The organism is Pseudomonas sp. FP2300 (genome assembly GCF_030687595.1).
Lineage (GTDB): Bacteria > Pseudomonadota > Gammaproteobacteria > Pseudomonadales > Pseudomonadaceae > Aquipseudomonas > Aquipseudomonas bijieensis.
Genome location: NZ_CP117440.1, coordinates 4,077,599 through 4,192,941, shown reverse-complemented (window position 1 = coordinate 4,192,941; position 115,343 = coordinate 4,077,599). Strand labels below are relative to the sequence as shown.

The 115,343-nt window shown below is 61.9% G+C and carries 80 protein-coding genes and 2 pseudogenes (2 of these 82 running past the window's edge); 41 read left to right on the top strand and 41 right to left on the bottom strand.

The features are described from left to right. Nucleotides 1-109, top strand: the end of a protein-coding gene (locus PSH86_RS18385) for an OprD family porin (RefSeq protein WP_212801083.1). 1,145 nt of this gene lie to the left of the window's left edge; the window shows 109 of its 1,254 coding nt (coding positions 1,146-1,254); its start codon lies off the left edge, out of view; the stop codon is at nt 107-109. Nucleotides 110-370: 261 nt separating this feature from the next. Further along, complete coding sequence (locus PSH86_RS18380; protein WP_305484096.1) at nt 371-1,612, top strand: MFS transporter; 1,242 nt, start codon at nt 371-373, stop codon at nt 1,610-1,612. Nucleotides 1,613-1,670: 58 nt separating this feature from the next. Here the strand turns inward: PSH86_RS18380 and PSH86_RS18375 are convergent, their stop codons facing one another. From PSH86_RS18375 to PSH86_RS18350, 6 genes are all read right to left on the bottom strand, one after another. After that, entirely contained in the window at nt 1,671-2,579 is a 909-nt protein-coding gene (locus tag PSH86_RS18375; protein ID WP_233459508.1) for a fumarylacetoacetate hydrolase, read from the bottom strand. Between the two features lie 14 nt (nt 2,580-2,593). Beyond that, nucleotides 2,594-3,865 (bottom strand): MFS transporter, encoded by a 1,272-nt coding sequence (locus tag PSH86_RS18370; protein ID WP_163859021.1) that lies wholly within the window; start codon nt 3,863-3,865, stop codon nt 2,594-2,596. A gap of 124 nt (nt 3,866-3,989) precedes the next feature. Continuing rightward, nucleotides 3,990-5,039, bottom strand: coding sequence for a type III polyketide synthase (locus PSH86_RS18365; RefSeq protein WP_109753238.1), 1,050 nt, complete (start codon nt 5,037-5,039; stop codon nt 3,990-3,992). A 157-nt stretch (nt 5,040-5,196) separates the two neighbouring features. Further along, the gene (locus tag PSH86_RS18360; protein WP_014337947.1) at nt 5,197-5,637 is read right to left on the bottom strand and encodes a Zn-ribbon domain-containing OB-fold protein; all 441 of its coding nucleotides are present in this window, start codon (nt 5,635-5,637) and stop codon (nt 5,197-5,199) included. Nucleotides 5,638-5,647: 10 nt separating this feature from the next. After that, entirely contained in the window at nt 5,648-6,844 is a 1,197-nt protein-coding gene (locus PSH86_RS18355) for a thiolase family protein (protein ID WP_109753236.1), read from the bottom strand. A 30-nt stretch (nt 6,845-6,874) separates the two neighbouring features. Further along, a complete protein-coding gene (locus PSH86_RS18350; protein WP_109753235.1) occupies nt 6,875-7,957 on the bottom strand; it encodes a hydroxymethylglutaryl-CoA synthase in 1,083 nt (360 codons plus the stop codon). A 416-nt stretch (nt 7,958-8,373) separates the two neighbouring features. Here PSH86_RS18350 and PSH86_RS18345 point away from each other — a divergent pair, with 416 nt between their 5' ends. Next, nucleotides 8,374-9,000, top strand: a complete 627-nt coding sequence (locus tag PSH86_RS18345) for a TetR/AcrR family transcriptional regulator (RefSeq protein WP_109753234.1) — start codon at nt 8,374-8,376, stop codon at nt 8,998-9,000. Nucleotides 9,001-9,019: 19 nt separating this feature from the next. On the opposite strand, the gene PSH86_RS18340 is transcribed toward PSH86_RS18345, so the two are convergent. After that, nucleotides 9,020-9,901, bottom strand: coding sequence for a DAPG hydrolase family protein (locus PSH86_RS18340; protein WP_109753233.1), 882 nt, complete (start codon nt 9,899-9,901; stop codon nt 9,020-9,022). Nucleotides 9,902-10,047: 146 nt separating this feature from the next. Here PSH86_RS18340 and PSH86_RS18335 point away from each other — a divergent pair, with 146 nt between their 5' ends. Beyond that, nucleotides 10,048-10,725, top strand: coding sequence for a TetR/AcrR family transcriptional regulator (locus tag PSH86_RS18335; RefSeq protein WP_109753232.1), 678 nt, complete (start codon nt 10,048-10,050; stop codon nt 10,723-10,725). 24 nt (nt 10,726-10,749) lie between these two features. Here the strand turns inward: PSH86_RS18335 and PSH86_RS18330 are convergent, their stop codons facing one another. The 4 genes from PSH86_RS18330 to PSH86_RS18315 all read right to left on the bottom strand — a co-directional run bounded on the left by PSH86_RS18330 (nt 10,750) and on the right by PSH86_RS18315 (nt 14,687). Beyond that, nucleotides 10,750-11,220, bottom strand: a complete 471-nt coding sequence (locus PSH86_RS18330) for a DoxX family protein (RefSeq protein ID WP_109753231.1) — start codon at nt 11,218-11,220, stop codon at nt 10,750-10,752. A 101-nt stretch (nt 11,221-11,321) separates the two neighbouring features. Then, the gene (locus PSH86_RS18325; RefSeq protein WP_003200762.1) at nt 11,322-11,540 is read right to left on the bottom strand and encodes a 4-oxalocrotonate tautomerase family protein; all 219 of its coding nucleotides are present in this window, start codon (nt 11,538-11,540) and stop codon (nt 11,322-11,324) included. Nucleotides 11,541-11,679: 139 nt separating this feature from the next. Further along, on the bottom strand, nt 11,680-13,464 hold the full coding sequence (locus PSH86_RS18320; protein WP_163858145.1) for an IlvD/Edd family dehydratase: 1,785 nt from the start codon (nt 13,462-13,464) through the stop codon (nt 11,680-11,682). Between the two features lie 41 nt (nt 13,465-13,505). Then, nucleotides 13,506-14,687: a fumarylacetoacetate hydrolase family protein gene (locus PSH86_RS18315; RefSeq protein ID WP_163858147.1), complete on the bottom strand. Its 1,182-nt coding sequence runs from the start codon at nt 14,685-14,687 to the stop codon at nt 13,506-13,508. 114 nt (nt 14,688-14,801) lie between these two features. Here PSH86_RS18315 and PSH86_RS18310 point away from each other — a divergent pair, with 114 nt between their 5' ends. The 4 genes from PSH86_RS18310 (at nt 14,802) to PSH86_RS18295 (ending at nt 19,020) form a co-directional block, all read left to right on the top strand. Beyond that, complete coding sequence (locus PSH86_RS18310; RefSeq protein ID WP_109753228.1) at nt 14,802-15,752, top strand: LysR family transcriptional regulator; 951 nt, start codon at nt 14,802-14,804, stop codon at nt 15,750-15,752. Nucleotides 15,753-16,026: 274 nt separating this feature from the next. Beyond that, nucleotides 16,027-17,409, top strand: a complete 1,383-nt coding sequence (locus PSH86_RS18305; protein WP_163858149.1) for an MFS transporter — start codon at nt 16,027-16,029, stop codon at nt 17,407-17,409. Next, nucleotides 17,406-18,146, top strand: coding sequence for an SDR family oxidoreductase (locus tag PSH86_RS18300; protein ID WP_116832714.1), 741 nt, complete (start codon nt 17,406-17,408; stop codon nt 18,144-18,146). Before PSH86_RS18305 ends, PSH86_RS18300 begins: the two co-directional genes overlap by 4 nt. Before the next feature lie 25 nt (nt 18,147-18,171). Next, nucleotides 18,172-19,020 (top strand): ureidoglycolate lyase, encoded by an 849-nt coding sequence (locus PSH86_RS18295; protein ID WP_305484072.1) that lies wholly within the window; start codon nt 18,172-18,174, stop codon nt 19,018-19,020. Between the two features lie 299 nt (nt 19,021-19,319). Here PSH86_RS18295 and PSH86_RS18290 read toward each other — a convergent pair whose 3' ends face one another. The 4 genes and pseudogenes from PSH86_RS18290 to PSH86_RS30635 all read right to left on the bottom strand — a co-directional run. Further along, entirely contained in the window at nt 19,320-22,415 is a 3,096-nt protein-coding gene (locus PSH86_RS18290) for an efflux RND transporter permease subunit (protein ID WP_176687614.1), read from the bottom strand. Between the two features lie 3 nt (nt 22,416-22,418). Next, nucleotides 22,419-23,588: an efflux RND transporter periplasmic adaptor subunit gene (locus tag PSH86_RS18285; RefSeq protein ID WP_109753222.1), complete on the bottom strand. Its 1,170-nt coding sequence runs from the start codon at nt 23,586-23,588 to the stop codon at nt 22,419-22,421. A 101-nt stretch (nt 23,589-23,689) separates the two neighbouring features. Beyond that, nucleotides 23,690-24,220: pseudogene (locus PSH86_RS30640) on the bottom strand (methyl-accepting chemotaxis protein); the annotation flags it as partial. 375 nt (nt 24,221-24,595) lie between these two features. Then, nucleotides 24,596-25,393: pseudogene (locus PSH86_RS30635) on the bottom strand (cache domain-containing protein); the annotation flags it as partial. An 822-nt stretch (nt 25,394-26,215) separates the two neighbouring features. Between PSH86_RS30635 and PSH86_RS18275 the strand changes: the two are divergent. From PSH86_RS18275 to PSH86_RS18255, 5 genes are all read left to right on the top strand, one after another. Next, complete coding sequence (locus PSH86_RS18275; protein WP_109753220.1) at nt 26,216-27,664, top strand: APC family permease; 1,449 nt, start codon at nt 26,216-26,218, stop codon at nt 27,662-27,664. A gap of 85 nt (nt 27,665-27,749) precedes the next feature. After that, on the top strand, nt 27,750-29,171 hold the full coding sequence (locus tag PSH86_RS18270; protein ID WP_163858156.1) for an aldehyde dehydrogenase family protein: 1,422 nt from the start codon (nt 27,750-27,752) through the stop codon (nt 29,169-29,171). Nucleotides 29,172-29,182: 11 nt separating this feature from the next. Beyond that, nucleotides 29,183-30,532, top strand: coding sequence for an aminotransferase class III-fold pyridoxal phosphate-dependent enzyme (locus tag PSH86_RS18265; protein WP_109753218.1), 1,350 nt, complete (start codon nt 29,183-29,185; stop codon nt 30,530-30,532). Nucleotides 30,533-30,613: 81 nt separating this feature from the next. Beyond that, nucleotides 30,614-31,939, top strand: a complete 1,326-nt coding sequence (locus tag PSH86_RS18260; RefSeq protein WP_305484062.1) for a hypothetical protein — start codon at nt 30,614-30,616, stop codon at nt 31,937-31,939. A gap of 184 nt (nt 31,940-32,123) precedes the next feature. Beyond that, nucleotides 32,124-34,022 carry a serine protease gene (locus PSH86_RS18255; RefSeq protein ID WP_305484058.1) on the top strand — a complete coding sequence of 633 codons (1,899 nt, stop codon included), beginning with the start codon at nt 32,124-32,126 and terminating at the stop codon, nt 34,020-34,022. A 50-nt stretch (nt 34,023-34,072) separates the two neighbouring features. On the opposite strand, the gene PSH86_RS18250 is transcribed toward PSH86_RS18255, so the two are convergent. Then, nucleotides 34,073-34,834, bottom strand: a complete 762-nt coding sequence (locus tag PSH86_RS18250) for an IclR family transcriptional regulator (protein WP_109753215.1) — start codon at nt 34,832-34,834, stop codon at nt 34,073-34,075. 274 nt (nt 34,835-35,108) lie between these two features. Between PSH86_RS18250 and PSH86_RS18245 the strand changes: the two genes are divergently transcribed. From PSH86_RS18245 to PSH86_RS18175, 15 genes are all read left to right on the top strand, one after another. Continuing rightward, nucleotides 35,109-36,650 (top strand): acetolactate synthase large subunit, encoded by a 1,542-nt coding sequence (locus PSH86_RS18245; RefSeq protein ID WP_109753214.1) that lies wholly within the window; start codon nt 35,109-35,111, stop codon nt 36,648-36,650. Between the two features lie 10 nt (nt 36,651-36,660). After that, a complete protein-coding gene (locus PSH86_RS18240; protein ID WP_109753213.1) occupies nt 36,661-38,151 on the top strand; it encodes an aldehyde dehydrogenase family protein in 1,491 nt (496 codons plus the stop codon). A gap of 26 nt (nt 38,152-38,177) precedes the next feature. Next, the gene (locus tag PSH86_RS18235) at nt 38,178-38,972 is read left to right on the top strand and encodes an SDR family NAD(P)-dependent oxidoreductase (RefSeq protein WP_305484049.1); all 795 of its coding nucleotides are present in this window, start codon (nt 38,178-38,180) and stop codon (nt 38,970-38,972) included. A gap of 12 nt (nt 38,973-38,984) precedes the next feature. Beyond that, complete coding sequence (locus PSH86_RS18230) at nt 38,985-40,025, top strand: YCF48-related protein (RefSeq protein ID WP_305484046.1); 1,041 nt, start codon at nt 38,985-38,987, stop codon at nt 40,023-40,025. Nucleotides 40,026-40,036: 11 nt separating this feature from the next. Further along, on the top strand, nt 40,037-40,486 hold the full coding sequence (locus tag PSH86_RS18225) for a VOC family protein (RefSeq protein WP_109753211.1): 450 nt from the start codon (nt 40,037-40,039) through the stop codon (nt 40,484-40,486). A 13-nt stretch (nt 40,487-40,499) separates the two neighbouring features. After that, nucleotides 40,500-41,102, top strand: coding sequence for an amino acid synthesis family protein (locus PSH86_RS18220; protein WP_109753210.1), 603 nt, complete (start codon nt 40,500-40,502; stop codon nt 41,100-41,102). A 27-nt stretch (nt 41,103-41,129) separates the two neighbouring features. Further along, a complete protein-coding gene (locus PSH86_RS18215; RefSeq protein ID WP_109753209.1) occupies nt 41,130-41,993 on the top strand; it encodes an alpha/beta fold hydrolase in 864 nt (287 codons plus the stop codon). A gap of 2 nt (nt 41,994-41,995) precedes the next feature. Further along, nucleotides 41,996-43,603 (top strand): bifunctional 3-(3-hydroxy-phenyl)propionate/3-hydroxycinnamic acid hydroxylase, encoded by a 1,608-nt coding sequence (locus tag PSH86_RS18210; RefSeq protein ID WP_109753208.1) that lies wholly within the window; start codon nt 41,996-41,998, stop codon nt 43,601-43,603. Further along, nucleotides 43,600-44,382 (top strand): 2-keto-4-pentenoate hydratase, encoded by a 783-nt coding sequence (locus PSH86_RS18205; RefSeq protein ID WP_305484040.1) that lies wholly within the window; start codon nt 43,600-43,602, stop codon nt 44,380-44,382. Before PSH86_RS18210 ends, PSH86_RS18205 begins: the two co-directional genes overlap by 4 nt. Nucleotides 44,383-44,570: 188 nt before the next feature. After that, on the top strand, nt 44,571-45,512 hold the full coding sequence (locus PSH86_RS18200) for a helix-turn-helix domain-containing protein (RefSeq protein ID WP_109753386.1): 942 nt from the start codon (nt 44,571-44,573) through the stop codon (nt 45,510-45,512). 238 nt (nt 45,513-45,750) lie between these two features. After that, on the top strand, nt 45,751-46,419 hold the full coding sequence (locus PSH86_RS18195; RefSeq protein ID WP_109753206.1) for a GntR family transcriptional regulator: 669 nt from the start codon (nt 45,751-45,753) through the stop codon (nt 46,417-46,419). 79 nt (nt 46,420-46,498) lie between these two features. After that, nucleotides 46,499-47,305 (top strand): ABC transporter substrate-binding protein, encoded by an 807-nt coding sequence (locus tag PSH86_RS18190; protein ID WP_163858172.1) that lies wholly within the window; start codon nt 46,499-46,501, stop codon nt 47,303-47,305. Nucleotides 47,306-47,317: 12 nt separating this feature from the next. Beyond that, the gene (locus PSH86_RS18185) at nt 47,318-48,094 is read left to right on the top strand and encodes an amino acid ABC transporter permease (RefSeq protein WP_305484034.1); all 777 of its coding nucleotides are present in this window, start codon (nt 47,318-47,320) and stop codon (nt 48,092-48,094) included. Between the two features lie 2 nt (nt 48,095-48,096). After that, nucleotides 48,097-48,876 carry an amino acid ABC transporter ATP-binding protein gene (locus PSH86_RS18180; protein WP_109753203.1) on the top strand — a complete coding sequence of 260 codons (780 nt, stop codon included), beginning with the start codon at nt 48,097-48,099 and terminating at the stop codon, nt 48,874-48,876. 62 nt (nt 48,877-48,938) lie between these two features. Further along, on the top strand, nt 48,939-50,549 hold the full coding sequence (locus tag PSH86_RS18175; RefSeq protein ID WP_176687620.1) for a gamma-glutamyltransferase family protein: 1,611 nt from the start codon (nt 48,939-48,941) through the stop codon (nt 50,547-50,549). A 9-nt stretch (nt 50,550-50,558) separates the two neighbouring features. Here PSH86_RS18175 and PSH86_RS18170 read toward each other — a convergent pair whose 3' ends face one another. From PSH86_RS18170 to PSH86_RS18160, 3 genes are all read right to left on the bottom strand, one after another. Beyond that, nucleotides 50,559-51,575 (bottom strand): NADP-dependent oxidoreductase, encoded by a 1,017-nt coding sequence (locus PSH86_RS18170; protein WP_109753201.1) that lies wholly within the window; start codon nt 51,573-51,575, stop codon nt 50,559-50,561. 98 nt (nt 51,576-51,673) lie between these two features. Continuing rightward, on the bottom strand, nt 51,674-52,462 hold the full coding sequence (locus PSH86_RS18165) for an SDR family oxidoreductase (RefSeq protein ID WP_163858178.1): 789 nt from the start codon (nt 52,460-52,462) through the stop codon (nt 51,674-51,676). An 80-nt stretch (nt 52,463-52,542) separates the two neighbouring features. After that, entirely contained in the window at nt 52,543-53,637 is a 1,095-nt protein-coding gene (locus PSH86_RS18160; protein ID WP_305484026.1) for an alkene reductase, read from the bottom strand. Between the two features lie 181 nt (nt 53,638-53,818). Between PSH86_RS18160 and PSH86_RS18155 the strand changes: the two genes are divergently transcribed. Then, a complete protein-coding gene (locus PSH86_RS18155; protein ID WP_109753198.1) occupies nt 53,819-54,406 on the top strand; it encodes a TetR/AcrR family transcriptional regulator in 588 nt (195 codons plus the stop codon). 27 nt (nt 54,407-54,433) lie between these two features. Here PSH86_RS18155 and PSH86_RS18150 read toward each other — a convergent pair whose 3' ends face one another. The 6 genes from PSH86_RS18150 to PSH86_RS18125 all read right to left on the bottom strand — a co-directional run bounded on the left by PSH86_RS18150 (nt 54,434) and on the right by PSH86_RS18125 (nt 61,275). Next, nucleotides 54,434-55,426 (bottom strand): LacI family DNA-binding transcriptional regulator, encoded by a 993-nt coding sequence (locus tag PSH86_RS18150; protein WP_163858180.1) that lies wholly within the window; start codon nt 55,424-55,426, stop codon nt 54,434-54,436. A gap of 75 nt (nt 55,427-55,501) precedes the next feature. Beyond that, the gene (locus PSH86_RS18145) at nt 55,502-57,004 is read right to left on the bottom strand and encodes a glycoside hydrolase family 32 protein (protein ID WP_305484022.1); all 1,503 of its coding nucleotides are present in this window, start codon (nt 57,002-57,004) and stop codon (nt 55,502-55,504) included. Next, entirely contained in the window at nt 57,001-58,146 is a 1,146-nt protein-coding gene (locus PSH86_RS18140) for an ABC transporter ATP-binding protein (protein ID WP_212801065.1), read from the bottom strand. The genes PSH86_RS18145 and PSH86_RS18140 overlap by 4 nt, the downstream gene beginning before the upstream one ends. 31 nt (nt 58,147-58,177) lie before the next feature. Next, a complete protein-coding gene (locus PSH86_RS18135) occupies nt 58,178-59,020 on the bottom strand; it encodes a carbohydrate ABC transporter permease (protein ID WP_116832693.1) in 843 nt (280 codons plus the stop codon). Next, nucleotides 59,017-59,979 (bottom strand): carbohydrate ABC transporter permease, encoded by a 963-nt coding sequence (locus tag PSH86_RS18130; protein WP_305484018.1) that lies wholly within the window; start codon nt 59,977-59,979, stop codon nt 59,017-59,019. Before PSH86_RS18130 ends, PSH86_RS18135 begins: the two co-directional genes overlap by 4 nt. A gap of 21 nt (nt 59,980-60,000) precedes the next feature. Then, complete coding sequence (locus PSH86_RS18125; RefSeq protein ID WP_212801062.1) at nt 60,001-61,275, bottom strand: ABC transporter substrate-binding protein; 1,275 nt, start codon at nt 61,273-61,275, stop codon at nt 60,001-60,003. Between the two features lie 169 nt (nt 61,276-61,444). Between PSH86_RS18125 and PSH86_RS18120 the strand changes: the two genes are divergently transcribed. Continuing rightward, entirely contained in the window at nt 61,445-63,001 is a 1,557-nt protein-coding gene (locus PSH86_RS18120) for a carbohydrate porin (protein ID WP_305484013.1), read from the top strand. A 289-nt stretch (nt 63,002-63,290) separates the two neighbouring features. On the opposite strand, the gene kdgR is transcribed toward PSH86_RS18120, so the two are convergent. Then, complete coding sequence (kdgR, locus tag PSH86_RS18115; protein ID WP_109753190.1) at nt 63,291-64,073, bottom strand: DNA-binding transcriptional regulator KdgR; 783 nt, start codon at nt 64,071-64,073, stop codon at nt 63,291-63,293. Between the two features lie 154 nt (nt 64,074-64,227). Between kdgR and PSH86_RS18110 the strand changes: the two genes are divergently transcribed. The 6 genes from PSH86_RS18110 (at nt 64,228) to uxuA (ending at nt 71,558) form a co-directional block, all read left to right on the top strand. Beyond that, the gene (locus PSH86_RS18110; RefSeq protein ID WP_305490377.1) at nt 64,228-65,229 is read left to right on the top strand and encodes a sugar kinase; all 1,002 of its coding nucleotides are present in this window, start codon (nt 64,228-64,230) and stop codon (nt 65,227-65,229) included. Between the two features lie 4 nt (nt 65,230-65,233). Further along, nucleotides 65,234-66,445, top strand: coding sequence for a D-mannonate dehydratase ManD (gene manD, locus PSH86_RS18105; protein WP_163858192.1), 1,212 nt, complete (start codon nt 65,234-65,236; stop codon nt 66,443-66,445). 54 nt (nt 66,446-66,499) lie between these two features. Further along, nucleotides 66,500-67,531, top strand: coding sequence for a Zn-dependent oxidoreductase (locus PSH86_RS18100; RefSeq protein WP_163858195.1), 1,032 nt, complete (start codon nt 66,500-66,502; stop codon nt 67,529-67,531). A gap of 70 nt (nt 67,532-67,601) precedes the next feature. Continuing rightward, nucleotides 67,602-68,894, top strand: a complete 1,293-nt coding sequence (locus tag PSH86_RS18095; RefSeq protein WP_116832688.1) for an MFS transporter — start codon at nt 67,602-67,604, stop codon at nt 68,892-68,894. 17 nt (nt 68,895-68,911) lie between these two features. Further along, a complete protein-coding gene (locus tag PSH86_RS18090; protein WP_305484008.1) occupies nt 68,912-70,366 on the top strand; it encodes a mannitol dehydrogenase family protein in 1,455 nt (484 codons plus the stop codon). A 16-nt stretch (nt 70,367-70,382) separates the two neighbouring features. Continuing rightward, nucleotides 70,383-71,558 carry a mannonate dehydratase gene (gene uxuA, locus PSH86_RS18085; RefSeq protein ID WP_109753185.1) on the top strand — a complete coding sequence of 392 codons (1,176 nt, stop codon included), beginning with the start codon at nt 70,383-70,385 and terminating at the stop codon, nt 71,556-71,558. A 263-nt stretch (nt 71,559-71,821) separates the two neighbouring features. On the opposite strand, the gene PSH86_RS18080 is transcribed toward uxuA, so the two are convergent. From PSH86_RS18080 to PSH86_RS18070, 3 genes are all read right to left on the bottom strand, one after another. Continuing rightward, the gene (locus PSH86_RS18080; protein ID WP_305490376.1) at nt 71,822-72,535 is read right to left on the bottom strand and encodes a FadR/GntR family transcriptional regulator; all 714 of its coding nucleotides are present in this window, start codon (nt 72,533-72,535) and stop codon (nt 71,822-71,824) included. A gap of 84 nt (nt 72,536-72,619) precedes the next feature. Further along, nucleotides 72,620-74,146 carry a UxaA family hydrolase gene (locus tag PSH86_RS18075; RefSeq protein ID WP_305484004.1) on the bottom strand — a complete coding sequence of 509 codons (1,527 nt, stop codon included), beginning with the start codon at nt 74,144-74,146 and terminating at the stop codon, nt 72,620-72,622. 14 nt (nt 74,147-74,160) lie between these two features. Then, complete coding sequence (locus tag PSH86_RS18070) at nt 74,161-75,171, bottom strand: zinc-binding alcohol dehydrogenase family protein (protein ID WP_163858201.1); 1,011 nt, start codon at nt 75,169-75,171, stop codon at nt 74,161-74,163. 612 nt (nt 75,172-75,783) lie between these two features. Between PSH86_RS18070 and treA the strand changes: the two genes are divergently transcribed. Continuing rightward, nucleotides 75,784-77,409: an alpha,alpha-trehalase TreA gene (treA, locus tag PSH86_RS18065; protein ID WP_305484001.1), complete on the top strand. Its 1,626-nt coding sequence runs from the start codon at nt 75,784-75,786 to the stop codon at nt 77,407-77,409. An 86-nt stretch (nt 77,410-77,495) separates the two neighbouring features. Here treA and PSH86_RS18060 read toward each other — a convergent pair whose 3' ends face one another. The 4 genes from PSH86_RS18060 to PSH86_RS18045 form a co-directional block, all read right to left on the bottom strand. After that, nucleotides 77,496-78,722: a zinc-dependent alcohol dehydrogenase gene (locus tag PSH86_RS18060; protein ID WP_163858205.1), complete on the bottom strand. Its 1,227-nt coding sequence runs from the start codon at nt 78,720-78,722 to the stop codon at nt 77,496-77,498. A 144-nt stretch (nt 78,723-78,866) separates the two neighbouring features. Beyond that, nucleotides 78,867-79,397 carry a cupin domain-containing protein gene (locus PSH86_RS18055; protein WP_163858207.1) on the bottom strand — a complete coding sequence of 177 codons (531 nt, stop codon included), beginning with the start codon at nt 79,395-79,397 and terminating at the stop codon, nt 78,867-78,869. An 18-nt stretch (nt 79,398-79,415) separates the two neighbouring features. Next, nucleotides 79,416-80,375 carry a diguanylate cyclase gene (locus PSH86_RS18050; protein WP_116832681.1) on the bottom strand — a complete coding sequence of 320 codons (960 nt, stop codon included), beginning with the start codon at nt 80,373-80,375 and terminating at the stop codon, nt 79,416-79,418. A gap of 3 nt (nt 80,376-80,378) precedes the next feature. After that, on the bottom strand, nt 80,379-81,338 hold the full coding sequence (locus PSH86_RS18045; protein WP_232201532.1) for a response regulator: 960 nt from the start codon (nt 81,336-81,338) through the stop codon (nt 80,379-80,381). Nucleotides 81,339-81,782: 444 nt separating this feature from the next. On the opposite strand from PSH86_RS18045, the gene PSH86_RS18040 reads away from it, so the two are divergent. The 3 genes from PSH86_RS18040 (at nt 81,783) to PSH86_RS18030 (ending at nt 85,391) form a co-directional block, all read left to right on the top strand. Beyond that, on the top strand, nt 81,783-82,475 hold the full coding sequence (locus PSH86_RS18040) for a type 1 glutamine amidotransferase domain-containing protein (protein ID WP_305483997.1): 693 nt from the start codon (nt 81,783-81,785) through the stop codon (nt 82,473-82,475). A gap of 101 nt (nt 82,476-82,576) precedes the next feature. Further along, nucleotides 82,577-82,858, top strand: a complete 282-nt coding sequence (locus tag PSH86_RS18035) for a hypothetical protein (RefSeq protein WP_305483995.1) — start codon at nt 82,577-82,579, stop codon at nt 82,856-82,858. 178 nt (nt 82,859-83,036) lie between these two features. Then, nucleotides 83,037-85,391 carry a bifunctional diguanylate cyclase/phosphodiesterase gene (locus PSH86_RS18030; protein ID WP_305483993.1) on the top strand — a complete coding sequence of 785 codons (2,355 nt, stop codon included), beginning with the start codon at nt 83,037-83,039 and terminating at the stop codon, nt 85,389-85,391. A 34-nt stretch (nt 85,392-85,425) separates the two neighbouring features. On the opposite strand, the gene PSH86_RS18025 is transcribed toward PSH86_RS18030, so the two are convergent. The 4 genes from PSH86_RS18025 to PSH86_RS18010 form a co-directional block, all read right to left on the bottom strand. Further along, on the bottom strand, nt 85,426-85,863 hold the full coding sequence (locus PSH86_RS18025) for a substrate-binding domain-containing protein (RefSeq protein ID WP_109753175.1): 438 nt from the start codon (nt 85,861-85,863) through the stop codon (nt 85,426-85,428). 11 nt (nt 85,864-85,874) lie between these two features. Further along, complete coding sequence (locus tag PSH86_RS18020; protein ID WP_116832677.1) at nt 85,875-87,107, bottom strand: porin; 1,233 nt, start codon at nt 87,105-87,107, stop codon at nt 85,875-85,877. Nucleotides 87,108-87,196: 89 nt separating this feature from the next. After that, complete coding sequence (locus PSH86_RS18015; protein WP_163858211.1) at nt 87,197-89,059, bottom strand: ATP-binding protein; 1,863 nt, start codon at nt 89,057-89,059, stop codon at nt 87,197-87,199. Between the two features lie 235 nt (nt 89,060-89,294). Further along, complete coding sequence (locus tag PSH86_RS18010) at nt 89,295-90,998, bottom strand: ABC transporter ATP-binding protein/permease (protein ID WP_163858213.1); 1,704 nt, start codon at nt 90,996-90,998, stop codon at nt 89,295-89,297. A gap of 199 nt (nt 90,999-91,197) precedes the next feature. Here PSH86_RS18010 and fhuF point away from each other — a divergent pair, with 199 nt between their 5' ends. Beyond that, nucleotides 91,198-91,887 (top strand): siderophore-iron reductase FhuF, encoded by a 690-nt coding sequence (gene fhuF, locus PSH86_RS18005; protein WP_163858215.1) that lies wholly within the window; start codon nt 91,198-91,200, stop codon nt 91,885-91,887. Nucleotides 91,888-92,066: 179 nt separating this feature from the next. On the opposite strand, the gene PSH86_RS18000 is transcribed toward fhuF, so the two are convergent. From PSH86_RS18000 to PSH86_RS17985, 4 genes are all read right to left on the bottom strand, one after another. Next, nucleotides 92,067-93,716, bottom strand: coding sequence for a cyclic peptide export ABC transporter (locus PSH86_RS18000; RefSeq protein WP_305483982.1), 1,650 nt, complete (start codon nt 93,714-93,716; stop codon nt 92,067-92,069). 1 nt (nt 93,717) lies between these two features. Further along, on the bottom strand, nt 93,718-97,554 hold the full coding sequence (locus PSH86_RS17995; RefSeq protein WP_305483980.1) for an amino acid adenylation domain-containing protein: 3,837 nt from the start codon (nt 97,552-97,554) through the stop codon (nt 93,718-93,720). After that, nucleotides 97,551-107,756, bottom strand: a complete 10,206-nt coding sequence (locus tag PSH86_RS17990) for a non-ribosomal peptide synthetase (protein WP_305483978.1) — start codon at nt 107,754-107,756, stop codon at nt 97,551-97,553. The genes PSH86_RS17995 and PSH86_RS17990 overlap by 4 nt, the downstream gene beginning before the upstream one ends. 93 nt (nt 107,757-107,849) lie before the next feature. Next, nucleotides 107,850-115,343, bottom strand: partial view of a non-ribosomal peptide synthase/polyketide synthase gene (locus PSH86_RS17985; protein ID WP_305483976.1) — the 3' portion only. Its footprint extends 6,453 nt past the window's final position; the window shows 7,494 of its 13,947 coding nt (coding positions 6,454-13,947); its start codon lies off the right edge, out of view; its stop codon occupies nt 107,850-107,852.

Below are 115,343 nucleotides of genomic sequence, written 5' to 3'. Positions count from 1 at the left end.
GTTCAAGGGGCTGGGGGTGAAGTTGCGCAACTACGTCTATCGCTCGGATTATTCACGAGGTCGTGACAGCAACCGGATCTACTTCACCTACGATATCGCGCTTTGGTAGGTGATGTAGTTTACCTAAGAAAAACGATGGACCTGTGGCGAGGGAGCTTGCTCCCGCTCGGCTGCGAAGCAGCCGTGAACCGGTGGGTGCGGTATGTCTGTTTACGCGTTCGGCAGGTTTGGGGCCGCTTCGCGACCCAGCGGGAGCAATCCCTGGCCACGGTTTCCTCAGTGGCCTCGGGTTCGTCACGGTGGTTCGGTTCGATTCTTTGCGACATCATGGCGTCAATCAACTTTGGGCAAAACCCTCATCGAGGCCGCTGTGGATCGAAACCTGGACCGACGCAACAACCTTTCCCTGGATGGCCTGAACTTCTTCCTCGCGGATGTGCGTGATGGGTTGGGTCCGTACCTGGCGATCTACCTCCTGTCGGTGCATCGCTGGGACCCGGCCAGCATTGGCGTGGTGATGACCGTGGCGGCGATGGCCGGCCTCGTTGCCCAGGCGCCCGCCGGAGCGCTGATCGACCGGGTGCGCAGCAAGCGCGCCGTGGTGGCCGTGGCGGCCTTGTTGGTGACGCTGGGTTGCCTGGTGCTACCGTTCACTTCTTCCTTCGGCCTGGTGGCGTTGACCCAGGCGCTCGGCGCCGTGGCGGCGTCGGTCTTCGCGCCGGCAATTGCGGCGATTTCCCTGGGCATCACTGGCGCCAGGGCCTTTACGCGGCGTACTGGGCGCAACGAAACATTCAACCACGCGGGCAATGCCTGCGCGGCGCTGCTGGCGGGTGGGTTCGCCTGGTTGTTCGGTCCTATCGCGGTGTTCTACCTGATGGCCGCGATGGCACTGGCCAGCATCGTAGCGGTCAGTTGCGTGTCCGCCGAGGCCATCGACCATGATGTGGCCCGGGGCCTGGAAGTCGGTCAGTCAGTACAGGGGCCGGCACCCTCGGCGCTGCGCGTGTTGCTGGACAACCGCACGCTGCTGTTGTTCGCCATTTGCTGCGGGCTGTTCCATCTGGCGAATGCGGCGATGCTCCCGCTGGTCAGCCAGAAGCTCGCCCAGGCCAATGCACACCTGGCCACGCCGCTGACGTCGGCCTGTATCGTCGCCGCGCAGCTGGTCATGGTGCCCATGGCGTGGCTGGTCGGCGTCAAGGCCGATGCCTGGGGACGCAAGCCGTTGTTGCTGGCCGGCTTCCTGATCCTGCCCATCCGAGGTGTGTTGTACGTGCTCTCGGATGATCCTTATTGGTTGGTGGCGGTGCAGTTGCTCGATGGTATCGGTGCCGGTTTGTTTGGCGCATTGTTTCCCCTGGTGGTGAAGGACCTGACCCAGGGCACCGGACGTTTCAACGTCAGTCTCGGAGTGCTCTCGACGGTGTTCGGGTTCGGCGCGGCGTTGAGTAACAGCTTGGCCGGTTTTGTGGTGCAAGGGGCCGGCTATAGCGCCGCGTTCCTGACCCTGGCGGCGATTGCCGCGCTGGCCTTCGGCCTGTTGCTGGTGATGCCCGAGACCTTCATGCCCAGCCGCGTTTCACAGCCCGGTGCCCCGGCACACCTTTGATGGGGGAAGGGACGTTGCTCGATGGTGAGCTGACCCAATCGATGCTCATAGAGGTTGATCAGAACTTCTTAGGCACGGGCAGGGGCAGGTCAAAACAGCCGTGGTCAGGTGTACGTCGCGCAGGCAATGGAACCAGCGAAACCAGCTCCTCTTCGACGATTTGATTGTTCATGGCCAACTCCAGCTCGGGGCAGTCGATGCTGAGCCAGTCACCGTGTTGGAGCGGCACATTCGCAGTGCGATGGCTCAAGCTGTGAAACACGTAGTGAACCAGTCCGGGCTCGAGAAACTGCTCGTGTTTCTCCAGGAACTCTTGGGAGTATCGACGCAAACTTTGCCAACGATGCAAGCTCATCCGATGGTGACTTGCCGTCAAGGGTTGGCCATCGCGTTCTATCTGGACGTTGATGGCCAGATCAGCCTGCAATTCCCCCACGATCAAGGCCGGGGCAATCGCACAGGTACGCAAGTGGGCATGGGTTGAAGAAATGGCGTCACGGCTGTGCAATACATGATCGTGAATATCGTTGCCCAAGGTAAAACCAATGAAGCGCAGCGCGCCAAACTGGTCGACCCAGTAAAGACAGACAATGCACGGCTCGCTACTGATGCTTTGTGAATGATAAGGAACCTGCAAGGGGTCGCCGTCGGTCTTGAGCAGTCGACCGTTGCCTTTGTAGTACCAGGCCTGTTCTGTCTTGGCGGTACAGAGGGTGATTTCGCTGATCTGGACCAATAGATTGTTATCGGGCTTTAGCGGCGGTCGGTATTTCACCGCCGCTGGCGTAAGCGGGTAGGGCGTGGACGGCAGGCCATTTAGATAGGACTCCCAGTCCATATTTCGCTCAGCACAATGGGCCAGGGCTTCATAAAGATTTCCCTGGGGAGGACGCACTTCCCGACTTTGACCGGATTTGAAGTCAAAGACACCAAGGCCTCCTTGCGGCACTGGAGAGTCCAGCAACATCACATAATGGGTCATTACTTATCCTCCAGGGTCAAGCGTGCGGATAGGGGGGCATAGTCCTTGAGCCCGTTGAAGAGCGGGTTGGCCTCTTTGAGCCACAAGGACAGCAAACCGCCGGTCAAACTTCCGGCCAGTGCCAGGAACAGGATTGCGGTGAGGCCCCACGTCATGGCGATGTAGCCGGCGACGACAGGCGCGACGCCTCCGCCCAGAATCTCTCCGCAGCCCACCACTAGCCCTGTCGCGGTGGCCAATAAACTGGGCGGTACTGATTCGCTGGTCAGCGGGCCGACCGTTATGCAGATCAGGCTGAAGTTGATGAAGGACAAGAAAAATAATTGAAGAAACAGGAGCCAGGGCAGTGGAGGGCTGATGATCAATAAGCCCACTAACAGTGCGCTGATCATGAAGCAGATGGAAACCACGGGCTTGCGACCCAATTGGTCGGACAAGCCGGGAATGACCAGTTGGCCAAAGAAACCACCCAGGCCAATGGCGGAAATGATCATGGCCATGGAGAAATTGCTCAGGTGCAGAATGTCTGTCAGGTAGCTGGGGAGCAGGGCACACAGCACGAACTGGCACGTCAGGATGCAAAGCATCAAGGCAATATTGAGCCGCACATTGCCGCTGGACAGGGCCGTCCTCCACTGGCTTCTGGAGGTGTGTGCAATCGATGCCGTGCTGGGCGCCCGGGTTGGTTGGTAAGTTTTATAGAGATACCAGGCCACTAACAGGCCGGGTAACGAAATGATGGCGAACACGGCACGCCAGGATCCGAACACTTCAAGCAAGACGCCGGCCAGCAGCGGTCCGAGGCACAGGCCGATGATGGGGAACAATGCTTGTTGAATACCCAGATTGAGTCCGCGCCGACAGGGCTGCGAGACTTCATCGGTAACTATGATACTGACTGGGGTGAATGCACCTTCACAGACCCCCATCAAGGCACGCAAGAGCACCAGGCCCACCAGGCTGGTGATCAATGCGGACGCACCGGCCAGGAGGGATAACAGGGTGATCGACAGCACCAGCAACTTCTTGGTGCCCAATACCCTGATGGCGGCACCCATGAACAGGGCCGAGCCTCCCCATGCGAATGCCAGGATGGCCGACAGCATGCTCAAGTCCTGATAGTCCAAGGCCAAGTCACGCATGATCACCGGGAACAGCGGCATGATGATGAACCTGTCCAGCCCTACCAGCCCGAAGCTCAGCGACAAAAGCGTGATCATGCGTCTTTCATAGCCGCCCCAAGGTCGAGCGACCAGATACTTTATCTCCATGTTCTTTCCCCTTCTTTCCCTAGCGCTTTCGAAGCTCTCTTGAACGAGGTGAACGCCTGCGATCAATACGCCTGTAGCCAGGGGCAGGTGCCCCTGGCTGGGTGCTGGTGCGTTATCCGGTCTGTCAGGCGACCCACTTGCCCACGGCCATTTCAGCGGTGAAACCCGGGCCGAAGGCCGCCAACATGCCAGTCGCGCCATCGACAGGCCCGCTGTCGAACTGGCGCTTGAGCACATCGAAGACCACCACGCTGGCGATGTTCCCGGCTTCGCTCAAACTGTCGCGGGATTGCGCGACCCTGCCGGGTTCCAAGTCCAGTTGCAGGACCAGTTCATCAAGAATTTTCCGTCCGCCGGTATGGAAGATGAAAAAATCATTTTGAGCGCAATGTTGATTGAAGGTCTCGTAGTTCAATTCCTCCATCATGGGCGCGACATCTTTAATGGAGTTCATGACCGCCTTGTCCAGGGTAAAGTGAAAGCCACTGTCTTTGACGTCGTATTTAATGTAGTGCTCGCTGTCAGGCAGGAAGTAAGACCCCGTCTTGGCGATCTTGAAACCAGGCGCCTGGTCGTCGGCTCGCATTACGCAGGCCGATACGGCATCGCCGAATAATGCCGCTGAGATGAACGCGTGCAACTTGGTGTCCTGGGGTTGATAGCAGAGCGACGAGAACTCCAGGGAGACGATGAGCACATGGTTGTCCGGCGCGAGACTGGCGAAGTCATTGGCTCGATTGATCGCCGCAGCGCCTGCCACGCATCCCAATTGAGCGATAGGCAGTTGTACGGTCGACGTTCGCAGGCCCAGGTCGTTGATCAAGTGGGCCGTCAGCGAAGGCATCATGAAACCCGTGCACGATGTCACAGCGACCATTCGAATGTCGTCTGTGGTCAGCCCGGCATTCTCGATGGCTTGGCGCGCCGCGATGGATGACATGCGGCGGGCCTCGCGCTCATAAACGATGCTGCGATGGGTGAAGCCGGTATGCACTGCCAGTTCATCGATGGGCAGGACCAAGTGTCGCTCGTTCACCTGTGTGTTTTGAATCATGCGTTTGGCAAGAGCCATTCTCGGGTGATCATCATGCAACTGCTCTAGATGCTCGATCATTTGTTGCTGGGTGATCTTGTATTGCGGGAACAGCAGACTGGGTTTGCAAAGAGTAGACATGACAAGTCCTCGGCTAAAAGCCAATAAATTTAGAAACATGTTTAAGGCAATGACAGCAAAGCTGGACTCTGAAAAACAGAATCAAAGCAACGGGCTTGGAGGCCAAAAACTTGACTGTTTTTATCGATAACGCGGGGTATGGCGGCGTCTAAGTTTGTTATTTCACCAATACAAACTTATAGGCATATTGCCAGGCCAAGTTACTTTCCCGGACATGTTTTCGAATGACCATGCGCACGGGCGCACCGCTGACGACTTGTCGCGGATCGATGACGTCAACTATTTCCGAGGCAATCACCAGACCATCATCCAGGCGCACCATCGCCATGAAGCGGGGCACGGTTTCGCCGTAGCCCATGGCCGCAAGAATGGGGTTCTCGGCGTGGGCGCTGACCTGGATAGTGCCGGTGCGCGCGCAGCGATACGGTTCTACGTTCAACGAGTTGCACGCGCCGCAAACTGTGCGCCGAGGGAAGAAGATTTCTTCGCAATCCTGGCACCGGCTGCCTTCGAGGCGGTATTTACCGCCGTGTTCGCGCCATTCGCGCAACATGCTGGCGGTGGTCATGCGGTGAATTTGTTCAGGGTAAAGGGACATGGTCGGCTCCTTAATCGTTGGAAAGCACAATGACGCTGTTGTGCGCGGCGTAACCGCCCAGGTTTTGCGAGACACCAATACGGGCGCCTTTGACTTGGTTGTTGGACTCGCCGCGAAGCTGCCGGAACAATTCAGTAATGTGCAAAATCCCATCGCAACCGGAAGCGTGGCCGCGTCCGATGTTGCCGCCGTCAGTGTTCAGGGGAAGTTGCCCATCAAGGGCTATGCCGCCTTCCAATACAAAGTCGCCTGCCTGGCCTGGACCACATACGCCCATGGACTCCATTTGAATCAACCCGGCGCCCAGCAAGTCGTAGACTTGCGCCACATCGATATCCTTTGCGGTGATACCGGCTTTTTTGTAGGCGATTTCGGCGCAGGCCAGCGAGTTGGCGGAAACCGCCATGCCGACATCTTTTGGCAGCCCCGGAAATTGCAGCGTCGGGTTGTGATAGCGCGTGCCGAAATAGTGCGATACACCGGTGTAGGCACAGCCACGGACAAATACCGGTTGGGTCGTGTAACGGTGCACAAGGTGTTCGGCAACCAGGATGGCGCATCCGCTGGCTTCACCCCAGGCCAGCATGGAGCCGCATGCTTCGCTATTTTTGAGTGTTTCGAGGGACGGTATCGGCACGCCATAACGGGTAGCCGTGGGAGTGTTATGGGCATAAATGCGCATCTGCCGCCCAAAAGTAGCCAATACATCCGCTTCGCGTCCTGCATAGCCGTACTTTTCAAAATATTCGGCGGTCGCCAGGGCGAAGGCGTCTGTGTGAGAGATGCCTAGAAAATAATCGTATTCACATTCAGTGCTGGAGCCGATGTACTCGGCGTAGTTGAAGTGGTCGGTCATTTTTTCAAAACCGCCACACAGAACGATGTCGTATTCACCTGAGGCGACCATTTGGTGAGCCATCTGGAAAGACACCGAACTGCTGGTGCAGTTGGCCGTACTCATGAACGTGGGGGCAGGGCTGATCCCCAAGGCATCGGAGATGGTGGGGCCCAGGCCTCCGTATTCAGAAATGCCTTCACCGTGGTACCCGTAGGCAACTGCCTGGAGTTCGCGAGGGTGCATCTTGATGGCGTTGAGTGCCTGGTAGGCGGACTCGACGATCATCTCCTTGAAAGTCTGGCGAACTCTGGAACTGCCAGGTTTAGGGGTATAGGCAGCCGAAACGATAGCAACGCGTCGTGCGCACATAAAAAGGTGCTCCTTGCTGGATGATTGGAATCAGAGATAGGCCGTCAGGGCATAGTCGGGCCGCAAGTATTTGAACTCGTACTTGATCGACGTCCCGTAATCCACGTAGTACTTATCCTCCAGCAGCGTGCGCAGCGGAACGTTGGTTTTTTGATAGGCTTCGATGGCATCGGTGACGGTCAGGGCAATGGCATCGCTGCCTGCACCAAATCCATAGGAAACCAACAGGATTCTTTCGCCAGGACGCGCTTGATCGAGTACGTTGACCAAGCCCAACAAAGGACTCGCGGCTCCAGCATCGCCGACACTCTGGGCATAGATGCCAGGTTCGATTTGGGCCTTGGTGAATCCCAGGTGCTTGCCGAGAGAGTAGGGGGTCGATACCAGGTTTTGTTGGAAGACGACGTAATCGAAATCATCGGCTTGCGCATGGATCTTGGCCATCAATCCCGAGGCGGCGCGGCGAGTCTGGTCCTCGAGGCCGATACTGTTCTTGTCCGAGCCCAATCCCATTCCCGAGCGGATGTAGCGGTCCCCTTGAGGCCTGATGTTGTCAGCGACATCCGCCGCGCAAGAAAAACTTGCGTCAAAATGCGCGATCACATTTTCTGTCCCCAACAGCAAGGCCGCGGCTCCGGCTCCGGCATAGGACTCCGTCAAGTCACCGGGGGCGGTGTTGCGGTTGATCGTATCGGCGCCCACCGCCAAAGCGTTGCCCACCATGCCCGACGCTACCAAGGCGTACGCGATCTGGAGGGCGCTGGTGCCTGATTTGCCGGCAAACTGCACGTCTGCGCAAAAGGCGTCATAGCCGCAGCCGAGCATTTCCAGGATGATTGCGGCCGAGGCCCGGGAGTCGTAAGGATTGGTGCAGGTGCCAAGATAAAGCGCTTCAAGGGAACAAGGTGGTGCCTTGTCCAGCGCGCGTTGGGCGGCGAGGACACCCAAGGTTATGACATCCTCGTCGGGTTGCAGGACGGCCCTTTCAATAACGCCCAATTGGTCCTTTACCAAGCTCAGATCGGTGTTTTTCCACACCTGGATCACGTCGTCCACCTTGAGCCGGCAGACCGGGATACCCGAGCCATAGCTCACTATTCCTACCTTATTCATGTGTACATCCTCCAGATTCCGTTCTTTCACCTGTTGGCCGGGGCCGTGACAAGCGCATGAAATATTTAGAAACTATCTATTGGTACCCGCAAAGCGATACTGGCGGTCATATGCCCGTAAATCGGCAGGTTCACCAGGCAGAACCTACCGGTCAGCATGTGAACAATGGGTTTATTCTCGTCCAATTATTATGTATGATACGAAACGTGCCGTATCGTTAAGGTCGCGTTAAAAATTTATGAATTTCCTTCTCCGATTTCCTTACATAGAGGCAATAAGCACTCCAGAGGCCCGCTGCTAAGCAGAAGCTGAGATCAAATAAACATACAAAACGAAACGATCCGTTTCATTGCTTTTCGAGAGAATCCTATACCCTGAGTCTCTTTTGTCAAGCGCCATATTGGAGATTTTGAATTATGGCCCGTAAACCATCTCGGAGCTCCATTGGCTCATTGAGGAGCCCTCACACGCACAAAGCGATCATTATTTCCGCCATAGAAACCCTTAAGGAGTGCGGTTATTCGGGGTTGAGCATCGAGGCGGTGGCTCGCCGTGCCGGCGCAAGTAAACCGACCATCTATCGGTGGTGGGGTAACAAGGCAGCCTTGATCGCCGAGGTCTACGAGAGTGAAAGCGAGCAGATTCGCAAAGAACCTGATAAAGGCTCCTTCAAGGAGAACCTCAATTTCTTGCTGCTCAATCTATGGAAGGTCTGGCGAGAAACGATTTGCGGGGAGGCTTTTCGGTGCGTCATCGCTGAGGCCCAGCTCGATCCCAGTACGCTGCCAAAACTGAAAGACGAATTCATGGAGCGGCGTAGGGAGTTGCCTCGCAAGCTGGTGGAAAATGCCATTCAGCAAGGCGAGTTACCCAAGGATACGTCGCGTGAACTGCTTTTGGACATGATCTTTGGGTTCTGCTGGTACCGGCTGTTGACTGAGCAGTTGGAGGTGGAAGCGGATATCAATGAGTTCACGACACTTCTGCTGAACGGGGTATTGCGCCCGACTTCGGCAGCGGTTCAGGGCGCCGCCGAAGCCTGATTATCGGGTGGGGTTGTCCTTACTTTGCGCCACTGAATTGCGCATGAAGGCTCGGCAGGATGCTGGCCAGGTGGTTGAACTCACACATGTCATGCACTGCAAATTCATAAGCCAGGGTTTCCAACTCCACTTCCCCCAGGCCGCTTTCTTCCAGGAGCTGGGCGGCTCGCTCGGCGCCTGGAAAACGCTGCATGGCAGGGTGGTTGCCGACCCAGTAACGGCTCGTCAGATACAAACCTTCCGGGCATTCCTTGAACAAGTGCGCCATCAACGACACAGGCACTTGTGGTTCGTGGGCCAGGCTCATCAAGGCGCTGACGCTGCCGTCTATCTTGGATTCGCGATACAGATCCGGACAGAAGCCCAGCTCGCAGGGATCCCTGAAATGAATGTGCAGGTGCATGAGACGGTCGCCGACGTACTCAGAGGCGCAAAAGGTATTCCCATACAAGCTTTCCTCAAAGCTCAAGGTAGTGTCGCTGAGACGCTCGTGATGCACGCAGGGGTTTTCCACATGGGCATAAGGAAACCACAAGGTGTAGCGTTCAGCCTCCAATGGATGCCACATGAACCACCACTTGAGCATCTCAGCTGTGCAGTTGGGAAAAAACTTGCGGCTTTGCACATAAGCCATCGGTCCTGGCAGCAAGGCGTAGCCTGCCTCTTCGCTAATGAAATCAGCAGCGAGCATGCGGTTGAGGTCTTCAATACTGGGCGTCAAGGTGTCAGCCAGCGGCATGGGGCCTTGCTGTATTTTTTCGACAGCACTGAGCGGCACGCTGATCTTCGAGCGGAAAAATTCGGCGTAGGGTTTGCCTTGAATGGCCTGTTGATTGGCCAGGAACTGCTTCTGCATTGGCAATGAGAAGTAGGTGAAAGGTGTCATTACGCGCGCTTCCATGACGATATTTCCTTGATAGTGCGTGAGAGCCGCGGCATCGGCTGCGAAGTCCTCACGCGGTGTTGTAAAGGGACAATGACGGGACCAAAATAGGTAGGCTGAAATAAAAAGTCAAATTTGAATTAGAACTATAAAGAGATGAGCTCATGGACAATGCCATTGGCAAGCCTTCCCTGCCTCGTGCTTCGCGGCTCGATGGGCAGGCAACGCGGCTGCAGATTCTGGAAAAGGCCGGTGAACTGTTTGCCGAGCAGGGGTTGGCCAACACCACCAGCAAGCAGATTTGTGAACGTTCGCAAGCCAACAGTGCGGCGGTGAACTATCACTTCGTGAATAAAGAGGGCCTGTATCGCGCAGTGTTGCTCGAAGCCCATGCTCGGTTGGTGCAACTGGAAACGCTGGTTTCGCTTAACGAGCGGCCAGGTTCACCGCAGGACAAGTTGCGTGCGCTCATTACCGTGCTGGTCGAGCGCCTGCACAATCATCCCGATGGCTGGGCGCTGAAAGTGCTCACGCGCGAAGTGCTTTCGCCTTCTCCCGAGTTTGAGGTGGTGCTCAAGGAGCAATCGTTTCCCAAGGCACACATCCTGCGTGGCTTGCTTGGACAAATCATGAACTTGCCGGCGGATCACCCGACAACGTTGCGCAGCGCCATCAGCGTCTTCGCACCCTGTCTTTTCTTGCTTATAGCCCATCAGCCGCTAAAGCAGCATGTACTGCAGGGGTTGAGTCTCGAGCCGCAGGGCTTGATAGACCACATGATGAGCTATGCCCTAGGTGGCCTCCAGGCAGTGGCGGCGACTGCGCACGATGCTGCAAGCTGACACCGGGGCCGCCATCATCGGCGTCTACCGCTGGCGCGAGTCCAATGAATAGGCTCCGCCGCCGCGCGCGACGATGTAGAGGGCGAGAAAGCCCATCAGTACCGGAAACTCAATGCCTCGGTCTATCCAAGGCCATGTCGGTCCCAGCGCATAGCTGATTGCAAGCATTTGAATGGCGATCAGCAGGGCGACGAGTCGCGTACCCAACCCCATCGCCAGCATGATTGCACCGACCGTCTCCAGAAGCATGACCAGAAAGGCAAGCTGTGCAGCGAAAGGCAGCCCCATCACGTTCTGGATAAGGTTGATCGAGGCGGCCATTGGATCTGCCATCGAGCCGTGAGAGCTGCGCAGAGCCTTTGGTAAACCGTGGGTCAACAGGACCACGGCGAAGATAATCCGCAGCAAGGCGTACAAATAGGGTTCGAAGCTGGCGACCCGTGCAGTCACGGTGGCCTGCGCGTGGCGCAGCGACGATAAGTCTTGAGTTGTCATGGGGAATCCCTGGCAGGGTGGCTTGAAGCGCCGGCGCATGAGTTCGATACGACCCCCGGCGCGAGGCGAGGGTCGATACCTCTGCGAATACTCCGAAGGCGCTATTGTCCTTTGGCGGGCAGGCCCATTTTCGCTAGCGTCAGCGTTTCATCGGCGCGTCCCCATCCGCCGTCTGCGACCTCTTCGACAAGGACCATGGTGAAGGGGCGGACCCCTTCGCCGAAGTACTCGACGAACATCTCGGTGGTGCGATGGATGATTTCTTCTTTGCGGGCGTGGTCCAGGATTCCTTCGGGGAATTTGTAGTTGGCGAATGGCATGGATCGACTCCGTGGGTGTAGGAAAGATGCGGTAGGGACAACGCCCCCTGGCGCGCATCTTTCCCCTTTAGGTCCATGGAATAAATCCCTCTGGATTGTCATCAGCATTCAACATGCGTGAACAATCGGCAGCCTTGGCTCAGTGCGAATGACGCGGCTCGCCGCTACGGGCGATCACGCGCAGATGCAACGTGGCCGGCTCCAGGCAGCCCCCCGTGGACAGTTGCCCCACCAGTTGCCGGTACAACTCCTGCCAGGGCGTTTGCGAAGGTGGGATGTTCGGCGTCCACTCGAGTCGGCGTCGGGCCATCTCGGCATCGTCGATCAGCAGGTTCACGGTGCGGGTGTTCAGGTCCACCTTCAGCCGGTCATTGGTTTTCAGCAACGCCAGGCCGCCACCCACGGCCGCTTCAGGGGACATATTGAGGATCGATGGGCTTGCCGATGTGCCGCTCTGGCGGCCGTCGCCCAGGCAAGGCAGGGAGTCGATGCCTTGTTTGATCAGCGATGCCGGAGGGGCCATGTTCACCACTTCGGCGCTGCCGGGGTAACCCACGGTGCCAACGCCGCGGATTACCAGGATGCAGCGCTCGTCGATGTCCAGCGCCGGGTCGTCGATCCGGGCGTGATAATCCTCCGGTCCTTCGAACACGATGGCCCTGGCTTCGAAACTGTTTTCTGCGCCGGGCTCGGACAGGTAGGTCTTGCGAAACGCCTCGCCCACCACCGACATCTTCATGATCGCGCTGTCGAAGAAATTGCCGCTGAGCACAATGAACCCGGCTCGGTGTTTGAGCGGGGTGTCGAAGGGGTAGATTACATCGGCGTTGCTGGTCAGGCTGCTGCGCACGATTTCGCCGATGGTCTTGCCGCTGACCGTGGCGCAGTCTTCATGCAGGCGTCCGGCTTTTCGCAATTCATGCATCACCGCGGGCACGCCGCCGGCCCGATGGAAACCTTCACCCAGGTACTTGCCCGCCGGCATGCAATTGACCAGCAGCGGCACGTCCTCGCCGATCCGTTGCCAGTCATCCAGGCTCAGCTCGACGCCCATGTGCCGGGCGATGGCAATCAGGTGCGGCGGGCAGTTGCTCGAAGCGCCCAGGGCCGAGGCGACGGCGATGGCGTTCTCGAAAGCCTGGCGGGTCATGATCTGTGACGGGCGGACGTCTTGCAGCACCAGTTCGCAGATGCGCTTGCCGGTGGCATAGGCCATCTGCCCGCGTTCGCGATAGGGCGCCGGAATGCTCGCGCAACCAGGCAGCGACATGCCCAGGGCTTCGGCCAGGGCGTTCATCGACAGGGCGGTGCCCATGGTGTTGCAGTGGCCCACCGATGGCGATGCCGCAGTGGTCATTTCCATGAAGCCTTCGTAGTCGATCTCGCCGGCGGCCATCAGGTTGCGCGCATGCCAGAGCACAGTGCCGGAGCCGATCAGCTCGCCCTTGTGGTGGCCGTCGAGCATCGGTCCGCCGGACAGGACAATCGCCGGCAGGTCGGTGGTCGCCGCCGCCATCAGGCAGGCCGGGGTGGTCTTGTCGCAACCGGTGGTGAGCACCACGCCGTCCAATGGATAGCCATGAAGGATCTCCACCAGCCCCAGGTAGGCCAGGTTACGGTCCAGTGCCGCCGTGGGTCGGCGCGATTGTTCGGCGATCGGGTGCACCGGGAACTCCATGGGAATGCCACCGGCGTCACGGATACCGGCCTTGACCCGTTGGGCCAGTTCCAGGTGATGACGGTTGCAAGGGGTCAGGTCGCTGCCGGTCTGGGCGATGCCGATGATCGGGCGTCCCGATTGCAGCTCCTCGCGGGTCATCCCGTAGTTCATGTAGCGTTCGACATACAGGGCTGTCATATCTGCGTGGGCAGGGTCATTGAACCATTGCTCGCTGCGCAGGCGGCGTTTTGGCGTGTCAGTCATGATTCATTTCTCTCTTGTAATTAGGCGAATCGGCAAACGGTTCAGCGGGCGAGCAGTCCTCGGGCGGCCAGGTTGCGCAGCAAGGCGCCGACGCCAAAGGTCCAGGGTGTGGCGTCGCAGCTGTGGGTCACTTGATTATGCAGGCTGCCGAGCAACGGGCTGCTGATACTGACCCGGTCACCCAGTTTGTGGGTGAAACCGCTGCCGGCATGATCACGGTCTGCGGTGGGGGCGAACAGAGTACCCAGGAACAACAGGAAGCCATCCGGATATTGGTGATTGCCGTTGAGTGTCTGGCCTGCCAGGTCCTGTGGGTCACGGCTGATCTGGCTCATGGAGCTCGAGCCGCGCAGGCGGTAACCGTCCTCGCCTTGAACCTCCAGATCGACCACGCAGGCCCGCACATCATCGAGGCTGAAGCCCTCGTCAAACAGGCGAATGAACGGACCGATGGCGCAGGATGCATTGTTGTCCTTGGCCTTGCTCAGCAACAGCGCACTGCGACCTTCGAAATCCCGCAGATTGACGTCGTTACCCAGGCTGGCGCCGTGGATCTGGCCGCGGCTGTTCACCGCCAGCACCACCTCCGGTTCCGGATTGTTCCATTGCGAGCCGGGATGAATGCCGATGCGGCTGCCGCTGCCGACGGCGGAGAGGACTGGGGCCTTGGTGAAGATTTCCGCATCCGGGCCGATGCCGACTTCCAGGTACTGCGACCACATGCCCTGTTCGATGAGCCAGGCTTTCAGGCGCATGGCCTGCTCGGAGCCCGGCACGATCGAGCGCAAGTTGTCGCCGATCACGCTGTGCACGGTGGCGCGCACGGCTTCGGCTTTTGCCGCGTCACCGCCGGCCTGTTCCTCGATCACTCGCTCGATCATGCTGGCGGCGAAGGTCACGCCGGCGGCCTTGATCACTTGCAGATCCAGAGGGGGCAAAAGCGACGGTTTGGATGGGTCGGTATCGAGGCCGGTGTTGGCCAGCAGCGCCTCGACACTGGCGATGAAGGTGCCGGGTGTCTGCCGCACGGCGGCCAAGGGCGATTCTGTTTCCAGCAAATCACTCAATGTCGCAAAACGATCCGACAGATCGAACACACCGTCGCTGCGCAACGCAATTGGCGAAGGCCCGGCGATCCGGCCAGGCACCCAGGCGCGGCCAATCAAGGTGCCGGCCACGCCATCGGCGGGCAGGGTGTTCTCGGGAGTAAGCATCAGCGACATGGGCAGTCTTCCTGGTTCGTAAAGCTTTCAAGCTAGGGCGCGCTGTTGATGAACTCCAATGAGATATATTCAGTATCTGATAACGTCCGGTTATTGCATCGTCGAGGATTGCCCATGTCCGACCTGTCTTTCTCCAGCTTCTGCGGCTGGCTCAAATTCCGCCATCTGCTGCTGATCGATACCTTGGGGCGCACCTGCAACATGCATTTGGCGGCCGAGCAGATGAACCTCAGCCAGCCGGCCGTGAGCAAGATGCTCAAGGAAATCGAAAGCCTGCTCGGCTTCGCTCTGTTCGAACGTCGCCCCCGAAGCATGCCGCCCACCGCGTTGGGTGAACATGTGCTGCGTTACGCGCAGATCGCCTTGAACGACGCACGTTCGTTCGTCGAACAAATCAGCAGCCTGCGCGAAGGCGGCCATGGTTACCTGAAGGTCGGCGGTATCTTTGCCGCGACGGCGGTGGCCTTGCCCGAGGCGATCTTGCAGATCAAGCAACGCTGGCCCTTGCTGTCTATCGAGGTGGTGGAGCAGACCAGCAACCATCTGATGAAGATGCTTGAGGAGAAAAAGCTCGATCTGGCGGTGGCCCGGTTTACCGAGCAAAGCCAGCAACAGCGCTACGATTTCCAGCCCTTGGCTCCGGAGCCGTTCTGCATCGTGGTCAATGACCGTCATCCGCTGGCGAACGCCGGGCCGACGTCCCTGCAGCAACTGGTGGACCTGCCGTGGATCCTCTACCCGGTCGGCACGCCGATCCGCGCTCGCATGGAACTGGCCTTTGCCGAGGCCGGGGTTGCGATGCCGCGCAACACCATCGATACCATTTCCATGCAGACCTTCCTCCAGGTGCTGCAACGCGGGCCCATGATCGGCATGCTGCCCAACGCCATGGTCGATCCGCTGCTCGAAAGCGGCCAGCTCAAGACCCTCGACACCCCCTTGCACCTGGTACCACAGGACTACGGCATCCTCACGCGAAAGGATGAGCCGCTGGTAGGCGCGGCACTGGAGTTCGCCGAGATCCTCAAGGATAACGCCCGCTTGGCCGCCATGCAGCCTGCTTAAGGACAAGATGAGTCTGTGGGAGCAAGGCTTGCCCGCGATGCAGGCGCCTCGTTTCCCCTCAGACCGCGTCGTCTTCATCGCGGGCAAGCCTTGCTCCCACAGATGACTCGCTACAGGTTCCATGAACTTGAGGGTTAGTTGATAACGCCTCGTTATCGACTAATCCAAAAATGCCATTGGGAAAGAATCGATTCCCGACAGTAGAGTCCTCGTTCAATCGCCGGATGATTCGCTCATTCGACGTGACCCAATAAAAACAATCAGGGGTTACCTCATGCAAACCATCTCCGAGCAGTTGCCCGCCCAGGCGCAAGCTGGCGAGCTCGATTTTGAAGACCGGACCTACCGCAAGGTCATCTGGCGGATCCTGCCCGTGTTGCTGTTGTGCTACATGGCGGCGTACCTCGATCGGGTGAACATCGGGTTCGCCAAGCTCGACATGCTCAACGAGCTGCAATTCAGCAACACCATCTATGCCTTGGGCGCCAGTATGTTCTTCTGGGGCTATTTCCTTTTCGAGGTCCCCAGCAACCTGTTGCTGCATCGCTTCGGCGCACGGTTCTGGATCGCCCGGATCATGCTCAGTTGGGCGGTGATCTCCATGGCCGTGGCCTACACCGTGCCGCTGGCGGCTTTCTTTCACATCGAATCGAGCACGATGTTCTACGTGCTGCGCTTCCTGTTGGGGATCTGCGAAGCGGGCTTTTTCCCCGGCGTGATTCTCTACCTCAACTACTGGTTTCCAACCCATCGGCAGAGCCGGGTGATGTCCGGGTTCCTGTTGGCGTTGCCAGTGAGCCTGACCCTGGGCGGCATACTCTCCGGTTGGCTGATGAATAGCATGCAAGGGGTGCATGGCCTGTCCGGCTGGCAATGGATGCTGCTCATCGAAGGCGTTCCTTCGATCATCATGGCGTTCGTGGTGATCGTCTGCCTGGCGGACAACATCGATAAAGCCAAGTGGCTGAGCGTCGCGGAAAAAGCCCTGCTCAAGGCCAATCTGCAAACCGACAACCAGGGCAAGGCTACCCGCTTGAGCGAAGTGTTCTTCAATCCTCGGGTGTGGTTGCTGGTGTTGATCCTGCTGACCTTCAACACCGGTTTTTATGGCCTGGCGTTCTGGATGCCTTCGATCATCAAGAGCACCGGCATTACCAACAGTTTGCACATCGGTTTGCTGACCGCCATCCCTTACTCGGTGGCGGTGGTGGCGATGCTGCTCAACGCCCGGCACTCCAATCGCACTGGTGAGCGGCGCCTGCACGCGGCGATTCCGGCCTTCATTGGCGGTGCCGGCCTGATCCTCAGTGCCTTCTTCGCTGACAACCTGGTGTTGTCCGTGCTCTTTCTCAGCGTCTCCGCTTCCGGAATCCTCAGCCTGATGCCGATTTTCTGGACTCTGCCGGGGACCGTGCTGTCGGGCGTCGCCGCCGCAGCCGGGATTGGCATGATCAACGCCATCGGCAACCTGTCGGGCTTCACCGGTTCGATGATCACTGCAGTGGCGGAAACCCTGACGGGCAATATCAACAACGGCACCTATGTACTGGCCCTGTGTCTGTTGGTCAGTGGCGGGCTGATCCTGGCCATTCCCGCCTCGATGCTCGGCAGGACACCCAAGAGCGCCGCCACGGCAGCGCAACTGGAGGCTGCATGAATCTACACAACAAGCGCGTACTGGTGACGGCCGCGGGGCAGGGCATTGGCCTGGCCAGCGCCGTGGCCTTCGCCCGGGCCGGTGCCGAGGTGTTCGCCACTGACATCGATATCCGTGCCCTGACGGGGATCGAAGGGATCACCGCCATGCCCCTGGACGTCACGTCGCCCGCGGCCATCAGCGCCGCCTGCGAACGCATCGGCGGGCTCGATGTGCTGTTCAACTGCGCAGGCTTTGTGCACAGCGGCAATATCCTGGAGTGCGATGAAGTGGCCTGGGCGCGTTCGATGGACCTCAATGTCACGGCCATGTACCGCATGATCCGTGCGTTCCTGCCGGGCATGCTGGCCCGTGGTGGCGGCTCGATCATCAACATGTCGTCGGTGGCTTCCAGCATCAAAGGCGTGCCCAATCGCTTCGCCTATGCGACCAGCAAGGCGGCGGTGGTGGGCCTGACCAAATCCATCGCCATCGACTTCGTCAGCCAGGGCATCCGTTGCAACGCGATATGCCCGGGCACCGTGGATTCGCCTTCGCTGCGCCAGCGCATCGCCGACCAGGCCGCGCGGCAGGGTGTCGATGAAGCAGAGGTCTACCGGCAATTCCTCGACCGTCAGCCCATGGGGCGCATCGGCAGTACTGAAGAGATCGCGCAGTTGGCGGTGTACCTGGGCAGCGATGCGTCTGCCTACACTACAGGGGCGGTACACGTGATCGATGGCGGCATGAGCCTCTGAATTTTCAATTGAGCAGGAGCACTTCATGAAACTGTTGCGTTACGGCGAAAAAGGTTCGGAAAAACCTGGGTTGTTGGATGATGACAATCTAATCCGCGACCTCTCGGGCCACGTGCCGGACATCGCCGGTCAGGTCCTCGGCCCGGACAGCCTGGCAGCGCTCGCCGCCCTCGACCCGCGCAGCCTGCCGCTCGTTACCGGCCAGCCACGGATCGGTGCTTGCGTCGGTCAGGTCGGCAAATTTATCTGCATCGGCCTGAACTATGCCGACCATGCGGCCGAGTCGAATATGGAGGTGCCGAAAGAACCGATCATCTTCAACAAGTGGACCAGTGCTATCTGCGGGCCGAACGACGACATCCAGATCCCCCGCGGCTCGCTCAAGACCGACTGGGAAGTCGAGCTGGGCGTGGTCATCGGTAAAGGCGGGCGCTACATCGACGAAGTGAACGCCATGGAGCATGTCGCCGGCTACTGCGTCATCAACGATGTGTCCGAACGCGAGTGGCAGCTGGAGCGCGGTGGCACCTGGGACAAGGGCAAGGGCTTCGACACCTTCGGCCCCCTTGGGCCCTGGCTGGTGACCCGGGACGAAATCTTCGACCCACATACGCTGGATCTGTGGCTGGAGGTTGACGGACACCGCTACCAGAACGGCAATACCCGAACGCTGATCTTCAGCGTGCCGCAATTGATTGCCTACCTGAGCCGCTGCATGAGCCTGCAACCGGGGGATGTGATCTCCACCGGCACACCGCCTGGCGTCGGCTTGGGTATCAAGCCCAGCCCAGTGTTCCTGCGTCCGGGCCAGACCATTCGCCTGGGGATCGACGGCTTGGGCGAACAGCGCCAAGTCACGGTGCAGGCGGACTGATCGCTGGGCTCGCTGCCATCTTCGTGAGCCTGCTCGCTCCCACAGGGGCCTGTGGGGCAGATGAATTCTGTGCCTGTCGAAGATCAAACTGTGGGAGCGAGCCTGCTCGCGATGGCGGTGGGGCTGCTTGCATCCACACTGAATGTGCCGCCGCCATCGCGAGCAAGCTTTGCTCCCACAGATCTGACAGGTGTACGACCAGGAGAGCCAGGTCGGCTGCCAGGCCGCCATCGCGAGCCAGCTCCCACAATGGGAACGGAGTACGACCGGGAAAACCAGGCCGGCTATAAGGCCTAGCCTCACTTTGCACCAACACGCCTGACACGCTTCATCACCACCACAAAAAACACCGGCACGAACACCACCGCCAGCGTGGCGCTGATCATCCCGCCGATGACCCCGGTACCGATGGCCTGTTGGCTCGCCGAGCTGGCACCGGTGGCAATCGCCAGCGGTACCACCCCAAGGATGAACGCCAAGGAGGTCATGATGATCGGCCGCAAGCGCAGGCGTGCGGCCTGGAGTGTGGCATCGATCAGGTCGTGGCCTTCGTCGTACAGGCTCTTGGCGAACTCGATGATCAGGATCGCGTTCTTTGCCGACAGGCCGATGATGGTGATCAGCCCGATCTTGAAGAATACATCGTTGGGCATGCCGCGCAACGACACGGCCAATACCGCGCCGAGCACACCCAGCGGCACCACCAGCAACACCGAGGTCGGGATCGACCAGCTCTCGTACAACGCCGCCAGGCACAGGAACACCACCAGCAGCGACAGGCCCAACAGGATGGGCGCCTGGCTACCGGACAAGCGTTCCTGCAAGGATAACCCGGTCCATTCCTGGCCCAGGCCTGTCGGCCCCAGGGCCACCAGTCGTTCGATTTCGGCCATGGCTTGCCCGGTGCTATAACCCGGTGCCGGTTCGCCGGAAATACTCACCGCCGGATAGCCGTTGTAGCGGGTCAATTGCGCCGGCCCCTGGGTCCAGCGGGCTTGGACGAATGCGGACAGAGGGACCATCTTCCCGCTGTTGTTGCGCACATGAATCTTGAGCAAGTCCTCGACCTGGCTGCGCTGGTCGCCCTCGGCCTGGACCACCACCCGCTGCATGCGCCCCTGGTTGGGGAAGTCGTTGATGTAGGCCGAACCCACTGCCGTGGACAACACACTGCCGACGTCGGCGAAGGAAATGCCCAGGGCATTGGCCTGCTTGCGGTCGACCTCCAATTGCACCTGCGGTGCTTCGGCCAGGGCGCTTTCGCGCACATTCATCAGCATCGGGCTTTTTTCGGCGGCGGCAAGCAATTCGCTGCGGGCCTGCATCAACGTCGCATGGCCGAGGCCACCACGGTCCTGCAGACGGAACTCGAAACCGCTGGAGGTGCCTAGGCCGTCTACCGGCGGCGGCAGTACCGAGAACGCCATGGCGTCCTTGATTTGGCTCAGCGCCAGGTTGGCGCGCTCGGCGATGGACGCCGCCGAATCATCGGCGCCGCGTTGCGACCAGTCCTTGAGGGTGGTGAAGGCCAGGGCCGCATTCTGCCCGCTGCCGGAAAAGCTGAAACCGAGAATGATCGTGCTGTCGCCAACCCCCGGTTCGCCGGCGTTGTGGGCTTCGATCTGCTCCACCACCTGCACCGTCCGGTTTTTGCTGGCACCCGGTGGCAGCTGAATGTCGGTGATGGTGTAGCCCTGATCTTCCACGGGCAGGAACGAGGAGGGCAGGCGACTGAACAGCAGGCCCATGCCTACCAGCAACACGCCGTAGATCAGCAGATAACGGCCGCTGCGTTTCAACGCATAGGCCACCCAACCCTGGTAGCGGTCGCCGAATCGTTCGAAGCCACGGTTGAACCAGCCGAAGAAGCCGCCCTGGCTGTGGTGATCGCCCTTGGCGACAGGCTTGAGCAAGGTCGCGCAGAGCGCGGGGGTCAAGGTCAAGGCGAGGAAGGCCGAGAACAGGATCGACGTCGCCATCGACAGCGAGAACTGCCGGTAGATCACCCCCACCGAACCCTGCATGAAGGCCATCGGAATGAATACCGCCACCAGCACCAGGGTGATGCCGATGATCGCGCCGGTGATCTGCCCCATGGCCTTGCGCGTGGCCTCTTTGGGCGACAGCCCTTCCTGAGCCATGATCCGCTCGACGTTCTCCACCACCACGATGGCATCGTCCACCAGGATGCCGATGGCCAGTACCATGCCGAACATGGTCAGCACGTTGATCGAGAACCCCAGCGCGAGCATCGTGGCGAAGGTGCCCATCAGCGCCACCGGCACCACCAGGGTCGGGATCAGGGTGTAGCGGATGTTCTGCAGGAACAGGAACATCACGGCGAACACCAGCAACATTGCCTCGCCAAGGGTGTAGATCACCTTGGTGATCGAGACCTTGACGAACGGCGACGTGTCGTAGGGAATCTTGTATTCCACACCGGCCGGGAAGTAGCGCGACAGCTCATCCATCTTGTTGCGCACCAGGGTCGCGGTGTTCAAGGCATTGGCGCCCGGCGACAGTTGCACCGCCACGGCGGTGGAGGGCTTGCCGTTCAGGCGCGTGGAAAACTGGTATTCCTGGCTGCCGATTTCCACCCGGGCTACGTCGGCGATGCGCACCGTCGAGCCATCGGGGTTGGCCTTGAGCACAATGTCGGCAAACTCTTGCGGCGTGTTGAGCTGGCCTTTGACGACGATGGTCGCGGTAATTTCCTGGGTGCTGCGGCTCGGCAAATCCCCCAGGCTACCGGCCGACACCTGGGCGTTCTGCGCCACGATGGCGGCATTGACGTCAGCCGGGGTCAGGTTGAAGCCCACCAGTTTCTGCGGGTCGATCCAGATCCGCATGGCGCGCTCAGCCCCATACAACTGGGCCTTGCCGACACCGTCCAGGCGCTTGATCTCGTTCATCACGTTGCGCGCCAGGTAGTCGCTGAGGGCCACGTCGTCGAGCTTGCCGTCGCTGGAGGTGAGGGTGATCAGCAGCAGGAAGCCGGCGGAGACTTTGTCCACTTGCAAGCCCTGCTGTGTGACCGCTTGCGGCAGGCGCGACTCCACCGCCTTGAGGCGGTTCTGCACGTCGACCTGGGCCAGTTCCGGGTTGGTGCCTGGTTGGAAGGTCGCGGTGATGGTGGCGCTGCCCAGGCTGCTCTGGGACTCGAAATACAGCAGGTTGTCGGTGCCGTTGAGCTCCTCCTCGATCAGGCTGACCACGCTTTCGTCCACGGTTTGCGCCGAAGCGCCTGGGTAGACGGTGTAGATCTCGATTTGTGGCGGCGCCACGACCGGGTATTGCGCCACCGGCAGTTGTGGAATGGCCAAGATACCGGCCAACAGAATGAACAACGCGACGACCCAGGCGAATACCGGACGGTCGATGAAAAACTGCGGCATGGCTTAGTGTCCTGCCTGTGGCCCGGGAACCTGGGCGAGGGGAAGTGGGGTGTCATCGATCTGGACCTGGTCACCGGGCCGGGCGTGTTGCAGGCCTTCGATGACGATGCGGTCGCCGGGTTTCAAACCGTGGGTGACGACCCAGCGATCGTTTTGCGCGGCACCCAATTGCACCGGTTGCTGGCTGACCTTCTGCTCGGCGTCCAGCAGCAACACCTGGGCGACCCCGGCGCTGTCTCGCAGGATCGCCCGTTGCGGCACGGTGATGCCTTGGCTGTTGACCGCCTGTTCCAGGCGCACGCGAATGAAGCTGCCGGGCAGCAGGTCCAGGTCGGGGTTGGGGAATTCGCTGCGCAGGGTTATCTGGCCGGTGCTCGGGTCAACGCTGAGGTCGGTGAACAGCAACTTGCCGGGCAGCGGGTAAGGGCTGCCGTCGTCCTGAATCAACGTAGCCTTGGCCTGGCCCTGGCCGACCGCTTGCAAAAGCCCTGCGCGAAAGGCGCGGCGCAGGTCGTTGAGTTCGCGAGTCGACTGCGTGAGGTCGGCGTGGATCGGGTCCAGTTGCTGGATCAGCGCCAACGGCGTGCTTTCGTTCTGCCCCACCAGGGCGCCTTCCGTCACCAGGGCGCGACCGATGCGCCCGGAAATCGGCGCGGTCACCGTGGCGTACCCCAGGTTCAACCGCGCCCGCTCTACGGCGGCCTTGCTGGCAGCGACATCGGCTGCGGTCTGACGCACGCTGGCCCGGGCGTTGTCGTAATCCTGGCCACTGATCGCCTTGTCATCGATCAACTGAGCGTAACGCTGTGCCTGCAAGCGGGCCTGGAACGCATTGGCCTCGGCCTTGCGCAACGCCGCCTCGGCACTGTCCAGGTCGGCCTTGAACGGCGCCGGATCGATGCGAAACAGCACATCGCCTTTCTTCACATCGCTGCCTTCGCGAAACACTCGCTGCAAGACCACGCCGGCCACCCGCGCCCGGACTTCGGCCACTCGCGGCGCGGCGATACGGCCGCTCAGCTCGTTGCTGATCGACAGTGGCCGGGCCTGGACGGTTTCGACACGCACGCTTGCCAGCGGGGCGGAGGCTTCAGGGGTCGAGGTGCTATCACAGCCACTGAGCAGCAGTGTCCCGACCAACAGGCCCAGTGTGACGACAGGAATCTTGGACATGGTGCTTCCCCAATATTGAGCCGCCCATGGTAGGGATCCAGGCCCATGACAGGGGTGAAGCTTTGTAGGCGCTCTGTGAAATTGTGTAATCACACAGGCCGCTAAATCCGAAAATGCCCCACCAACTGCTGTTGACGGTTGGCCATGGTATGCAGCGAGTGACTTGCCTGAGAGGCTTCCTCCATTCGGCCGGTCAAGGTCTCGCTGATCCCGCGAATGTCACTGACGCGATGGCTGATGTCTTCTACCACGGCACTTTGCTCCAGGGCCGCGCTGGCGATCTGTTGGTTCATGTGTTCGATCACTGCCACGGCGTCGCTGATGTGCTGCAGCGCCGCATGGGTTTTTCCGACTTGAGCGACGCTGTCCCTGGCCTGTTCGCGGCTCAGTTGGGTGCTGTGCACGACCTCCTGGCTCAACTGCTGCAGCGCTTCGATCACCGTGCGTATCTGCTCGACCGAGTTCTGGGTGTTGCTGGCCAGATGACGGACTTCGTCAGCCACCACCGCGAAGCCGCGGCCCTGTTCACCCGCCCTGGCTGCTTCGATGGCGGCATTCAAGGCCAGCAGATTGGTCTGCTGGGCAATGGCGCAGATCACGTCCAGCACCTGGCCGATGTGTTGACTGCTGCCGGCCAACGCCTGCACTTGCCCGAGCGTGGTCTCCAGGCGCCGGTCGAGGTGATCGATGCTGGTGACCGCATCGGCGAACAGTTCACGCCCCGAACGGCTGGCATTTTCGGCGACGGTAGCGGCATCGGCCGCCTGGTGGGAGTGGCGGGCCACTTGCTGGGCGCTGGTGCTCATTTCATGCAGGGCGGTGGCTGCCAGCTCGACTTCCCGGTACTGCGTGTGCATGCCCGCGCTGACTTCCCGGGCCACCTGCGCCGACGTATCGGCGGTGTTGCGGGTGTCCAGGGACGCTTGCTGGATATCGCGAATAATGGGCTGCAATTTGTCGAGAAAGCGGTTGAAGCCATTCGCCAGTTGGCCCAGTTCATCGTGGCGGTCATTGGGCAGGCGCTGGGTGAGATCGCCATCGCCTTCGACAATCGCATCGAGCATATGCGCTACCCTCAGCAGCGGCCGGGTCACGCCATAAGCGGTGAGCCAGATAAGCAATAGTCCCAAACCGGCAGCCAGCAAGCCCAGACCGAGGTTGAACCAGTTGGCCTGGCGATGCTTGTCGTCCAGCTGTGCCTGCATTTGCAGGGCCGGCGCTTGCACCAGCGCTTGCGGCACGCGTATCTGCAACTGCCAGGGGGTATTGGCGGGAACGGTTTGCACGGCTTGTCGAACGTCGACTGAGGTGTCGGTCACACTGCCGCTATGGCCGGCAGTTTGCCCTGAAGGGGAAAGAATGTTGATCTCGCTGTGGCCGGGGTACAGGTCGTCGGCCAGTTGGGCGGCGAGTTCCTGAAGGGTCCCGAGACTGATGTCCATGCCCACCACACCGATGATTTTGCCCTGGTCCGACAGCGGGATGGAAATGCTGCTCATCAGGGTTTTCTGGCCTTCGACTTCAATCGCGTAGGGCTCCGTCACGCAGGTGTGCCCCTGGGTCTGTGGGCAGACGTACCAGGCGTTCGCCGGCTCGCTGCCCGGCGGCGCCGTGTTGGCACTGATCTGGGCTTCGCTGAGCACCTCCTGGACCAGATGTCCGGGTTGGCTCTGCGACCAGTACAGGGCAAAGCGACCGTTTTCGTTGCCGGCCAGGCTGCGTTGGCCCGCGAAACCGGCATCGTCACCGGCCAGCGCGTCGGGCAGCAGCACGACGTAGAAGCCGAGCACTTTCCCGCGATCCATAAGTGCCTGACGGGTCGCGCTGATCAGGTCCTGGCGCAACTGTCCTGGCGTCAGTCGCCCGTTCAGTGCCTGGGCGCGCAGTTGCAAGACCTGCTGGGCGAAACCTTCCCCATAGATCGCTGTTTCGCTGAAGAAGCGTTCCACCCGCTGACCATGAGCCAGGGCCTGAGCCTGCAGGCCTTCCAGGGCCGAGCGCCCCAACAGTTGACCGCTTTGCTGCTTGAGCAGCGTCGCGCCTTGCTGGTTCTGATACAGGGAGGCGCCGGTCAATGCCCCGACGACGGCCAGCAGGCACAGCCCACTCAAGAGTGTGATCCGCCATTGGATAGAGAGACGAGCGAAGAACATGCTGAAGTTTTCCTACACATGGGGGTTTTTATTGTTTTGGGCCCAGCGCTGTCTGAGCGGTGGGCGAGGTTATCTTGCGGCAGGATGCGCCTTCCCGTTATCCCGAATCGGCAGCCGTTGGGCTAATGCGGGTCACTCCAGAAAACGCAGAACCCGTGGCGAGGGAGCTTGCTCCCGCTGGACTGCGCAGCAGGCCCCCCAAAAAAAAGAGGGGCCGCTACGCGGCCCAGCGGGAGCAAGCTCCCTCGCCACGGGGCGTGTTGTTTGGTCCAGGGACATGATCGGCGTTCCGACAATGGGCCGACCTGTTTTGGGGCACGGCTTCGGATGCTGCCGTTTTGGGATAGCGAAGGGTTTTGGCAAGGGCCTAGCATCGAATCCAGCGTGCAAGCAGAACAATAAGCTTTTGGAAGTCGGCGAAGCTGGCCGTCTCCGATCCAGCAACAACTGCCTCATACAATAAGGTCAAGAACAATGAGTGTATCTTTCCCGATCAGCAGCTCGACGGAGTTGAAGCGCGGCGCCCTGGGCGTCGGCTTTATCATCTTCTTTGTGATTTCGGCGGCGAGCCCCTTGAGTGTCATCGCCGGCGGTTTCCCCATTGGCATCATGTTGGGCAACGGCGCCGGCACACCGGCATTGCTGCTCCTGGCGCTGCTGGTGTTGCTGGCCTTCTCGGCGGGCTACACCGCCATGTCCCGGCACATGACCAACGCCGGTGGCTTCTACGCGTTCACCTCCCGTGGCCTCGGTGGCCTGGCCGGTGGGGCGGCGGGGGTGCTGGCGATGTTTGCCTACAACATCCTTCAAGTGGGCCTGTATGGCATGTTCGGTGGCGTGGTCAGTGGCACGATGGCCAGCGTCTTTGGCCTGGACTTGCCGTGGTGGACTTACTCGCTCCTGGCAATGGCGAGCATTGCGATCCTCGGCTATCGCAAGATCGACCTGTCGGCCCGGGTCCTGTCGGTGGTGGTGGTTGCCGAGTACTTGGCGATCCTGACGCTGGATTTCGCCATTCTCAAGACCGGTGGCGACAGCGGCATCAATCTCGATTCGTTCGAGCGCAGCCATGTGTTCAGTGGTACGCCGTCAATCGGCTTGCTGTTCTGCTTCGCTGCCTTCATTGGCTTCGAGGCCACCACCATCTATGGCGAAGAGGCGAGGAACCCGCATCGTACGATTCCTATCGCCACCTACAGTTCGGTGCTGTTGATCGGTGGTTTCTATGCCCTGTCGGTCTGGTCGATGATCGTCGGCGTCGGGGCGGACAAGATCGTGCCGACCCTGCAGGCGCTCCAGGATCCCACCACCTTCATCTACGGCATGTCCGATCATTTTGTCGGCCCGTACCTGACCCAGATCATCCGCGTGCTGTTCATGGTCAGCATCTACGCCGGGTTGCTGGCGTTCCACAATGCCGCGGCTCGTTACTTCTATGCCATCGGCCGCGACGGTTTGCTGCACAGCCGGTTGGGGACCACCCATCGTGTGCACCAGAGTCCGCATATGGGTTCGGTCCTGCAAAGCCTGATCGCGGCGGTGGTGGTGCTGATTTTCGCCGCGCTGGACGCCGATCCGATCCTCCAACTGTTCGCCTGGTTCTCCAACCTGGCCACGCTGTGCGTGATCCTGCTCATGGCCCTGACCTCGGCGGCGGTATTTGTCTATTTCCGCGCGCATCCGGAACTGAAGCTGGGGCTCTGGCGCGGTCGGATTCTTCCGGGTTTTTCGTGCCTGGCATTGCTGGCGGTCCTGGCCCTTGCGGTGATTCATTTTGATGTGCTGACCGGCGCCAGCCAGCTCTTGTCCTACGGCCTTTGTGCCGTGATTCCCGCCGCGCTGATCGTCGGCGTGCTCCTCGCTGTTCGATTGCGCAAGGCTTCGCCCGAGCGGTTCATGGCGCTGGGAAGCCACAAGCTCTAAGGCGTCAAGCGACAACGTCAATCCACCCAGAAAACAAGTCCGCTGTCGTTCCGGACGGTTCGTCAGCGCGTGAAAGGAAGGTGCTATGCACGATTATCAAATGCTCATCAATGGGGCGCGGGTCGACGGTGAAAACGGCCACTTCGATGTGTTCAATCCGGCGACCGGTACCGTGTTCGCCCGCTGCCCGGCCGGTTCCCTGGCCCAACTGGACCTTGCCGTCGAAGCGGCGCAAGCGGCCTTTGTCGAGTGGCGACACAGTACTCATGAAAACCGCCGCCAGCGCCTGCTGAGCATCGCTGCCGATCTTGAACAGGAAGCCGAGTCGTTGGCCCGGCTCATTGTCCTGGAGCAGGGCAAGCCACTGGAACTGGCGTTCTCCGAAGTGATGGGCGCAGTGGCCTGGACGCGTTATGCCGCCGAGCAGCAGATTCCCGTAGAGCTGGTGGAAGAAACCCCGACCCAGCGCATTGAACTGCACCGCAAGCCGTTGGGCGTTGTGGCGTCGATCACGCCCTGGAACTGGCCGTTCATGATCGCCGTCTGGCACATCATGCCGGCGTTGCGGGCCGGTAACTGCGTGATCAGCAAACCGTCCAGCCTGACCCCCTTGAGCACCCTGCGCCTGGTGGACATCATCGCGCGCCATGTGCCTCGTGGCGTGATCAGTAGCGTGACTGGTGAACAAGGTTTCGGCAGCGCGATCACCGCCCATGCCGGTATCCAGAAGATTGTCTTCACCGGCTCGACCGCCACCGGCCAAAGCGTGATGCGCGGCGCCGCCAGCAACCTCAAGCGCCTGACCCTGGAGCTGGGCGGCAACGATGCCGCCATCGTGCTGCCAGGCACGTCGGTCGAGGCGGTCGCCGAAGATATTTTCCAGGCGGCCTTCCTGAACATGGGGCAGACCTGCGCCGCCCTGAAGCGTTTGTACATTCACCAATCCCAGTACGAGGCCTTTGCCGAGGCCCTGACCCTAATCGCCAGGCGTCAGGTGGTGGGTGACGGCCTGGCGCCTGGAGTCACTTTTGGCCCGGTGCAGAACCTCGAACAGTTGGCGCTGGTGGAGGAACTGGTGGCCGATGCCCGTGCCCATGGGGCGCGGGTGTTGTGCGGCGGTGCCCGTCTGGACCGTCCGGGCTTTTTCTATCCGCCGACCCTGGTTGCCGATGTCACCGATGGGCAGCGTCTGGTGGACGAGGAACAGTTCGGTCCGGTGCTGCCCCTGATTGCCTATCAGGATATCGAGGATGTCCTGCGCCGCGCCAACGCCGGCGACATGGGCTTGGGCGGATCGGTCTGGGGACGCGACAGCGAGCAGGCACAGGCATTGGCCAGTCGCCTGGAATGTGGCATGGCCTGGGTCAACTGCCATGCGCAGATCCAGCCGAATACGCCGTTTGGCGGCAGCAAGATGTCCGGGTTCGGCGTCGAGTTCGGCCTTGAAGGGTTGCTGGAGTTCACCGGCCAGCAACTGCTGTACGTACGCAAGCGTGAAACAGAATGAGGACTGCAACCATGTACGAGCAATACAAGACAGCACAGAAGAAGTTCTGGCACCCGATGAGTTCTTCGGCGCCAGCCAATCGCTCCAAGACGTTGATCATCGCCCGTGGCGACGGTAACTACATCACCGATATCGAGGGCCATCGCATGCTCGATGGTGTCGGCGGTTTGTGGAACGTGAACGTGGGTCATAACCGGGCTTCAGTGAAGGCGGCCATCGCTGCGCAGCTGGACGAGCTGGCCTATTACCAGACCTTTGACGGCATCGCCCATCCGCGGGTGTTCGACCTGGCCGAGCGGCTGACGTCGATGTTCGCCCAGGAAAACATGGCCCGGGTGCTGTTCAGTTCCGGCGGTTCCGATGCGGTCGAGACGGCCCTGAAAATGGCCCGTCAATACTGGATCGCCAGCGGTGAGCCAGGGCGCACGCGCTTTCTGTCGCTGCGCAATGGCTACCATGGCGTGCACGTGGGCGGTACATCGGTGGGCGGCAATGGGGTCTATCACTACAACCACGGGCCGCTATTGGCCGGCTGTCATCTGCTCGATACGCCGTGGCTGTACCGCAACCCCTGGGATTGCCGCGATCCGGAAGAATTGACTGCCCACTGTATTCGTCAGTTGGAAGACCAGATCGCGCTGCTTGGCCCACAGACCATTGCTGCGCTGATCGCCGAACCGGTACAAGGCGCCGGCGGCGTGATCGTGCCGCCCGCGCATTACTGGAAGCGGCTGCGCGAAGTCTGCGACCGCCACGGCATCCTGTTGATCGCCGATGAAGTGGTCACCGGTTTCGGCCGCACCGGCTGCATGCTCGGCAGTCGCGGCTGGGGTGTCGCGCCCGACGTCCTGTGCCTGGCCAAGGGCATCACTGCTGGCTACATCCCCATGGGCGCCACGGTCTTCAACCAGCGCATCGTCGATGCCATCGAGAACGGCCCGGGTTTCAGCAGCGTGATCATGCACGGCTACACCTACAGCGGGCATCCGACCGCTTGTGCGGCGGCCCTGGCGGTGCTGGACATCGTCGAGGCCGAGGATCTGCCGGGTAACGCGGGAACAGTCGGAGCCCAGTTGCTGGAGCAACTGCAACCGCTGACCGAACGTTATGCGGTGGTGGGTGAAGTGCGTGGCAAGGGCTTGATGATCGCCGTGGACCTGGTGGCGGACAAAGTCACGCGCGAACCACTTGACCCGGCCAACGGCCTGGCCTCGCGCATCGCCGAGCAAGCGCGCCTGGCCGGCGTTTTGATGCGCCCGATCGGCAACAAAATCGTGATGTCGCCACCGCTGACCCTCACCAGCGACGAGGCCGCCCTGATGGTCGGCGCGTTGGACAGCGCGCTCGCCGATTGCCGCTAGCCTGATAGCCGGCGCAGTGTCCTGCGCCGGCTCCTGAATATAAAGACAGCCTTCAAAGGTGCACCACAAGGAGCTCCAGCCATGCGGTCTCTATCTCGTATGGATTTTTTCGGCAGTGGCCTTGCCTGTACGCTGGCGCTTTGTGCCACGAGTCAGGTTCAGGCCTATGAGTTGTATGCCGATGAAGACACTCACCTCAACGCCGACCTGCTGGCGGTGTTCGGCCATTTCAACAGTCGTAAGAACTACGACGGCACGCCCGGCGGTTCAACCTGGCGCGAAGGCTTCATCAAGTATGGCGTCAGCGGCGACCAGGGCCTGGCCGGCCACGGCACTGCCTACGGTGCGTTCAACCTGATCAGTTCCGCCACTTGGGGCGATGGCGATCCGGCCGGTAATTCCCTTGGGTCCGAGCGCACCACCAAGATCGAAGACGCTTACCTGGGTTGGCGCTCCGCCGATCTGTTCCCTGTGCTGGGGCAGGACGGTGTCGACATCTCCGGTGGCCGCCAGGTGGTCAAGCTGGGCCGGGGATTCTTGATCAACGATGACGGGCCGAACCTGGGCAAAGGGCCGGCCGATGGTCGCTTGAATCGTGGTGGGGCCTATTACCTGGCGGCCCGGCACGCCTTCGATCAAACCGCCGTGTTGCGCCTGGGCGGGCAGGATGGGTTGCATGGCAGTGTGGTATGGCTCAAGTCCGACAACCGTGCCCAGGCCGAAACCGAATTGGCCGCCGGCACGCTGGATTACACCGCCAGGGCCGGTACGTTGGGCCTGACATGGGTGCATGGCCTCGACGTGAACGAGCGGTGGGCCAGCGACTTCCAGAAGCAACGCAAGGACATGAACGTCTACAGCATTCGTGGGGAAGGCGACGCGGGTATCGAAAATGCCAGCCTGGCATTCGAATACGCCTGGCAGGACAAGAACGCCGGCCCACAGAACGCCTGGTACGCCGAGGCCGGCTACACCTTTGCCGATATCGCCTGGGCGCCCAAGCTGACGTACCGCTACACCCGCTATTCCCAGAAGTGGGACTCGCTGTTCACCGGGCAGAGCACGGGTTATGGCACCTGGTTCCAGGGTGAAGTCGCGGGTAACTATGCCGGGCCATTCAACAGCAATACGGGGATCCATCATGTGGGCTTGAAGGCCACGCCATTGGAGAGCCTGACCCTCGGTGCGTTGTACTTCGATTACAACACCGTACGTAAAGACAACGCCTTGAACCTGGATGCCCGTGAGCTGGATGTGTATGCCGAGTGGGCCGTCAACGAGCATTTGATCATCACCCCGCTGATAGGCCTCTACAAGCCGGATCGGGATGCAACGACGGGGGGTAATCAAGTGACGGGCAATGGCACCAACGTGTACAGTCAGGTGACGGTGGCCGTTCCGTTCTGAAGCGGGGGGCTGGTTCCCTGAACCCGTGGCAAGCGAGCTTGCTTCCTCGCCACGGGGTAGTGTCCAGCCAGCCCCGACCATCCGTCTGTAACCTGCTCAAACCTGTCAGCTCCGACAGTAGGCGCCGAACACATTCCGCGTCATAAATCGCTCCATCGTCCATTGCGCGACCGGAGTGCCCGCCATGTCGACCCAACCGGAAAAAACGCCCGTGTCGCCGGCCATGCGCTCGGCTGTATGTGGATTGATGCTGGCCTCTGTTGGGTTGGTATTGGGTGCTGGGTCGGCGGTCGCTGGCATGCAGCCTCCGCCTTCCACCCCGATTACGCCGGGTGAAATCATCGGGGAGAGTCAGCTCGAGAAGGCTCGCTGCGTACAGCAGTCGGATCCGGCAAAGTACCGGCGTGCGCGCGCGGTGGGCAGGATCCATTCCAGACTTGGAGGTGGAACTGTCTGGCGGGTAGGGCCTGGAAACCTCGCGCTGACCAACTGGCATGTTGTTGACCAGGACGCGGGCGACCCGACCCAAATGGTGGTGAGCTTCAATTACGAAGAAACATCTTGCCATTCGGACAGTACGGCGGATGTGGTTCGGGTGCCGGTCGAGCGGATCGTGGCCTATGATCGGGATAAGGATTTTGCGCTGCTTGCCCTCGACGAGGATATCGTCAACAGCGGTGCGCTGGATTCCTTCGGTTATCTGGGCCTGAACACTCAGGTCCCGCATATTGGTGCTGACGTCTACCTCGCCGGACACCCCAGTGCTTTACCGAAGCGGGTCTCTCGCGATCACGACGACGGTCTTCCCTGCCGGGTGATCGATGTGGGTGACAACGGCCGTTACGGTTGGGTGAAATATAATTGCGATACCGAGTCCGGCAGTTCCGGATCACCCGTGATCGACGCGTCAACCAATACGGCAGTTGCTCTCCACAGTGGCGGTAGTGCCTCAGCCAACTCGGGCACGCAGATGGCTGAAATCTGGCCGGACATCGCGCGGTATTTTGATGGCAGGTTGCCCGAGGGCAGTATCCCGGTGGAACAGCCGACCGTGCCGGTGGCCAAGCCGGGAGCCGTTAGCGTACAGGTGCCGGTGCGCGTGACACAGGTGGACGGGGAATCTGCGGTGGGAGGGGCGTCCGGTGAGCAGCTGTATTACCACGCCCCTGCACACACCACGATCACCGACGTGTTCTGCCAGAGCGCAACCACCAAGTGGATTGCCGAGGACGGCGACGCCGCGTCATGTACCCTGTCAAGCGCAGCAGACTGGACCACAGAACAGTCGGTGACGCTCCGCGTGGATGACACCGCCCCCGACGGCCAAATCGTCGACGGCCGGGTACGGCTACTGTCTGACACAGGGCAAACCCGCGGAGGAACCAACACCACCCTGAACGTGATGTCGCTGGACCCAGGTGAGGTGGCATCGCTACAGGCACAGGCCGGAAATCTTCAGGCGGCCCCGGTGGACACCAGGTTCGCGGAGCCGTTAACGGCGCGGGCGATAGACCCGCTGGGCGAGATTGTTGTGGGTGCGGATGTCACCTTCGCGGTCTCCGATGAAGGGGCGACAGGGACGCGCTTCGACGGGGGCGATCAGACACCGATCGTGCAGACGAACGCCGATGGTGATGCAACCTCGCCGAGGCTGGTCGCCGGCTCCGGGGTGGGCACGCTGCAGGTGACCGCCACCTCTAACGACAGAATGGCCAGGTTCTACTTGAGGGTGGTGTCGGAGGAGGGGGACCCGACGGATGATGTGGAGTCTCTGATCCTGGCAGGTGGGAATGGACAGATCGCACCAGCGGGTACCGAGTTCACTCTTGCGCTCATGGTTCGAGCCTCGAATCAGGACAGGGATCCGGTGGCGGGGGCCTGGGTCGTCTACACGATCACTGATGATGGTAGGACAGGGACCCGATTCGTCGGGGTCGATCAGACGCCGACGGTGACGACCAGCAGCAGTGGTGACGCAGTGTCATCGAAGCTGATTGCTGGTCACACACCGGGTTTCGTGACGGTGACCGCGACCTCCAATGGCAAGGCGGTGACGTTTCTCTTGGTGGTGAGTCCGAGTTGAGAAGTCGATCGAACAGAACGCTGGATAACGTCGATCTGCGTTAACCGCCGTCACATCCCGTGGGCAGCCGCAGGCGGATTCTGCATGCGTTCGGCAATCCGCCGGGTGGTGTCCATCACCATCTCAATCACGGTTTCCTGGCGCAGCAATTTGAAGTTGTGGGTGCTGCCGACCGCCGAAAGGCTGCCCACCACCTCGTCGAGCCCTGGGTTGACGATCGGCGCCGCGATACCGGTGAGCCCCAGGTTGAGTTCATCGTGGGTCAGGCAATAGCCGTCCTTGCGGATCTTTTTCGCTGCCTTGGAAAAGCTGGCCCAGTCGTAGGTGCTGTCAGGGTCATTGGCCAGGTGTTCCTCGAACAGGCGTTGCAGGCGTCGACCCTTTTGAAAGGCGATCAACACCTTGGACTGCGCACCGCGAAAAAACGGCAGCGGCTGGCCGCGTCCGAATGCGAACTGGTAGGTGTCATTGGGTTCGGCGATGTAGGTGTTGATGATGTGTCCGTCATAGAAAACGCTGGCGAACACCGCCAGTCCGGTGGCTTCGGACAGCTCGTGCATCAACTCGCGGCCCGCCACGAGGATCGGGTCGTACTGGCGCATCATCCAGTCGAGTTCGATGATGCGCGGCCCCAGGCCATAGCTGCCGGCATCCACCCGCACCAGCAGGCCGGCGTCACACAAATCCTTGACGTAACGGTACACGGTCGCCCGTGACAGGCCCATGCGCTCGGCGATGGTCTCGGGGTCGATCTTCAGCGTTGCCGGGCCGAAGAGGTCCAGCACACTCAGCATTTTGCTCAGACTGCTCATTTCGCTCCTAAAGGGGGGAATGGCGCGTAGGTGGTCGTTGGGTGAGCACTATAGGTAGCCGCGGCAGTGATGAAAAGCCCGCAGGCTCGCTCAGGAGCGCGTTGTCACGGTAACCCAATGTCTGAGAAATACAAGCTCATTTGCGGCGGTTTTATCTCAATAAAAATGCATAAATCTCAAAATATGATTTTTATGCAGAAAAATAGCTTGTTTTGTCGGTTCTCCTGTGTGATAAATCTCAGCCACTGCAAACGCTCGATCAAGAGGGCTGGAAATGAATGGTGCGCAACTGATAGTGAAGGCGGCGGTGGCGAGTGGTATCGAATACTGCTTCGCCAATCCCGGAACGACTGAAATCCCCCTGGTGGCAGCCATGGCCAGTGCGCCAGCCCTCAAGCCGGTATTGTCCTTGTTCGAGGGGGTATGCACCGGTGCCGCGGACGGCTACGGCCGGATTGCCGGCAAACCGGCGATGACCCTGACTCACCTGGGGCCTGGCTTTGCCAATGGCATTGCCAACCTGCACAACGCGCGTCGCGCCAATACCCCGATCGTCAACGTCATCGGCGATCATGCGTCATGGCACGTCAACTACGATCCGCCGCTGGCCAGTGATATCCAGGCCCTGGCCGGGAGCGTTTCCGGATGGGTGCGCACATCGCGCACCGCATCGGGTGTAGGCGAAGATTTCCAAGAGGCCGTGCGTGCCGCCTGGCAAGCCAACGGACAGATCGCCAGCCTGATCCTGCCAATGGATCTGCAAGCCAACACTGTGCAACATGAGAAAGCCTTCACGGCATTGCGGGCCCCGGTTCGGCGTTTTGCCGGTGACCGGATCGAGGCGGTCGCCCAGGCATTGCGTGATGGCCGGCGCCTGGTGTTTATCGTTGGCGACCAAGGCTTGTCCGTCGCCGGGCTCGAAGCGGCGGGGCGCCTGGCCCAGTTGCCGGGTGTGCGCCTGTTCGCCGAAACCTTTCCACGCCTGAGCTATCGCGGTGGTGGCCTGCCTGACCTGGATCGTCTGCCTTACTTCCCCGAAGTGGCCATTGAGATCCTTGACCAATACGACGCGGTGGTTTGCGCCGGTGTGCCGGACCCGATCAGTTATTTCGGCTACGAAGGCATCGCTTCTCGCCTGGCTGAACGTGAACGCCTGCTCTGCCTGGCGGAAGTCGGGGACGACGTCGCCGGAGCGCTCACTGCGCTTGCCGATGCGCTCGAGGCGCCGGCTTATGTGCCAACGCCAATGGGTATCGAGCTGCCACCAGGCGATGCCACGTTGACGCCCCAGTCCGTGGGTCAGGTGCTGGCCGCATCGCTGCCGGACGATTGCATCGTTTCGGTGGAAGGCGGGACGTGCGGCTATCCATTCTTCACCGCCTCGGCCCACGCCGCGCGGCATCGGGTCTTGACCAACACCGGTGGGGCCATCGGCCAGGGTATTCCGGTGGGCTTTGGCGCCGCCATGGCCGAGCGTGGCAACCAGGTGTTCTGCCTGCAATCGGACGGCAGTGCCCAGTACACCATCCAGACCTTGTGGAGCATCGCCCGCGAGCAACTGCCGGTGGTGATCCTGATCGCGGCCAACCATCGCTACGCCATTTTGCAGAACGAGCTGCGCCGCTTCGGCATGACCGAGCTGGGCCCCGAGGCCTTGAGCCTGACCGTACTGGACCGTCCACGCATCGATTGGAAAGCCTTGGCCAAGGGCTATGGCTTGCCGGCCAGCACCGTGCACACCAATGGTGAGCTGCATCGGGCCCTGGCCAATGCCAAGGCCGACGGCGGCCCTTGCCTGATTGAAATGGCGCTGTGAAGGAGCGGATATGAACCCGATTCAATTGTTACCTGCCGTCGAGAAGTTCCTGTCGCAACCGGGACGCCTGTTTATCGGCGGCACCTGGCAGGACGCCGCCAATGGCCGTCGGTTTGCCGTGGAGAACCCAGCCACTGAGCAGACCCTGACTGAAGTCGCCGAAGGCGGCGAGCGCGACGTGGATGCAGCGGTCGCCGCCGCCCGCGCGGCCTTCACCGGGACCTGGGCGCAGCAGTCGCCGGCCCAGCGTGGGTTGTTGCTGTTTCGCCTGGCGGAACTGCTCGACCAGCATCGCGAAGAGTTGGCGCAACTGATCACCCTGGAAAACGGCAAGCCGATTGCCAACGCCCGCGGGGAGGCGGCGAGTGCCGCCAACATCATTCGCTACTTTGCCGGCTGGCCGACCAAGATCGAAGGCAGCACGCTGCCGGTATCGCCTTCCAGTGGCGCGCCGATGCTCAACTACACCTTGCGCGAGCCAGTGGGCGTCTGTGCGTTGATCGTGCCGTGGAACTTCCCGCTGACCATGTGCGTGTGGAAGCTCGGCCCGGTGCTGGCGACCGGTTGTGTCGCGGTGCTCAAGCCCGCCGAGCAGACGCCCCTGGTTGCCATTCGCCTGGTGCAACTGATCGAGGCCGCCGGTTTCCCGGCCGGGGTGGTCAACCTGCTCACCGGTCTTGGTGTGCATACCGGCGCACCGCTGGCCCAGCACCCGGACGTGGACAAGATCGCCTTCACCGGATCGACCCAGGTGGGACGGCTGATCGCCCAGGCCGCCACCGGCAACATGAAGAAGGTTTCGCTGGAGTTGGGTGGCAAGTCTCCCAACATCATCCTGCCGGACGCCGATATCGTCCGGGCCGCCAAAGGCGCCGCCGACGGCATTTTCTACAACCAGGGGCAAGTCTGCACCGCCGGATCGCGTCTGTACGTGCACGCCAGCGTCCTCGACCAGGTGCTTGAAGAACTCCAGCGCCACGCGGCCGCCCATGTGTTGGGGCCTGGCCTGGATCCGGCCAGTAGCATGGGCCCGCTGGTCTCGGCCCGGCAATTGGGTACGGTGCGTGGCTATCTGCAACGGGGCCAGGAAGAGGGCGCCGAACTGATCTGCGGCGGTGACCGGCCGGCCCACCTGGAACAGGGGCACTTCATTCAGCCCAGCGTGTTTCTCGACCGCGCCGAGCGTGCCTGTGTCGCCCGGGAAGAAATTTTCGGCCCGGTGCTGACCGTCATGAGCTGGACCGAAATCGACGAGCTGGTACTACGCGCCAACGACTCGCCTTACGGCCTGGCCGCCGGTCTCTGGACCCGTGACTTGCGTTCCGCCCATCGCGTGGCTGCGCAGTTGAAGGCCGGCTCGGTGTGGATCAACTGCTGGAACGTCGTCGACCCGGCCTCGCCATTTGGCGGCTACAAGCAATCCGGCTGGGGCCGGGAAATGGGCAAGAACGTGATCGATGCCTACACCGAAACCAAAAGTGTCTTCGTCGATCTCGCCTGAGCCGAACAATCACAAGAGGAACTGCTATGGATCTGGAATTGCAAGGCCGCGTGGCGATCGTCACCGGCGGTGGTATGGGTATCGGCAAGGAAGTCGCGCGTTTTCTGTCCCAGGAAGGTTGCAAGGTGGTGATCTGTGCGCGGCGCATGGAGTTTCTCCAGCAGGCCGCCGAGGAAATCACCGCAGAAACCGGCAACGAAGTGCTGCCGCTGTTCTGTGACACCAACCAGATGTCGGGGGTGTCGGACATGGTCGAGGCGGCCCACAAGCACTTTGGCCGCATCGACATCCTGGTCAACGGCGCCGCGGCACCGTCCGGTGTGGTGCGCAACGACATCGAACATGCCGGTGACGATGAATTGCTCTCGGACCTCAACACCAAGGTGATCGGCTATTTCCGTTGCGCCAAGGCAGTGACTCCGCACATGAAGGCCGGCGGCTTCGGTCGCATCATCAACATCGGTGGCCTGACCGGGCGCGGCAGCAAGGTGCTTTCGGGCATGCGCAACCTGGCCATTGCCCACATGACCAAAACCCTCTCCGACCAGTTGGGCCCATCGGGCATCACGGTCAACCTGATCCACCCCGGTGTAGTGGATACCCCGCACATCCAGGAGCTGTACGAGCGCGAAGGGGTCAAGCAGGGCAAGACGCCCGAGCAGGTGGAGCAGGGTTACATCGACGCGACGCCGATCCGGCGCACCCTGGCGCCCATCGAAATGGGCTGGCTGATCGGTTTCCTCGCATCCCCCAAGGCCGGTGCCGTGACCGGGGAATCCATTGGCATCGACGGCGGCTTGACCCGTGGCATCTTCATTTGAGGAGCAGCAGTGATGAGTAACGGAACCCTTTTGGTCGCCACCGTAGGGCAGGCGGTAATCCGCAGCGCCGACGATGGCCGCACCTGGCATCGCCTGGGCCTGGGCCAGGACCTGGAATTCGATGCGATCACCCGATCCCTGAGTGTCCATCCGGGGACACCGGAGGTGATCTACGCCGGCACCGACGTCGGCTTGTGCATCAGCCGTGACACCGGAGGCTATTGGCAGCGGGTGGATTCACCGTTCAATGGGCAGACCGTCTGGAAGGTGGCCGTGGATCCACAGGATGCACAGCGCATTTTCGTCGGCACCGGTGCGCCTTCGCGAGCGGTGCTGTGGCGCACCCTGGACGGCGGCCAGAGCTGGGATCGTGCCCCGGTGGAGATTCCAGAGTTCTGCGATGGCGTCAGTCGTCCGCGCTTGCTGGCCTTCGCCTACGACCCGACGGATCGCAACCAGCTCTGGTTCGGCCTGGAGGAGGGTGGGCTGTTCCACAGCCGTGACGGTGGCGACACCTGGACCCGTGTCGATGACCGCTTGCTGTGGGACTTCAACTCGGACGTGCACAACATCCTGGTTATGCCCAACCATGGGCAAAAGGTCATTGTGGTGGTGTGCGTCAACGCCGTTTACCGCAGTCTCGACGAGGGGCTGACCTGGACCGGCATCGTCGCGCGGGAAGCTTTCGGCCTGTACTACGTGCGCGCCATGAATGCCCCGATGGGCAGCGAAGATACCCTTTACCTGAGCATTTCCGACGGCACACCGGGCACGACCAGCAAGGTGCTGGTCTCCCGGGACGCCGCCCTCAGTTGGGAAGTGTTGCCACTGCCGCAGCAACCCAATTCCTGTGTCTGGGCGATTGCCTTGAACCCTGCCGACCCTCGCCAGATCGTCGCCGGTACCAAGTACGGGCATCTGTTCACCTCCGAGAACGGCGGTGACGGCTGGCAGAAGCAGTGGCGTGAATTCAGTGAAATCGCTGATGTGCTCTGGACGCCCGCCGTGGCGCAAATCAAGTCCGGGCATCAATCCATCATCAAGAAGAACTGAGGTATCGCGCGATGAAAGTCGAAGTCGTTCGTACTCACCTGTCGTTGTTCGTGAGCGACCCTGAAGTGTCGGCACGTTGGTACGCCGACGTGCTGGGCATGCATGAAAGCGCCCGGGGTGAAAGCTGGATCATGATGGCGTTTGGTGCCAAGCATCACGACATCGCGTTGCTCCGCGCGGAACCCGGAGCCCACCAGGGCGGCCTGGGGTTGCAGCACTACGGGCTGGAGATCGCGGGCGACATGACCACCCTGCGCAAGCTCTACGGCATGTTGCTGAAAAAGGGCGTCGAGGTGGTGAAGATCACCGACCACGAGATCGGCAACGGCGTGTATTTCAACGACCCCGATGGCAATCGCATGGAATTTTTCCTCGAGTCCGAACACGACGATGCACGCGGCAAGGCCCGCTTCAAGGCGGCCGGGGCGCCCAGCCGCCATTTTGATCTCGACCCACTTTAAGGAGATACGTCTGATGAAAACCGCAAATTTCGCCAGTTACCACATTCGCAAATGGTACAGCTTCGTCGAGGAAACCCTGGCCAATGAAACGGGCCAGTTGGCCGATGGTGAGCCGCTGTTCAAGTACGCCATTGGCGCCGTGATCGCCAACCCTTACGCCGGACGCTTCAGCGAAAGCCTGGCCGAGCTGATCGAGCCTTCACCGTTGTTGGGCCAGGAGTTTGGTCGGCGCATCCAGGCTCTGGCCGGCCAGCGGGAAATCGTGAGTTACGGCAAGGCGTGCCTGGTGGGCAGCCAGGGCGAGTACGAGCATGGCAATGCATTGTTGACCAATCCGGCGGCGGATCCGATCCGCGTCGCATTGGGCGGCGGCAAGTCCTGGGTGCCTTCTACGGGCAAGCGTGGCGGGCCTGGCGTGACCATCGATGTGCCGCTGGCCCACAAGGACGCGCTATATGTCCGCTCGCACTACGACAGCATTTCGCTTTCGTTCGGTGATGGTCCCTCGGCCGACGAGCTGGTCATCATCTGGGCCTTCGCCACGCGCGGGCGCTTGCATGCACGTCTCGGTGGCCTCCAGGCTGCGGACGTGAAAGGTAATGACGGCCTGTATTGAGGTGCGTTGATCGTGGGAAGCAAACGAATGTCTGCAAACAGCCAGTTCTTCACCAATCGATCCGGGATGCGCCTGCACTATCTGTCCTGGGGCAATGCGTCGGGCATTCCCGTCCTGATGCTGCATGGGTTGCGCGCCTATGCCCAGACCTGGACGTCATTGGCCAATGCACTGGGTGAGCAGTACTGTTGCTACGCCCTGGATCAGCGCGGTCGTGGCGACAGTGACTGGGCAGAAGCTTCCAGCTACCGGACCGAGGCCTATGTCAGTGATCTGGAAGATTGGGTCGCGCACCTGGGGCTTGAGCGTTTCGTCCTGGTCGGGCATTCCCTCGGCGGCACCAATGCGCTGGAGTATGCCCGGCTCAACCCCGGCCGCCTGCAAGCCCTGGTGATCGAAGACATCGGCCCCGGTTCGTCGGTCAGCGGCGACGGTGCAGAGCGCATCCGTCGCGAGATGAGCCAGACGCCGCTGTCGTTTCCCGACTGGGAAAGCGCCGCGCAATTCTGGCGCCGATCGCGGCCGGGTCTGTCTGCCCAGGGGCTGACGTCCAGATTGACCCACTCGATGAAGCAAACACCGGAAGGCATCGGCTGGCGCCATGACCAGGCAGGGATTGCCGAGGCGCGCTTGAGCATCACCCCGACCGATCTGTGGCCGGCGGTTCGGGCCCTGGATTGCCCGACGCTGTTCATCCGCGGCGCGCGTTCCGACTTCCTGCCCCAGGCGACCCTGGAGGCTATGAAAGAGGCCAACCCGCAGGTGCGCACAGCGCAAATCGCCGATGCCAGCCATTATGTCCATGACGATCAGGAGGACACCTTCAACCGTGTCGTCAGGGACTACTTGCACGACCAATGCCTACAACCACAACAACAAAGCGGTGAATAGCGATGAAGCAGGAGAAAACCCAGGTTGTCATCGTGGGCGGTGGCCCGAACGGGATCACGGCCGCTCATTACATGGGGCTGTACGGAATCGACTGCATCGTCCTTGAATTGGCTGACGGCGTCCTGCCGTATCCGCGCGCGGTGGGCATGGATGACGAGGCGCTACGGGTGTTGCAGGGTATCGGCATCGCCGAGCTGGCCGCGCGCGACATGATCTGCAACGTGCCCTTGCGTTACTACAATGCGCGAGGCGTCTGTTTTGCCGAGGTCAAACCGAGCACGGCGAACTATGGCTGGCCGATGCGCAACATCTTCATGCAACAGTTGCTTGAAACGACATTGCGCGAACAACTGGGCAAACACACCAGCGTCGAGTTGCGCCAGGGCCATGAAATGCTCGACCTGGAGCAGGATGCCGAGGGCGTGACCTTGCAGGTGCGAGATGCCGGGGGCGAGCTCTATCAATTGCAGGCGCAGTACGTAATCGGCGCCGATGGCGGACGTTCCAGCGTGCGCAAGAAGCTCGGTATCGAACTGCTGGGGCTGACCCATCCGCGCAAATGGGTGGTGATCGACACGGCCAACGACACCCTGGATGCACCTTATACGGCCCTGCATGCCGACCCTCAGCGTCCCTTCGTCTGCATCTATCTGCCGTATCAGCAACGGCGCTGGGAGTTCATGCTCCTGGAGGGTGAAGACGAGACCAGGATGTGCGAAGAGGCGACGATCCGGGACTTGATCCGTGGACATATCGGCGAGGCGGTCGATCAGCTGGAAATCATCCGGATCCGCGCCTACACCCATAATTCCCGGGTCGCGGCGCGTTTTGTCCAGGGCCGGGTGGCATTGGTGGGGGACGCGGCGCATATTTCCCCGCCCTGGGCCGGGCAGGGGCTCAATTCAGGCTTGCGTGATGTCGCCAACGTTGCCTGGAAGCTCGCCGCGATTCTCCAGGGGCGTGCATCGCCGGCGATTCTGGCCAGTTACGATCAGGAGCGCCGTGGGCATGCGACCGACCTCATCGCGTTGGCCGACAACATGGGTGCCGTCCTGGGGCTGACCAACCCGCTGATGGCCGGTGTCCGGGACTGGTTGTTCCAGGCCGTCAACAGCGTCGACAACCTTCGCTCGCACTTGCTGGAATTCAAGTTCAAACCCAAGGCGACCATCACCAAAGGCCTGGTGTATCACGAGCGCGCCGAGCTGCATGAGGATGATCTGGTCGGGCAGTTGTTCATCCAACCGTCTATCGAAGATGCCCAGGGCCAGCGCCGGCGCCTGGACGAAGTGTTGGGGCATTCCTATGCGGTGCTAGGGTATCGGGTCAATCCGAGCGAACAGCTCAGCGAGCAAACCGCCGCCTGGTGGGCGCGCTGGGACACACGCTTCATCCAGATCAATCGTTCGCGCAGTGGCGTGGGGCGTAACCAGCCCTTGTCTGCCAATGGCGCCATTTGCGTCGAGGACGTCGATAACCGCCTGGGCGAATGGTTTGCCAAGGTGCGTGATTGCATCGTGGTGGTGCGGCCGGATCGGTTTGTCGCGGCGATCACCACACCCGAGCGGCTCGAAGGCGTATTGCGCAAACTGGCGGAGCAACTCTCATGAGGCGCGAAGACGATCTACTGGTCCGGCTTCACAATGCCGCGCAGGCCGTACACCCCTTGCCTTCGTTGGAGCCTCACGCCTTCGACCTGTCGGCGGGCTACACCTTGCAGCGCGAGGCAATGCGCCGACGCCAGGTCGCTGGTGAGCAGTTGACCGGATGGAAGGTGGCCTTCGCTGGCCGCGCCGCCCAGGACCGTTTCGGTATTGATGAGCCGGTATTGGGCGGACTGACCGATGTCATGGCTGTGAAACCCGGCAGTACGCTGGCGCTTGCACGGCTGATCCAGCCCAAGCTGGAAATCGAGTTGGCGTTTGTCCTGGGGCGTACGCTGGTGCCAGGTTTTTACAGCGACGAAGATATTCTGGCCGCTGTGTCCGAGGTCGCGCCGGCGTTCGAAATTGCCGATTGCCGCTGGGAGGGCTGGCGTTTCGGCGTCGGGGCGTTTCTGGCCGACAATGCCGCTGCGGGGCTTTATTGCCTTGGCTCGCGAGTCAGGTTTCATCCTGAGCAATTGACCCACGTGACCTATCGCCTGGAATGCGACGGGGTGCCCTGCGGCGAAGGCAATGCCCAGGCGCGCGAGGACACCCCCCAGGCAAACCTGTGCTGGCTGGTACGGCGCTTGCTGGCCGACGGGCAGTGCGTTGAAACGGGCCAGGTGGTGCTTTCCGGCGCTTTGTTGGCGCCCTTGGACATCAAGGCCGCCGAATACCGGTTGTACATGCTTGGCATGGAACTGGCTTTGGTTTTCCAGGCGGATGAAGACGGTCGACAGTAAGAACTGTTTACTCAAGTGAAATGATGCACGCGTGGCGAGGGAGCTTGCTCCCGCTTGAGTGCGAAGCGCTCGCCAAAATGGGTCTGCTGCGCAGCCCAGCGGGAGCAAGCTCCCTCGCCACGAGGCTACCGACTTGCTTGCATAACCGTACCAGGCAATAAGGGCAGGGCCACCGAGGAACAATGATCATGTTCGCCGAAGTTCGTACTTTCAATGATCCTCAGCAACACGCCGGTTCGATCCTGGGCTGGCAACAAGTCTACGATCAGCTCGGGCGTGGATGCCTCTCCAGCGAGCTGCGGCAGGTGTGCGCCGATCGTTTCCAGATCTTCCAGGAGGTGCTGGATAAGCGGGTGGTGCAGCGTGGTTGCGCGCCAAAAGGGCGCCTGTGCATTGCCATGTCGCTGGGCGGTGCGCCAGTGGTCCAGGGGCACCAGGTGGGCGCCCACAGCGTCGTGCTGCTGCGCGATGGCGAAGACTTCGTCCTGCACGCCCCGGAGGGTACGCACTTCTTCGCGGCCAATGTCGACACGGTACGGTTCGCCAAGCTGGCGGCCTATGAACTGTCGAGTGAACAACTCAAGCGCTTGAAAAGCGTGTCCCAAGTCAGCGTGGATGAGGTGGTACTGCGCAGGGTGCAGCAAAGGATTCACCCACTGTTTGGCCACCTTTTGGAACAGGCGGACGCCGTCAATCCCGCCTCGGAAAAAATCCTCGAGGACGTCCTGCTCAACGCCTTCCTCGACCTGTTCAGTCACGCCTCGGACGAGGTGCGTGGCCGCCGCGGCAATTTTGCCGTCAGCGCCTACCTGGTCAAGCGCTGCCAGGAACTGGTCGACGCCAGCGCAGATGTGCCCTTGAGCATTCTCGATCTGTGCGAGCAATTGCGGGTCAGTCGCAGGACCCTGCAAAACAGTTTCCAGGCGGTCACCGGGATGCGTCCGATGGAATACCTGCGCAACCTGCGGCTCAACGCCGTGCGCCGGCGTCTGATCGCAACCCATGCGGCCACACTGAACGTCAGTGAAATCGCCGTGGCGATGGGGTTTTATCACCTGAGTCATTTTGCGGCCCATTATCGGGCGCTGTTCGGCGAGTCGCCGTCAGATACGCCCAGGGCACAGGCATGATGAGCCGCTGTTTGTGGTGTTACCGAAGCACCATCTTGCATCCATAAAAGGCAGCCGCTGAGCTGTTTGGTAGCACACCTGTGCGGTTCTGCCGGTAGTGGCGCTTGAGTCTGGCCGTCGTTTCCCCTGGGCAAATCCCTTCAAATCAATCCCTTGCACGATGACGCGCGAGGTTGGCACGCATTCTGCTTTTTTGAATTCATGGATAATTGGATACAAAAATGCAGAAGGTGCTGCCATGCAGTTCGCTCCGACTTACGCTGAACGCCCGCCCATGACTGCCGAAGAAGAGGCTTACAACTTCTTGCTCAATGCCATTTGTGGCGGTCGGTTACGCAAAGGTGACCGGCTGATTGCCGAGGACATTGCCAACGAGATCGGCATGAGCCGGATGCCGGTGCGCGAGGCCTTTCGCCGTCTGGATGCCCAGGGCCTGGTGACTCTGCGGCCCAATCGTGGAGCGATTGTCAGCGGCCTGGACATCGAAGAGTTGCACGAAGTCTTCGAAATGCGCAGCGCCCTGGAAGGCCTGGCGGTCCGTGTCGCGACAGCCAGAATCGGCGAACGCCAGTTGGCCGCCCTGGAGCGCTTGCTCGACGAGATGGACGATTACCGCGAGGAAAGCGCCGAGTGGGTCAGTCGTCATCGCGCTTTCCATGAATACCTGTGCAGCCTCAGTGGTCGCCCCCGTTTGTTGAAGCAGATCAGCGCGCTCTATTCCCTGATCGAAGCGCCCATGCGTCTGTGGTTGCAGCATGTGGAAAAGCCCCTGAGCGCACGCCAGGAGCACATGCTGATCCTCGACGCGCTGCGTGCTGGCGACGCCGAGAAGGCCGAGGCGGTGGTGCGTGCACACATCGAAGGCACCGTTCCTGAATTGATCGAGTTCCTGCAATCGAAAAAATAACGAGAGCAGGACACTTAGAGCCTGCCCGTGTTTTGACTTTGAGTACTGCCCGTTACTTACTGAACTGGAGTGTCTGGTCATGCATAAGCCTCGCCTGTTGGTTGCCGCTATATCCTTGGGTTTCTGTGCGCAGTGGGCGGTTGCCGCGCCCGTTGTCCCGGAGCGTTTGCTCAAGGTCGACAAACTCGTCTACTGCTCGGGCATGGATTCGCCGCCGCTGGTGTCCTTCGATGAGGCGCAGAAACCCAAGGGATTGACCGTGGACCTGGGGTTGGAAATCGCCAAGCGTCTGGGCGACAAGAAGGTGGAATGGCGGGTCATTCCCTTCTCCGGGTTGCTCCCCGCGTTGCTGGCCCGACAGTGCGACATGATCGTCGACCAGCTGTTTGACAAGCCCGAGCGCCGCGAGGTGATCGACATCGTCAACTACATGTATTCCAGCCAGGCGGTGGTGGTGCCCAAGGGCAATCCCAAGGGCCTCAAGACATTGCCGGATCTCTCCGGGCACAAGGTCGCGGTGCTCAACGGTTCCACCATCAAGACCCTGCTCGACGCCGAGAACGAAACCCTGGCCAAGGCCGGCAGGCCAGCGATGAAGCTGGTGGTCTACAACACCGACACCGATGCTTTCCAGGCCTTGCGCATCAGCCAGGTCGACGCCTACGGCACCACCGTGGAAACCGCCGGTTACTACGCCGCCATGGCGCCCGACCTGTTCGAGGAAGGGGTGCCGGCCTTCAGCCGGATTCTCACCGGCCTGGGCATTCGCAAGGACGATCCGCAACTGACCGCCGCCGTGCAGCAGGTGATCGGCGATATGCGCAGCGATGGCAGCTACAGCCAACTGCTCGGTAAATGGCATGTCGCCAGTGACACACTCGATTGAGGTGAACCATCGATGAATTTCAATTGGGATGTGTTCTGGCAGTACCTGCTGCAGCCCAGTGGGGTGTACCTCACCGGGCTCTGGTTGACCTGCCTGATCAGCGTGCTGGCGATGCTGCTGGGTTGTGTGCTGGGGCTGGCCGCGGCGTTGCTGCGGTTGTCGCGTAACCCGTTGCTGAACCTGCCGGTACGCTTCTATGTATGGTTGATGCGCGGTACGCCGCTGCTGGTGCAGATCGTCTTTCTCTACACCGCGCTGGCCGCCGGCGGGATTTTCCGCTTCGAAGACATCGACCTGTTCGGCCTGGTCATTCCTGGCAATATCCAGGCCGCGATCATTGCCCTGGGCCTCAACGAGGGTGCCTACATGGCCGAGATCATCCGCGCCGGCATTGGCGCGGTGGACAAGGGCCAATACGAGGCCGGGCGTTCCCTGGGCATGACTTTCGCCAAACTGATGCGCCGCATTGTCTTGCCCCAGGCGTTCCGGGTCATCGTTCCGCCGCTGGGCAACGAGTTCAACGTGATGCTCAAGAACACCACGCTGGTCAGTGTGATCGGCGTCCAGGAACTGTTGCTCAGTACCCAGATGGTTACTTCGGCGACGTTCCGGGTGTTCGAGCTGTACCTGGTGGTGGCGATCTATTTCCTGTTGCTGACTACATTGTGGGGCTTTTTCCAGCGCTGGCTGGAGGTCCGTTTCGGCCAGTCGGACCGGCCTTCGTCGCCACCGCCGGCGTCGACGCGGATGTTCGGTCGCAGCACCCTGAACCTGCTGAGGGCTCGTTAACCATGGCGCACAAAAGCGAAGAGCTGATTATCGAGGCGCTGGACGTCCACAAGTCCTTCGGCGAGCTGCAGATTCTCAAGGGCATCTCCCTGCAAGTACGGCGCGGTGAAGTGGTGGTGCTGATCGGTGCCTCCGGCTCGGGCAAGACCACATTCATTCGTTGCATCAATCTGTTGGAAGACATCCAGGGCGGCCGCATCCGCGTCAATGGCCGGGCCATGGGGTATCGCGAGCGGGCCGACGGCAGCCTGGTGCGTGAGTCGGAGCGCAACATTGCCCGTCAGCGCCGGGACATCGGCATGGTCTTCCAACGTTTCAACCTGTTCCCCCACATGACCGCCCTGGAGAACATCATCGAGGCGCCGATCCAGGTGCTCGGCGTGACTCGCGCCGCCGCGTTGGAGCAGGCTCGCGGGTTGCTGCAGCGGGTCGGCCTGGCGGACAAGGCAGATCACTACCCGTCGATGCTCTCCGGCGGCCAGCAACAGCGGGTGGCGATCGCTCGGGCCCTGGCCATGAAACCCCAGGCCATGTTGTTTGACGAACCCACCAGCGCCCTCGACCCGGAGACCGTCGGCGAGGTGCTGCAAGTGATGAAGGAGTTGGCCGAGGAGGGGATGACCATGGTCGTGGTGACGCACGAAATGGGTTTTGCCCGGGAAGTGGCCGACCGCGTGGTGGTGCTGGATCAAGGCGAGCTCATCGAGCAAGGGCCGCCGGAGCAGATCTTCTGTCACCCCATTCACCCGCGTACCCGGGCTTTTCTCAGTCGGGTGCTTTGACCTGTGCACGATTGTCCATCCTGGATCCGGTCAATCAATTCTTGTATTGAAGAGCCTTCGCCATGCTGAAATTTTCTGCCCACGAGTATCCTTATCCATCGCAACGCCAGAGCGTTTTCGCCCGTCGGGGCATGGTCGCCGCGTCCCAGCCCCTGGCTGCCCAGGCGGGCATCGAGATCATGCAAAAAGGCGGCAATGCCATCGACGCCGCCATCGCCACGGCGGCGGCGCTGACGGTGGTGGAACCCACCGGTTGCGGCATCGGCGGTGACGCCTTCGCCCTGGTCTGGTGCAAGGGGCAGTTGCACGGCCTCAACGGCAACGGCCATGCACCCGCCGCCTTGAGTATCGAAGCGGTCAGGGCCGCTGGTCATGAACAGATGCCGCTCTATGGCTGGACACCGGTGACCGTCCCGGGTTGCCCATCGGCCTGGGCCGAGTTGTCCCGACGCTTTGGCAAGCTGCCCTTTGCCGAGCTGCTGCAACCGGCGATCAGCCTGGCGCGGGATGGCTTTGCGTTGTCGCCGGTGGTTGCCCATCAATGGCAGATCGCGGTGAACGAGTTCACGCCCCATCGCGATACCGTCCTGGAAACCTGGTTCGATACCTTTCTGATCGAAGGCCGTGCGCCACGGGCCGGGGAGGTTTTTCGCAACCTGGCCCAGGCCCGCACGCTCCAGGAGTTGGCCGACACCCACTGCGAAAGCCTCTATCGCGGTGCATTGGCCGAGCGCCTGGACGCCCATTCCCGAGCCAGTGGCGGTTACCTGCGCGCCTCGGACCTCAGGGATTACCGCGCCCAGTGGGTCGACCCTATCCACGTCAACTACCGAGGCGTGGATGTCTGGGAGATCCCGCCCAGTGGGCAGGGCCTGGTGGCCTTGATGGCGCTGAAGATACTGGAGGGCTTCGACTTCGATCATCGTGACAGCCAGCAGACCTGGCATCGCCAACTGGAGGCGATGAAGTTGGCCTACAGTGACGGCCTGCACTACATCACCGACCCGCTGCACATGCGTGTGGCGGTGGTTGACCTGCTCAGTGATGACTACAGCGCTCGCCGGCGCGGGCAAATCGGCGAACAGGCCCAACCGCCCGTGCCCGGCGACCCCCACGCCAGCGGCACGGTGTACCTGGCGACCGCGGATGGGGAGGGCAATATGGTCTCGTTCATCCAGAGCAATTACCACGGGTTCGGTTCCGGCGTGGTGTTGCCCGACAGCGCTATCGCCCTGCAGAACCGTGGGCAGGAGTTCAGCCTCGATCCGAACCACGCCAACTGCCTGGCCCCGGGCAAGAAGACCTTCCATACCATCATTCCCGGATTTCTCACCCGCGATGGCGAGGCCCTCGGCCCCTTCGGCGTGATGGGCGGCTACATGCAGCCCCAGGGGCATGTGCAGATGGTCATGAACCTGGTGGATTTTGGCTTGAACCCGCAAGCGGCCCTGGACGCACCGCGCTGGCAATGGCTGGGGGGCATGAAGGTCGGGATCGAGCACGGGGCGTCACGGGACTTGGCCAACGCCCTGGCGCGACGGGGGCATGAGGTCCAGATCGCCAGCGACCTGACCGACTATGGCCGCGGCCAGATCATCCTGCGTGACCCGGTCAGCGGCGTGCTGTGCGGCGGGACCGAGCCTCGGGCGGATTCGCATATTGCTGTTTGGTGATGAGCGGTTTCACTCATCGGCCATTCCTGAGTGAACCTTGATGACAACCTTGCCCTTGGACCGTCCTTGTTCGACGTAGTCCAGGGCCTCGGCCGTTGCGTCGAAGGGGAAGGATCGGTCGACCACCGGCTTGAGGTTGCCGGACTCGACGAGCGTGGCGATTTCACGCAGTTGCGGACCACTGGCGCGCATGAACACGAAGGCGTAGCTCACGCCCTTTCGGCGGGCCTTGCGGCGTATACCGCTGCTCAACAGGCCCGTGATCAGTCTCAGCGGCCAGGAAAACCCCTGGGCCTGGGCGAACTGCGGGGTGGGTGGCCCCGAAATGGAAATGAGCTGGCCGCCGGGTTTGAGGATCTTCAGCGACTTCTCCAGTTCATCGGCGCCCAGGCTGTTCAACACGACGTCATAGTCCTGCAGAGCGCTTGAGAAATCCTGCTGCTTGTAATCGATGACAACGTCCGCCCCCAGCGCTTTGACCCAGGGCACATTGCCGGTGCTGGTGGAGGTTGCAACGAAGGCACCGAGGTGCTTGGCAAGCTGGATGGCGAGGTTGCCGACGCCACCTGAACCGGCCTGGATGAACACCTTTTGTCCTTTCTTCAATCGGGCTGTTTCAACCAGTACCTGCCAGGCCGTCAGGGCGGCCAAGGGCAGGGCGGCGGCTTCTTCCATGCTGACGTTCATGGGTTTCATGGCCAGGGCATTTTCGTTCACTGCAATCTGCTCGGCGAAGGTGCCGATGTGCCCGTCCGGGGCGCGGGCATAGACTTCATCGCCTGGCTTGAATTGCTGGACGCGGGATCCCACACGCACCACGACCCCGGCCAAGTCATGGCCCAGCACCAAGGGAAATGAATAGGGCAGGATCAGTTTGAATTCGCCTTGGCTGATCTTGGAGTCCAGTGGATTGACGCTGGCGGCATGCACGCGGACCAGAACGTCGTGGTCACCCACTTCAGGGGCCGGTAGGTCGCCCATACGGCCACTGTTCCTGCCGTAGCGGTCGATTAAAAATGCCTTCATGGTGCTTTGCTCTCATAAGGGATGCAGCGCAGTGATCACCCGCCAGGCATCCAGGAATACCGGCGCTTTCCTTCGCGCCGGCGTCCGTTAGACGATGATCACGCCGGGTCTTGATAGCGTTCGGCAACATGGGACTGCCTGATTTGCCCGAGCAGCCCTTGGCGCGCTGCCTGCAAGGCATCCCAGCGTGCCTCTTCATGCAAGGGCGGTATGGTCACTGGCTCGCGACGATCAAAACCAACCAGGGCAGCATCGACCAGGTCACCGACTTCCATGATCTCATTCAGGGTATTGATATCGATGCCCGCGCGCTCCCATATCTCGGTACGGGTGGCCGCTGGCAGGACGGCTTGAACATAGACGCCTTTAGGGGATAGTTCCAGGCTGAGTCCCTGGGACAGAAACAACACGAAGGCCTTGGTCGCCCCATAGACCGACATCCCGAACTCCGGTGCCAGGCCAACAACGGAGCCGATATTGATGATCGCACCGTCACCCGCTTTGACCAGGCGTGGGGCGATGGCGCTGGCCAGTCGGACCAGCGCGGTGGTGTTGAGCGACACCAGGTGCGCGACGCTGTCGGTCGATTGCTCGATGAAGGATCCGGATTGGGCGGCACCGGCGTTATTGACCAGGATGCCGATGTTGGCGTCATCGCGCAGTCGGGCTTCGACGGCCGTCAGATCGCTGATCCGGGTCAGGTCGGCCTGGAGAATATCGACGGCAACGTTGTGTTCGCTGCGCAGCTTGGCGGCCAGCGCTTCCAGGCGCGTGCTGTCGCGGGCCACCAGGACCAGATCGTGTCCACGTTGCGCAAAGCGCTGGGCATAGACAGCGCCGATGCCGGTGGACGCGCCAGTGATGAGAACGGTTGTGCGAGTGTCCATGGGGCAGTCTCTTCTTCAAGGGGGTTGATGAGCGAGTCGCGCGCGCTGTCGTTCAGGCGTGCGGTCGGGTCTGGCCGGTGTTACCGCACGCTGGACTCAGCGAGCGTTGGGTAGTCGATGTAGCCCGTCGCACCACCTCCGTAGAGGGTAGCGGGATTGAACGCCGACAAAGGCGAGCCGGTTTTCAGCCGTTCCACCAGATCCGGATTGCCGATGAACGGCCGGCCGAAGGCGATCAAATCAGCCTTGTCTTCGACGAGTCGCGAGGTGGCCAGGTCCAGGTCGTAGCCGTTGTTGGCGATGTAGGTGTTTTTGAAGCGCTGGCGCAAAGCACCAAAGTCGAAGGGTGCAACGTCGCGCGGTCCGCCTGTCGCACCTTCGACCACATGCAGATAAACGATATCCAGGGCGTTGAGCTGGTCGACCAGGTAGTCGAACTGAGGCTGTGGCGCGCTGCTGGACACACCGTTGGCCGGCGAGACAGGTGATATGCGCAGACCGGTGCGTTTGGCGCCGACTTCTTTCACGACGGCCGCGGTCACTTCCAGCAGCAGGCGAGCACGATTTTCAATCGAGTCGCCGTAGGCATCGGTACGCACGTTGGCGCCGTCCTTGATGAACTGGTCCAGCAAATAGCCGTTCGCGCCGTGGATTTCTACACCGTCAAATCCCGCAGCGATGGCGTTCGCCGCTGCCTGGCGAAAATCATTGACGATCCCGGGCAATTCGCTGATGTCCAGCGCGCGCGGCGCCGAGACGTCCTCGAAACGGTTGTTGACGAATACCTTGGTCGCCGGACGCAAAGCGGAGGGTGCCACTGGCGCGGCGCCGTTCTCTTGCAGGTCGACGTGGGAAACGCGGCCGACATGCCACAACTGCAGAAAAATTCGCCCGCCTTTGGCATGCACGGCATCGGTGACCGTACGCCAGCCGTCGATCTGCGCCTGGGTGTAGATCCCGGGTGTGTCCTGATAACCCTGCCCTTGCTGCGAAATCTGCGACGCTTCGGAGATGAGCAGGCCTGCTGACGCTCGCTGGCCGTAGTAAGTGGCAGCGAACTCGCTCGGTACAAAGCCTTGCCCCGCACGGTTACGTGTCAGCGGTGCCAGGACCACTCGGTTGGACAGCGTGAGATCACCCAGCTTATGGGGTGTGAACAGATTCCGGTCGGTCATGGCGTCTTGTTTCCGTAGGTTTGGATAAAGGATCGCGTGCAGTCTGGCGAGGCATCGACTCAGTCGAGCTCGGTCTGTTATTAGGATGATGATCGAAATCTAAGCTGTCAACGAATTTGATTACACCCGACATCTATGTATGATGCGAGCATGATTTTCGAGCAGCACGAGGGAGTGAAAAATGCGAGTGACCAAGGCCCAGGCCCAGGCAAATCGGGAGCACATCGTCAAGACGGCCTCTGTCCTGTTTCGCGAGCGAGGCTTTGACGGCGTAGGGGTGGCGGACCTGATGGCGGCCGCCGGCTTCACCCATGGCGGTTTCTACAAACATTTCGGCTCCAAGGCCGACTTGATGGCAGAAGCGGCCGCCAGCAGCCTTGCGCAATCGCTGACCGACAGCTCGGGCCTCGGCGTGCCTGGGTTCATCAATCTTTACGTGTCCAGGGACCACCGTGACGGCCGGGGCGACGGTTGCACCCTGTCGGCCCTGTGTGGGGACGCTGCGCGTCAATCGCCTGAGCTGAAGGCCACCTTTGCCAGCGGCGTGGAAAACACGCTGGCCGCACTCGAACGCCACTACGAGGCGGGGCAAGACGCGCCGCAGGAGACGATCAGGGCCAAGATGCTCGACACGTTGGCGCATGCCGTCGGTGCGATCATGTTGTCGCGCGCCTGTCCGGACGATTCCGCGCTGGCCGATGAAATACTCGAGGTTTGCCGCGCCCGGATAATCGCGGCGCTGCCGCCGTCGCCGGCGAAGCAGCCTTGATGCAAGGACACCGGGTACCGATTGACCTTATAGCGACGCCCTGACCACCAGCGGGCAATCCACGGGCTGGGCACCCGATACCTCGAGGTTCTCGATCAGGTGCCGGGCAGCCTGGCGACCGATCTCGTAGTACGGCAGTTGTACCGTTGTCAGGGGTGGGATGAACAACTCAGCGATGCCGATCATGTTGTCATAACCGAGCACAGCGACATCGTCGGGAATCTTCAGGCCACGGCCCAACAACAGCTGATAGGCACAAAAGGCAATGCGATCGTTGCCGCAGACCAGGATGTCGAATTGCGGACGGCCGTCGACGATATGCCGGTCAAGAATGGCGGCGGTTTCACCATAGGCGTCGTGATCGGAAAGGTCGTATTGCAGGAGTGCCTCGGGCGCGAGCGCGAATGTCTGGCAGGCGCGTTGCAGGCCTTGTTGGCGCAGGCGCCAGGCAACGCTCTTCCTGGGCAAATTGATGCACAGCGGGCGCCGATAGCCTTGGCTCAACGCATGCGCCATGGCCCGATGCTGTCCAGCTTCATCATCCGGCACATAACTGACCAACTGGTTGTCGTCCGCCAGGCAGTTGGCGAGCACCAGCGGTTTGCTCTTGAGTCGCTCGGGAATGCTCACCTGGCGCAATCCCATGGCGCTGAAGATCAATCCGTCAGGGCGATGCGACAGCATCAGGTCGATGTTCTGGTCGGTGGGCGGGTTGCTCAACAGGTTGAGAATGAAGACGTTCCAGCCTGCCTGCTGCGCGGTCTGTTCGATGGACAACAGCAGCTCGACGGCGAATGGCGTGGTTGCAGTGTCCAACGCGAACACACCGATGGTGCGCGCCTGCAAGTTGTCGCCGCGCATCCTGCGCGCCGACAGGCTCGGTACGAATTGCAGTTCATCAATGGCGCGACGTACCCGCTGAAGGGTCTCAGGGCTCAGTTTTTCCGGCGTGTTGAGCGCGCGCGAAACCGTCATCAGGGATACGCCGGCCAGCTGTGCAACGTCTTTCACGGAAGTCATGCGAAGTGCGGCCAGTCAGGTTGACGCAGAATCATGACACAGGGCCCGGGCTTCTCGCGACTCCAATGGCGGTACTCACAACCAGCCCGAGGCCAACGGCCACGCCTTGGGAATGGCGACGCGCCCGCCAGTGCCGTTTGCCAACAGTTTCACCCCGAGGCTGTCGGGCCGCGGATAGAGGCGGCTGCTGAGGCTGAAGCGGCCGTTTTCCTCAAACACTTCGATGGACGAGCGATCGAGAAACACCCGCAGGTGCAGTTGCGTTTGTGCCCGTTCTATCGACACGCTGCGCTGACCGCTCACCTGGGCGCCCGAGTGGCTGCGATCGAGCACCAGGCGTTGCAGTGACGCGTCGTAGTAAAGCAGGGTTTGCTCCTGCTCATCGGCACTGCAGCGCAAGGCGATGCCGAGGTGGCCTTCGGTACAGTCGAGCAGATCCAGGTGCACGTGGATTTCGAGCCTGTCGCCTTTCACCTGCGGTACCCAGCGGCTGCCCGACTCGCCCCACGGCGCGATGCTCGGTAACGGCGCCTGGCGCAGCGCGACCAGTTCCCGCGCCGGAAACACGCCAAGGCGATCGCCCTGCAGTTCAAGTTCGCGGGGCAGGCCAAGCATGCCGCACCAGTGATGGGCCTGGCTCGGCATCGGGCTTTCCCACATGTCGAGCCAGGCCCACACCAGGCGCCGACCATCGGCGGCCTCCAGCGTTTGCGCGGCATAGAAATCGTGGCCGTTATCCAGTTCGATGAACGGCCCGCCAGTGAAGTGCCATTCACTGTCGAGCCGGCCAATGCGGTAGCCGGTCTGGTACTTGTTGAGTCGTTCGTAGCCAACTGGTCGCATGCCCTGGGGGGAGTACAGCAGTACGTCACGCCCGTTCAGGCGAAACAGGTCCGGGCATTCCCACATGTAGCCATCGCCCTCGTTGCCGCTGGACACGTAGTCGAGGAATTCCCAGGCGCGCAGGTCGGTGGAGCGGTATAACGGCAGCAGCGGCGTATCGCCCAGGCGCGCGCCGGCAATCAAGTACCAATAGCCATCCGACTGCCAGACCTTGGGGTCGCGAAAGTGCATGATCGCGGCTTGCGGTGCCTCCTCTATGACGGCGCCGTGCTTGACGAACCGGACGCCGTCGACACTGGTGGCCAGGCACTGGACCTGGCGGATCAGACGTTCGTCGCCGACTTCTCCCAACCATGTGTGCCCGGTGTAGATCAGCGCCAGGGTGTCGCCACACACCACCGCACTACCGGAAAAACAGCCGTCGCGGTCGAAGTCATCCCCCGGTGCCAGGGCAAGGGGCAGATGCTGCCAATGGACCAGGTCGGCGCTTTTGGCGTGACCCCAGTACATCGGACCCCATTTGGCGTCGAAGGGGTGGTGTTGGTAGAACACGTGGTATTCGCCACGAAAAAACACCACCCCGTTAGGGTCGTTCATCCAGCCCGCTACAGGCGCCAGATGATAGTCAGGGCGATAATCGTCGATGACGCGGGACTGGGCGTCACTCAGCGTCTGCTGCGCACGTTCGAGAGGAGTTCGTATTGGTGCGTTCATGGTATTCACAGACAGGGTCATAGAACGCCTGCTTTTGGCGAGCGCTGGGGGATGTCCTGTGCAAGGACTTCAATGACGGCAGGATGGCGTCTCAGGGCTGTACCGTCGGCATCGAACAGGTGCAGATTGTCGAACGCCAGTTGCAGTTCAACCCGATCGCCCACATGCCATCCGGCGTTGACCTCGCAGCGACAGATCAAGGGTTCATCCTCGCCTGTTTCCAGGTGCACGTAGGTCTCGCTGCCCAGGTATTCGACCCCGGCCACGACGACTCCGGCGTTTCCCTGCGCGGCTATGAGCGACACGTGTTCCGGGCGAACCCCGAGGGTCAGCGGGCTGTCCGCTGCCAGGTGGGCGCTGTCGAAGGGAAGGGGCGTCATCCCCAATAAGGGGCTATCGATCAGGCTGGTTTCGCCGGGAGTATGCAGGCGTGCCGGCAGAAAGTTCATCTTGGGCGAGCCGAGGAAACCGGCGACAAAACGGCTGGCCGGATGCTCGTAGAGTTCCCGTGGCGAGCCGACCTGCTCGATACGGCCGCCATTGAGCACGACAATCTTGTCGGCCAGGGTCATCGCTTCAACCTGATCGTGGGTCACGTAGATCATGGTCGAGCCCAATCGCCCATGCAGTCGGGCGATTTCGTTGCGCATCTGCACGCGCAGGGAGGCGTCCAGGTTGGACAGCGGTTCGTCGAACAACAGGATGTCCGGTTCCCGTGCCATGGCCCGGCCCATGGCGACCCGCTGGCGCTGGCCTCCCGAGAGTTCCCTTGGCTTGCGTTGCAACAGTTTGTCCAATTGCAGGATCTGCGCGGTTTTCAGCACCCGCTCGCGCAGGCTGGTCTTTTCGGTCTTGGCCAGCTTGAGGCCGAAGCTGATGTTGTCGTAGACGCTCATGTGCGGGTACAGCGCATAGGACTGAAATACCATGCCGACGCCGCGCTCGCGCGGTTCCAGGTCGTTGACCCGGCGTCCGTCGATCAGCAGGTCGCCGCCACAGATCGAATCCAGTCCGGCGATCAATCGCAGCAGGGTCGACTTTCCGCAGCCCGAAGGGCCGACGAAGACCACGAATTCACCCGCCGAGATTTCCAGGCTGACGTCGCGAAGAATGCGTGCGCCGCCCAATTGTTTGTTCACGTTGTCCAGCTTCAACTTGATCACGATGCTGTTCCTTTCTTGTCTGTGTTGGGCCTCAACCCTTTAACGCGCCGGCAGTGAGGCCGGAAACGATGCGGCGCTGGAAGATCAGCACCAGAACCACCAATGGGACCGTGACCAGCACCGATGCCGCCATCAACAGGCCCCAAGGAAGCTCATGGGGGCTGCCGCCGGAAATCAATGCGATGGCGACCGGGACCGTACGTTGCGAGTCGGTCAGCGTGAAGGTCAGGGCAAACAGGAACTCGTTCCAGGCGGCGATGAAGGCCAGGAGGCCAGTGGTGACCAGGGCCGGCCAGAGCAATGGCAACAGCACGCGGGTCAGCGTGACCCAGGGTGATGCACCGTCCATGATGGCGGCCTCTTCCAGTTCATGAGGCAGTTGTCCCATGAAGGTGGTCAGCACCCAGACGGTGAAGGGCAGGGTGAAAATCGTGTAGCTCAGGATCAACGCCCAGGATGTGTTGTACAGGCCCAGGGCACGGATCACCTCGAACAATCCCGACAGCACCGCGACTTGCGGAAACATCGAGACACCCAGGACCATCATCAACACCGTACCGCGTCCGCGAAACTTCACACGGCCCAAGGCATACGCGGCGGTCAGGCTGAGGAACAGCGCCAGCGTGACCACGCACAGCGCCACCACCAGCGAGTTGCCGATGGCCCGCAGGAACGAGGCCTGGTTGAGCACGGCGGCATAGTTGGAGAAATCCGGGTTATCGATCCAGTAGCTGACCTGGAACAAGGCGCTGGACGGCTTCAGCGACGTCACGATGGCGTAGTAGAAAGGGAAGACCGCATACACCAGCAAGATGCCAATCAGGCACCAGAACCCGAGACGCAGCAGGGCTTTTTTCAGCAGGCGCGGGCTCATGAGCGGACCTCCAGCTGACGGCGTCCGAGGTACAGGTAAACCATGGCGATCACCGCAACGACCAGGAACAGCAAGGTCGAGGCGGCGCTGCCGTAACCGACGTCCTGGAACTCCACCAGATGTTGGCGGGCATAGACCGACATGCTCATGGTGCTCGACGAGTTCGAGGTCAGCACATAGATGACGTCGAATACCCGCAAGGAATCGAGGATGCGAAAGATCGCCGCCACCAGCAACGCTGGCATCAGCAGCGGCAGGGTGACCCACCAGAACACTTTCACCGGGTGGATGCCGTCGACCCTGGCGGCTTCGTAGCAGTCGCTGGGCAACATCTGCAAGGCCGCCAGCATCAGCAGGGTGACGAAGGGCACGGTCTTCCAGGCGTCGACGATGATCACCGCCCACATCGACAGATCCGCATCGGCGGTCCAGGCCAGGGGCGCGTCGATCAGGCCGAGGCTCAGCATCAGGTGATTGATGATGCCGAACTGATCGTTGAGCATCCATGACCAGATCTTCGCCGAGACGATGGTCGGGATCGCCCAGGGGATCAGGATCAACGCCCGCACCAGGGCGCGTCCGCCGAACTGGACGTTGAGCAGCAACGCCACCAGCAGCCCCAGGACGATTTCCAGCCCCACCGACACCACGGTGAAATGCAAGGTGTTGCGCACCGCGTTCCACCACTGTGGATCGACAAGCAGGCCTGACCAACCAGCACTGCTGTGAAACAGATAATTACTCAAGCCGACAAAGGTCGCGTCGCCGGTGTCGGCCAGGCTGGCGTCGGTCAGGCTGAACCAGAAGGTGCGCAACAACGGCCAGGCCGCCACCAGCGCCAGGCACAGCAGCATCGGGGTCAGGAACAGCCAGGCGGCGCGAACGCGACGGCGTTGTACCGGCGTTTCCCGGGTGAGCAGGTACTCGTCGTCGGGGGCGAGTGTGGTGGAGACAGACATGGTGATTTCCTTCCTTGTGGCTTACCAGTTCCGGCGTTTGATGCGCGTGAGTTCGCTTTCCAGTTCGGCCAGCGCCTGATCCACCGGCCGCTCGCCCGCCAGCACGCCATGCACTTGATCGAAGAACGCATTGGAGACCCGTGGATAGCGGTCGGCGGTGATTGAAGCGGGGCGCATGACCCCATCGTTGAGGATGCTGCGCAGTTGGCTGTAGTAAGGCATGGCCGCGAGCAATTCGGGGTCCTGGTACAGCGATTCGATCACTGGGTTATAGGCGCCAACCAGGGCGCGGTGTTTCTGCTGTTGGGCGCTGCTCAGGTAGCTCACCAGTTCTGCGGCGAGCTTGGGATTGGCGCTGTAGCGCGATACCGCCAGGCCCCAGCCGCCGAGGGTGGATGCGTGGGAACCCATCGCGCCGCCGCGGGGCAGGGGAGCGACGCCGACCTTGTCTTTAACCGCGCTGTCCTGGCTTTGCACCAGGGCCCAGACATACGGCCAGTTACGCATGAACAGCGCATTGCCCGACTGGAAGACGCCGCGTCCTTCCTCCTCGGTGTAATTGAGCACGCCACGGGGGGCGATGTCTCCTACCCAGCTCTTGGCCAGGGTCAACGCCGCCCTTGAGGCCGGGCTGTTGACCACGATGTCGCCTTGCGTGTTGACCAGCCCGCCTTGGGGTTGGCTGCTGATCCACTCCAGGGCATTACATGTCAGGCCTTCGTAGGCGCGCCCCTGGAATACATAACCCCAGGCATTGGCGTTCCCGGCATCGCGCTCGGCCTGCTGGACAGTCCTGGCGGTCGCCGTCATTTCCTCCCAGGTCTGGGGCACGGGCTTGTTGTACTTCTCGAGCAGGTCCTTGCGGTAATACAACAGCCCTGAGTCGGTGAACCACGGCATGGTCACCAGGCGGCCGTTCACCGTGGCGTTGTCCACCTGGGCCTGGAAGTAACCCTGGGTAGCGTTGGCAGGCAGCACCTCGCGCAGATCCATCAAATGCTTGGCCAACATTCCCGGCCACACCATGTCGATCTGGATGATGTCGATGTCGCTGGACTGGGCGCTGAGGATCTGTTGGTAGAACGACAACCGCTCGGTCGCCGAGTTAGGCGTGGAAACCACCTCGACGCTGTTGCCGGTCTGCTTCGACCACGCCTCGACGGCTTCCTTGCAAAGCTGCAATTCAGCACCCACGGCACCGCAGGAAATCGTCAGGTTGGCGGCTGTGGAGAGGCACGGAAACCCGACACAAAGGCCGAGCAGCGCCGCTGGAAGGAGCGATTTGAGCTGTTTCATAAAGCCCTCTTTATTTTTGTTTTTAGAAAAGTTAACGTTAACATCGCCAAATGTAGCAGTGTATTTGCGATGAGGCATCCTTTTTTTCCTGAGTTTTGACAATTCAGAACCTGGGTGAAAAAGGCCGCTCACGGCAACAGAACAATAAAAACAAAACAGGGAAATCCACATGCAGAAAGCATCAAGCTGGCTACTCGCAAGCGTGCTCGGCGCCTCGGCGGCCACCTCTCAGGCCGCGACTCTGGAAGAGCGCATGGCCGCGTTCGAGGCCCGTGCCAGCGCAGCGGAAAAGCGTGCCGCCGCCGCCGAACAACAAACCCAGGCGCTTGCCAGGGAACTGCAGCAAATCAAACTCGCCGCGCCCGCCATGCAACCGTCAGTGTCCACCGCTGAGGCCCCCACGCTGGATGCACGCCTGGCCAAACTCGAAGCCCGCCAGCAAAGTACGGAAAAGCAGGGCAGTGGCCCACACCTCACTGACGGCTTCAGCTTCAAGGGCTACGCCCGCTCCGGGTTGCTGATCAATGATGGGTTGGGCGGCGGTCGTGGCGGCCCGTACACCACCCCGGCGGGCTCTGTCGGTGGCGCCGTCGGGCGACTTGGCAACGAGGACGACACCTACATGCGCATCGACCTGTCGAAAGAGCTGTACGCGCAGAACGGCACCCGCTCCAAATTCACGGTGTCCATCGCCGATGGCGTGGAGAGTTCCAACGACTGGACCGCCGAGGAAAGCAACCTGAACGTGCGCCAGGTGTTTACCGAACTCGATCACCTGGCGGCATTCAAGGGCAACTCGATGTTCGAAAATTCCACCCTGTGGGCAGGCAAGCGCTTCGACAGGGACAACTTCGACATCCATTGGCTGGACTCCGACGTTGTCTACCTGGCCGGCACCGGCGGCGGTATCTACGACGTGCAGATGAACAAGGACTGGCGCTCGAATTATTCGCTGATCGGTCGTAACTACGGGGATTTCAGCGAGGGCGGCGTCAATGCCGATGTGGAAAGCTACATCCTGACGTCCAACCAGTTTTTTGACGGTGGGCAGTGGCAGTGGATGTTCAACGCCATTGGTTCGAAGAAAAACGACTTCGGCACGCGCACCAATGAAGCGGGGCTGACGCCGGCCGATTCCGGCTTGCACAGCATGGTTGCCAATCACCAGAAAACGTTCTTCGGCCGCGAGGGCTTCTTCAAGACCGCGCTGCTCTATGGGCAGGGTTTGGGGGCTGAGGTCAAGAACATCGGCGCTGATGGCGAACTGATCGACGATGCCCGTGCCCTGCGTGTGGCGCTGTACGGCGAGACGCCCCTGGCGCCCAACTGGCGCATCGGCCCGAGCCTGTTGGCCGAGCAAAGCAAGGACCGCTACGTCAAGGGCGACGACTATCGTTGGATGACCCTGAACGTGCGGTTGGCCAACGAAATCAACAGCAATTTCGAAATGGCCTACGAGATGAGTTGGCAAACCATGCAGCTCGACCCCAAGGGCTACCTGCAACGCAATGCGGTCGACGGTAACTTCTGGAAGTTCACGGTCGCCCCGACCCTCAAGCCAGACCTGGGCGATCTGCTCACGCGTCCCGAGCTACGCCTGTTCGCCAGCGTGATGAACTGGTCGTCGGACCTGGACCGGTACAGCACCACGGATTCCTTCGGCAAGACCGACTTCAACGCCGGCGGCGTCTGGCAGTACGGCATGCAGATGGAAACCTGGTTCTGAGACCCGCCAGTCGAGACCTGTGGGAGCGAGCTTGCTCGCGATAGCGGTGGATCAGCCTGGACAGGTGTTGGATGTGCCGCCGTCATCGCGAGCAAGCCCGCTCCCACAGGTAATGTGGTCCACTTAGGAAAAACGTGGACTCTGTGGCGAGGGAGCTTGCTCCCGCTCGGCTGCGAAGCAGTCGTGAACCGGCGGTTGCGGTGTGTCTGATGCTCCGCATTCGGCAGGTTTTGGGGCCGCTGCGCAGCCCAGCGGGAGCAAGCTCCCTCGCCACGGTTGTCGACGGCTATTACCGTGCATGCCAACCCAGCTGACCTGAGATCTGTTGGGTGGCTTGCATCAGTTGCTTGACGTAGTCCTGCTTCAACTCTTCCCTGAAGCGAAAGCAGGGGAATGAAACGCTCATCCCGCCGATCACGTGGCCAAAGCGGTCGCGGATCGGTGCCGCCAGGCAACGCATGTTGTCTTCGAACTCTTCATGATCCTCGGCGTAGCCTTGTTGGCGAACGGTCTCCAGTTCCTGCAGATACGCCTCGGCACTGGTCAAGGTATTGGCTGTGCGGCGCTCGAAGCTTTCCTGCGCAAGGTGCGCCAGCAGCTCTTCTTCTTCAAGCCAGGCCATCAGCACCTTGCCGATACCGGTGCAGTACAGCGGTGCCCGCCGACCGATCCGCGAGTACATGCGCAGGTTGTACTTGGAGTCGATCTTGTGCACGTAGACGATGCTGCCTTCGTCGAGAATCCCCAGGTGGACGGTCTCGCCCGTCAGCTCGTTGATCCGCCGCATGCCCGGCTCCGCTTCCCGGACGATGTCGAGGTGGGGCAGGGCCTGGGCGCCCAGTTCGAAGAGCCGCACGCTGAGGCGATAGCGATCCTCGGCATCCTGCACCACATACCCCCGCGCCTTGAGCGACTGCAAAAAGCGATAAACCGTGGCCTTGGACATGTCCAGTTTGGTGGCGATTTCCGAGACGCCGCTTTCTTCCGGATGCTCGGCCAGTGCCTCGAGCACGGCCATGGTCCGGCCCACTGCCGACACCAGCTCGTTGTTTGGAATGACGCTGTTGTCCATGAAGGCTCCAACGTGAAAAGTAAAACCCAAGGATATACGCAAGCAGAACAAAACGCTGTTTCATTTTTGCTTGACGAGACCGGAAATCTGACTAGACTCGGGCCTTGAGATAAAAATGAAACGCCGTTTTAAAAACAAGAAAGGCGCGTTGATTATGGATATAACGCTTAACCATGGCCCGGAGATCCGCTTCGCCCGTCCACTGAAGGTGGCGTTGGTAGGGGAATGCATGATCGAGATGCGTGGTGAACCGGGTGCCGCGATCATGCAGACCTTCGGTGGCGATACGCTCAACACCGCGGTCTACCTGGCCCGATTGAATCCCCGTGGCGCAGTTGCCCTGGACTACATGACGGCCGTAGGCAGCGATGCGTTCAGCGTTGCCATGCGCCGGTCCTGGCTGGATGAAGGGATCGGTGACGTCCATGTCCGCGTGATTGAAGACGCGCTGCCGGGGCTGTATTTCATCCAGACCGATCCGCATGGCGAGCGGCGTTTCCTCTACTGGCGCGGGGAGGCAGCGGCGCGGCGCATGTTCGACGGCCCCGAGGCCGACACCCTGCTCAATGGACTGGCCGATTACGACTACGTCTACCTGAGCGGCATCAGCCTGGCGATCCTTACGCCAGAAGGGCGCCAACGCCTGATCCAGGCCTTGCACCTGGCGCGCCGAGGGGGCACGCGCATTGTTTTCGACAACAACTACCGTCCCCACCTCTGGCCCGATCCCGAAGCGGCCCGGCAGGTCTACCGCGAACTATTGCGCCTGACCGACCTGGCCCTGATCACCTGGGAAGATGACGCCATCCTGTTCGGCTACCGCGACACCGATGCCTTGTTCAGTGCTTATGCGCAGGAGGGAGTCGGCGAAGTGGCCCTCAAGCGCGGCGCCGACTCCTGCTTGATCCAATGCCCGGCTGGCCGTTTCGAAGTGCCCGCCCAGCATGTTGCCCATGTCATCGATACCACCGCCGCCGGCGATTCGTTCAACGCCGCTTACCAGGCCTGCCGCCTGCAGGGCGGCGATCCGGAGCAGGCCGCCTGCTGGGGCCATCGCCTGGCGGCCCAGGTTGTCCAGTACCGGGGGGCGCTGATTCCCCAGGCGGCGATGCCGAAAATGGGCGCGTCCTCTCTTTCTTCTGTTGCACAGGTCTGACTTTATGAAAATCGTTGAAGCGCGCGTCATCGTCACTTGCCCGGGTCGCAATCTGGTCACGTTGAAGATCGTCACCGATGAAGGTCTCTACGGCATTGGCGATGCAACCTTGAATGGCCGCGAACTGGCGGTCGTCGCCTATCTGGAGGAGCACGTCCTGCCCGCGCTGATCGGCCGCGATGCCCATCGCATCGAAGACATCTGGCAGTACCTCTATCGCGGTGCGTATTGGCGCCGCGGCCCGGTGACCATGACCGCTATCGCCGCCGTCGACGTGGCACTCTGGGACATCAAGGCCAAGGCCGCGAACATGCCGTTGTACCAGTTGCTCGGTGGCAAGAGTCGCGAGCGGGTAATGGTCTACGGACATGCCACCGGCAAGGACATCGAAGGCTGCCTGGACGAAGTCGCTCGCCATGTCGAGTTGGGCTACAAGGCCGTGCGCGTGCAATGCGGCATACCGGGTATCGCCACCACCTACGGTGTCGCCAAGCGCAGCGGCGAACGCTATGAGCCGGCCGACAGCGACCTGCCCGCCGAACACGTCTGGGACACTGCCAAATACCTCAATTACGTACCCAAGCTGTTCGCCGCCGTGCGCGAGCGCTTTGGTGATGACTTGCATATCCTCCATGACGTTCACCATCGCCTGACGCCCATCGAAGCGGGGCGCCTGGGCAAGGCCGTGGAGCCGTACAACCTGTTCTGGCTCGAAGACTGCACGCCAGCCGAAAACCAGCAGAGCTTTCGCCTGATCCGCCAGCACACCACCACGCCCCTGGCGGTTGGCGAGGTGTTCAACTCCATCCATGACTGCCGCGAGTTGATTCAGGAGCAGTTGATCGACTACATCCGCACGACGCTGGTGCATGCCGGCGGCATCACCCATGTGCGGCGCATTGCCGATTTTGCCGCGCTGTTCCAGGTGCGTACCGGTTTTCACGGTGCCACCGACCTGTCACCGGTGTGCATGGGGGCGGCCCTGCATTTCGATACCTGGGTGCCCAATTTCGGCATCCAGGAACATATGCCTCATGAAGAGCGCATCGATGAAGTCTTTCCTCATGCCTATCGCTTCGAGGACGGCCATTTCACGCCCGGCGATGCGCCGGGGCATGGCGTCGACATTGATGAAGACCTCGCCCGCCAATACCCCTACAAGCGCGCCAGCCTGCCGGTCAACCGTCTTGAAGACGGCACGCTCTGGCACTGGTGAAGCGTTTCCAACCCATCAAGCGGCGGGGCGGATATCCCCGCCAGGAGTGACCCGATGAAAGCGTTCCAGGTAAGAGCACCCTTCGAGTTCGGGCTGGCCCAGGTCGACCGACCCCAGGTTGCCCATGGCGAGGTCCAGGTCGATGTGGCCTACGCCGGCATCTGCGGCTCGGACATGCACATCATTCATGGGCAGAACGCATTCGTGCGTTTCCCCCGAGTCACCGGCCATGAGTTTTCCGGGGTGATCCGGCAAGTTGGCGAAGGTGTCGAACACCTGCAAGTGGGCGATCGGGTGTGCATCGATCCGGTGATCAGTTGCGGCACCTGTTATCCCTGCCGCATCGGCCGACCGAATGTCTGCACGCGGCTGCAAGTGATCGGCGTGCATCGTGACGGTGGTTTCAGCGAGCAGGTGTGCGTACCGGCCGAGAACGCCCACCGCTTGCCCGATTCGATGTCCCTCAGCCACGGTGCCCTGGTGGAGCCTTATTCCATTGCCCTGAATGTGCTCGATCGTATGCAGCCCCATCCGGGCGACAGCGTGCTGATCTACGGTGCCGGTGTCATCGGCCTGACCCTGGTGCAGATGGCCCGGGCACTGGGGCTGACCGACATCACCGTGACCGATGTCATCGACAGTCGCCTGGAGACGGCGCGGGCACTGGGTGCGAGCCGGACCCTCAACGGCCAGCAAGTCGATGTCGAAACCACAATGCGGGAACTCACCCAGGGTGAAGGCGTGCCGTTGATTGTCGACGCTGCCTGCATCCCGGCACTGATGCCGCAGATGGTGCGCCTGGCCTCGCCGGCTGGACGCATCGGCCTGCTGGGGTTCAATGCCACGCCCAGCGACCTGGTGCAGTTGGAGATGATCAAGAAGGAACTGACCCTGGTGGGCTCACGGCTCAATAACCGCAAGTTCCCCAAGGTGATCGAACTGATCGCCAGCGGCCAGTTGCAGGTCCAGGACCTGATCAGCCATCGCGTCACGTTCGACGAAATGCCCGGTGCCATCGACCTGATCGAAAAACACCCCGAGCAAACCCGAAAGGTACTGGTGGAACTGACGAACGCCCACCACTGATCTTCCGACCTTATCGTGCCCGAGTGCGGGCACCCTCACCGAATAAACACAACAAGCGGGAGGCTCCACCATGTTTGGTCAAGGACGTAGCTTAATCATCATCATGCTGTTCCTGGCCGGGGTCATCAATTACCTCGACCGCTCGGCATTGTCTGTGGCGGCGCCTTTCATCCAGAAGGACTACGGTCTGAGTACGGGTGAAATGGGCATGATCTTCAGCAGTTTTTTCGTCGGCTATGCCGCCTTCAATTTCATCGGTGGCTGGGCCGCCGACCGTTACGGCGCCAAGACCACGCTGCTGTTGGCCATGGTCTTGTGGTCGTTGTTCAGCGGCCTGACCGTGTTGACGGTGGGCTTCGCTTCGCTGGTGCTCATCCGGATTCTGTTCGGCATGGGCGAAGGACCGCTGAGCGTTACCACCAGCAAAATGGTGAACAACTGGTACACCCCCAAGCGCAGGGCGCGGGCGATCGGCGCGTCGATGTCCGGCACGCCGCTGGGCGGGGCGATTTCCGGTCCGGTGGTGGGCTTCATCGCCGTCACCTACGGCTGGAAGATCTCGTTCATTATCATCATGCTGATCGGCCTGATCTGGGCTGCCGTGTGGTTCAAGTTCGTCAAGGAACGGCCCGAAGGCGAGGGCGCCGAGGATATTCTCCGAGCCGAGGGGCAAAGCGAGCTGGCGGCACAACCGGTGTTCCCACTGCGCTTCTACCTCAAGCAACCGACGGTGCTGTTCACGTCCTTGGCGTTCTTCTCCTATAACTACACGTTGTTTTTCTTCCTGACCTGGTTTCCCAGCTACCTGACCATGGCCCACGGCCTCAACGTCAAGGACATGAGCATCGCCACGGTCATTCCCTGGGTTTTGGGTTTCCTCGGCCTGGCTTTGGGCGGCTTCATCTCCGACTTCGTGTTCAAGAAAACCGGAAAGATGATGTTCTCGCGCAAAGTGGTGCTGGTGACCTGTCTGTTGGCCTGCGCCGCTTGTATCGCCTGTGCCGGGATGGTCAAGACCCTGTATCCGGCAGTCATTCTCGTCGCCTTGGCGGTGTTCTTCCTGTACCTCACCGGGGCCATTTACTGGGCGATCATCCAGGACACCGTACCGGCGGCACGAGTCGGTGGCGTCAGCGGCTTCATGCACTTTCTGGCGAACACCTCGGGCATTGTCGGCCCGACCTTGACCGGCTTCCTGGTGCAGTTCACCGGCTCGTTCACCAGTGCGTTCCTGCTGGCGGGGTTGTTGACGGTGATCGGTGCCGTGTGTGTGGCGCGCTATGTAAAACCCCTGGCGGTGGCCAATATCGGTGACTCGGCTGCACAAGGCTCGCAACCGGCTTCGGCCCTGAGCCATCCCTGAACAGAAGGAGCGTATTGATGCCTGTTGTGAAACGAGTGCCCTCCACCGGCGCGGCACCGCAGATCGGTATTGTCCACCTGGGCTTGGGCGCGTTTCATCGCGCACACCAGGCGGTCTACTTGCAACGCCATCTCAATCGTCGTGGTGAAAGCGACTGGGGGCTGTGCAGCGCCAACCTGCGTTCCAATCGCACCTTGGTCGATCAATTGCGTGGGCAGGACGGTCGCTACCATGTTGCCGAGTTCCGCGACCGCGAACAGGTGACGCTGCGCGAGATCGGGGTCTTGCGCCAGGCCTTGTATGTGGGCGAGGGCGGCCATGACCTGGAGCTGCTATTGCAGCGCATGGCCGAGCCGCAAACGCGGATCGTTACCCTCACCGTCACCGAAAAAGGTTATTGCCTGAGCCCGTCCTCGGGGCAACTGCGCAGCGAAGATCCGCTGATTGCCCATGACCTCGCTCATCCGCAAGCGCCGCGCTCAGCGCCTGGCATTGTCCTTGAGGCCCTGCGTCGCCGTCGTACCGCCGGCATCCCGCCATTCACTGTGTTGTGCTGCGACAACATGCCGGATAACGGCCAACGCACCCGTCAGGCGGTCAGCGCATTGGCGGCGCTGCAGGATGAGGGGCTGGCGCGGTGGATCGAGCAACAAGTAGCGTTTCCCAGTTGCATGGTCGACCGCATTGTGCCCGCGATGGACGGCGAGTCCTTCCGGCGGCTGGAGCAACTGGATTGTCACGACCCGGCGGCAGTGGTCTGCGAAAGCTTCAGCCAGTGGGTGATCGAGGATCACTTTCCCCTTGGTCGCCCGGACTGGGAAGTGGAAGGCGTACAGATGGTCAAAGACGTGCGCCCGTTTGAAACGATGAAGCTGCGCATGCTCAATGGCAGCCATTCGTTACTGGCCTACGTGGGGTTGCTGGCCGGCCATGAGTCGGTGTTCGACGCGGTCAGTGACGCGAATCTGGCACGGCTCTTCGAGCGCTACATGGCCGAAGAAGCGGCGCCCACCCTGGATATGCCGGCGGGCATCGATCTTTCGGCGTATGCCCACGATCTGAAGGCGCGCTTTGCCAATGACAGCCTGCAGCATCGTCTGCGCCAGATCGCCATGGACGGTTCGCAGAAGCTGCCGCAACGCTGGTTGCTCGGCGCCCGGCAGTTGCTCGACCAGGGGCGAGGTATCGGCTGTACCGCGCTGGGCATCGCGGCATGGATTCATTACTGCACACGACCTTTGCCTGGTTATCCGATGCACGTGATTGATGACCCTTTGAGTGCGACTTTTGCCGATCTGGCGGGGCGCTTCGACGGCGCATCGTTGGTGGAAGCCTTTCTCGATTTGGACGAAGTCTTTCCGGCCGCGTTGTCGGAGCGCCCGGCGTTTCGTGAGGCTGTGCAAGGTGCTTATGGCGCCCTGATTCGCGACGGCATCGACAGTTTTTTGCAGACCTTTGTCGCACCCAACTAACAAAAAGGAGAACAACATGGAACAGACATGGCGTTGGTTTGGCCCCAAAGACCCGATCTCCCTGGCGGACGTTCGCCAAACCGGTGCGACCGGCATCGTCACCGCATTGCACGAAATCCCTAATGGCCAGGTGTGGCCGGTGGAGGCTATCGCGGCTCGTAAAGCGATGATCGAAGCGGCCGGTTTGAGCTGGTCAGTGGTGGAAAGCATTCCGGTGCACGAGGACATCAAGCGTGGCTGCGGGCGGCGTGACGAGTACATTGCCAACTACCAGCAAAGCGTGCGCAACCTGGCGAGCTGCGGCATCGATATCGTGTGCTACAACTTCATGCCGGTATTGGACTGGACTCGCACCGACCTGACCTATGAGCTGGCGGATGGTGGCTGGGCGCTGCGTTTCGATCAAACCGCATTTGCTGCCTTTGACTTGTTCATCCTCCAGCGTCCGGGGGCGCAGGCTGAATACAGCGCCGAGGATATCCAGCAGGCCAAGGTCTACTTCGAACAACTGACGCCAGCCCGACGCGAAACCCTGGTCAACACCCTGATTGCTGGTTTGCCCGGCGCCGAGGAACACTACAGCCTGGACAATTTTCGTGACTTGCTGCGCACCTACGCCAATATCGACGAGGCCAAGTTGCGTGAGCACCTGGGGTATTTTCTGCGTGCGGTGATCCCGGTGGCGGAGGAAGTCGGGGTACGCATGGCGATCCATCCGGACGATCCACCTCGGGCGCTGCTGGGGCTGCCACGCATCCTCTCCACCGCTGAAGATGCCCAATGGTTGTTGGATGCCGCCCCGAGTCCGGCCAATGGCCTGACGTTCTGCACCGGTTCCTATGGTGTGCGCGAAGACAACGACCTGGTGGCGATGGCCAAGCAGTTTGCGCCGTTCATCTACTTCACTCACTTGCGCTCAACCCGCCGGGAGGCCGACCCACGCAGCTTTCACGAAGCCCATCACCTGGGTGGCGACGTCGACATGGTCGGGGTCATCAGTGCCTTGGTGGCCGAAGAGCGCAGGCGTGAGCGCGAAGGTGGCCCGCGCTTGCCGCTACGACCGGACCATGGGCATCAACTGCTGGATGACCAGCACCGCAAAAGCAATCCCGGCTACTCGCTGATCGGTCGCCTCAAGGGCCTGGCGGAAATCCGTGGTGTGGAACTGGCCGTGCGGAAACAGTTGGGCTGAGGCTTGAAAATAAACAGGGGAAATCTGTCAGGCCAAAAAGCCTGTGGCGATGCGTCAGTTACCGAGGGCTTTTGTGGCGAGGGGATTTATCCCCGTTGGGCTGCGAAGCAGCCCCAAGGATTGAATGCGATCAGCCTGACACACCGCAGTGACTGGCTTGGGGACTGCTGCGCAGCCCAACGGGGATAAATCCCCTCGCCACAGGTTCGGTGTGCAGTTGAGTGAGTTTGAGTGATCCACATCAACGCCCATCCACCGCCGGTCTAATCGCTCATGTCTTCCGGCCCCAGCGCCTGCAACCAACGGTTCTCCGAGCGGCTCAAGTGCTGGCGCATGGAGGTCTGAGCACCGAGCACATCCTTGTTGGCGACGGCGTGCAGGATCGCTTCATGCTCGATGACGGCGGCTTCCCAGGTCAACGCGTTCTCGGAGTGCTTGCTCAGGTGTGCCGAAATAGGGTTATGTCGTTCATCAAACAGCGCGGTGATGATCCGGACCAAAGCAGAGTTACCGCTCATTTTGGCCAGGCGCTGATGAAACCTGCGGTCGTCCTCCAGAGGGGGCTGGCCGTTGGCGATGCTGGCGCGCATGGCGTCGATACATTCCTGCAGATAGCGGTAGTCGCTTTTTTTGCCGTGCAAACAGGCCAGGACCACCGACTCGCCTTCGATCAAGGCGCGCGCCTGCATCAGTTCCGAGGGGCTCTCGCCCAAGGTTTCGCTCTTGTTTTTCCCGTCCGTGGACCGGGTGCGCACGTACACGCCCGAGCCCATCTTGATTTCAATGTCGCCCTCGATTTCCAGGGCGATGAGCGCCTCGCGCAGCGAAGGCCGGGAAACCCCCAGCAGTTGGGTCAAATCGCGCTCGGGGGGAAGCCTGGAGCCTGCCTTGAAGTCCCCCTGGACGATGTAGTTTCGCAGTTGGTCAGCGATTTTCTGGTACGGCTTTCGCTCAGCGGCGTTGATCGGTGAGACCATGGCAACGGTGTCCATCAGATAGTCTGCGAAGGCTACCATAGGCGCTTGATGCTGTTCATTCATGTGGGCGCGGTGGTGCGGCAATCACATCACCGCGCCAATCTGCCAAGGCACAAACTCGTTGTCGCCCAAACCGTTTTCTTCACTGCAGGTGCGGCGTCCGGAAGCGGTATCGAGCATCAATTGGAACAACCGTTCACCGGCCTCGGCCACCGACTCCAGGCCATCGACAATGCCTCCGGCGTTGAAGTCCATGTCCAGCTCCATGCGTTGGAACAGGCGGGTGTTGGTGGCGATTTTCAAGGATGGTGTGGGCTTGCACCCGTAGGTCGAACCGCGGCCCGTGGTGAAGCAGATCAGGTTCGCGCCTCCCGCCACCTGGCCGGTCGCAGACACCGGGTCGTAGCCGGGCGTGTCCATGAACACCAGGCCTCGGGCATCCACCGTTTCAGCGTATTGGTAAACGCCCATCAGTCCGCTGGCGCCGGCCTTCGCCACGGCACCCAGGGATTTCTCCAGGATGGTGGTGATGCCTCCGGCCTTGTTGCCAGGCGAGGGATTGTTGTTCATGTCACCGTCGTTGTGGCGTACGTAGGCTTCCCACCAATGGATCCGCGCCATCAATTTTGCCGAGATATCAGCGGAGGCGGCGCGGGCTGTCAGCAGGTGTTCGGCGCCATAGATTTCCGGCGTTTCCGACAGAATGGCGGTGCCGCCATTGCGCACTAGCAGGTCGACAGCGGCGCCGAGTGCCGGATTGGCGGTAATCCCCGAGTAACCATCCGAGCCGCCGCACTGCAGACCGACCTTCAGGTGGCTGGCCGCCACGGCAGTACGTTGGAAGTCGTTGATGATCGGCAGCATCTGCTCGATATGGGCGATGCCACGCTGCACGGCTTCGCGAGTACCGCCAGCGTCCTGAATGATCAGGCTGGCCTTGAGCAGCGCTGAGCGATCGCCGAGTTCATCCATCAAGGGGGTGAGTTGGTTGACCTCGCAACCCAGGCCGATCAACAGCACGCCAGCGAAGTTGGGGTGATCGGCATAGCCGCGCAAGGTACGCTTGAGGATATCGATGCCTTCACCCGTGGCCCCCATGCCACAGCCGCTGCTATGGGTAATTGCCACGACGCCATCGACGTTGGGAAAGTCTTTCAGGCGCTCGGCAGAGAAGGCATTGGCGATGTGTTTGCACACGGTTGCCGAGCAGTTGACGCTGGAAATAACCCCGATGTAGTTGCGGGTACCAACGCGCCCATCATCGCGCACGAAACCCTCGAACGTCGCCGGCTCACCGCTGAGCACGGTAGGTATATAAACGTTCTGCACGCTCTGTTCGGCATTGGTCGTGGGCATGTCCAGGTTGTGCACGTGGACATGATCGCCAGGCTCGATGTCCTGTGTCGCCTGGCCGATGGTCTGGCCATACTTGAGTACTCGTTGTCCTGCTAGCGCCCGGCGCAGGGCGATCTTGTGGCCGGACGGAATCGGCTGCCGGGCGACCAGCGCGACGCCGTCGGCGTTCAGCTGTTGCCCTTCGGCAATATCGCCTCGAGCCACGGCAACATCATCACCGGGGGTTAAAACAAGCAAAGAAGACGGCGGGTTCATGGTGCGTCTTCCTCCTAGCACTCGATGATTGCTTTGACGACACCCTGCTTGGGGTCGAGCAAGGTGCTGAACGAATGGGCGACGTCGCTGAGTGTCAGTCGATGGGTGTTCAGGGCGGCGTCCGGGATCAATCCGTTGCGCAAGCATTCTTCCACGTGCCGGAAGTCTTCCTGGGTGGCGTTGCGACTGCCCATCAGCGTGGCTTCACGCTTGTGAAACTCCGGGTCGGAAAAGGTGATGGAGTCCCGTACCACCGAAATCATCACGTAGGTGCCGCCGTGGGCGATGAACTCGAACCCGCGCTCCATGGCCCGGGCATTGCCCGTGGCATCGAACACCACGTCGAAAAAATCGCCCTCTGTCAGTTCGGCCAGGGCCTGCTTGTCACCTTCGCCGATTTGCACGGCCGCGTGGATATCCAAGTGTTGCTTACAAAACGCAAGACGATCTTCACGGGTATCCAGGACAGTGACTTGCGCCCCGCGCAGGCTGGCGAAGATCGCCGCCGCCATGCCGATCGGCCCGGTGCCGACCACCAGTGCGCGTTTACTCGCCTGGACATTTGAGCGCCGCACAGCATGAGCGCCGATGGACAGGAACTCGATCATCGCCGCCTGATCGAGGGTAACCCCCACGGCCTTGTGTACGAATTGGTGGGGAACACTCAGGTATTCAGTGAAAGCCCCATCGCAATGAACCCCCAACACTTGAATACGGGTGCAGCAGTTGGTCTTGCCCTGGCGGCAGGCGATGCAGGTTCCGCAGGAAAGGTAGGGCATCACGTAGACAACATCACCGATGGCGAGGTCGCTGGCGCTGTCCGGCTCTTCTACAACCCCGGAAAACTCATGACCCATGACACGCGGGTATTCGAGGTAGGGCTGGTTGCCGGTGAAGATATGCAGGTCAGTGCCGCAGACCCCGACGCGCTTGACCCGGATGAGCACCTCTCCTGGACTCCTGGCCGGTTTGTCACGTTCGATGCTGCTTAGCGAGCCGGGTTCGTTACAGATGACGGTCAACATGTCGATGCTCCTTGGCTGGCGCGCAGACAACGGGTGCCTACACGCGCAGGAGGGTTGCGAGCGCCCGGTTGCCGCGACCGGAGCTCTTTTTTGTTGTAGACGGGCTGTGACCCGTTCGGACGAGCTTCGCCCAAAAACTACACGCCGAGGAAAATATTGGCAAGACCAATTTGTTGTTTTTCTAATTGGACAGACCAATATGAAATTTACGAGGGGGGCCCCAGCTTCTCTATTACCATCGCCAGGCTGATGGGGAAAAAGGCAACAGTGGACCGGAAAACGTTTCGGGGCCGAATAGCGGGTGGATTGCTGCGGGGAGTTTTGATGAGCACACAATGGCAGAAAAAAGGTTGCCCGGTTTGCCGGGCGCTATGGGAGTCCGGCCAGCATCCCCCTGAACTTGCCATGAGCATCGTTCTCCATTCCCGTCTGCATCGATGTTCATCGTGCGCAGCCTTCTGGGAGCAGTCGGAGCGTTATGCCGATATTATTTCTGAGCGGCAGGCGCGAGCGTTATATCCAGAGGCCTTCAAGTAGGAGGGCTTTTTATGAACCCAGGCCATTCCTTCATGTCAGTCGTTTGTCAGGATCGACAACATGATGGAGCTGTCTATGCGACCTATGGATTTCACCAGCCTGTCCTTCGCCGCGTTGTTCTGCGCGGCTTGCTCAAGCCAACCGGCCGCGACATGGAGTTATGAAGATGCCCAGGGGCGAGCCAATCTGCCGCCCGACCAGGCCTACCCTGAGCTGTTCGAAGCGGTGCAACGCGGGCAGCTTTTCACTGACCAGAAACACTTCGTGGATGCGCTGCCCAAGCGTGATCCTGCGAAAATCCGCGCCGATTACCTGGCTCGCCGGGGCAGCGATGGCTTTGATCTGAAAACTTTCGTGCAAGACAATTTCATCGAATCCGGCGAGGCGCAAAGCCCGGCATCGAAACCTGGCGCTTCGATCGAAGAACACATCGACAACCTCTGGCCGGTGTTGAGCCGCAGCTACAGCCAGGTGCCGCAATACAGCAGTTTGCTGCCGTTGCCGCAACCCTATGTGGTGCCGGGCGGGCGCTTTCGCGAGATGTACTACTGGGATTCCTACTTCACCATGCTGGGGCTCGAGCAAAGCGGTGAGAGGGCCCGGGTTCGCCAGATGACCGACAATTTCGCCTACATGATCGATACGTACGGCCATATCCCCAATGGCAATCGCACCTACTACCTGAGCCGGTCGCAGCCGCCATTCTTTGCCTATATGGTGGAGTTGCAGGCACGTATCGAAGGCGATCAGGCCTATGGGCGATACCTGCCACAGTTGCAGAAAGAGTATGCCTACTGGATGGAGGGCGCCCAGGCGCTCAAGCCGGGCGCGGCCGCGCAACACGTGGTCAAACTCGCCGATGGCAGTGTGCTCAACCGCTATTGGGATACCAGCGCGACGCCTCGACAGGAGTCCTGGTTGCAAGATGTCAGCACCGCCGAGCGAGCGCCGCACCGGCCCAGGGAAGAGGTCTGGCGTGACCTGCGTGCCGGTGCCGAAAGCGGTTGGGATTTCAGTTCCCGCTGGTTGGACGATAGCCAGGACCTGGCGAGCATACGCACCACGGCCATCGTGCCTGTGGACCTCAATAGCCTGATCTATCATCTCGAAAAAACCATCGCCAAAGCCTGCGAGACGGTGCAGAACAGCCCCTGCGTCCAGGTTTACGGTCGGCGCGCCGAGCTGCGCCAACATGCCATCGAGAAGCACTTGTGGAATGCCGACAAGGGCTTCTATGTGGACTACGACTGGCAACGCAACCAGCAACGCCAACAGCTCACGGCCGCGACGCTTTTCCCGCTGTACACGGGGCTGGCGTCCGGCGAGCACGCCAATCGCACCGCCGATGCGGTACGCGAAGGCCTGCTGCGCCCCGGCGGCATCGCCACCACCCAGGTCAACAATGGCCAGCAGTGGGATGAGCCCAACGGCTGGGCACCGCTGCAATGGGTGGCGGTGGAGGGGCTGGACCGCTACCAGCAAACGGCACTGGCGCAGCAGATTGGCAGTGGTTTTTTGCAGCAGGTCCAGAACCTCTACCGCAAGGAGAACAAGCTGGTAGAGAAATACGATTTATCCGGGCGTGGCGATGGCGGAGGAGGCGGCGAATATGAGTTGCAGGACGGCTTTGGCTGGACCAACGGGGTGACGCTGAAACTGATGGGCAAGTATGGCGCAACCCCTCTCACCACCAGGCCGTAGACTGAACACTGTGGCGAGGGAGCTTGCTCCCGCCGGGCTGCGCAGCAGCCCTTGAGTTCCCCTCACCACCATGAACTCGCCAAGTCTCAAGTCAGCGCCATCGCACCATTCGGCACATCACCCTCCGGCAACGCCACGTGCGGGCTGCCCGGCGTCAAAATGACCTTCCTGCAATCCTCCTGCTTCTTGTCGAAAAGCTTGTAGCCCTCGGCGGCCTGCTCCAGCGACATCCGGTGGCTGATGATCACCTCAGGGGACAAACGACCGGTCTCGATATGGCCAAGCAGTTCGGGCAGATAACGCTGCACGTGGGTCTGGCCCATCTTGAAGGTCAGGCCTTTGTCGAACGCATCGCCAAACAGGAAGCCGTGGATGAAACCGGCATACACCCCCGGCACGCTCACCACACCGCCGCGCCTGACTGCCGCGATGCATTGGCGCAGCGCCTTGCCGCTGCTGCCTTCGAGCTTGAGCGTGGCCAGTACCGTTTCGGTGGTGCTGCCCTTGGCCTCGAAGCCCACCGCATCGACCACACCGTCCACGCCGCGCATGCCTCTGGTCTGACGAATGATCGTGTCGGCAGGGTCGTCGTCTTCATCGAAGTTGATCGGAATCACGCCGTAGGTTTGCTGCGCGTAGGCCAGGCGATAGGGATGATGATCGACCATGAAGATCTGGTCGGCGCCCAGCATCCGCGCGCAAGCGGCACTCAACAGACCGACGGGCCCGGCGCCGTAGATCGCGATACTCGAACCCTTGCCGATCCCGGTGTTGGTGACCGCTTGAAACGCGGTCGGCAAGATGTCCGAGAGGAACAGGACCTTTTCGTCCGACAGGGTCCCCGGTACCTTGAACGGCCCGGTGTTGGCCTTTGGAACACGTACGTACTCGGCTTGGCCGCCCGGTATGCCGCCGTACAGATGGCTGAAACCGAAAAGCGCCGCGCCCGGTGCAATGGCCTTCTTGTTCAGGATCGCGCCACGCCCGGTGTTGGTGGTTTCACAAGCGGCGAACAGATCCATCTGGCAGAAAAAACAGCTGCCGCAGGCGATCACGAATGGAATCACCACACGGTCGCCGGGTTGCACTGCGGTCACCGCTGAACCCGTTTCCTCGACGATGCCCATGAACTCATGTCCGAAGATATCGCCGTGCTCGACGGCGGGAATTTTCCCGCGATAGAGGTGCAGGTCGGAACCGCAAATCGCCGTTGCGGTAACGCGCAGAATGATGTCGTCGCTGTCCACCAGGATGGGGTCGGCGACCGTATCGACTTTCACACTGTGGGCACCGTGATAGGTGAGTGCTCTCATGACGTCCTGCCTCTCTCGATAGTGGGTAAAGGGCAGAGGGGCGATTCCGGACGGAAGTTCAGAGAGATGACGGGCCGTGGGACTAGCGGTCGTTCAGTGCGGCGAAGGTACTTTTGGACGGGGTCTGGTAGCGCCGCCTGGGTGCTATCGCCGGCTTGTCCAATACCGGACGACAGCCCCCTCGCGCCCCTGCACCGGATCCCTGTCGGGAAATGGCAGGCTGGCGATCTTCGCCAGTTGGGCTTCGCTCGGTGCTTCACGGCAGATGTCGGCCTGTTGACCGGGAGGGTAGGCGCCGACCACCAGGAAATCCTCGCTGGCGTGCAGGTTGCAGTGGCCTGTACCGGCGGGGAGCAGCAATACGTCACCGGCTTTCACCTCGAGGACATGTCCCTGCGGACCGCCAATCATCAAGCGCGCCTGGCCACTGGCGACGCCCAGCACTTCATGGCCTTCGGTATGGTAGTGGTGATAGTTGTAAATCCCGTAACGCCATTGCGGGGGCCAGCCATTGGCGCGAAAAGTCTCTTCGATCAACGCCGCCGCATCGCCGTCCCGAACGGCGATGGCGCCGGGGTAGACGAGCACGGGCAGGCGCGGGTTGTTGGGTACCCAGCCGTTGCGTTTCAATATCAGGGCCTGCACGGAATCCGAGACTGCGTTAAATGTGCTCATTGAACCAATCTCCGCAGGCTAAACCTGCTCGTACACCGTCACCCGGTTACGCCCGGTCTTCTTCGACGTATACAGCGCCTGGTCCGCCCAGGCGATCAGGTCGGCGTGGCTGTTCGAGGGTTGGTTCAGGTCGGCCACCCCCAGGCTGATGGTGAAGCGGATGCGCTGGTCGTTGTACACCACCTCCAGCGCCTCTACGGAGTGACGCATGCGTTCGGCGAAAGTTTGCGCACCGGTGCTGTCGGTATCCGAAAGCACCACGCCAAACTCTTCACCGCCATACCGCCCGACCACATCGGAGTCGCGCGCGTGCTCGCGCAGCAGCCTGGCGACCTGCTCGATGACTTTGTCGCCGGCCTGGTGACCGTAGGTGTCGTTGACCCGCTTGAAGTGGTCGATATCTAGCATCACCAGGCTCAACGCATTGCCATAGCGCTGGTGCCGGGCATAGGCGGCCCTGAGGCTTTCCTCCCAATGGCCGCGGTTGTACAGGCCCGTCAGGCGATCGGTACTGGAGAGCTGTTGCAGTTGCGCATTGGCGGCTTGCAACTGATGCCGGTTGGTGGCGACATCGGTGACGTCATAGATCACCAGGCAGATATGCTTGATGTTGTTGTCGGGCGAGCGCAGCGGTAACAGCGTGGTGTTCTGGTACATGAATTCTTCATTGCCGGTGATCGGCTGATAGTTCTCGAACCGCACCAGATACGGCCGCTGCTCCCAGACGGTGAAGGCTGGCGTGCCGAGGGTAGCGACGCTTTCCACTTTGCGGCTGAACCATTGGCGATCGATTTCAGGGAACAGGCTGAAGATAAGCTGATTGTGGGCATCCTTTGGCTGCACCCCGGAGCGGTTCTCCATGAAGGTGTTCCAGACCTGCACGCGGTAGTCGCGGTCGAGCACCACCACACCGACATCGATGCTCTGAACCACGGCAAGCAACCAGTGAAACTCGTTCAGATCAATGGAATCGTTCATGGCTCAGTTCATCAGATAGGCGAGTTTGTGGGTCAACCGTTCGATGGAGTCCTCCGTGAACAGCAGCAATAGGTCGAAACGAATATCGTGCCCTTCCAGGCTGTAGCTGATTTCCACTGCCAGGGTTTTTTTCCAGCGCTTGCGGTTGACTCGGATCAGCTCATCGATCGCCGCGTGTTGGCCGAGAATCTGTGGGTGACCTTGAGAGAATCCCACATCGATCTGATCGGCAATGCTGGTCAGGCAAGCTCCGATCAGGACGCTGGAAAGGTCCAGCAGCATTTCCAGGTCGGAATAGTCGCTGCTCTGGCGTTGCATCAGGTGTGCGATGTCGGCGATTTCCGAGTCGTGAAACATCAGCAGGGCTTCACCCGCGATGCCACTGCCAATAAAACCCTGGCAGATAGCCGTGAGTTGCTGTGAGCTGCTGGCATCGTTCAACGCCATATGCAGCTCACCGACTTCGAGAATGTTCACATTGGGCACCGGCAGTTGCACAAAGACGCCCAAGACCTTGGCGATCAGGGCGGCTGCCTGGCCAATGGCAACGTTGACGGTCTCGCGGAACACGTCGTGAAAACTGATGGCCGCGTCCGGTGCCGAACGATTCTGCAGCGGCACCTTGCCGGGTTGGGTCAACAGTCCCACCCGGGTGAGGGTCTGGCGCAGTTCGTTTTCGTCGAAAGGCTTTTTCAGGAACGCCAGCGCGCCTAGCTCGAGCACGCGGCGTACCGCTTCATCCTGGACGTCACCGGAGATCACGATGACTTGCGCCTTCAACCCTTCGTCGCGCAAGGCGCTCAACACCTGATAACCGTCCATCTCCGGCATGGTCAGGTCGAGCAGTACCACCTGGCCCAGGCCCTGGCGTATCGCGTCCATGGCCTGGCGACCATTGACGGCCTCGGTAACGGACACCGGCCAGTCCGCGGGCAGAGCACGTAGGACCTGTTTACGGGCCATGTTGGAGTCGTCACACACCACTAGGGGAATCACTGACACAAATGCACTCTTTTTGGAGTTGGATATCAGGGAAACGCTTGCATGCGTCACCCCATAGGGTAGCAAAGACCCGCGAATGCACAGGATTTACCAAGAAAAACACCCGGCAGGCCGCCCGGATGGGTTGTTACGCGGTTTGCCCGGCCCCGTAGTACTCGTCCCAAAGCTCCTTCCGAAACCGGTTGCCCGGATCGAATTGCGCCCCGGTGGCATGCAACTGGTGAACTGGATGGCGTGCCGGCAAGCTCCCGAGGCTGGTAAAACGAGAGTCCCGGAAAGTCCATCGGGACCGGCCAGTTGGAAGGGGCATCGCGACGCCCACTGAACGTCTGCTCCCGGGCGACCTCTGAAAGTAGTGCAGGGTGGCGATCTCGCTGCCCGTCAACACTTGGAGGACAGGCTCATATGAACATTCTAATGGTCCTTACATCCCACGATCAGTTGGGCGATACCGGCAAGAAAACCGGGTTTTGGCTGGAAGAATTCGCTGCTCCCTATTACGTGTTTGTCGACGCCAAGGCAACTGTCACGCTTGCCTCTCCCAAGGGCGGACAGCCGCCGCTGGACCCCAAAAGCGATGAAGAGGACGCCCAGACTGAGGCTACACGCCGTTTTCGCAGCGATCCGAAGGCCCAAGCGGTACTGGCCAGTACGGTGCCGCTGGGTGAGATTGACCCCTATGACTTCGATGCGGTGTTTTACCCTGGAGGTCATGGGCCGCTCTGGGACCTGGCCGAGGACACGGATTCGAAGACCCTCATCGAAGCCTTTTATGCCGCGAATAAACCTGTGGCCGCCGTTTGCCATGCCCCTGGCATGTTCAAGAACGTTCAAGCCCCGGATGGCCAGCCTGTGGTGAAAGGCAAGAAGGTGACCGGGTTCACCAACTCCGAGGAGGAGGCCGTGGGGTTGACGCACGTGGTGCCATTTCTGGTGGAGGACATGCTCAAAGCCAAAGGCGGCGAGTATTCCAAGGCTGCCGACTGGGCGAGCTATGTGGTCGAGGATGGACATTTGATCACGGGTCAGAATCCGGCTTCATCCGAAGCTGCCGCCAAAGCCCTGCTCAAGCGGCTGGTGCAGGAAGAGACGGCCTGAGGACACGCCGCTTGTCACTACTGTCATCTCTGACAGTAGTGAGGCGAGAGGCTTTCACCCTATATCTGTAGCCCCATCCTTACTTTAAAAGAGAAATGGACATGGCTACGCAAAAGACAACTCACGTAGCTGGGGATCTTGACCCGGGCTTTGGTCATGAGGGGAGGGCATTTTTCACGCTCGACCAAAGCCTCTTTGGCGGCTCATCGAAATTACTCAGTGATGGAAAAATTCTCACGGCGGGCGTCAATGCTTCAGCTTTCAAGGCTACGAAACCAAAAAATGGGCTGTGGCCATTCAACCCGACAATAAAATCCTGGCAGCAGGGGCTCCTTGGGGGGGAGCCTGATAACCGCCAACATCACATTGATGCGATTGCTTGAAAATGGCGCTCTGGCCCTCTAGTAAGCCCTGGCCCTGACAGACGCAGTTTGTAGTCTATAGTTTTCACCAGACCCGGAATCCTTTCGTGTGGCCGACCAGGAGCAATTGACTCCTTGAGCCGTAACCGCGTCGGATTCCCGCAAGCCGTCAGCAGTGAAGCGATGCAGGGAGCACACCATGCCGATCCAACGGTCGAATATACTGAGGTCGGCCACTGATATTGCCCATTCTGCAAACTCTGTTTCAGTTACCACGAACAGCCTGTTTCGGCGCGGGTTTGACCAAGCCAAAGAAATTTACATTTTATTTCCGCTGCTGGCGGTTTTCCTGTTGCTGAGCATCTGGGCGGCCACCTTGTACCTGATCAAGGTCGAACAGGTGCGCGCGCAGCAGAGCGCTGCCGCGGCGAGTGTGGAAATCGCGGCCACGTACGAAGCGCAAATTCTGCGGGCCGTGCGTGAAATCGATCAGACCCTCAAGCTCGTCAAATACACCTACGAGTCCGAAGGGGAACAAAACCCGCTGCCCAAACTCAAGGCGCGGGCGTTGTTGCCGCCGCCTTTCCTGTTTGACGTCAGCGTGGTTGATGCTGACGGCATGGTCGTCGCGAGTACGCAGCCGAGCGAGGCTGGAAGCAGGGTCGCTCAGGATGAGCTGCAAACGTTGAGGCGTGACAATGTATTGTCGATCAGTCGCCCCTGGAAAAATCCTGTAACGGGGGAATGGAAGCTGCGCTTCAGTCGGCGGCTGAATTCGGCGGACGGCGCGTTCTCCGGGATCGCGATGGTCGAGGTCGATGCGGCTTATTTCGTCAGTAGCTACGATGCCTCGAAACTCGGCAATCAGGGCACACTCGGGCTCCTCGGAACCGATGGCATCTTCCGGGTATGGCGCACCGGGGAGGTGGTATTGGCCGGTGACGCGGTCGACTACACGGCAGTGGTGCCGGACAATGAAACCACCGAGGCGGTGCTCGCGATCAATGGATGGGACGGCGTACGGCGCTACACCAGTGCCCGCCAACTCTACGATTATCCGCTGGCGATCATTGTCGGGTTATCCGAGGAGGAGCAACTGTCGGCGGTGAATCGACAAGCACACACCTATCTGTGGAGGGCGGCGGGCGCAAGCCTGTTGCTGGTATTGTTGGTGAGTCTGTTGAGCCGGATGAGCTGGCAACTGGTGCAAAGCCGTTTGCGAGCCGCCGAAGCGAAAATAGCCTACGCCGAACGCGTCGAGTACCTCGCTTATCACGACGGCCTGACGTCGCTGCCCAATCGCAGTCTGTTCAGTAAGATGTTGAGTCAGAGTATCAGCGAGGCAAGCCGTTATCATCGGCAACTGGCGGTGCTTTTCCTTGACCTCGACCGTTTCAAGCACATCAATGACACGCTTGGGCATGATGCCGGCGACCAGTTGCTGCAAGAAGTCGCACAGCGAATCACGGCCTGTCTGCGCGCCAGCGATACCGTCGCCCGACTGGGCGGCGACGAATTCGTGATATTGCTGCCAGAGCTGTCCGAGGACAAATACGTGGCGATCACCGCCCAGAAAGTCCTGTCCACCATTGCCCGGCCTTTTAACGTCCAGGACCATGAGTTCCGTGTGACCGCCAGTATCGGTATCAGTGTCTTTCCGCAGGATGGCCTGGATGAGCAGACACTCAAGAAAAATGCCGATATCGCGATGTATCAGGCCAAGCAACAAGGCAAGAACAATTTCCAATTCTATTCCGAGAAGCTGAACGCGGATTCACTGGAACGACTGACACTGGAACTGAGCTTGCGCCATGCCCTGGAGCGCCAGGAGTTCCAGCTGCACTATCAGGCCAAGCGAGATATTCGCAGCGGCCAGATCACCGGCATGGAAGCGCTCTTGCGCTGGGATCACCCCGACCTGGGCATCGTCGCGCCGATGCAGTTCATTCCGATTGCCGAAGAGACCGGTTTGATCGTGCCGATCGGCAAATGGGTACTCAAGACCGCTTGCCTGCAAAACGTTGCCTGGCAGCAACAAGGCCTGCCGCATCTGGGGATGGCCGTGAACCTGACGGCGCGCCAGTTTGCCGATGAGAATCTACTCACGGACCTCGCTGCGATACTGGCTGAAACCGGTATGGAGGCGAGTCTGCTGGAACTCGAAATCGCCGAAAGCCTGCTCATGCAGGATGTCAAAAGAGCGTTGAGTGTGTTGACCGGACTTAAACGCCTGAAGATTCGGATCGCCATTGATGATTTCGGTATCGGTTATTCTTCGCTTTCCGCCCTCCAGCAATTTCCGCTGGACTCCATCAAGATCGATCGCTCATTTATCTGTGATGTCACCAGCGTGTCGGAAGACAAAGCCCTGACCGAGGCCATCATCGCAATGGGTAGAACCCTCAGCCTGACCGTGGTTGCCCAAGGCGTGGAAACCAAGGAGCAGGCCGATTTTCTACGGGAAAATGCCTGCGACGAATTTCAGGGGTTTTACTTTAACCGGCCGGTGCCCGCCGATCAGTTCAAGATGTTGCTACAAGCACAACCGGGATAGGCAAGAGGCTCGACAGCTTGAGCCACGATGATGCTCATTGCGCCTCGATCGGCAGTGCCCTGACGCTGCCGTCCACCTCCCGAGCGTCGATATAGCCAATGGTGTCGGGATTCTCGGCAACACGTTTCTTGACTTCTGCGCTGCTTGAAACCGCCTGCGGCGGTTGGCCCCGACCGGTAAAGATGATCTTTGACCAATGGGCCTTGAGCTGGGACGCGGACTTGCCGGTGAACGTTGTGTAGAACTCATCGCGGGTCGGTGAGTCTTCTGTCTGGTCAATGGGAGTCGCCTGTCCACCGCCGGGAAAACGACTGGTCTTGCCCAGAAAAATATCCGCCACCTGATTGCGCGCGAGCGTCTTCACTGGGCTCGACGTAGCGACGACCACCACCACGTCGGCCTTGACGGCAGCGCTGGCGGCGCACAGGGCGAGCCCCGCCACAGCGATTCCGATGCGTCTCACAACCCACATGGCCTGCTCCATCAGAAGACAAAATCAACAGCTAGGCTGATGACGTTGAGCGAGCCCCCCGACGTGAAGTCCGGTTGGGGATTGATCAACGGACCGACCGAGTTGCCCTTGAAGCGTGTGTGATCGAATTGCACTTTGGCGTCCATGTTCTTGGTGAAGTCCCAGCGCACGCCAAGGGAAAGGGTCTGCTGCCCTTCGTTCGAGCCCAGGACGGTGTTGAGGGCACCGTTGAGCTCGGCGGCAGTGCCCGCCAGGACCGGTGGCAAGGCCGATAGTGTCAGGCCCGGGCTGGAGACTTCTGTTTCGGTCTTGGAGCGCGCGTAGGTGACATAGGGGGTGAACGCTTCGATGCGGTACCCGCCGCTGATGTACCAGGCGCTGGTCCTGCCCAGGCCGGAGCGGCTGTCGAGACGGCCCCATTCACTCATGACGAACCAGTCGCCCGGATCGTAGCTGGCGCCCACGCCGAAAAAGTCGACGGGGGTGTCATCGGAGTCGTAGCGATCGGCGATGGCGATGCCTTCCGGACCGAACTCCCTGAACGTATCGAAGAGCGAGTTGAACTGCTCCAGGGTCAAGTCGGCTTTCATGTAGGTGATGCGCGCGGTGAGGGCGTCGAGCTCGGTGGTGTTGGTGATCCCCCAGAAATTTCTCGTCAGCGCCTTGCCGGCCCCGTCGGGCTGGCGGCTGTCGGTCTGGCCGTAGTGAGCCTGCACGGTGTTGGTGATTTCATCGACACGAAACCGGTAGCTGCCATCGATGCCGTCGCTGCTGGAGATCGGCATCAAGCTGTAGACCTCCATGGGCGCCCGCACCCAGGGCAGGGTGTAGCCCACTTTGCGCGTGTCGGACACCAGGAACGTCGGCAGCACGGTACGGCCAATGCGGGCGTTGAAATCCGGTGTGAACTGGTACTTGATGTTGGCCCACTCGACGAAGGGCCGGTAGCTGTTGTCGTAACGCTGCTCGGAAATGACCTGCACCACGGCCGAAAGCTGCGGGGTGACGGTGGCGGTCAGTTGGGCACCGATCAGGCTGTCGACGTCGGCGCTCCAGTTGCGCGAATGCCCTGCGCCATTGGGCTTGAAGATACTGGAGGTGAAATCGGCTCTTTTCTCGCTGGAATGGACGATCCCCACCGTGCCGAAACTGCTCAGCGAGAACATATCGGCCGCGTCAGCACTGGCGCCGCCGGCGTACAGCGTCACGACTACCAGGGCCATTGCGTTGGGCTTGTTCACCATGGGCTCAAGGTGACCTCGTTGCGTGGATGACCATTAGTCTGTTCCTTGAAACGTTGGCTGAAACTGCGCACTACCACGCAGCGAAGCGTCTAGATCGTCAATTTGAGCGTAAAGGTCGCCCCTGTTCCCGGGCCATCGCTATGGGCCTCCAGCGAACCGCCCATTTCCATGGCTGCCAGGGCGCAGCTGTGCAGACCAAAGCCATGGCCGTCCTTGCGCGTGGTAAAGCCATGGGCAAAGATCCGTGTCAGGTTCTCGGGCGCGATGCCTTCGCCGTTGTCGATGACCTTGATCACCAGGGTGTCTTCTTGGGGGATCTCGCTCTGGAGGATGATTTGAGGGGCAGACTCCGGCCGGTCATCCATGGCCCTGCTGGCGTTCTTTATCAGGTTGATCAGGATCAGCAGCACCCGGTGCTTGTCCAGTTGCAGCACGGGTGTTTCGGCCAGGTTGCGCACCACGGTGATTCGATGCGCCGCGATGATGCCGGCGTTCATGCGCAGGGCATCCTCGATCAGTTCCTTTATCTGCACGGTTTCGGCAAGGCTGGAGGTGCCTGCATATGATTGCTGGGCGGCGACGATCTCCTTGATGTGATCAACGCTTTTGCTCAGTTGGCCGAGTTCTTCGGTCATGCTCTGTTGTTCGAGCGCCAGCGCGTCCACCAGTTGGTTCAGGTAGCTGGGCAGAAGCTTGCCTTTTTCGTCGTGGGAGATGAAATCCCCAAGGTCCTCGGCATGCTCGTTCATCATTTGTACCGCCTTGCCAAGCCCCAAGGCCTTGCTAGTGCGCAGCTTGCGGGTGACCAGGTCGGCGGAGATATTCACGCTATTGAGTACATTACCTACGTTGTGCAGGACGTTGGTGGCGATTTCGGCCATGCCGGCCTGGCGTGCGGCCGCGGCCAGTTGAGTCTGGGCTTCGGCGGCGCGCAAACGGCTTTGTGCCAGTTGCCAGCTCATCCGGGCGAGCAAGCCCACCAACAGCACCAGTACCAGGCTGCCGCCCGCGGCGCGCCAGAGATAGGTTCGCGCTTGCTGGTTCACCGCGGCCAATTGTTCCTCCTCGGACAACCCCACGATCACCGCCAGCGGCAAGTCATAGAGCTGACGGGCACTGGTGTAGCGCCGCACCCCGTCCCAGCCATTGACCGAGAGCACCGCCTCGGTGTTTTCAGTGTCCGGCACCACGGCGGTGTAATCGACCGTATCACCGGCCAGTACCGTTTCCCCGGTGCGCCGCACGCGGAAGATGCCGTCGGTGCCCAGGAGTCCGAGCGCACCCTGGTCGCCGAGTTTCGAGGCGTCGTAGCTGCTGACGAAATAGGCGGCATCGACCTCGACCCTGGCGATCCCGGAAAGCCCGCCATCCGCCGCGTTGAGTCGCCGGCTGAAGCGCAAGCGCCATTCTCCGGTGACAGGGCTTTTCCATGGGTGGCTGATGGACAGTGAGTCGCTGTGCCGCAGCGTTTGCTGCTCATCCGGGTCAGCGATGTTTTCCCGGTCGTTGACCCGGCTGCTTGCCACGAGCCTGCCGTCCGGATTGACCACGCTGACGTCAAACACCAAGGCCGGCGGCAGCAAGGCCCGTTCCTGGAGGCGGCGCAGGGGATTAGGCTCACCCTCGGCTTCGTAGGTGTACTTGACCAGCTTGAGGGTTTGATCGATTTCGTGAATGGCGCGCAACATTTGCGCTTCGTAGGTGGCGCCCATCTCCAGGCTTGCCGTCGCCGCGCTCTGCTGTGCGCGGATATGTTCGACCTTGATCAGATACAGCGTCGCGATCCAGATGGCCAGCAACAGAAGCGCAGCCAGCAACGGGAACAGAATGTAGGCTTCCTTGGCCTGGTCGAAGCCGCGCCGAAACACGCCGGATTCGGTAGCGCCATCGGCCTGCGCGCGATGGACAGTGCCAGGGGCCAACCTCAGTGTCTCAGGCCGCTGGATCGGCATGATGTGCTCCCTGCATTGTTCACTACCGAAGGCTGGTGGGCCCGACACGGTTACGGCTCGAGGGGGTGTTGCTCCTGAGGGCCCGAGCGAAATCTTGGATCTGTCAGCAACTATAGACCACAAACTCTGCATGCCAATGTGCGAAGAGGGTTTCGATTGACTGGGGCACGGAGGATTTTGTGGCGAGGGGATAAATCCCCTCGCCACAAGAGGTTCAGCGTTTGTCCTGGCGGACTCACACTGCTTGCTTGACCCTTCGATGCACCCACTGCGCCTCGTCCCGCAATTCAAGGACTTGCCAATGGAAGTGCTCCAGGGAGGCGCTGTGCCCGACGCTGATCAGGATCGTGTCCGGCAGCGTCTGCTTGAGCAACTGATAGCAGCGCGCTTCGTTTGCCGCATCCAGCGCCGAGCTGCTTTCGTCGAGAAACAGCACTGTGGGACGGGCCAGCAGGGCCCTGACGAACGCACAGCGTTGCTGTTCGCCGACGCTGAGGGTTTGCGCCCAGTCCCGTTCCTCTTCCAACTGTTCGGCCAGGTGTTGCAGGCCGACTTGCTCCATGATCTGGCGCAGCGCGCCATCCTCTTCGCGGCGGGGTGGGTTGGGGTACCAGAGTGCTTCGCGCAGGCTGCCTAATGGCAGGTAGGGTTTCTGCGAAAGTGTCAGGGCCCGCTCACGGTCGTAGCCACTTGAGCCGCGAGCGTGATGCCAAAGCCCGGTAATCGTGCGGATCAGTGTCGATTTGCCGTAGCCGGACGGCGCACTGATCATCAGGCTGTCACCGGGCTTGAGGGAAAGGTTGAAGCCTTTGAACAATGGCCGACCGTTCGGTAGCCAGATGTCCAGGTCCTTGATGTCGAGGCCGCTGGCCTGCTGTTCGAGCCTGACCTGGGACTTGACCTCGACGTTGTCCAGGCGCTCCTGGAAGCCAACCAGCCGGTCGATCACCGATTTCCATTCCGACAGCTCCGGGAACACGCTCACCAGGTAGGCGATGGCCGCGTGTACTTCGCCAAAGGCCGCGCTTATCTGTGTCAGACGGCCGAGGGGAAAGGCGCCGGCAAAGAACTGTGGCGCCATGATGAACATCGGGATGACCGTCGCGCTGCGCAAGTAGAAGGTCGAGTAGCCCATGATCAGCTTCTGCTTCTTCACCAGCGCCCAGAAGTTCTCCAGCGCTGCCTCCAGGCGTTGGTTGAAGCGTTCGTTCTCCACGACTTCGCCCCGGTATTGCGCCACCGAATCAGCGTTCTCCCGCAGGCGGATGAGCGAGAAACGAAAGTCCGCTTCACGCCGCTGCTGCATGAAATTGAGGCTGGGCAGCGCGCGACCCAGCCAGAAGGCCAGGCCGGTGCCCAGTAGCGCATACAGCAGGGCGATCCACACCAGCAGTCCCGGAATGACCACCGACTGGTCGTTGAGCGGCACGCTGACGAGGCTGGAAGCCTGCCAGAGGATATGCAGGAAGGAAAACAGCGACACCACCGACGTCAACAACCCGAGGCTCAACTTGAGCGACTTGACGATAAACAGGTCGATGTCCTCGGCAATCCGTTGGTCGGGGTTGTCGACGTCGGTCTCGGTCAGCTTCAGCTTCTGGTAGCGCTGGCTGCCCAGCCATTGATCGAGCATGTTGCGGGTCGCCCAGCGCCGCCAGCGGATGGTCAGCTTCTGCTGGAAGTGGAACGCGCCCACGGTAAAGGCGGCCATGCCGATCTGCAGGAGGATGAACTGCAGGCTGCCCACGATGAAACCGTGGTAGTCCAGGGCCTGCAAGGCGTTATAGAAATGCAGGTTCCAGAAGTTGGTGAGGATATTGACGCCGACCAGGCACAGGGTCATCGCCACGGTGGCGAACAGCAGCAACAGGGCCGGGTATTTCTCCTCGGATGCCCAGAAAGGCCGCGCGAGACGCCAGAAATTGCGAAGTGTGTGCATGTGGTCTTGGTGAGCCTGGTCGCTAACGACGTTGAGTTTGCAGGGGAGGGAGGATAGGATCAGCCAATGCTAATCGTTTGCATTAATTAGGGAAAGCCACGGGAGCCCCGTTATCGAATTTCCAGAATGGCTTCACCAGGCCTGGCCGCCGATACAGCGGGTCATCCGGCAGGAACCTGGCGATCAGCCTTGCATCGCGTTGAGCCAGCTTGCCGACCCTGCGGTACTGCAACCCTTGCTGATCCGGTTTGCCTTGCGTTACCCGGGGGTGAACCGCGCTGCCGTGGTTTCACAGTGGTCGATGAACTACATGAGCATTGTCCTGCCGGCCACCTTGGCCTGTGTGCTGACGCGTGGTTGCGCGATCGAGTTCTGGGGCGAGGACGCTGTGCTGTTGCACGACGACGGCCAGCCTTCGGCGTTGGGCCTGGCCGCCGGGCTGTCGACCTTGGGCGCGGATGGCCGCGCCGTGTACTGGTCGCGGTTGGTCCATGAGCACCTGGCGCCGTTGTTCAGCACCTTGGCCGCTGCCGGTGGCCTGGCTCCGAAGATACTGTGGGGCAACTTCGTCGCCATCTGGGACGGGGCGTTCGCCAGGATGGACCCCGACCTGTCCAGGGACGGCTTCGCCGAGGCACACCAGTGGCTGGAACCGGTCACGGTCAACAACGGACGCTTGAAGTTGCGCGGCCTGCAACGCATGGTCGAATCACCGGCACCGCAGATTTGCCCATGCCTGCCCTTGCGCCGGCATTGTTGCCTGCATTACCAACTGCACGAACCGGTCGAAGGCCAACCGCCGGTACTTTGCGAATCCTGCCCCAAGCTGCACCGCCTGCCGGTGGCAGAGCAGGTGAGCTATCTGCATTACATCTATGAGGAGGGTTGAGCGCACGTTCAATCCTTACCCTCACGTGGTTTTTCTGGCACAGCAAGTCCCTGTGGGAGCGAGCTTGCTCGCGATAGCGGCGGGACAGCTTGCATCAATGCTGAATATGCCGACGCCATCGCGAGCAAGCTCGCTCCCACATTTGGGCTGGGGGTTGCCCTGGAATTGTGGGCGCACTCTCAGGTGGACAGCATTTCAGCCAGGCAGGGCGCATCAGCCTGCGGAGCGACTTCGCTGAGCTTGCCATGTTCGATGCGGATCAGCCGGTCAGCCAGGCCGAAGTAGGCGTCGTCATGGGAGATGACGATCAGTAGTTTGCCGCGCTCGCGCAGGTCCGGCAGGATCCGGGTGTAGAAAAAGTGCTTGAACACCGGGTCCTGGTCGGCGGCCCATTCGTCGAACAGGTAGCAGGGGCGATCATCCAGGTACGCACTGAGCAGCGCCAGGCGCTTGCGTTGCCCGGTGGACAGCGCCAGCGTCGTCAGCTTGCCTTCCTCGATTTTCACCTTGTGGTCCAACTGCAGGTGTACCAGGTAGTCCTGTGCCTGTTTCACCAGGTGCGGATCGTCGCCATCGAACAGGTTCTCGAACAGGCAGAAGTCGGTGAAGATCGCCGAGAAGTGCTGCCGGTAATGGTGGTTGTCGTTGCTCGAGGACACTTGCTCGTCGAGCATGATGTCGCCGCTTTCCGGCCGGTACAGCCCGGTCAGCAGCAAGGCCAGGGTGGTCTTGCCGCTGCCGTTGCCGCCGGTGATGAACACCACTTCGCCGGCATTGAGGGTCAGGTCGATGGGCCCCAGGGTGAAATGCCCGTCCTCGCGCTCGCGGTAGTAGGTGTGGGTGACCTGGCGGCACACCAGGCTGCGAACCTGGGTCGGCGAGATCATGTCGATGCTCTCGTCAGCGGTCTGCATCTGGCCTTCCAGGGCGCGGATCTTGTTCAGGGCCACGCTGGCCCGGCCGAGGGTCGGCAAGGCGTTCATCAGTTCCGACAGCGGCGTGATCATGTAGAGAATCGCCAGGATGTAACCGGTGACCAGGCTCGCGCTCAGGTCGATGAAATGCGGTGCGGCGAACAGCACCACGCCGATCAGCAGGTAGAACACCGCGTTACCCCAGTTCAGTACGAGGGCGTAGATGCTCATGCCGCGTACGAAGTCGCGACGGTATTGCTGGCTGACCGGTATCAGCAGGCGGGTGAAGAAATGTTGCCGGCGTGGGTGGTTGAGTTGCAGTTCCTTGCTGCCATCGGTGAGCAGGCGGTATTGATTGAACAACTGGTCCTTGAGCTCGCGGGCACGGGAGATCGAGGTCAGTGCCCGGCGTTGCGGCCAGTGAAAGCTCAGGCTGCCCAGGGCGATCAGCAGCAGGGTCAGGCCCAGCAGCGGCAGGCTGAGCCAGCCCAGGTAGCCGAGGCACGCGGCGATGATCCCGACATTGACCAGCAGGATCGGTACCAACTCCACCGCCTGGCTGATGGTTTGCGTATCGTCGGTGAGCATCGCCAGCAGGCGATGCTTGCCCAGGCGCTGCAATTGCGCATAGGGCGTATCGATCAGCTTGGCGCTCAGGTGCAGGCGCATGTCGTTGACCGCGGCCTGGCCCAGGCGCAGCAGGCTGATGTCGGAGATGATCCGCGACACCGCGACCAACACCACCAGGCCGGCGAAGAGCAGGCCATCCACCGGGCGCAGCTTATCGAACACCTCCAGGCTGTGGTTGATGTTGGCGATCAGGCCGGCCGCCGCGAGGCCGCAGGTCAGCCCCGTCAGGGTCGCTACCAGCAGTGCGCGCCAGGAGCGTTTAGCCATGAGTAACAACAGATCCATTTCAAACCGCTCCGTGAGTAGCAATGGCCGTGAGGCGCGCCGCCAATTGTTCATGCAAGGCGCGTTGCTCAAGGATGGTCAGGTGTTGCGCCGCGATGACCTCGCGGGTCAACGGCCCACTGCTCAGGCCTTCCCAATGCGGGTCGGTGAACTCAGCCTCGGCCAGGGTATCGCTGGCCCACCAGACATGCACCGGGCAGCTCAACCGTACGGGCTTGAACGTGGCCAGCAGATGCTGCGTATGCTGCTGATAGTTTAGCCGCGTCTGCAAATGCTCCCAACTGTCGCCATCGAGTTGCAGGCCTTGTTGCCGTGCCCACTGGACCAACTCCGCCAGGCGTGCCGCTGGGGGCAGGGCGTCCAGTTGTTCCAGCAGCGCAGCCATGATCGGCGCCGGCAACTGGCGCAACACCGCCTGGCTGTCTGGCGTCAGTGCTTGGGAGGCCGATTCCAGCAGCATTTCGACACTATCTTGCGGCGCTTGATGCTGGTACTGCGAGTCAATGATACCGAGGAACGCCACTTCCTCGCCCTGGCTTTCCAGGCGCGCGGCCGCGGCAATCGCGAGCAGGCCGCCGAGGGAGAAGCCCAGCAGGTGATAAGGCCCTTGCGGCTGCTGCTGGCGCAGGTGCTCGACATAAAGCGCACCGAGGCTCTCGATATCGCCGCCCAGCGTTGTGCTGTCGTCGGTCAGGTAGGCCGCCTGCAAGCCCCACAGATGCCAATCCGAAAGCGGCGCCAGCAGCGTGCGGTAGTCCTGCACGTGGCCGGTGGAGGGGTGGAAGCAGAACAGGTTGGCGGCTTCGACAGTGTTGGGTGCCGACAACCGCACCAGCGGCGAGAGCTTGAGCTCGGCCTGCACCAGCGCCGCAAACGCCGAGACGCTCGGGGCGTTGAACACGGCATTGACCGTTACCGGGGCCGACAGCGCGGTTTGCAAGCGACTGGCAAGCGTCACCGCCGCCAGGGAATGGCCGCCCAGCTCGAAGAAATCATCGTCGATGCCCACCCGCTCCAGGCCCAACACCTGTGCCCAGACCTCGGCGAGCAGCGCTTCCAGCGGCGTGCGCGGCAAGGCACTGCCAACCGTGTCGAGGACTTTGTCGGCCCATTGCTGCAAGGTCTTGCGGTCGAGTTTGCCGTTGCCCATCAGCGGCAAGGCTTCGACGATCCGCAGGGTGGGCAGCATGTAGTCCGGCAAGCAATCCTGGGCCTGGCCATGCAGCCTGGCGACCGTGGTCGAATGCCCGGGTGCCAGGGTCATGAAGGCGAACAGTTGCTGGCCGAGCTCGCCACGAGGAATGCATTCCACGGCGGCCTGGGTCACACCGGGAAGAGCGGTCAGTTGTGCCTGGATCTCATCGAGCTCTACGCGGAACCCACGGATTTTCACCTGGCGGTCGGCGCGCCCAGTGATTTCCAGGCTGCCGTCATGGCGATAGCGGGCCATGTCGCCAGTGCGATAGAGGCGTTCGCCAGGCAGTTGCGCCAGCTCGATGAAACGCCCGGCGTTTTGTTGCGCGTCCAGGTAACCGCGAGCCAATTGCGGGCCGGCGATATACAACTCGGCGCTTTGCCCGGGGGCGGCCAGCGCTTGCTGCTCGTCGAGCAGGTACAGGCGCATGCCGTCGAGACGGTCGCTGAGGGGCAGGCGGCGATAATCCGTGGCCGGCTCGGCTTTGTGCATCACCACGCCAACGGTGGTTTCGGTCGGGCCGTAATGGTTGAAGACCGCCAGGGCCGGCGCGAGGCTGCGAATGCTTTGCAGCAGGCGCCGCGAGCAGCTTTCGCCGCCGAGGATCAATTGCTTGCGCGGCAGCACCGCAGCGCTTTGGGCATGAATCAACCAGGCGTCGAGCAACGACGGCACGATTTTCAAGTGATCGATCGGGTACTTCGCCTGCCAGGCTGTCCAGGCCTGGGCGTCCATGGCCGTTTCCTTGTTCAGCAGGTGCAATTCGCCGCCGCTGAGCAGTGCCGGGAACAGCAACGTGTAACCCAGGTCGGCCGCCAGCGAAGTGACCACCGCACTGCGTTCGCCGGCGGCCAGTGCCAGGCGCCGGGACACGCTGGTGACATAACTGGCGAGCTGGCGATGCTCGACGATGACGCCTTTGGGCGTGCCGGTGCTGCCGGAGGTGAACAGCACGTAGGCCGCGTCCTGGGCTTGGATCTCGACGTCGATTGCCGTGGTAGGTGCTTGCTGCCAGGTCGCTTCATCCCGCAGGTCGAGGCTGCCGATGTCGGGCAACGCCGGGGCACTGCCGGCCGAACCGCTGAGGACGAAGGCGGGCTGTGCCTGTTGCAGGATGGCCAGGGTGCGTTGCGCCGGCTGATGCACGTCCAGGGGGACGAACGCCGCGCCGCTCTTGAGCACGGCGAGCATGGCCAGGACCATCTGTGCCGAGCGATCCAGGTACAACGCCACGCGATCTTCACGACCCACACCCTGGGCGCGCAGGTAATGCGCCAGTTGGTTGCTGCGCGCCTGTAACTGGGCGTAACTCAGTTGCCCGTTGTGGTCGCGCAGGGCCAGGTGCTCGGGGAACTGCGCGGCACACGCGTCGAAGCTCGCCGGCACACTGGCAAACGCCAGCGCCGCAGCGTCGAGTGGCGCCTGCAGGGCGGCCAGCGTTGCGGTGAAGCTCGGCGCCTGCACTGACAGCTCGGCCAGGGGCTTGCCGGGGTTGGCGAGGGCATCGAGCAGCAGCGACTGGAACTGCTCCAGCAGGACCCGGGCGGCTTGCTCGCTGTAGCGGCCCGGCAGGTGGCAAAGGTTCAGGCGATAGTCGCCAGCGATGGTTTCGGCTACCAGCAGCAGCTCCATGCCCGCCGGGATGGCTTGGGCGTCCAGCACCGTGAGTGTCGATGCCATACTGCCCAAGGTGTCGAGCCGATCGGGCAGATGCCCGGCCCACTGGAAACCGTACTGCGCGGCGTCGGCTGGCGGTGTCGTGCTGACAGCGCAGTATTCCTGCCATTCCGTGGCTTGCTCACAGAGTACCTGCAGGTTTGCCAGGGCCTGGGCAAACGCGCTGTCCGCCGCCGGTTGCCAGCGCAGGGGCAGGGGCTTGGCGAACAATCCCCAGCAGTCGGCGAGCTCTTCGTAGTCGTCGCGGCAATCGTGGACCCAGTTCAAGGTCAGGGCCGGGCTGTCGCCGCTGCTCAGGCGCTGCAACAGCACGCCCCAGGCCGCCATCAGCACCTGCTCGGGCGTTGCGTCGTGACGCTGGCAAAAGCTGTCCAGGGCTGTGCTCAACTGCGGATTGGCGCTCAGGCGCGTGGTCACCGGGGCGTCGGGACAGTCGCTGCGTACCTGGCGGTAGAGCAGTTCGCTGGCAGCCGGCTCATCGAGGGCCTGGCTGGCCCAGAAGCGCCGGCCAGGCTCGGCGTCTTCATCGGCCTGCAATTCGTAGAGCCAGGCGCTGTACTGGGTATAGGTCATGGCCTCGTCATCCAGCGATGGCGCATCCGTCGAGGCCAATGCCTGTGCCAAGCGCAGCAAGGTCCCGCGATCCGCGCTCAGTGCCGGCAGTTGCAGCGTCACCCGGTGCCGATCATCGCTGATCGATTGCACCTCGACGCCGATGGCGTCCGCTGCCGTGACGGTGGATTCAACCACCTGCAACGGCATCAGCAAGCCCGGCTCGGGCCGCACCCGCAGGCGCAGGGCCTCGTGGCATGCGCTCAGGGCTACGAGTCGCTGCTGCAGGCGTTCCAGGGCCAACGGGCCTTTGATTTCCAGTTCCAGGCGCACCGCTGGCAACCCCGCCAACCACTGGCTGCGTTGTTGCGGTGAGAGGGCGAAGGCTTCTTCACGTTTTTCAAAAGCGCTCATGCCTGCACCTCCACAACCGGCGACGGCTGTACTTCAGGCAGCAGCCCGGTCAATTGCTCACGACGCATCATCTGGCCCATGGCGACACAGATCTTGCGCTCGCCCTCGAAGGGGTCCCGGGCGTGAGCCACCAGCATATTGTCCAGCATCACCATGTCACCCTTTTGCCAACTGAAACGTACCGCGCAGTCCTCATAGGCCTCGCCGATCACCTGCATCACCGCGTCCTCGATCACGCTGCCGTCGCCGTAGTAGACGTTGCGTGGCAGGTGTCCGGGGCCGAACAGGCTGATCAGGTTGCTGCGCACCTCCGGTTCCAGGCAGGCAGTGTGGTGCAGTTGCACCTGGTTGAAGAACGACAGTTCCCCAGTCTCGGGATGCGCGACGATGGCCGGGCAGTGCTGGGCGATCCGCAGGTTGTCGGCCCCCAGCCATTCCCAACGCATACCCGACGCCAGGCATTGGCGTTCGACTTCCTCGCGCTGTTCGGTCTTGAAGAAGTCCTGCCAGCGCACATCCAGCTTGTCGGTGAAGTGCCGCACGTAGAGCAGCCCTTGGGTCTTGAGACGGGCGACGATGTCTTCCGGCAAACGTGCCAACACTTGCCGGCAATCGACGATGGGCGTGCAGCCGCCACGGGGTGCCGGCGTTTCGCAATAGAACCATTGCTTGCGCGGCCACTGCGGCAGATGGGAGCTCTCGTTGTGGAAGAGAATCATGTGCTGTTCCGGGTACGGCGTGGAGTGGTAGATGTTCTTGCCGGAAGTGTTTTTCGGCAGGTCGCCGTAGGTCCCGTAGAGGTCGGGCTCGATGGCCTGGGCGAACTGCTCGAAGGCGGCGGCATCCGGCAGGTTGAAACCTCGGAACAGCAGGCCGCCGTGGGTCAGCAGCTGTGCGTTGATCCATTCCCGGGCTTGCAGCGCCCAGTGCACCGGGTCCAGGTCGCCGAGCATCGGCTCGATCACCAACGGCAAGGCTTGCCCGGCATCGAGGGTGCGGGTCCGGACTTGCTCGTGGGCCACCTGGCTCACAGCGGTTGCACGGGTCTGCTTGAGCTTGCTCAGTTTCGACTGCTTGCGTGCGCTGCGAGCCGTAGCCTCGTCCAGCGCCGAATCAGGCAGGGATGGCGCACTGGCGTTGCCGCCCTCCAGGCGCCACGACCATTGGTCCAGCGCCTGAGCCGGGGCCGCGATGATCTGCTCCAGCAGGTGCTCGAAGCCTTGTTCGAGACGCTGAATGGTCTGTTCCTGCAACACGCTGGTGCGATACACCCAGCGCACGCTCAGGCCTTGTTCTTCGTCCTCCTCGACGAACACGGCGAGGTCGAACTTGCTGCTTTCCTGACGCGATACCAGATGTTCCACCTCAAGGTCCGGAAGGCTGGCATTGCCGCTGGGCGTGTTCTGCATGACGAACAGCACCTGCACCAGCGGGTTGACCCCCGGTGTACGCGGCGGCTGCAATTCCTCCACCAGTTTGTCGAACGGCACTTGCTGGTGCTGGAATGCCGCCAGGCAATCCTCGCGCAAGCGTTGCAGGCGGGCATCGAAGGTTTCGCCCTCGCTCAGGCGGGCACGGATCGGCAGCACGTTGACGAAGAACCCGATGAGGTGTTCCAGGGCTGGGTGTTCGCGGTTGGCCAGGTCGGTTCCGACGATAAAGTCGTTGGCCCCGGTGGCCCGCTGCAACAGGCTGTTGAAGGCATTGAGCAGTACCATGAACAGCGTCGCCCGTTGCTCTTGCGCATAGGCCTTGAGCACTTGCGTCTGGGCCGCGGTGAAGCGTTGTTCAAGGGCCGCGCCCTGGTAGTCGGGGCGCGCCGGGCGTGGCAGATCAAGCGGCAGCGGGATCAAGGTGGGCGCGCCGTCGAGCTGGCGGCGCCAGTAGTCGATGGCCCGTGCCAGCAGGCGCTGTTGCGCTTCGCTGCGTTGCCAGTAGGCGTAGTCGGCGAACTGGATCGGCAACGTCGGCAGCACCGGTGTCGAGCCGCTGGTGCGGGCCTGGTACCCGACGATCAGCTCTTGCATCAGGATGCCCATGGACCAGGCGTCGGTGGCGATGTGATGCAGCACCAGTTGCAGCACATGATCATCGCTGCCCAGGCGCAGCAGGTTGGCGCGCAACATCGGCGCCTGTTGCAGATCGAACGGGCGTGCGGCTTGTTCATTGATCAAGCGTTGCAGGGTTTGCCCCTGTTCCGCGCTGTCGAGGTGGCTCAGCTCGGTCGGCGTCAAGTCAACCAGCGGTGCCGGGCTGATGACCTGGCACGGTTGGTCGCCGTGGAGGTGGAACGCGGTGCGCAAGGATTCATGGCGTTCGAAGACCGCCTGCAAGGCCCCTTGCAGCGCCGCGATGTCCAGCGCGCCGCGCAGCCTGACGGTGGTGGTCATGTTGTAGGCGGCGCTTGGGCCTTCGAAGCGATCCAGGAACCACAACCGTTGTTGGCTGTAGGACAGCGGCAACGGTTGGTCGCGCGGCGCCAGGGCCATCTCGGTGTCGCCGTCGGCCTCGGTCTGGGCATCGCGCTGCTGATCCACCGCTTCGGCCAGTTGTTCGAGGGTGCTACGCTCGAACAACGTGCGCAGCGGCAGGTTCACGTTCAACCGTCGACGGATCCGCGACAACACCTGGGTGGCCAGTAGCGAGTGACCGCCGATGGCGAAGAAGTCGTCGTGCACACCGACCTCGTCCAGGCCAAGGATTTCCTGCCAGAGTTCGGCGAGCACTTTCTCGGTTGGCGTGCGCGGTGCCATGCCTTGCGCCTGTGCCGTCTCGTCCTGGGGTACACCCAGGGCGGCGAGGGCGCGACGGTCGACCTTGCCATTGGCGTTCAGTGGCAATTGCGCCAGGGCCAGCCAGCGGGCCGGGACCATGTAGCTTGCCAGTTGCAGGCCCAGGTAAGCGCTCAAGACCTGTTGCGCGGAGTCGCCGCCCAGGTCGACCGCTTCGTCGAGCACATACCAGGCCACCAGTTGCAAGGCACCGCGGGCGTCGGGCAGAGCCAGTACCGCCGCGCTGTCCACCGCCGGGTGTTGCATCAGGCGGTTTTCGATTTCGCCCAGCTCGATGCGGTGACCGCGGATCTTCACTTGCTGGTCGCGACGGCCGAGGTATTCGATCACGCCATCGGCACGCATGCGGCCGATATCACCGCTGCGATACAGGCGCGCATCGGCCTGGAACGGGTGCGGGACAAAGGCTTCGCGGGTGCGTTGCGGGTCGCGCAGGTAGCCGCGACCGACGCCGACACCGCCGATGCACAATTCGCCGGGTACACCGATGGGAACCAGGCGCAGTTCTGAGTCGAGAACGAACACCTGGTTATTGGCGGTCGGCTTGCCGATGGGCATGTGCAGGCAGTCGTCGCCCGGGGCTTGGGTGATGGGGTAGAAGGCAACGTCGTCCGAGCATTCGGCCGGACCGTAGGCGTTCATCAACGCGATGGCCGGGAAGCGGGCGAACCAGTCCCGGGCCAGGGCCGGCGGCAACGCCTCCCCGGTGGGCAGCAGCCAGCGCAGGCTCGCCAGGGTGTGATGGGGCTGGCTTTCCTGGAGCATGCCGCGAATCAGTGCCGGCACGGTTTCCAGCAGCGTCAGCCGCTGCTCCTCGACCGCATCGAGCAGGGCCACCGGGTCGTGGGCCTGGGCATCGGGAAGAATGTGCACGGTGGCGCCGAACAGCGGCGCGGCGAGGAACTGCCAGACGCTGATATCGAACGCCGGCGAAGCCGTCTGGGCAATGCGGTCGTGCTCACCCAGGCCCAGGCTCGGGACCTTGCCGAACATGTTGTTGAGCATCCCTCGCTGTTCGACCATGACGCCTTTTGGCATGCCGGTGGAACCCGAGGTGAAGATCACATAGGCCAGTTGATCAGGGTTGTGGACGTAGCTGACTGGCGGCTGTTCACGGCCTTGCCAGAGCGCCTGGGCGATCAGGCAGGTGGGTTGCTTGTGCAGCTGCGGCAGGACGTTGTCCAGCGTCGACGTCGCGTGCTCGCACACCAGCAAAAGCGGCGCTTCACCGAGGTCCAGCAGCTCCGCCAGGCGTGCGTGGGGCTGTTGGATGTCCAGGGCCTGGAACGCGGCGCCGACCTTGAGCGTGGCGATCATCATCGTCAGCAAGGCCAGGCCCCGCTCGGCGAACAGCGCCACCAGGGTTTCCGGGCCGGCACCGGCGGCTTGCAGCGCGTGGGCGATGGCGTTGGCGCGACGGTCCAGTTCGGCGTAGGTCAGCGATTGTCCCTGGCATACGGCGGCCAGGTGTTGCGGGCGGCTGCGCACTTGCTCGGCGAACAGCGCCGCATAACCGCGTTCCAGCGGGAAATCGACTGCGCTGCGGTTGCAGTCGATCTGCAACTGCCGACGTTCCGCCTCGGGCAGCATGTGCAGGCTGCCCAGGGGCGCCTGGGGCGTTTCCAGCATGCCCGAAAGCAGCTGCACCAAATGCCCTAGCATGCGTTGCACCGTGTCAGTGCTGAAGCGCTGGCTGTCGTAGGACAGGCGAATGCCCAGGCGGTCGCCGGGGTACAACACCACCGTCATCGGGAAGTTGGTGTGCACTCGGTCTTCGTAGATGTCGATGTTGAAGGCATCCAGTTGCACGCTGCTAATGTCCAGCGGCGCGTTCTCGAACACCACCAGGCTGTCGAACAACTGCTGGCCGCGCGGCACCTGACTGCAACGCTGGATGTCCACCAGCGAGGCGCTTTCGTGTTCGCGCAATTGTGCGTTGTGGGACAGCAGCGCCTGCAACCAGTCGGCCACTGGCGCCTCGGGGTCGACATCGATGCGCAGCGGCAAGCTGTTGATGAACAGGCCGACCATTTCCTCTACACCGGCCAGATCAGTTGGGCGGCCGGCGACGGTCACGCCGAACAGCACATCGCGATTGCCGCTGTAGCGCGACAGCAACAGCGCCCAGGCGCCCTGGATCCAGGTGTTGGGGGTCAGTTGGTATTGCTGGCACAGCTGCTGCAGACGTTGGGTCTGGGCGATGCTCAGGGTCTGGTCGAAGTCACCCACCTGTTCCGGTGCCTGCTCCGGACGGGCCACGGGGCTGTCCACATGCAACGGCGTCGGCTCGCTGAAACCGGCCATCTCGGCCTGCCAGAACGCGTGTGCGGCGGCCATGTCATGGCGTTCCAGCCAGCTCATGTAGCCGCGGAACGAGCGCAGGCGCGGACGGGCCACCGGCTCCTGGCGGACGATGGCCTGGTAGATCGCCAACAGGTCTTCCATCAGCAGGCCGAAGCACCAGGCGTCGGTCAGGATGTGATGGAAGCTGCGTACCACGGCGAAGCGTCGCTCATCGAGTTGGAACACCCGCAGGTGGGTCAATGGCGCGCAGGCCATGTCGAAACCTTGCAGGCGCTGTGCTTCGAGGGCCTGGTCCATCGCCTGGCGCTGCTGCGCTTCGTCGAGATGGCGCAGGTCCTGCCAGTCGAACGCTTGGTGGGTCTGGCGATACACGCATTGCAGCGGCTCGTGGTCGTCCTGCCACCAGAACGCGGTGCGCATCATCGGATGGCGCTGGAGGAACAGCTGCCATGCGGCTTCCATCGCCGGGCGTTGCAAGACCCCGTCCCAGCTGTAGCGTTGTTGCATCAGGTAGATGCCGCTGTGGGGTTGCAACAAGGTGTGCAGAAGCATGCCCTGTTGCATCGACGACAACGGGTAAACGTCTTCGATGTTCAACCAGTCCAGCGGTTCGGCCGCCAGGGTCGCCGCTTGCTTGTGGCACAGCGGGAAGGCTTGGCTGGCAGGCCGCAGGTCGGTTGCGCTAGCGAGCCCGGCGAGGTCGTTCAGGCGTTGGGCCAGGCGCGGTGCCCAGTCGGCGGCGAGGGCGCCCTGGCTGCGCAGGTGCAGGCAATCGTCCTGCCACCAGGCGTCCAGGGTCAGCGGGCAAGTCGACGTCGGCGATGGGTTTGCGGCCTCGACCTGGGCCAGGATGCCGCGTTCTTCGCGGTGGCTGTCGAGGTTGCCCAGCCAGCGAATGGCGACCGCTGCCGCTGGCAGCTCGCGCAGCGGTTCTTGCAGGTAGGTATTGTCCGACAGGTAGCGCAGGGCACCGTAGTCGACGCCGTGCTGCGGATAGGCGCGCATCTGCGTGGCCAGTGCCTGCAAGCGTTGCAGCAGGCTGTCGCCTGCGGGCTGGAGGAAGTACGGCACCGCCAGTTCCAGAGGCCCCATGATGCGCGCCGGGTCGAGGTCGGCGACGGCAATCGGCGCAGTGACCGGCAAGCGTTCGGCGTTCGGACGGGCGCCGTGCACGCTCAGCGCGACCAGGCCATCGCCGCACAGCTCACGGCATTGTTCGGCCACGGCAGCGGCCAACAGGCTGTGCCAGTCCAGTTGCAGCACCTCGCCCAGGCGCTTGAGCTCGCCCGAAGTGGTGGCCGGCAGGGCCTGCTCGATCATGCTGGCCGGCTGTTGGCCGGCAGGCAGTTGCAGCGGTTCCAGGCCAGCGTATTGCAGCCAGTGCTCCCAGGCGTCATCCAGGGCATCGCCCTGGGCATGGGCCTGCTGGTGCCGCGTCCACTGGGTGAAATCACCACCGGTGTAGGACAGGCGCACCGGGCGTTGATAGCGCAACTGCGCCAGGGCCAGGTTGAGGTCCGTCAGCAGCAGCGACCAGGACGCTTCGTCCAGGCACAGCGGATGAGCGGCCAGCAGCAGGGAATACTTGCCGTCCACTTCCAGCAGGCTGGCATGCAGGGTTTGGCCGGCATCCAAGTCCAGTCCATCGACACCGGCCTGGGCCAGGGCTTGCAGTTGCGCCGGGGCGCAGGTTGCAAGTTTTTCGATGGTGATGACCGGGGCCTTGGCCGCGACCAGTACCCGTTGCTGCCACTCGCCCTCCGGCAGGGCCTTGAGCGCCAGGCGCAGGGCCTGATGGTGTTGCTGCAAGGCGACGATAGCCTGGGTCAGCAGTTCGCTGTCGATGGCCTGGGTCAGCGCCACGCAACGCCAAGTCGCGTGCAGCGGTCCTTGTTGCAGGCGCGCCAGTTGCCCGGCGGCCAGCGGCAGGTCATAGCCATCGGCAATGGCTTGCGCGACGCCTTGGTTGGCATCGGCGCCCAGCACCCGGGCGATGTCGGCAATGGTGCGGTTCTCGAAGAGCTGACGCGGGGTGAGTTTCAGCCCCTGCTGGTTGGCGCGGGCGATGATCTGCAAGTTGATGATCGAGTCGCCGCCCAGGGCGAAGAAGTTGTCATGCACGCCGACACGTTCAAGCTTCAGGACCTCCTGCCAGATAGCGGCCAACTGCGCTTCGACCTCATTGCGCGGGGCCACGTGGGTGGCGCTGTCGTCCGTGGGTTTTTGCGGGAGCGGCAAGCGCTGTACATCGACCTTGCCGTTGCGGGTCAGGGGCAGTTCATCGAGGGTGATGAAGTGCGCCGGCACCATGTAGTCCGGCACCCGCGCAGCGAGGTCGTTACGCAGTTTCGTGGCGGACAGCGATTGGCTGGCGACCAGGTAGGCCACCAGGCGCAGGCTGCCGTCCAGTTCCACGGCACGGACCAGCGCCTGTTCGATCAGTGGCGACAGGCGCTTGAGCTGCGCCTCGACTTCGCCCAGCTCCAGGCGGTTGCCACGGATCTTGACCTGGCTGTCGACCCGGCCGAGGAATGCCAATTGACCGTCCACTTGCCAGCGCACGCGGTCGCCGGTGCGGTACCAGCGTTGCTGATCGGCGTCGAGGTGGAAGCGCTCGGCGGTCAGGTCCGGGCGGTGCAGGTAACCCCGGGCCAGGGCGCCGTTGATCAGCAGCTCACCGGACACTCCGGTGGGCACCAGGCGACCCTTGGCATCCACCACTTGCAGTTGGCGGTTGGGCAGCGGGCGGCCGAGGGCAATGCTGCGCAGGCCGGCGGGCAGCTCGGTGGCAATCGCCCCCACCGTCGCTTCGCTCGGCCCATAGTGGTTGAACACCCGCAGCCCGGGTGCCAGGCGGTTGACCTGTTCCAACAGCGCCGGGCTGAGGGCGTCGCCACCGAAGACCAGCAGGGCGCGAGGCAACAGGCGGGCATCGGGCAGTGCCTGCAACAGGCCGGCCAGGTGGCTTGGGGTGATCTTCAGCACATCCACTGGGTGTTGGTCGAAGAGTTCGGCCAGTGCCAGGGGGCTGAAACCGCTGTCTTCATCCACCAGCAACAGGCTGGCGCCGCTGCACAGGGCGCCGAACAGTTGGGTGTGGCCCAGGTCGGCGGCGATGCTGGACAGCAAGCCGTAGCGGGCCGCCAGCGGTGGGTTGAGCACCGCGTGCACCGCCGTCAGGTAATCGACGATGGACTGGTGCTCGACCACTACACCCTTGGGAGTGCCGGTGGAGCCCGAGGTGTAGATCACATAGGCGGCGTCAGTCGGGCTGTGGGCCACGGCCGGTGGGGTGTCTGGCTGGGAGGCGATGGCGTCGGCCTGTTCCGCCAGCCACAGCGTCGGCGTGTGCTCGGCCAGGCCTTTGAGCAGGGGCGAGGCGGCGGCGCCGATCAGCAGCGCGGCGCGGCTGTCCACCAGCACGTCGGCCAGGCGTCCGGCGGGTTGCTTGAGGTCCAGCGGCAGATAGGCGGCGCCGGCCTTGAGGGTGGCCAGTAGGGCAACCACGAACTCGGCGCTGCGTTCCAGGGCCAGGGCCACGACGCTGTCGTGGCCGATGCCCTGGGCGCGCAAATACTGGCTGAGGCGGTTGGCCTGCTGGTCCAGTTCCCGGTAGGTCAGGGCGACCTGGCGGTCCTGGACTGCCAATTGTTCCGGATGGGCGGCCACTTGTTGTTCAAAGCGTTGGTGCAGGCACGCAGCGGGTACCGGCAATTGCACGCCGCGACCCTGCACGAGCAGTTGCTGGCGTTCTTCAGGGCTCAGCCACTCCAGCTCGCTGACCCGGCTATGCGCTTGCGCCGTCATGGCCAACAGGATGGCGCGCAATTGTGCCGACAGCACCGCGACCTCGGCATCGCTGAAGCGACGGCGGTCGTAGCTGATCAGGTAGTGCAGTTGTTTGTCCGGCACCACGATCAGCGACAGCGGAAAGTGGTTGCGGCCTTGGGTGTGGGTGATGCCATCGACCTGCTGGTCGTTGCTCGGGGCACTGAAGCTCAAGCCACCGGTGTCCTGGTTGAGCGCATCGGTGACCGGGAAGTTCTCGAACACCAGGATTGAGTCGAACAGCGCCTGTTCCGCGGCGATGCGGGTCATTGACTTGAGCTTGCCCAGCGGCAGGTAGGCGTGGTGGCGCACATCGCTGTTGGCTTGCTGCAAGCGTTGCAGCCAGTCCACCAGCGTCGGTTCGTCAGCCCATTGCACGCGCAGCGGCAAGGTGTTGATGAACAGGCCGACGGTGCTGTCCACCGCCGCCAGGTTCTCCGGACGGCCGGCGACGGTGACGCCATAGACCACGTCGTCACGCCCGGCATGTTGGCCCAGCAGCAATGCCCAGGCGCCCTGGATCAGCGTGTTGAGGGTCAGGTCATGCTGGCGGGCGAAGTGCGCCAGTTGCTCGGTTTCGCTGGCGGCCAGCAGGCTTTCCCGTTCGGCGAACGGTGCCCCTGCCGGGGCTGGCTGGCGCACGGCGAAGGTGGGCAGCGGGGTCGGCTCGCTCACGTCCTGCAACTGCTCGCGCCAGAAGCCTTCGGTGGCGGCCATGTCCTGTTCCGCCAGCCAGGCGATGTAGTCCCGGTAAGGACGGGTCGGTGCCAGGTTGGCAGGGCGGCCATGGGCTTGTTCGTAGTACAGCGCCAGCCACTCCTGGACGGCGATGCCGACGCTCCAGCCGTCCATGAGAATGTGATGGAAGGTCCAGATCAGGTGCCAGCGCTCGGGGGCCAGGCGTACCAGGCACACGCGCATCAGCGGCGAGTCATTGAGCTCCAGGGGTTGCGCCCGTTGTTCCAGCGCCAACTGTTCCAGCGCGGCCTGGGGCTCGACGCGGTCCTGCCAGTCCAGTTCAGTCAGGGGCAATGGCACTTCCTGTTGCGCCACCTGATAGGCATCGTCCAGTTCTTCCCAGAGAAAAGCACTGCGCAGCACCGCGTGGCGCTGCATCAACGCCTGCCAGGCGCCGCGAAACGCGCTCAGTTGCAGCGGGCCGTTCATGTCCAGGCTCAATTGCTGGTAATAGACCCGCGAATCCGGTTCATAGACGCTGTGGAACAACAGGCCGTGCTGGGTCGGCGAAAGGGAGTAGATGTCTTCGATGTTGTTCATGCTTGCTTGGTCCATTTCAAAGTCTTGAAAACTCAAGTGAGTCGATCAAGGCGCCGCGCCGGTCTCAGACCTGTGCGGGCGCCGCGTCGCTCGCTAGCTTTGGGAATTGGGTTTGGTCTTGAGCTTGCCCAGCAGTTTGTCCAGGGACTTCTGGTTCAGCGCCTTGGCCAGCGGGAAGTCAGCGGGCATCAGCGCACCGGCCTGTGGGTCGAGGCAGTGTTCGACCAGCACCTGCAAACGTTCCAGCAGGCGCGCGGGCAAATGGCTGTCGGCATTTGGCGTGACGCTGTGCCATTCGACACGCAACACGCCGTCCTCCAGCCAGGCCACCACTTCACGGGCATGGGTCACTCGGTTCTGCGGGGCCACGTCCGGCGGCGGGGTCAGGCTGCTGGCGCGCAACCAGCCCTCTGGCGTTTGCTCATGCCCCAGGTAGTTGAACAGCACATCACCATGGCTGGCCGGCAACTCGCCGCGCTGGCGCAGTAAGCCGTAGCCCAGGCCCAGGCCGGGTACGTCACGCAAGGCCTGCTTGGCGTTGCGCACCTGATCGCCGGCGGCGCCGCTGGCATTCACGCGCAGTGGGTAAAGCGTGGTGAACCAGCCGACGGTACGGCCGACGTCCAGTCCGGCAAACGGTGCGTCACGCCCGTGGCGCTCCAGGTCCACCACGATGTCACTGCGCTGTTCGACCTCGGCCAGGGTTGCGGCGAGGGCGGCGATCAGCAGTTCTTCCGGTTGCGTGCGGTATGCGGCATGGGACTCGGTCAGCCATTGGTGCGTGCGGCTGGCATCCCAGCGGGCCGACAGTGTCTGGCGCTCAGCGACGATGGCCCTTGGCGGCTGGTTCGCGCCGGTCTGGGCACTCCAGTAGCGATGCTCGGCAGCGACCTTGGCGGCATGGGCTTGCAGGTGCTCGGCCCATTGCCGATAGGACGTGGTTTTTGCCGGCAGCATTGGGCTTTCGCCACGCTCCAGTGCGGGGTACAGCTGCTGGAAGTCTTCCAGCAGCGGCGTCCAGGACACGGCATCGACCACCAGGTGATGAGCCACCAGATACAGGCGCTGCGGTGTGCCTTCCAGCAGGGCCGCGGCGAACAGCGGGCCGTGTTGCAGGTCCAGGCTTTGCGCGACTTGCAGCAGCTGTTCCGGGTGCTCGCAGCAGGTCAGTTGGGCCGGTGCCACCGGCGCTATGTGGGCTTGCCATTGGCCGTCGACATCGGTGAAGCGCAGGCGCAGGGCGTCGTGGTGGGCCACCAGCCGATCCAGCGTGGCTTGCACGATGGCCGGGTCCAGGCGGCGGTCACTGTCGGCCAGCACCGATTGGTTCCAGTGTGCGGCGTGGACCTGTTGCTGGTCGAAGAACCACTGGTGCAATGGCATCAGTGGCATCGGCCCGGTCACCTCGCCTTGTTCGGCCTGGGTCAGCAGTGCCGTGGTCACGTGGGCCAGGGCCGCCGGGGTCGGCGAGCGGAACAGATCCCGTGGCGTGAGCGAATAGCCCTGTTCACGCAAACGCGAGATCAGTTTCAGGCCAAGGATCGAGTCACCGCCCAGGGCGAAGAAACTGTCCGAGGTGCCGACTTCACGGCCGCCGGTCAAGGTTTCGCCGAGCAGTTCGCCAAACAACTGGCAGAGCAGGCGTTCCAGGTCATTGCGCGGTGCCGCGTAGTCTTTCTGGGTGTTCGGCAGGGGCAAGGCAGCCAAGGCCTTGCGGTCGATCTTGCCGTTGGTGCTCAGGGGCAGGGCCGGGACTTGCACCCACACCGCTGGCACCATGTACGCCGGTAGTTCGGCCGCGAGCTGGGTGTCGAGGTCCGACTGCGCGGTGCTACTGCTGTAGAACGCCACCAGGCGATTGTCGATGACGAGGGTGCAGGCACCGGTGATGGCCGGCAGGTTCAGCAGGGCCGAGTCGATTTCCCCCAGCTCGATGCGCTGTCCGCGCAACTTCACCTGATGGTCGAGACGTCCCAGGTACTCGATGTTGCCATCGGCCAGGAAGCGGCAGCGGTCACCGGTGCGGTACAGGCGATCACCGGCCACGAACGGACTGGCGAGGAAGCGTTCCTCGGTCAGGTCCGGACGCTTCAGATAACCCCGGGCCACGCCGACGCCGCCGATGTACAGCTCGCCGATGCTGCCAATCGGCAGCGGTTGCAGGGCTTCGTCGAGGATGTACAGGCGCAGGTTGGCGATGGGCTTGCCGATCGGCACGATCACGTCGTCGGCCGAGCAACGCCAGACCGAGACGTCGATGGCTGCTTCGGTCGGGCCGTACAGGTTGACCAGGGCTGCCGGGTGTTGGCCCATGAAGCGCCGCACCAGGTCCACCGGCAAGGCTTCGCCACTGGCGAACACCTGGCGCAGGCTGTGGCAATTGACCAGGCTCGGCTCCTCGACAAACGCACGGAGCATCGACGGCACGAAGTGCAAGGTCGTGACCTGCTCCTGCTGGATCAACTGGCTGAGGTAGGCCGGGTCGCGATGCCCGTCCGGACGGGCGACCACCAGGGTCGCGCCAGTGATCAGCGGCCAGAAGAACTCCCATACCGACACGTCGAAGCTGTACGGGGTCTTTTGCAGCACTCGGTCGTTCGGGCCAATCGGGAAGGCGTCCTGCATCCAGTGCAGGCGGTTCATCAAGGCGCCGTGTTCGTTCATCACGCCTTTGGGTTGGCCGGTGGAACCGGAGGTGTAGAGCACGTAGGCCAGGTCGTTGGCCTCGACGCTGATCGGTTCTCCAACTTCAGCGTTCGGCAACGCATCCAGCGTCCAGGCTTGATGCCCGGCCGGCAGGCGCGACAGCCATTGCGCCTGGGTCAAGGTGACCTTGGCATCGGCATCTTCGATCAGGAATGCCAGGCGCGCGGCAGGCAACTCCGGATCCAGCGGCAACCAGGCGGCGCCGGCATGGACGATGCCGAGCAAGGCCACGACCATCTCCACGGAACGTTCCATGCACACCGGCACGATGCTGTCGGTGCCCACGCCGGCTGTGCGCAGGGCTCGGGCGACGTTTTGTGCTCGCTGGTCCAGCTCGGCATAGCTCAGGCGCTGGCCTTCGAACACCAGTGCCGGAGCGTTGGGGCTCAGTGCGGCCTGTTGGCTCAGGGCGGTGTGCAGGTTGGTCGGGCCGCTGTAGTGACGTTCAGTGGCGTTCCAGCGATCCAGTTGCTGTTGGTCCTGCTGTTGCGGGAACAGTTCGACCAGGGTGCGTTCCGGTGCCGCTACCAGGGCGTCGAGCAGCGCGCACCATTGTGCGCTCCAGCGTTGCATCGTCGTTTCGTCGAACAGCGCCGATTGGTACTCCAGCGCCAGGGTCATGTCGCTGCCGTCGTCCTGGACTTCCCAGCTCTGTTCGAACTTGGCGTCGATCACCGGCAGCATCTGTTCTTCGACGTTCAGCCCCGGCCATTGGCTGCTGTCGACGCGGCCATAGTTGAGGGAGAACAACACCTGGAACAGGGGCGTACGGTTCAGGTCGCGGTTTTGCGCGACGGCACCGACCAGGGTGGCGAAGGGTAGATCGGCGTGGGCCTGGGCGGCGCGCAGATCGGCTTCGAGGCTGGCGAGCAATCGCTCGGCCGGGGCCCGTTGGTCGACGTCGCTGCGGATCACCAGGGTGTTGACCAGGCAGGCCAGCAACGTCTGGGTTTGCGCATGGTCACGTTGATCCGCCGGGGTGCCGAGGCGGATTTCCCGCTGGCCGCTGTAGCGGGCCAGCAGCGCGCTCAAGGCGGTGGCCAGCACCACATAGCTGGTCGTGCCGCGCTGACGGGCGAACTGCCGGATGGCTTCGGCGCGCGGGGTGCCGAGGCGAACGGTCAGTTGCCGGGCGCGCCGGTCCGCTTCGGCGCCGCGTGGATGATCGAGGGGCAGATCGAGCTGGTAGTCGTCCTGGCCCAGGTGGTTTTTCCAATAGTCCAGGCTTTCACTGCGTCGGGCCTGGGTGTCCGGGTGCTGTTGCCAGAGGGCGAAATCGACGTAGTCGATCTCCAGCGGCGTCCAGGCGGGCGATTGCCCGTTGAGGCCGGCGGCGTAGGCCTGGGTCAGTTCATCGATGAGCAACTGCATGGCCCAGCCGTCGGTGGCGCTGTGGTGCAGGCACACCAGCAACAGGTTTTCGTCGCTGCCCTGGCGTTGCAGCAGGTGCGCACGCCAAGGCGCGGCGGCGGCCAGGTCGAACGGTGTCATCAGTTCATCCTGGGCGTTGGCGCAGGTGGTTGCCCAGTCCTGGGTCGCGACGCCAGTGACCGCGAGCACCGGACCATGGTCGTCGATCAGCAGTTGTGGCTCGCCGTCGACTTCGACAATCCGGCTGCGCAGCACCAGGTGGCGTTGGCTGACCTGTTCAAAGGCGTCACGCAAGACCTGGACCTGCAGCTCGCCGCGCAAGGTCAGGGCGAATGGCATGTGGTACTCGCGGGATTCCGGCACCAGGCGGCTGAGCATCCAGAACCGGCGCTGGGCCAGACCCAGGGGTAATTGCGCCGGGCGCGGTTGCGCGCTGATCGATTCACCGGGCATGGCCGTGCGCAGATGCTCGGCCAGGGCCGCGACCGTCGGTTGGGCGAACACCAGCGACAAGGGCAGGGAAACCCCAAGACGTTCACGAACCCGGCTGACCAGGCGGGTAGCCAGTAGGGAATGGCCGCCGAGTTGGAAAAAGTTGTCCTCGATGCCGACTTGCGAACAGTCCAGTACTTCGCTGAACAGTTCGCAGAGCACGGTTTCAGTGACATTGCGCGGCGCGGTGCGCGGCTGGTCGCTTTGGCTCTGGGGCAGCGGCGTGGCGGCCAGTGCCTTGCGGTCGAGCTTGCCGTTGCTGTTGAGCGGCAGGCGCTCGAGCTGCACGAACAGGCTTGGCTGCATGTGCGCGGGCAGGCTGTCACTCAAGTCGGTACGCAGGGTCGCTTCATCGGCGTCACCGCACCAGAAACTTACCAGGCGCTGGTCGAGCAACAAGGTGGCGGCGTCGCGCACACCGGCCTGGGCCAGCAGCGCAGCGTCGATTTCCCCCAACTCGATACGTTGTCCGCGCAACTTCACCTGATGGTCGAGACGTCCCAGGTACTCGATGTTGCCATCGGCCAGGAAGCGGCAACGGTCACCGGTGCGGTACAGGCGATCACCGGCCACGAACGGGCTGGCGAGGAAGCGTTCCTCGGTCAGGTCCGGACGCTTCAGATAACCCCGGGCCACGCCGACGCCGCCGATGTACAGCTCGCCGATGCTGCCAATCGGCAGCGGTTGCAGGGCCTCGTCGAGGATGTACAGGCGCAGGTTGGCGATGGGCTTGCCGATCGGCACGATCACGTCGTCGGCCGAGCAACGCCAGACCGAGACGTCGATGGCCGCTTCGGTCGGGCCGTACAGGTTGACCAGTGCCGCCAGGTGTTGGCCCATGAAGCGCCGCACCAGGTCCACCGGCAAGGCTTCGCCGCTGGCGAAGACCTGGCGCAGGCTGTGGCAATTGACCAGGCTCGGCTCTTCGACAAACGCACGCAGCATCGACGGCACGAAGTGCAGGGTGGTGACGCGTTCCTGCTGGATCAACTGGCTGAGGTAGGCCGGGTCGCGATGCCCGTCCGGACGGGCGACCACCAGGGTCGCGCCAGTGATCAGCGGCCAGAAGAACTCCCACACCGAGACGTCGAAGCTGTACGGGGTCTTTTGCAGCACTCGGTCGTTCGGGCCAATCGGGAAGGCGTCCTGCATCCAGTGCAGGCGGTTCATCAAGGCGCCGTGCTCGTTCATCACGCCTTTGGGCTGACCGGTGGAACCGGAGGTGTAGAGCACGTAGGCCAGGTCGTTGGCCTCGACGCTGATCGGTTCTCCCACTTCAGCGTTTGGCAATGCCTCCAGCGTCCAGGCTTGATGCCCGGCCGGCAGTCGCGACAGCCACTGCGCCTGGGTCAAGGTGACCTTGGCATCGGCATCTTCGATTAGGAACGCCAGGCGCGCGGCAGGCAGTTCCGGATCCAGCGGCAACCAGGCGGCGCCGGCATGGACGATGCCGAGCAAGGCCACGACCATCTCCACGGAACGTTCCATGCACACCGGCACGATGCTGTCGGTGCCCACGCCGGCTGTGCGCAGGGCTCGGGCGACGGTTTGTGCCTGCTGGTCCAGCTCGGCATAGCTCAGGCGCTGGCCTTCGAACACCAGTGCCGGAGCGTTGGGGCTCAGTGCGGCCTGTTGGCTCAGGGCGGTGTGCAGGTTGGTCGGGCCGCTGTAGTGACGTTCAGTGGCGTTCCATTCGACCAACTGACGCTGACGTTCTGCCGTTGGCAGCGGTGTCCAATCCCCGAGGCGGGTCTGTGGCGCATCGAGCATGGTTTCCAGCAGTTGTTGCCACTGTTCCAGCCAACGCCGGGCCGTGGTTTCGCTGAACAGCGCGGCGCGGTATTCCAGCAACACCGACAGCACCTCGCCGTCGTGCACTTCCCAGTTCAGGTCGTACTTGGTGGCCTGGGCGGTCACCGCCCGTTCGCTGACCTGCAACTGCGGCCATGGCTGGCTCGACGAATCGGCGTTCTGCATGGCGAACAGCACTTGGAACAGCGGCGTCTGGCCGAGGCTGCGTGAAGGCTTCAAGTGCTCCACGACCTGGTCGAACGGCACATCCTGATGCTGCTGGGCATCCAGCACACGGTTGCGCACCTGGCTCAGCAAACCTTCGAAATCCAGCGTCGGATCGAGGTCGGCACGCATGACCACGGTGTTGATGAAGCAGCCGATCAGCGGTTGCAGCTCGGCGAATGGCCGCTGGGCCACCGGGCTGCCGATTCGCACGTCGCGCTGGTTGGCGTAGCGTCCCAAGAGTAATTGCGCCGCACCGAGCATGAGCATGTACAGGGTGGCACCGCGTTGCTGGGCGAACTGCCGCAGGCGTTCCACCAGCGCTGGCGGCAACTGCAATTGCACCGCGCCCGCCGCTGGGGCGAGCTGGTTTGGACGGCCCTGTTCGGTCGGCAGGTCCAGCAGGTAGTCGCCGTCTTCCAGTTGGTCGCGCCAGTATTGCAGCTGACTGCTGAACGCGGTCTGTTGGCCGGGTTCGCGCTGCCAGAGGGCGTAATCGGGGTATTGCAGCGCCAGCTCTGGCACCGCCACCGGGGTGCCCTGGCACTGGGCGGTGTAGAACCGTCGCAGTTCATCCAGCAGGTTCTGGCTGGAGGCGTCATCGATAGCGCAGTGGTGCACGCTGAGCAACAACAGCGACTGGATGCCGTCGCGGTGTTGCAGCAACGTGGCACGGACGGGCACGTCGGCGGCGAGGTCGAAGCGGCGGCCGGTTTCCGCGTGGATCGCTGTGTCGGTCAGTTGCAGCCACTGCGCGTCGCTGCTCGCCTCCAACACTGTAACTCGCAGAGTGAGATCGACCTGCGGTTCGACCACCAAGCGCAACTCGCCATCGGTATCGCGCACGATGCGGCTGCGCAGGATTTCGTGGCGCTGGACCACGCTGTTCAGGGCCGTTTGCAGGGCCTGGACATTGAGTTCGCCGTCCAGCTGCACGGCGCTGACCACGTTGTACTCGCCACCGCCAGTGCTCAGTTGTTCGAGGAACCACAAGCGTTGCTG

Excerpts from the sequence above, each read along its gene's own strand:
- PSH86_RS18130 (WP_305484018.1), bottom strand. The coding sequence starts at position 59,979 with ATGTCTGTCTCCACCACACTCGCCCCCGACGACGAGTACCTGCTCACC.
- PSH86_RS18230 (WP_305484046.1), top strand. The coding sequence starts at position 38,985 with ATGAGTAACGGAACCCTTTTGGTCGCCACCGTAGGGCAGGCGGTAATC.
- PSH86_RS18360 (WP_014337947.1), bottom strand. The coding sequence starts at position 5,637 with ATGTCCCTTTACCCTGAACAAATTCACCGCATGACCACCGCCAGCATG.
- PSH86_RS18055 (WP_163858207.1), bottom strand. The coding sequence starts at position 79,397 with ATGAGCACATTTAACGCAGTCTCGGATTCCGTGCAGGCCCTGATATTG.
- PSH86_RS18165 (WP_163858178.1), bottom strand. The coding sequence starts at position 52,462 with ATGGACACTCGCACAACCGTTCTCATCACTGGCGCGTCCACCGGCATC.
- PSH86_RS18275 (WP_109753220.1), top strand. The coding sequence starts at position 26,216 with ATGAGTGTATCTTTCCCGATCAGCAGCTCGACGGAGTTGAAGCGCGGC.
- PSH86_RS18125 (WP_212801062.1), bottom strand. The coding sequence starts at position 61,275 with ATGAAACAGCTCAAATCGCTCCTTCCAGCGGCGCTGCTCGGCCTTTGT.
- PSH86_RS18265 (WP_109753218.1), top strand. The coding sequence starts at position 29,183 with ATGTACGAGCAATACAAGACAGCACAGAAGAAGTTCTGGCACCCGATG.
- PSH86_RS18225 (WP_109753211.1), top strand. The coding sequence starts at position 40,037 with ATGAAAGTCGAAGTCGTTCGTACTCACCTGTCGTTGTTCGTGAGCGAC.
- PSH86_RS18320 (WP_163858145.1), bottom strand. The coding sequence starts at position 13,464 with ATGACTGACACGCCAAAACGCCGCCTGCGCAGCGAGCAATGGTTCAAT.
- PSH86_RS18375 (WP_233459508.1), bottom strand. The coding sequence starts at position 2,579 with ATGTTGCTGGACTCTCCAGTGCCGCAAGGAGGCCTTGGTGTCTTTGAC.
- PSH86_RS18060 (WP_163858205.1), bottom strand. The coding sequence starts at position 78,722 with ATGAGAGCACTCACCTATCACGGTGCCCACAGTGTGAAAGTCGATACG.
- PSH86_RS18295 (WP_305484072.1), top strand. The coding sequence starts at position 18,172 with ATGAAACTGTTGCGTTACGGCGAAAAAGGTTCGGAAAAACCTGGGTTG.
- PSH86_RS18000 (WP_305483982.1), bottom strand. The coding sequence starts at position 93,716 with ATGGATCTGTTGTTACTCATGGCTAAACGCTCCTGGCGCGCACTGCTG.
- PSH86_RS18300 (WP_116832714.1), top strand. The coding sequence starts at position 17,406 with ATGAATCTACACAACAAGCGCGTACTGGTGACGGCCGCGGGGCAGGGC.
- treA (WP_305484001.1), top strand. The coding sequence starts at position 75,784 with ATGCGACCTATGGATTTCACCAGCCTGTCCTTCGCCGCGTTGTTCTGC.
- PSH86_RS18015 (WP_163858211.1), bottom strand. The coding sequence starts at position 89,059 with ATGCCGATCCAGCGGCCTGAGACACTGAGGTTGGCCCCTGGCACTGTC.
- PSH86_RS18010 (WP_163858213.1), bottom strand. The coding sequence starts at position 90,998 with ATGCACACACTTCGCAATTTCTGGCGTCTCGCGCGGCCTTTCTGGGCA.
- PSH86_RS18040 (WP_305483997.1), top strand. The coding sequence starts at position 81,783 with ATGAACATTCTAATGGTCCTTACATCCCACGATCAGTTGGGCGATACC.
- PSH86_RS18170 (WP_109753201.1), bottom strand. The coding sequence starts at position 51,575 with ATGAAGGCATTTTTAATCGACCGCTACGGCAGGAACAGTGGCCGTATG.
- PSH86_RS18190 (WP_163858172.1), top strand. The coding sequence starts at position 46,499 with ATGCATAAGCCTCGCCTGTTGGTTGCCGCTATATCCTTGGGTTTCTGT.
- PSH86_RS18185 (WP_305484034.1), top strand. The coding sequence starts at position 47,318 with ATGAATTTCAATTGGGATGTGTTCTGGCAGTACCTGCTGCAGCCCAGT.
- PSH86_RS18030 (WP_305483993.1), top strand. The coding sequence starts at position 83,037 with ATGCCGATCCAACGGTCGAATATACTGAGGTCGGCCACTGATATTGCC.
- PSH86_RS18270 (WP_163858156.1), top strand. The coding sequence starts at position 27,750 with ATGCACGATTATCAAATGCTCATCAATGGGGCGCGGGTCGACGGTGAA.
- PSH86_RS18120 (WP_305484013.1), top strand. The coding sequence starts at position 61,445 with ATGCAGAAAGCATCAAGCTGGCTACTCGCAAGCGTGCTCGGCGCCTCG.
- PSH86_RS18345 (WP_109753234.1), top strand. The coding sequence starts at position 8,374 with ATGGCCCGTAAACCATCTCGGAGCTCCATTGGCTCATTGAGGAGCCCT.
- PSH86_RS18090 (WP_305484008.1), top strand. The coding sequence starts at position 68,912 with ATGCCTGTTGTGAAACGAGTGCCCTCCACCGGCGCGGCACCGCAGATC.
- kdgR (WP_109753190.1), bottom strand. The coding sequence starts at position 64,073 with ATGGACAACAGCGTCATTCCAAACAACGAGCTGGTGTCGGCAGTGGGC.
- PSH86_RS18335 (WP_109753232.1), top strand. The coding sequence starts at position 10,048 with ATGGACAATGCCATTGGCAAGCCTTCCCTGCCTCGTGCTTCGCGGCTC.
- PSH86_RS18330 (WP_109753231.1), bottom strand. The coding sequence starts at position 11,220 with ATGACAACTCAAGACTTATCGTCGCTGCGCCACGCGCAGGCCACCGTG.
- PSH86_RS18250 (WP_109753215.1), bottom strand. The coding sequence starts at position 34,834 with ATGAGCAGTCTGAGCAAAATGCTGAGTGTGCTGGACCTCTTCGGCCCG.
- PSH86_RS18150 (WP_163858180.1), bottom strand. The coding sequence starts at position 55,426 with ATGACTTCCGTGAAAGACGTTGCACAGCTGGCCGGCGTATCCCTGATG.
- uxuA (WP_109753185.1), top strand. The coding sequence starts at position 70,383 with ATGGAACAGACATGGCGTTGGTTTGGCCCCAAAGACCCGATCTCCCTG.
- PSH86_RS18100 (WP_163858195.1), top strand. The coding sequence starts at position 66,500 with ATGAAAGCGTTCCAGGTAAGAGCACCCTTCGAGTTCGGGCTGGCCCAG.
- PSH86_RS18245 (WP_109753214.1), top strand. The coding sequence starts at position 35,109 with ATGAATGGTGCGCAACTGATAGTGAAGGCGGCGGTGGCGAGTGGTATC.
- PSH86_RS18215 (WP_109753209.1), top strand. The coding sequence starts at position 41,130 with ATGTCTGCAAACAGCCAGTTCTTCACCAATCGATCCGGGATGCGCCTG.
- PSH86_RS18155 (WP_109753198.1), top strand. The coding sequence starts at position 53,819 with ATGCGAGTGACCAAGGCCCAGGCCCAGGCAAATCGGGAGCACATCGTC.
- PSH86_RS18175 (WP_176687620.1), top strand. The coding sequence starts at position 48,939 with ATGCTGAAATTTTCTGCCCACGAGTATCCTTATCCATCGCAACGCCAG.
- PSH86_RS18285 (WP_109753222.1), bottom strand. The coding sequence starts at position 23,588 with ATGTCCAAGATTCCTGTCGTCACACTGGGCCTGTTGGTCGGGACACTG.
- PSH86_RS18050 (WP_116832681.1), bottom strand. The coding sequence starts at position 80,375 with ATGAACGATTCCATTGATCTGAACGAGTTTCACTGGTTGCTTGCCGTG.
- PSH86_RS18045 (WP_232201532.1), bottom strand. The coding sequence starts at position 81,338 with ATGGCCCGTAAACAGGTCCTACGTGCTCTGCCCGCGGACTGGCCGGTG.
- PSH86_RS18365 (WP_109753238.1), bottom strand. The coding sequence starts at position 5,039 with ATGTCTACTCTTTGCAAACCCAGTCTGCTGTTCCCGCAATACAAGATC.
- PSH86_RS18325 (WP_003200762.1), bottom strand. The coding sequence starts at position 11,540 with ATGCCATTCGCCAACTACAAATTCCCCGAAGGAATCCTGGACCACGCC.
- PSH86_RS18220 (WP_109753210.1), top strand. The coding sequence starts at position 40,500 with ATGAAAACCGCAAATTTCGCCAGTTACCACATTCGCAAATGGTACAGC.
- PSH86_RS18350 (WP_109753235.1), bottom strand. The coding sequence starts at position 7,957 with ATGAATAAGGTAGGAATAGTGAGCTATGGCTCGGGTATCCCGGTCTGC.
- PSH86_RS18235 (WP_305484049.1), top strand. The coding sequence starts at position 38,178 with ATGGATCTGGAATTGCAAGGCCGCGTGGCGATCGTCACCGGCGGTGGT.
- PSH86_RS18180 (WP_109753203.1), top strand. The coding sequence starts at position 48,097 with ATGGCGCACAAAAGCGAAGAGCTGATTATCGAGGCGCTGGACGTCCAC.
- PSH86_RS18310 (WP_109753228.1), top strand. The coding sequence starts at position 14,802 with ATGTCCGACCTGTCTTTCTCCAGCTTCTGCGGCTGGCTCAAATTCCGC.
- PSH86_RS18290 (WP_176687614.1), bottom strand. The coding sequence starts at position 22,415 with ATGCCGCAGTTTTTCATCGACCGTCCGGTATTCGCCTGGGTCGTCGCG.
- PSH86_RS17990 (WP_305483978.1), bottom strand. The coding sequence starts at position 107,756 with ATGAACAACATCGAAGACATCTACTCCCTTTCGCCGACCCAGCACGGC.
- PSH86_RS18025 (WP_109753175.1), bottom strand. The coding sequence starts at position 85,863 with ATGTGGGTTGTGAGACGCATCGGAATCGCTGTGGCGGGGCTCGCCCTG.
- PSH86_RS18075 (WP_305484004.1), bottom strand. The coding sequence starts at position 74,146 with ATGAACCCGCCGTCTTCTTTGCTTGTTTTAACCCCCGGTGATGATGTT.
- PSH86_RS18340 (WP_109753233.1), bottom strand. The coding sequence starts at position 9,901 with ATGGAAGCGCGCGTAATGACACCTTTCACCTACTTCTCATTGCCAATG.
- PSH86_RS17995 (WP_305483980.1), bottom strand. The coding sequence starts at position 97,554 with ATGAGCGCTTTTGAAAAACGTGAAGAAGCCTTCGCCCTCTCACCGCAA.
- PSH86_RS18370 (WP_163859021.1), bottom strand. The coding sequence starts at position 3,865 with ATGGAGATAAAGTATCTGGTCGCTCGACCTTGGGGCGGCTATGAAAGA.
- PSH86_RS18210 (WP_109753208.1), top strand. The coding sequence starts at position 41,996 with ATGAAGCAGGAGAAAACCCAGGTTGTCATCGTGGGCGGTGGCCCGAAC.
- PSH86_RS18070 (WP_163858201.1), bottom strand. The coding sequence starts at position 75,171 with ATGTTGACCGTCATCTGTAACGAACCCGGCTCGCTAAGCAGCATCGAA.
- PSH86_RS18145 (WP_305484022.1), bottom strand. The coding sequence starts at position 57,004 with ATGACCCTGTCTGTGAATACCATGAACGCACCAATACGAACTCCTCTC.
- PSH86_RS18200 (WP_109753386.1), top strand. The coding sequence starts at position 44,571 with ATGTTCGCCGAAGTTCGTACTTTCAATGATCCTCAGCAACACGCCGGT.
- PSH86_RS18205 (WP_305484040.1), top strand. The coding sequence starts at position 43,600 with ATGAGGCGCGAAGACGATCTACTGGTCCGGCTTCACAATGCCGCGCAG.
- PSH86_RS18095 (WP_116832688.1), top strand. The coding sequence starts at position 67,602 with ATGTTTGGTCAAGGACGTAGCTTAATCATCATCATGCTGTTCCTGGCC.
- PSH86_RS18080 (WP_305490376.1), bottom strand. The coding sequence starts at position 72,535 with ATGGTCTCACCGATCAACGCCGCTGAGCGAAAGCCGTACCAGAAAATC.
- PSH86_RS18135 (WP_116832693.1), bottom strand. The coding sequence starts at position 59,020 with ATGAGCCCGCGCCTGCTGAAAAAAGCCCTGCTGCGTCTCGGGTTCTGG.
- PSH86_RS18315 (WP_163858147.1), bottom strand. The coding sequence starts at position 14,687 with ATGTCGCTGATGCTTACTCCCGAGAACACCCTGCCCGCCGATGGCGTG.
- manD (WP_163858192.1), top strand. The coding sequence starts at position 65,234 with ATGAAAATCGTTGAAGCGCGCGTCATCGTCACTTGCCCGGGTCGCAAT.
- PSH86_RS18035 (WP_305483995.1), top strand. The coding sequence starts at position 82,577 with ATGGCTACGCAAAAGACAACTCACGTAGCTGGGGATCTTGACCCGGGC.
- PSH86_RS18255 (WP_305484058.1), top strand. The coding sequence starts at position 32,124 with ATGTCGACCCAACCGGAAAAAACGCCCGTGTCGCCGGCCATGCGCTCG.
- PSH86_RS18160 (WP_305484026.1), bottom strand. The coding sequence starts at position 53,637 with ATGACCGACCGGAATCTGTTCACACCCCATAAGCTGGGTGATCTCACG.
- PSH86_RS18020 (WP_116832677.1), bottom strand. The coding sequence starts at position 87,107 with ATGGTGAACAAGCCCAACGCAATGGCCCTGGTAGTCGTGACGCTGTAC.
- PSH86_RS18260 (WP_305484062.1), top strand. The coding sequence starts at position 30,614 with ATGCGGTCTCTATCTCGTATGGATTTTTTCGGCAGTGGCCTTGCCTGT.
- PSH86_RS18355 (WP_109753236.1), bottom strand. The coding sequence starts at position 6,844 with ATGTGCGCACGACGCGTTGCTATCGTTTCGGCTGCCTATACCCCTAAA.
- PSH86_RS18110 (WP_305490377.1), top strand. The coding sequence starts at position 64,228 with ATGGATATAACGCTTAACCATGGCCCGGAGATCCGCTTCGCCCGTCCA.
- PSH86_RS18305 (WP_163858149.1), top strand. The coding sequence starts at position 16,027 with ATGCAAACCATCTCCGAGCAGTTGCCCGCCCAGGCGCAAGCTGGCGAG.
- PSH86_RS18195 (WP_109753206.1), top strand. The coding sequence starts at position 45,751 with ATGCAGTTCGCTCCGACTTACGCTGAACGCCCGCCCATGACTGCCGAA.
- PSH86_RS18240 (WP_109753213.1), top strand. The coding sequence starts at position 36,661 with ATGAACCCGATTCAATTGTTACCTGCCGTCGAGAAGTTCCTGTCGCAA.